At 71.3% G+C, this 114576-nt stretch carries 104 protein-coding genes, 1 tRNA gene and 2 pseudogenes (1 of these 107 only partly in view); 45 read left to right on the forward strand and 62 right to left on the reverse strand.

Features of this window, described 5'->3' with window-relative positions; translation table 11 throughout:
- Positions 1-134: 134 nt before the first annotated feature.
- The 4 genes from icmA to IE185_RS25100 all read right to left on the reverse strand — a co-directional run bounded on the left by icmA (position 135) and on the right by IE185_RS25100 (position 4357).
- Entirely contained in the window at positions 135-1835 is a 1701-nt protein-coding gene (gene icmA / locus IE185_RS25085; RefSeq protein ID WP_138899283.1) for a coenzyme B12-dependent isobutyryl-CoA mutase large subunit, read from the reverse strand.
- 109 nt (positions 1836-1944) lie between these two features.
- On the reverse strand, positions 1945-2271 hold the full coding sequence (locus tag IE185_RS25090; RefSeq protein WP_138899282.1) for a DUF3817 domain-containing protein: 327 nt from the start codon (positions 2269-2271) through the stop codon (positions 1945-1947).
- 177 nt (positions 2272-2448) lie between these two features.
- The gene (locus tag IE185_RS25095; RefSeq protein ID WP_138899386.1) at positions 2449-2958 is read right to left on the reverse strand and encodes a MarR family winged helix-turn-helix transcriptional regulator; all 510 of its coding nucleotides are present in this window, start codon (positions 2956-2958) and stop codon (positions 2449-2451) included.
- 10 nt (positions 2959-2968) lie between these two features.
- On the reverse strand, positions 2969-4357 hold the full coding sequence (locus IE185_RS25100) for an MFS transporter (RefSeq protein ID WP_189716064.1): 1389 nt from the start codon (positions 4355-4357) through the stop codon (positions 2969-2971).
- A gap of 94 nt (positions 4358-4451) precedes the next feature.
- Here IE185_RS25100 and IE185_RS25105 point away from each other — a divergent pair, with 94 nt between their 5' ends.
- On the forward strand, positions 4452-5441 hold the full coding sequence (locus IE185_RS25105) for an ArsR/SmtB family transcription factor (protein WP_138907414.1): 990 nt from the start codon (positions 4452-4454) through the stop codon (positions 5439-5441).
- A 124-nt stretch (positions 5442-5565) separates the two neighbouring features.
- The gene (locus IE185_RS25110) at positions 5566-6606 is read left to right on the forward strand and encodes a glycoside hydrolase family 6 protein (RefSeq protein ID WP_138896592.1); all 1041 of its coding nucleotides are present in this window, start codon (positions 5566-5568) and stop codon (positions 6604-6606) included.
- A gap of 87 nt (positions 6607-6693) precedes the next feature.
- On the opposite strand, the gene glxA is transcribed toward IE185_RS25110, so the two are convergent.
- The 4 genes from glxA to IE185_RS25130 all read right to left on the reverse strand — a co-directional run bounded on the left by glxA (position 6694) and on the right by IE185_RS25130 (position 11262).
- A complete protein-coding gene (gene glxA, locus IE185_RS25115) occupies positions 6694-8649 on the reverse strand; it encodes a radical copper oxidase GlxA (RefSeq protein ID WP_138896593.1) in 1956 nt (651 codons plus the stop codon).
- 3 nt (positions 8650-8652) lie between these two features.
- Positions 8653-10464 carry a glycosyltransferase family 2 protein gene (locus IE185_RS25120; RefSeq protein ID WP_138896594.1) on the reverse strand — a complete coding sequence of 604 codons (1812 nt, stop codon included), beginning with the start codon at positions 10462-10464 and terminating at the stop codon, positions 8653-8655.
- Between the two features lie 163 nt (positions 10465-10627).
- Positions 10628-10921 carry an MTH1187 family thiamine-binding protein gene (locus IE185_RS25125; RefSeq protein ID WP_138896595.1) on the reverse strand — a complete coding sequence of 98 codons (294 nt, stop codon included), beginning with the start codon at positions 10919-10921 and terminating at the stop codon, positions 10628-10630.
- The gene (locus IE185_RS25130; protein WP_138896596.1) at positions 10918-11262 is read right to left on the reverse strand and encodes a DUF3817 domain-containing protein; all 345 of its coding nucleotides are present in this window, start codon (positions 11260-11262) and stop codon (positions 10918-10920) included. Before IE185_RS25130 ends, IE185_RS25125 begins: the two co-directional genes overlap by 4 nt.
- A 130-nt stretch (positions 11263-11392) precedes the next feature.
- On the opposite strand from IE185_RS25130, the gene IE185_RS25135 reads away from it, so the two are divergent.
- From IE185_RS25135 to IE185_RS25150, 4 genes are all read left to right on the forward strand, one after another.
- Positions 11393-12031 carry an AIM24 family protein gene (locus tag IE185_RS25135; protein WP_138896597.1) on the forward strand — a complete coding sequence of 213 codons (639 nt, stop codon included), beginning with the start codon at positions 11393-11395 and terminating at the stop codon, positions 12029-12031.
- Complete coding sequence (locus IE185_RS25140; RefSeq protein WP_138896598.1) at positions 12031-12681, forward strand: AIM24 family protein; 651 nt, start codon at positions 12031-12033, stop codon at positions 12679-12681. The genes IE185_RS25135 and IE185_RS25140 overlap by 1 nt, the downstream gene beginning before the upstream one ends.
- A complete protein-coding gene (locus IE185_RS25145) occupies positions 12678-13454 on the forward strand; it encodes an AIM24 family protein (RefSeq protein WP_138896599.1) in 777 nt (258 codons plus the stop codon). Before IE185_RS25140 ends, IE185_RS25145 begins: the two co-directional genes overlap by 4 nt.
- A 106-nt stretch (positions 13455-13560) precedes the next feature.
- Positions 13561-14037: a MarR family winged helix-turn-helix transcriptional regulator gene (locus tag IE185_RS25150; RefSeq protein ID WP_138896600.1), complete on the forward strand. Its 477-nt coding sequence runs from the start codon at positions 13561-13563 to the stop codon at positions 14035-14037.
- A 64-nt stretch (positions 14038-14101) separates the two neighbouring features.
- On the opposite strand, the gene IE185_RS25155 is transcribed toward IE185_RS25150, so the two are convergent.
- Together IE185_RS25155 and IE185_RS25160 are read right to left on the reverse strand one after the other, a co-directional pair.
- On the reverse strand, positions 14102-15511 hold the full coding sequence (locus IE185_RS25155) for a sensor histidine kinase (RefSeq protein ID WP_189716066.1): 1410 nt from the start codon (positions 15509-15511) through the stop codon (positions 14102-14104).
- Entirely contained in the window at positions 15508-16170 is a 663-nt protein-coding gene (locus tag IE185_RS25160; protein WP_138899407.1) for a response regulator transcription factor, read from the reverse strand. Before IE185_RS25160 ends, IE185_RS25155 begins: the two co-directional genes overlap by 4 nt.
- A 114-nt stretch (positions 16171-16284) precedes the next feature.
- Between IE185_RS25160 and IE185_RS25165 the strand changes: the two genes are divergently transcribed.
- Positions 16285-16833 (forward strand): PepSY domain-containing protein, encoded by a 549-nt coding sequence (locus IE185_RS25165; RefSeq protein ID WP_138899406.1) that lies wholly within the window; start codon positions 16285-16287, stop codon positions 16831-16833.
- Positions 16834-16929: 96 nt separating this feature from the next.
- Here IE185_RS25165 and meaB read toward each other — a convergent pair whose 3' ends face one another.
- Together meaB and IE185_RS25175 are read right to left on the reverse strand one after the other, a co-directional pair.
- Positions 16930-17889, reverse strand: coding sequence for a methylmalonyl Co-A mutase-associated GTPase MeaB (gene meaB, locus IE185_RS25170; protein WP_138907421.1), 960 nt, complete (start codon positions 17887-17889; stop codon positions 16930-16932).
- Positions 17890-17951: 62 nt separating this feature from the next.
- Positions 17952-19154 (reverse strand): acetyl-CoA C-acetyltransferase, encoded by a 1203-nt coding sequence (locus IE185_RS25175; RefSeq protein ID WP_138896368.1) that lies wholly within the window; start codon positions 19152-19154, stop codon positions 17952-17954.
- Between the two features lie 136 nt (positions 19155-19290).
- On the opposite strand from IE185_RS25175, the gene mce reads away from it, so the two are divergent.
- The 7 genes from mce (at position 19291) to IE185_RS25210 (ending at position 29296) form a co-directional block, all read left to right on the forward strand.
- Positions 19291-19731, forward strand: coding sequence for a methylmalonyl-CoA epimerase (gene mce / locus IE185_RS25180; RefSeq protein ID WP_138896369.1), 441 nt, complete (start codon positions 19291-19293; stop codon positions 19729-19731).
- Between the two features lie 190 nt (positions 19732-19921).
- Positions 19922-24043, forward strand: a complete 4122-nt coding sequence (gene scy / locus IE185_RS25185) for a polarized growth protein Scy (RefSeq protein ID WP_138896370.1) — start codon at positions 19922-19924, stop codon at positions 24041-24043.
- A gap of 122 nt (positions 24044-24165) precedes the next feature.
- Positions 24166-25104, forward strand: a complete 939-nt coding sequence (locus IE185_RS25190) for a coiled-coil domain-containing protein (RefSeq protein ID WP_138896371.1) — start codon at positions 24166-24168, stop codon at positions 25102-25104.
- 191 nt (positions 25105-25295) lie between these two features.
- Positions 25296-26279, forward strand: a complete 984-nt coding sequence (locus tag IE185_RS25195; RefSeq protein ID WP_138896372.1) for an ABC transporter ATP-binding protein — start codon at positions 25296-25298, stop codon at positions 26277-26279.
- Positions 26280-26282: 3 nt separating this feature from the next.
- Positions 26283-27053: an ABC transporter permease gene (locus IE185_RS25200; protein ID WP_138896373.1), complete on the forward strand. Its 771-nt coding sequence runs from the start codon at positions 26283-26285 to the stop codon at positions 27051-27053.
- Positions 27054-27185: 132 nt separating this feature from the next.
- A complete protein-coding gene (locus IE185_RS25205) occupies positions 27186-28442 on the forward strand; it encodes an ABC transporter ATP-binding protein (protein ID WP_189716068.1) in 1257 nt (418 codons plus the stop codon).
- Complete coding sequence (locus IE185_RS25210) at positions 28439-29296, forward strand: DUF2705 family protein (RefSeq protein ID WP_138897600.1); 858 nt, start codon at positions 28439-28441, stop codon at positions 29294-29296. The genes IE185_RS25205 and IE185_RS25210 overlap by 4 nt, the downstream gene beginning before the upstream one ends.
- 34 nt (positions 29297-29330) lie before the next feature.
- On the opposite strand, the gene IE185_RS25215 is transcribed toward IE185_RS25210, so the two are convergent.
- Entirely contained in the window at positions 29331-29660 is a 330-nt protein-coding gene (locus tag IE185_RS25215) for an Rv1322 family protein (RefSeq protein WP_138897601.1), read from the reverse strand.
- A gap of 213 nt (positions 29661-29873) precedes the next feature.
- Between IE185_RS25215 and IE185_RS25220 the strand changes: the two genes are divergently transcribed.
- On the forward strand, positions 29874-30920 hold the full coding sequence (locus tag IE185_RS25220; RefSeq protein WP_138897599.1) for an LLM class flavin-dependent oxidoreductase: 1047 nt from the start codon (positions 29874-29876) through the stop codon (positions 30918-30920).
- Positions 30921-30989: 69 nt separating this feature from the next.
- On the opposite strand, the gene IE185_RS25225 is transcribed toward IE185_RS25220, so the two are convergent.
- Positions 30990-31382, reverse strand: coding sequence for an SCO5389 family protein (locus IE185_RS25225; protein ID WP_138897598.1), 393 nt, complete (start codon positions 31380-31382; stop codon positions 30990-30992).
- Positions 31383-31592: 210 nt separating this feature from the next.
- On the opposite strand from IE185_RS25225, the gene nucS reads away from it, so the two are divergent.
- A complete protein-coding gene (gene nucS, locus IE185_RS25230; RefSeq protein WP_138897597.1) occupies positions 31593-32264 on the forward strand; it encodes an endonuclease NucS in 672 nt (223 codons plus the stop codon).
- Between the two features lie 131 nt (positions 32265-32395).
- On the opposite strand, the gene IE185_RS25235 is transcribed toward nucS, so the two are convergent.
- The 4 genes from IE185_RS25235 to IE185_RS25250 all read right to left on the reverse strand — a co-directional run bounded on the left by IE185_RS25235 (position 32396) and on the right by IE185_RS25250 (position 37425).
- On the reverse strand, positions 32396-35089 hold the full coding sequence (locus IE185_RS25235; RefSeq protein ID WP_138897596.1) for an ATP-binding protein: 2694 nt from the start codon (positions 35087-35089) through the stop codon (positions 32396-32398).
- 237 nt (positions 35090-35326) lie between these two features.
- On the reverse strand, positions 35327-35650 hold the full coding sequence (locus IE185_RS25240) for an STAS domain-containing protein (protein WP_069926899.1): 324 nt from the start codon (positions 35648-35650) through the stop codon (positions 35327-35329).
- 146 nt (positions 35651-35796) lie between these two features.
- Positions 35797-36645 (reverse strand): 3-hydroxyacyl-CoA dehydrogenase family protein, encoded by an 849-nt coding sequence (locus IE185_RS25245; RefSeq protein WP_138898633.1) that lies wholly within the window; start codon positions 36643-36645, stop codon positions 35797-35799.
- Between the two features lie 138 nt (positions 36646-36783).
- Complete coding sequence (locus IE185_RS25250; protein WP_138898632.1) at positions 36784-37425, reverse strand: TetR/AcrR family transcriptional regulator; 642 nt, start codon at positions 37423-37425, stop codon at positions 36784-36786.
- 79 nt (positions 37426-37504) lie between these two features.
- Here IE185_RS25250 and IE185_RS25255 point away from each other — a divergent pair, with 79 nt between their 5' ends.
- The 3 genes from IE185_RS25255 to IE185_RS25265 are packed head-to-tail and all read left to right on the forward strand — an operon-like array spanning position 37505 to position 39642.
- Entirely contained in the window at positions 37505-38287 is a 783-nt protein-coding gene (locus IE185_RS25255) for an ABC transporter ATP-binding protein (protein ID WP_138898631.1), read from the forward strand.
- Positions 38288-38300: 13 nt separating this feature from the next.
- A complete protein-coding gene (locus IE185_RS25260) occupies positions 38301-39056 on the forward strand; it encodes an ABC transporter permease (protein ID WP_138898630.1) in 756 nt (251 codons plus the stop codon).
- Positions 39057-39069: 13 nt separating this feature from the next.
- Positions 39070-39642: a cob(I)yrinic acid a,c-diamide adenosyltransferase gene (locus tag IE185_RS25265; protein ID WP_138909656.1), complete on the forward strand. Its 573-nt coding sequence runs from the start codon at positions 39070-39072 to the stop codon at positions 39640-39642.
- Positions 39643-39690: 48 nt separating this feature from the next.
- On the opposite strand, the gene IE185_RS25270 is transcribed toward IE185_RS25265, so the two are convergent.
- On the reverse strand, positions 39691-40248 hold the full coding sequence (locus IE185_RS25270) for a hypothetical protein (RefSeq protein WP_138899284.1): 558 nt from the start codon (positions 40246-40248) through the stop codon (positions 39691-39693).
- Between the two features lie 156 nt (positions 40249-40404).
- Here IE185_RS25270 and IE185_RS25275 point away from each other — a divergent pair, with 156 nt between their 5' ends.
- From IE185_RS25275 to IE185_RS25285, 3 genes are all read left to right on the forward strand, one after another.
- A complete protein-coding gene (locus IE185_RS25275; RefSeq protein WP_138899285.1) occupies positions 40405-41604 on the forward strand; it encodes a sensor histidine kinase in 1200 nt (399 codons plus the stop codon).
- Positions 41601-42251, forward strand: a complete 651-nt coding sequence (locus tag IE185_RS25280) for a response regulator (protein WP_138906497.1) — start codon at positions 41601-41603, stop codon at positions 42249-42251. The genes IE185_RS25275 and IE185_RS25280 overlap by 4 nt, the downstream gene beginning before the upstream one ends.
- 193 nt (positions 42252-42444) lie before the next feature.
- The gene (locus IE185_RS25285; protein WP_138894094.1) at positions 42445-44295 is read left to right on the forward strand and encodes a glycoside hydrolase family 18 chitinase; all 1851 of its coding nucleotides are present in this window, start codon (positions 42445-42447) and stop codon (positions 44293-44295) included.
- Positions 44296-44372: 77 nt separating this feature from the next.
- On the opposite strand, the gene IE185_RS25290 is transcribed toward IE185_RS25285, so the two are convergent.
- The 26 genes from IE185_RS25290 to IE185_RS25415 all read right to left on the reverse strand — a co-directional run bounded on the left by IE185_RS25290 (position 44373) and on the right by IE185_RS25415 (position 72281).
- Entirely contained in the window at positions 44373-44819 is a 447-nt protein-coding gene (locus tag IE185_RS25290) for a DUF2550 domain-containing protein (RefSeq protein WP_138894095.1), read from the reverse strand.
- A gap of 136 nt (positions 44820-44955) precedes the next feature.
- A complete protein-coding gene (locus IE185_RS25295; protein ID WP_138894096.1) occupies positions 44956-45330 on the reverse strand; it encodes a F0F1 ATP synthase subunit epsilon in 375 nt (124 codons plus the stop codon).
- Positions 45331-45468: 138 nt separating this feature from the next.
- Positions 45469-46911, reverse strand: coding sequence for a F0F1 ATP synthase subunit beta (gene atpD / locus IE185_RS25300; protein WP_138894097.1), 1443 nt, complete (start codon positions 46909-46911; stop codon positions 45469-45471).
- The gene (locus IE185_RS25305; RefSeq protein ID WP_138894098.1) at positions 46911-47828 is read right to left on the reverse strand and encodes a F0F1 ATP synthase subunit gamma; all 918 of its coding nucleotides are present in this window, start codon (positions 47826-47828) and stop codon (positions 46911-46913) included. Before IE185_RS25305 ends, atpD begins: the two co-directional genes overlap by 1 nt.
- A 20-nt stretch (positions 47829-47848) precedes the next feature.
- Positions 47849-49444: a F0F1 ATP synthase subunit alpha gene (gene atpA, locus IE185_RS25310; RefSeq protein WP_028813208.1), complete on the reverse strand. Its 1596-nt coding sequence runs from the start codon at positions 49442-49444 to the stop codon at positions 47849-47851.
- A 128-nt stretch (positions 49445-49572) separates the two neighbouring features.
- Complete coding sequence (locus IE185_RS25315; RefSeq protein ID WP_138894099.1) at positions 49573-50388, reverse strand: F0F1 ATP synthase subunit delta; 816 nt, start codon at positions 50386-50388, stop codon at positions 49573-49575.
- Positions 50385-50930, reverse strand: a complete 546-nt coding sequence (locus IE185_RS25320) for a F0F1 ATP synthase subunit B (RefSeq protein ID WP_373303757.1) — start codon at positions 50928-50930, stop codon at positions 50385-50387. The genes IE185_RS25315 and IE185_RS25320 overlap by 4 nt, the downstream gene beginning before the upstream one ends.
- Positions 50931-50974: 44 nt before the next feature.
- The gene (locus IE185_RS25325; protein ID WP_138894101.1) at positions 50975-51220 is read right to left on the reverse strand and encodes an ATP synthase subunit C-like protein; all 246 of its coding nucleotides are present in this window, start codon (positions 51218-51220) and stop codon (positions 50975-50977) included.
- A 73-nt stretch (positions 51221-51293) separates the two neighbouring features.
- Positions 51294-52109 carry a F0F1 ATP synthase subunit A gene (atpB, locus tag IE185_RS25330; RefSeq protein WP_138894102.1) on the reverse strand — a complete coding sequence of 272 codons (816 nt, stop codon included), beginning with the start codon at positions 52107-52109 and terminating at the stop codon, positions 51294-51296.
- Between the two features lie 223 nt (positions 52110-52332).
- A complete protein-coding gene (locus tag IE185_RS25335) occupies positions 52333-52767 on the reverse strand; it encodes a Cg1360 family ATP-synthase-associated protein (RefSeq protein WP_138894103.1) in 435 nt (144 codons plus the stop codon).
- Between the two features lie 265 nt (positions 52768-53032).
- Positions 53033-54382, reverse strand: coding sequence for an MraY family glycosyltransferase (locus IE185_RS25340; RefSeq protein ID WP_138894104.1), 1350 nt, complete (start codon positions 54380-54382; stop codon positions 53033-53035).
- Positions 54383-54487: 105 nt separating this feature from the next.
- Complete coding sequence (gene glyA / locus IE185_RS25345) at positions 54488-55750, reverse strand: serine hydroxymethyltransferase (RefSeq protein ID WP_138894105.1); 1263 nt, start codon at positions 55748-55750, stop codon at positions 54488-54490.
- A 191-nt stretch (positions 55751-55941) separates the two neighbouring features.
- Positions 55942-56589 (reverse strand): arsenate reductase/protein-tyrosine-phosphatase family protein, encoded by a 648-nt coding sequence (locus IE185_RS25350; protein ID WP_138894106.1) that lies wholly within the window; start codon positions 56587-56589, stop codon positions 55942-55944.
- Complete coding sequence (locus IE185_RS25355) at positions 56586-57233, reverse strand: L-threonylcarbamoyladenylate synthase (RefSeq protein ID WP_138894107.1); 648 nt, start codon at positions 57231-57233, stop codon at positions 56586-56588. Before IE185_RS25355 ends, IE185_RS25350 begins: the two co-directional genes overlap by 4 nt.
- Positions 57234-57277: 44 nt before the next feature.
- Positions 57278-58123, reverse strand: coding sequence for a peptide chain release factor N(5)-glutamine methyltransferase (prmC, locus tag IE185_RS25360; RefSeq protein ID WP_138894108.1), 846 nt, complete (start codon positions 58121-58123; stop codon positions 57278-57280).
- A gap of 42 nt (positions 58124-58165) precedes the next feature.
- Complete coding sequence (gene prfA, locus IE185_RS25365) at positions 58166-59254, reverse strand: peptide chain release factor 1 (protein ID WP_138894109.1); 1089 nt, start codon at positions 59252-59254, stop codon at positions 58166-58168.
- 116 nt (positions 59255-59370) lie between these two features.
- Entirely contained in the window at positions 59371-59589 is a 219-nt protein-coding gene (rpmE, locus tag IE185_RS25370) for a 50S ribosomal protein L31 (protein WP_028813220.1), read from the reverse strand.
- A gap of 137 nt (positions 59590-59726) precedes the next feature.
- Positions 59727-60842: an LCP family protein gene (locus IE185_RS25375; protein ID WP_138894110.1), complete on the reverse strand. Its 1116-nt coding sequence runs from the start codon at positions 60840-60842 to the stop codon at positions 59727-59729.
- 200 nt (positions 60843-61042) lie between these two features.
- A complete protein-coding gene (locus tag IE185_RS25380; protein ID WP_138894116.1) occupies positions 61043-62713 on the reverse strand; it encodes a trypsin-like serine protease in 1671 nt (556 codons plus the stop codon).
- Positions 62714-63003: 290 nt separating this feature from the next.
- Positions 63004-65088, reverse strand: a complete 2085-nt coding sequence (gene rho, locus IE185_RS25385) for a transcription termination factor Rho (protein WP_138894111.1) — start codon at positions 65086-65088, stop codon at positions 63004-63006.
- Between the two features lie 337 nt (positions 65089-65425).
- Positions 65426-66346: a homoserine kinase gene (gene thrB, locus IE185_RS25390; protein WP_138894112.1), complete on the reverse strand. Its 921-nt coding sequence runs from the start codon at positions 66344-66346 to the stop codon at positions 65426-65428.
- A 268-nt stretch (positions 66347-66614) separates the two neighbouring features.
- Complete coding sequence (gene thrC, locus IE185_RS25395) at positions 66615-67685, reverse strand: threonine synthase (protein ID WP_138894113.1); 1071 nt, start codon at positions 67683-67685, stop codon at positions 66615-66617.
- Between the two features lie 6 nt (positions 67686-67691).
- On the reverse strand, positions 67692-68993 hold the full coding sequence (locus tag IE185_RS25400; RefSeq protein WP_138894114.1) for a homoserine dehydrogenase: 1302 nt from the start codon (positions 68991-68993) through the stop codon (positions 67692-67694).
- Positions 68994-69103: 110 nt separating this feature from the next.
- Positions 69104-70495, reverse strand: a complete 1392-nt coding sequence (gene lysA / locus IE185_RS25405; protein ID WP_138894115.1) for a diaminopimelate decarboxylase — start codon at positions 70493-70495, stop codon at positions 69104-69106.
- 16 nt (positions 70496-70511) lie between these two features.
- Positions 70512-71540, reverse strand: a complete 1029-nt coding sequence (nrtL, locus tag IE185_RS25410; RefSeq protein ID WP_189716070.1) for an ArgS-related anticodon-binding protein NrtL — start codon at positions 71538-71540, stop codon at positions 70512-70514.
- 234 nt (positions 71541-71774) lie between these two features.
- Positions 71775-72281, reverse strand: a complete 507-nt coding sequence (locus IE185_RS25415) for a response regulator (RefSeq protein WP_229843688.1) — start codon at positions 72279-72281, stop codon at positions 71775-71777.
- A 185-nt stretch (positions 72282-72466) separates the two neighbouring features.
- On the opposite strand from IE185_RS25415, the gene IE185_RS25420 reads away from it, so the two are divergent.
- Positions 72467-72538: transfer RNA gene (locus IE185_RS25420), tRNA-Arg, on the forward strand.
- A 493-nt stretch (positions 72539-73031) separates the two neighbouring features.
- On the opposite strand, the pseudogene IE185_RS25425 reads toward IE185_RS25420, so the two are convergent.
- The 3 genes and pseudogenes from IE185_RS25425 to IE185_RS25435 form a co-directional block, all read right to left on the reverse strand.
- A pseudogene (locus IE185_RS25425) lies at positions 73032-73450 on the reverse strand (integrase core domain-containing protein); the annotation flags it as partial.
- Between the two features lie 337 nt (positions 73451-73787).
- The gene (locus tag IE185_RS25430) at positions 73788-75200 is read right to left on the reverse strand and encodes an FG-GAP and VCBS repeat-containing protein (RefSeq protein ID WP_138897820.1); all 1413 of its coding nucleotides are present in this window, start codon (positions 75198-75200) and stop codon (positions 73788-73790) included.
- A gap of 48 nt (positions 75201-75248) precedes the next feature.
- A complete protein-coding gene (locus IE185_RS25435; RefSeq protein ID WP_308432815.1) occupies positions 75249-76679 on the reverse strand; it encodes an FG-GAP-like repeat-containing protein in 1431 nt (476 codons plus the stop codon).
- Positions 76680-76881: 202 nt separating this feature from the next.
- Between IE185_RS25435 and IE185_RS25440 the strand changes: the two genes are divergently transcribed.
- Complete coding sequence (locus IE185_RS25440; RefSeq protein WP_138897822.1) at positions 76882-77127, forward strand: hypothetical protein; 246 nt, start codon at positions 76882-76884, stop codon at positions 77125-77127.
- Positions 77128-77342: 215 nt separating this feature from the next.
- Here IE185_RS25440 and IE185_RS33280 read toward each other — a convergent pair whose 3' ends face one another.
- From IE185_RS33280 to IE185_RS25455, 4 genes are all read right to left on the reverse strand, one after another.
- Positions 77343-77729, reverse strand: coding sequence for a DUF6083 domain-containing protein (locus IE185_RS33280; protein WP_138897823.1), 387 nt, complete (start codon positions 77727-77729; stop codon positions 77343-77345).
- Between the two features lie 570 nt (positions 77730-78299).
- A complete protein-coding gene (locus tag IE185_RS25445) occupies positions 78300-78449 on the reverse strand; it encodes a hypothetical protein (protein WP_167519140.1) in 150 nt (49 codons plus the stop codon).
- A gap of 25 nt (positions 78450-78474) precedes the next feature.
- Positions 78475-79248, reverse strand: coding sequence for a hypothetical protein (locus tag IE185_RS25450; RefSeq protein WP_138899012.1), 774 nt, complete (start codon positions 79246-79248; stop codon positions 78475-78477).
- 46 nt (positions 79249-79294) lie between these two features.
- Complete coding sequence (locus IE185_RS25455) at positions 79295-80578, reverse strand: MFS transporter (RefSeq protein ID WP_211362628.1); 1284 nt, start codon at positions 80576-80578, stop codon at positions 79295-79297.
- 71 nt (positions 80579-80649) lie between these two features.
- Here IE185_RS25455 and IE185_RS25460 point away from each other — a divergent pair, with 71 nt between their 5' ends.
- The 5 genes from IE185_RS25460 to IE185_RS25480 all read left to right on the forward strand — a co-directional run bounded on the left by IE185_RS25460 (position 80650) and on the right by IE185_RS25480 (position 85151).
- Complete coding sequence (locus IE185_RS25460) at positions 80650-81246, forward strand: TetR/AcrR family transcriptional regulator (protein WP_138899013.1); 597 nt, start codon at positions 80650-80652, stop codon at positions 81244-81246.
- A gap of 579 nt (positions 81247-81825) precedes the next feature.
- Entirely contained in the window at positions 81826-82608 is a 783-nt protein-coding gene (locus tag IE185_RS25465; RefSeq protein ID WP_138898573.1) for an AfsA-related hotdog domain-containing protein, read from the forward strand.
- Between the two features lie 80 nt (positions 82609-82688).
- Positions 82689-83267 carry a DUF2165 family protein gene (locus IE185_RS25470; protein WP_138898572.1) on the forward strand — a complete coding sequence of 193 codons (579 nt, stop codon included), beginning with the start codon at positions 82689-82691 and terminating at the stop codon, positions 83265-83267.
- Positions 83264-84205: a 3-oxoacyl-ACP synthase III family protein gene (locus IE185_RS25475; protein WP_138898571.1), complete on the forward strand. Its 942-nt coding sequence runs from the start codon at positions 83264-83266 to the stop codon at positions 84203-84205. Before IE185_RS25470 ends, IE185_RS25475 begins: the two co-directional genes overlap by 4 nt.
- 274 nt (positions 84206-84479) lie before the next feature.
- Positions 84480-85151, forward strand: coding sequence for an HAD family hydrolase (locus IE185_RS25480; RefSeq protein ID WP_138898570.1), 672 nt, complete (start codon positions 84480-84482; stop codon positions 85149-85151).
- Between the two features lie 167 nt (positions 85152-85318).
- On the opposite strand, the gene IE185_RS25485 is transcribed toward IE185_RS25480, so the two are convergent.
- Both IE185_RS25485 and ku read right to left on the reverse strand, forming a co-directional pair.
- Complete coding sequence (locus tag IE185_RS25485; RefSeq protein WP_138908876.1) at positions 85319-87379, reverse strand: phosphocholine-specific phospholipase C; 2061 nt, start codon at positions 87377-87379, stop codon at positions 85319-85321.
- A 202-nt stretch (positions 87380-87581) separates the two neighbouring features.
- Complete coding sequence (ku, locus tag IE185_RS25490; RefSeq protein WP_138898730.1) at positions 87582-88631, reverse strand: non-homologous end joining protein Ku; 1050 nt, start codon at positions 88629-88631, stop codon at positions 87582-87584.
- A 52-nt stretch (positions 88632-88683) separates the two neighbouring features.
- On the opposite strand from ku, the gene ligD reads away from it, so the two are divergent.
- The 8 genes from ligD (at position 88684) to IE185_RS25530 (ending at position 96492) form a co-directional block, all read left to right on the forward strand.
- On the forward strand, positions 88684-89577 hold the full coding sequence (gene ligD / locus IE185_RS25495) for a non-homologous end-joining DNA ligase (RefSeq protein WP_138898731.1): 894 nt from the start codon (positions 88684-88686) through the stop codon (positions 89575-89577).
- Positions 89574-90482 (forward strand): ATP-dependent DNA ligase, encoded by a 909-nt coding sequence (locus tag IE185_RS25500; protein WP_229843689.1) that lies wholly within the window; start codon positions 89574-89576, stop codon positions 90480-90482. Before ligD ends, IE185_RS25500 begins: the two co-directional genes overlap by 4 nt.
- A gap of 85 nt (positions 90483-90567) precedes the next feature.
- Complete coding sequence (locus IE185_RS25505; RefSeq protein ID WP_138899472.1) at positions 90568-90867, forward strand: zinc ribbon domain-containing protein; 300 nt, start codon at positions 90568-90570, stop codon at positions 90865-90867.
- A 46-nt stretch (positions 90868-90913) separates the two neighbouring features.
- The gene (locus tag IE185_RS25510; protein ID WP_189716072.1) at positions 90914-91705 is read left to right on the forward strand and encodes a hypothetical protein; all 792 of its coding nucleotides are present in this window, start codon (positions 90914-90916) and stop codon (positions 91703-91705) included.
- Positions 91702-93021 (forward strand): ATP-binding protein, encoded by a 1320-nt coding sequence (locus IE185_RS25515; protein ID WP_138898118.1) that lies wholly within the window; start codon positions 91702-91704, stop codon positions 93019-93021. Before IE185_RS25510 ends, IE185_RS25515 begins: the two co-directional genes overlap by 4 nt.
- 126 nt (positions 93022-93147) lie before the next feature.
- A complete protein-coding gene (locus tag IE185_RS25520) occupies positions 93148-93516 on the forward strand; it encodes an SH3 domain-containing protein (RefSeq protein ID WP_138898114.1) in 369 nt (122 codons plus the stop codon).
- 142 nt (positions 93517-93658) lie between these two features.
- Positions 93659-95038, forward strand: a complete 1380-nt coding sequence (locus IE185_RS25525; protein WP_138898115.1) for an FtsW/RodA/SpoVE family cell cycle protein — start codon at positions 93659-93661, stop codon at positions 95036-95038.
- A complete protein-coding gene (locus IE185_RS25530) occupies positions 95035-96492 on the forward strand; it encodes a penicillin-binding transpeptidase domain-containing protein (protein WP_138898116.1) in 1458 nt (485 codons plus the stop codon). The genes IE185_RS25525 and IE185_RS25530 overlap by 4 nt, the downstream gene beginning before the upstream one ends.
- A gap of 89 nt (positions 96493-96581) precedes the next feature.
- On the opposite strand, the gene IE185_RS25535 is transcribed toward IE185_RS25530, so the two are convergent.
- Together IE185_RS25535 and IE185_RS25540 are read right to left on the reverse strand one after the other, a co-directional pair.
- Positions 96582-97436: a hypothetical protein gene (locus tag IE185_RS25535; RefSeq protein WP_189716074.1), complete on the reverse strand. Its 855-nt coding sequence runs from the start codon at positions 97434-97436 to the stop codon at positions 96582-96584.
- A 52-nt stretch (positions 97437-97488) separates the two neighbouring features.
- Entirely contained in the window at positions 97489-98592 is a 1104-nt protein-coding gene (locus IE185_RS25540) for a ferritin-like domain-containing protein (RefSeq protein ID WP_138899142.1), read from the reverse strand.
- A gap of 199 nt (positions 98593-98791) precedes the next feature.
- Between IE185_RS25540 and IE185_RS25545 the strand changes: the two genes are divergently transcribed.
- The 6 genes from IE185_RS25545 (at position 98792) to IE185_RS25570 (ending at position 106052) form a co-directional block, all read left to right on the forward strand.
- Complete coding sequence (locus tag IE185_RS25545) at positions 98792-99721, forward strand: AurF N-oxygenase family protein (protein WP_138899141.1); 930 nt, start codon at positions 98792-98794, stop codon at positions 99719-99721.
- A gap of 37 nt (positions 99722-99758) precedes the next feature.
- Positions 99759-100487 carry a TetR/AcrR family transcriptional regulator gene (locus IE185_RS25550; protein WP_138908845.1) on the forward strand — a complete coding sequence of 243 codons (729 nt, stop codon included), beginning with the start codon at positions 99759-99761 and terminating at the stop codon, positions 100485-100487.
- 25 nt (positions 100488-100512) lie between these two features.
- A complete protein-coding gene (locus IE185_RS25555; RefSeq protein WP_138899378.1) occupies positions 100513-100788 on the forward strand; it encodes a DUF8847 domain-containing protein in 276 nt (91 codons plus the stop codon).
- 84 nt (positions 100789-100872) lie between these two features.
- On the forward strand, positions 100873-103629 hold the full coding sequence (locus IE185_RS25560) for an outer membrane protein assembly factor BamB family protein (RefSeq protein ID WP_189716076.1): 2757 nt from the start codon (positions 100873-100875) through the stop codon (positions 103627-103629).
- 213 nt (positions 103630-103842) lie between these two features.
- Entirely contained in the window at positions 103843-104604 is a 762-nt protein-coding gene (locus tag IE185_RS25565; RefSeq protein WP_138899162.1) for a hypothetical protein, read from the forward strand.
- A gap of 239 nt (positions 104605-104843) precedes the next feature.
- A complete protein-coding gene (locus IE185_RS25570; protein WP_189716078.1) occupies positions 104844-106052 on the forward strand; it encodes a C40 family peptidase in 1209 nt (402 codons plus the stop codon).
- A gap of 7 nt (positions 106053-106059) precedes the next feature.
- Here the strand turns inward: IE185_RS25570 and IE185_RS25575 are convergent, their stop codons facing one another.
- The 5 genes from IE185_RS25575 to IE185_RS25595 are packed head-to-tail and all read right to left on the reverse strand — an operon-like array spanning position 106060 to position 111921.
- Positions 106060-107304 carry a styrene monooxygenase/indole monooxygenase family protein gene (locus tag IE185_RS25575; RefSeq protein WP_138896101.1) on the reverse strand — a complete coding sequence of 415 codons (1245 nt, stop codon included), beginning with the start codon at positions 107302-107304 and terminating at the stop codon, positions 106060-106062.
- 49 nt (positions 107305-107353) lie between these two features.
- Positions 107354-108052, reverse strand: coding sequence for a GTP-binding protein (locus IE185_RS25580; protein ID WP_373303756.1), 699 nt, complete (start codon positions 108050-108052; stop codon positions 107354-107356).
- Complete coding sequence (locus IE185_RS25585) at positions 108033-108440, reverse strand: DUF742 domain-containing protein (protein ID WP_138896102.1); 408 nt, start codon at positions 108438-108440, stop codon at positions 108033-108035. The genes IE185_RS25580 and IE185_RS25585 overlap by 20 nt, the downstream gene beginning before the upstream one ends.
- Positions 108437-108922, reverse strand: a complete 486-nt coding sequence (locus IE185_RS25590; protein ID WP_138896103.1) for a roadblock/LC7 domain-containing protein — start codon at positions 108920-108922, stop codon at positions 108437-108439. The genes IE185_RS25585 and IE185_RS25590 overlap by 4 nt, the downstream gene beginning before the upstream one ends.
- Entirely contained in the window at positions 108919-111921 is a 3003-nt protein-coding gene (locus IE185_RS25595) for a sensor histidine kinase (protein WP_138896104.1), read from the reverse strand. The genes IE185_RS25590 and IE185_RS25595 overlap by 4 nt, the downstream gene beginning before the upstream one ends.
- Before the next feature lie 389 nt (positions 111922-112310).
- On the opposite strand from IE185_RS25595, the gene IE185_RS25600 reads away from it, so the two are divergent.
- Entirely contained in the window at positions 112311-113093 is a 783-nt protein-coding gene (locus tag IE185_RS25600; RefSeq protein WP_138896105.1) for a protein phosphatase 2C domain-containing protein, read from the forward strand.
- A 65-nt stretch (positions 113094-113158) separates the two neighbouring features.
- Here IE185_RS25600 and IE185_RS25605 read toward each other — a convergent pair whose 3' ends face one another.
- Positions 113159-113653: a MarR family winged helix-turn-helix transcriptional regulator gene (locus IE185_RS25605; RefSeq protein ID WP_138896106.1), complete on the reverse strand. Its 495-nt coding sequence runs from the start codon at positions 113651-113653 to the stop codon at positions 113159-113161.
- Positions 113654-113874: 221 nt separating this feature from the next.
- On the opposite strand from IE185_RS25605, the pseudogene IE185_RS25610 reads away from it, so the two are divergent.
- Positions 113875-114576: pseudogene (locus IE185_RS25610) on the forward strand (GH25 family lysozyme) (it continues 77 nt past the right edge of the window).

Genomic DNA, 114576 nt, shown 5'->3' on the forward strand with positions numbered 1-114576 from the left:
CTCCGACGCCACACTCCGCAAAAGGCGGCCCCCACACCAGAAACAACCACCGCCCCCGACCCACCAACGCCCCCGCAACCACCCCCCCACCCCCGACCACCACACCGACCCCAGCCCCCCACCCGCAGCCCCCCTCAGAACCCCGGCGGCTCCGTGTAGATGCCCCACTCGTCCCGCAGTACGCCGCAGATCTCGCCCAGCGTCGCCTCCGCGCGTACGGCCGTGAGCATCGGCTCGATCATGTTCGAGCCGTCGCGCGCCGCCGTCAGCAGCGCGTCCAGCGCGGCCCGCACCTTCGCGTCGTCGCGCGCCGCCTTGCGCTCCGCCAGCGTCCGTACCTGTACGCGCTCCACCTCGTGGCTCACCCGCAGGATCTCCAGGTCACCGGTCACCGAGCCGTGGTGGCAGTTCACGCCCACCACCCGCTTGTCGCCCTTCTCCACCGACCGCTGGTACTGGAAGGCCGACTCCGCGATCTCGCCGGTGAACCAGCCGTCCTCGATGCCGCGCAGGATGCCGGAAGTCATCGGACCGATCGGGTGGCGGCCGTCCGGATGCGCCCGCAGGCCGCGCTCCTTGATCTGGTCGAAGATCTTCTCCGCGTCCGCCTCGATACGGTCCGTCAGCTGCTCGATGTACCACGAGCCGCCCAGCGGGTCCGCCACGTTCGCGACGCCCGTCTCCTCCATCAACACCTGCTGCGTCCGCAGCGCGATCTCCGCCGCCTGCTCGCTCGGCAGCGCCAGCGTCTCGTCCAGCGCGTTCGTGTGCAGGGAGTTCGTGCCGCCCAGCACCGCCGCCAGCGCCTCGACCGCCGTACGCACCACGTTGTTGTACGGCTGCTGCGCGGTCAGCGAGACTCCTGCCGTCTGCGTGTGGAACCGCAGCCACTGCGCCTTGTCCGTCTGTGCGCCGTACACCTCCTTCATCCAGCGAGCCCAGATGCGCCGCGCCGCGCGGAACTTCGCGATCTCCTCGAAGAAGTCGACGTGCGCGTCGAAGAAGAACGACAGGCCCGGCGCGAAGTGGTCCACGTCCATGCCCCGGCTGAGCCCCAGCTCGACGTAGCCGAAGCCGTCCGCCAGCGTGTACGCCAGTTCCTGCGCGGCCGTCGCCCCGGCCTCCCGGATGTGGTAGCCGGAGACGGAGAGCGGCTTGTACGCCGGGATGGTCCGCGCGCAGTGCTCCATCAGGTCGCCGATCAGGCGCAGGTGCGGCTCGGGCTGGAAGAGCCATTCCTTCTGCGCGATGTACTCCTTGAAGATGTCCGTCTGCAGCGTGCCGTTGAGGACCGCCGGGTCGATGCCCTGCCGCTCCGCCGCGACCAGGTACATGCAGAACACCGGGACGGCCGGGCCGCTGATCGTCATGGAGGTGGTGACATCGCCCAGGGGGATGTCCTTGAACAGGACCTCCATGTCGGCGGCGGAGTCGATCGCCACACCGCAGTGGCCGACCTCGCCCAGCGCCTTCGGCTCGTCCGAGTCCCGCCCCATCAGCGTCGGCATGTCGAAGGCCACGGACAGGCCGCCGCCGCCGTTCGCCAGGATCATCTTGTAGCGCTCGTTCGTCTGCTCGGCGTTGCCGAAGCCGGCGAACTGGCGGATGGTCCACGTCCGGCCCCGGTAGCCGGTCGGGTGCAGGCCGCGGGTGAAGGGGTACTCCCCCGGCCACCCGATCCGCTCGAAGCCCTCGTACGTGTCGCCGGGGCGCGGCCCGTACGCCGGGTCGACCGGGTCTCCGGAGAGCGTGGTGAAGTCCGCGTCGCGCTTGCGGGCCTTGTCGTAACGGGCCTGCCAGCGGCGGCGGCCTTCCTCGATCGCTTCAGCGTCCATACCTTCGAATTTACTAGGACGTCCTAGTAAATGTCGATGGCAAACCGCCACGAGCCTCGCTCGTGGCGGTCGGGTGTCCCACTGCCGGGCGGCCGTGGCCGCGCCGGGGCTACGCCTTCGCCGTGGCCGGGGTCGCGCCCGCCACCAGCGGACGGGCCTCGCGCGTGATCTTCGGCTCGACGAAGAAGGAGGCGAACGGGATGCAGCCGGCGGCCAGCACCCACAGGAGCTTGCCGAACGGCCACTTCGCCTTGGTGCCGAGATCGAAGGCGAAGACCACGTAGACGATGAACAGCACACCGTGGATCTGCGAGATCAGCATGGTGTCGCCGGTCTGGAACCCGTACTTCGCGATGATCGCCGCGGTGAACACCAGCAGCCAGACGGCGGTGATGTACGCCATCACCCGGTATCGGGACAGCACATTCGACTTCATGCCATTGAGCGTAACGGGGCGCAATGGACGATCTTCGGGTGGGGCGGGCGGGCGTCACCCGCGTCGGCGCGAGGGCGGGCGTCACCGCGTCGGCGTGAGTGGGCGGGCGTCCTCCGTCCCGGCGGAGGCGGCCCTCGGCCGCTTCGGCGCGGGTGGCACCTCCACGCCCGGTGCGGCCTACTTCTCCTCGAAGTCGTGCGCCGCCACCCGCAGCGGCCTCAACATCGCGAAGATCTCCGCGCACTCCTCCGCGTCGTACGCCCCCAGCCCGAAGTCCATGGCCATCAGGTCGCGGGTCGCCGCCTCGACCACGTCGCGGCCCTTCTCGGTGATCGAGGCCAGCGTGCCCCGTCCGTCGTTGGGGTTCGGGCGCTTGTCGACGAGGCCGGACCGCACCAGCCGGTCGACGGTGTTCGTGACCGACGTCGGGTGGACCATCAGCCGCTCGCCGATCTTGGACATCGGCAGCTCGCCCTGCTTGGAGAAGGTGAGGAGCACCAGCGCCTCGTACCGCGCGAACGTCAGTCCGTACGGCTTGACGACGGCGTCGACCTCCGCGAGCAGGATCTGGTGCGCGCGCATGATGGACGTGATCGCGCCCATCGAGGGGACGGGTCCCCAGCGCTGCTGCCAGAGTTCGTCGGCTCTGGCGATGGGGTCGAACGGGAGGCTGAGCGGCTTCGGCACGGCGTCGACCTTACCGGCCGGTCATATCGTGAACATCCCCGTCTCGCGCTTCGGTCGAATTCGGTCCCGGTCCGCCTTTCCCGGCCCCGTCGAGCACGTTCGTACGCCGCACCTCGGTACGGCGGACTTCGGTACGCCGGTCGTCGGTACGCCGCACTTCCCTCAGCAGCGCGAGCACGCACCCCGTGCCCACGATCCCGAAGCCGGCCACGACGTGGTGCACGGGCAGAAACTCGGCGGCCAGGCCCGCGGCCGCCATCCCGACGCCCTGGACCGTCATCATCCCCGCCGTCATCACGGTCATGGCCCGCCCGCGCAGTTCCTCCGGCACGGCCTCCACGAACCACTGGTCGAGGCCGAGGGTGTACGCCGACGCCAGCCCCGTCAGGAGCAGCGCCGGCACGGCGAGGGGCAGGCCGGGCCGTACGGCGTACACAGCCAGCGGCAGCAGGCACACCGCCGCCACGGGTACGACGATCCGCTCGCGCCCCCGGGGACCCAGCGCGGAGCCGGCCCACAGCTCGCCCGCGATGTGCCCCACCGGCATCGCGCACATCAGCAGGCCGACGGCGGCGGTGCCCGCGCCGATCCGGTCGGCGTACGGCGCGGCGAGCGCTTCCGGCGCCACCACGAACGCCGGCGGCACCCAGAACATGAGCATCAGCGCCCGGGCCCGGCGGTGGGCGAAGACCGCGCGGGCGCCGAGGAGCGAGTCGCGCAGCAGGGTGCCTCCCGCGCCGCCGCCGCGCGCGGGGCGGCGGCGGGTGCCCAGGCGCAGCACCACGGCCGAGCCGAGGAAGGTCACGACGGTGATCCCGATGGCCGCCCGCGCCGGCATCAGCGCGAGCAGCACCCCGCCCGCACCGAAACCGACGAGCAACGCGCTCTGCGACACGATGCGCAGGAGCGAACGCCCGAGGACGAAGAGGTCACCGTCGCCGAGGATGTCGGCGAGGGTGGCGATCCGGGTCCCGCTGAAGACGGGCGAGACGGCGGCGACCGCGCAGCGCAGCGCGAGGAGGCCGGCGACGGGGGTTGCGGGCAGCACCATCAGGGCCGCGCAGGCGGCGCAGACCAGGTCGCAGACGACGAGGACGCGCCGGGCGGGGTAGCGGTCGGCCGCTCCGGCGAGGAGTGTGCCGCCGAGGAGGTAGGGAAGGAAACCGGCCGCGAAGGCGAGTGCGCTCATGAGCGGGGACCCGGTGAGGTCGTACACGAGAACGGTGAGTGAGATCTCGCAGACGACGACGCCGAGCAGCGACATCAGGTGCGCGGCGAAGACCGCCCGGAACTCCCGCACCTGGAAGACCGCGCGGTAGCCGGCGGGCGGCGCGCCCTCCCGGCGCAGACGGGGGCCGGGGCAGGGGCGGAAGCGGGAACGGCGGCGGGGTGGCGGCATGGGGAGCAGCCTGACCGGGGGCCGGTGGCGTGCGTAGACTTTCGGCTGGGGCCGAATCTTCGCCCCTGGGCCGTACGGGAGGCGAGCGGGCGCGGTGGCGTACCGGCTGTATCTCGGCGAGGCCGACCTGCTGCGCTGCCGGTTCGCGATCTCGCCGCTGTGGGAGACGCAGGAGGCGGTACGGACCCTCACGCGCCCGGAGCGGCACGGTTACCAACTGCCGTGGCTGCGCCGCATCCGCCAGGCCACGGCCGGCCTCGACCTCGCCCCGCTCTGGTTGCTGATGCCGCAGCGGGGGCATACGCCGGACTGCCTCGGGCCGCCGCCGATCGGGCCCGCGGCCACCTTCGAGGAGGAGATCGCGGCCGTACGGGCGGCCGATCCGGCAGCCGCGCGGGACGACATCGCGCAGTCGCTGGCGTGCACGCCGGGAGCCTCGGACAGCGCGACGGGGCGGGCGATGCTCGACGATCCGGGGCGCACGGTGCGGGACATGGCCGCGCTTCTGGAACGCGCCTGGCGCGCCCTGGTCGAGCCCGACTGGCCTCGGCTGCGGGCGCTGCTGGAGGCGGATGTGGTGTTCCATTCGCGGCGGCTGGCGGAGGTGGGCCTGGGCGGGCTGCTCGGCGAGCTGAACCCGAGGCTCGCGTGGTCGGGCGACGGCCGTACGCTCACGATCGACCGGCCCGGCACGTACGAGCGCACCCTGGGCGGCCAGGGTCTGGTGCTGATGCCGAGCGTGTTCTGCTGGCCGGACGTGGTGAGCGGTTTCGAGCCGCCGTGGCAGCCGACCGTCGTGTATCCGGTGCGCGGGATCGGCGGGCTGTGGACGGGGGCGGCCGAGCGTACGCCTCAGTCGTTGGCGCGGTTGCTGGGGCGGGGCCGGGCGGATGTCCTGTGCGCGCTGGAGGAGCCGGCGTCCACGTCGGCGCTGGCGCACGCGCTCGGGATGGCCCCCTCGTCGGTGTCGGCGCACCTGTCGGTTCTGCGGGACGCGGGCCTGCTGGTCTCGCGCCGCTACGGCCATCAGGTCCTGTACGAGCGCACTCCTCTGGGCATCGCCCTCGCCTCGACGGCGCCGTAGCCCCGGCCCCGGACTCCCACCGCGCGCCCGGTCGCGGTGGTGTCGCAGCCGGGGGCGATATGGGTGTTATGCAACGATTACCCGGTCCCTATCGTCGCCCAGTCGAACCGTTCAAGGGGGCTGGATGTCCGGCCGCAGTCCGACCCGCTCGCTCATCGCCGCAACCGTCGCCTTCCTCGCGCTGGGCGTCGCCGCCTGCTCGGACTCCGGCGGCTCGGCGCCCGGCCCGGGGTCCGGCCGGGCGGGCGAGTCCACCGCCGCGCAGAGCCGGGGGGAAGGCCAGGACTCGTCCCCGTACTGGGTCGACCCGCAGAGCGACGCCGCCCGCCAGGTCGAGGCGTGGGACGCGCAGGGCCGCGACGCCGACGCCGACGTCCTGCGGCGGATCTCCGAGCGGCCGGTCGCCGGCTGGCCGTCCGGGGACGACCCCGCGCCCGACATCCGCGACGCCGTGCGCGGCGCCGCCAAGGCCGCGCGGACCGTCGTACTGGTCGCGTACAACATCCCGCACCGCGACTGCGGCCAGCACTCCGCCGGCGGCGCGCCCGACGCCGACGCCTACCGGCGCTGGATCGGCGCCTTCGCCGACAGCATCGGCTCCGCGCCGGCCATCGTGGTCCTGGAGCCGGACGCGGTGGCGCACATCGTGGACGGCTGCACCCCGCCCGAGGAGCACGACGAGCGCACCGCGCTGCTCTCCGAAGCCGTCGACCGGCTGAAGCGGCAGCCGAAGACCAAGGTGTATCTGGACGCCGGCAACCCGGCCTGGATCGACGACCCCGGCAAGCTCGTGGAGCCGCTGCGGCGCGCCGGCGTGGAGCGGGCCGACGGCATCTCGCTCAACGTCTCCAACTTCCAGACCGACGAGGCCGTCAAGTCCTTCGGCTCCCAGCTCTCCGCCCTGCTCGGCGGCGCCCACTTCGTCATCGACAGCAGCCGCAACGGCAACGGCCCCCTGTCCGGCGGCCGCACCGACGCCTGGTGCAACCCCACCGGACGCGCCCTCGGTACGCCGCCCAGTGACCGCACCGGGGACCCGCTGCTCGACGCGTACCTGTGGATCAAACGGCCCGGGGACTCGGACGGCGAGTGCCGCGGCGGCCCGGCGGCGGGCACCTGGTGGCCGGACTACGCCCTGGGGCTCGCCCGCCGGGCGAAGGTGTAGGCACGGGCGCCGCGCCGAGGCCCGGCCGCCCGCGCCGCACGGACGTGCGGGCACCGGCGCGCCGACGGGCCGGCGTACGCGCCGCCCTTACCGCACGTGGATCCACTTCGCCTCCGACGGCGTCCCTTCGGCGTCCGTGACGAAGAGCATGTACCAGCCGGGCGGCACCAGCGACTTGTCGCCCGGCACCTCCACCGTCACCGCGCTCCGGCCCTTCCTCAGCTTCAGTTCGATCGAGCGCTGCTCGACGTCCGTCGTGTGCGTCACGGCGCTCGGCCGCATCAGCCGGGCCCGCGCGATCCGCTCCGGGTGCGCGGACTTGAACGTCGCCACGCCCGACGCGGGCAGTTCGCGCGGTCCGGCGCCCAGCACCGGTCGCAGCGCCTTGTCCCGGAAGAGGTAGGGCGGGGTGTAGATCTCCATCCGCTGCTCGAACTTGCCCAGCTTCGTGTTGTCCTTGTCGCCGAAGAGGGAGTCCGAGCCGAAGGTCACCACCCGGCCGTCGGGCAGCAGCAGGGCCTCGGAGTGGTAGTTGCGGCCCACCGTCGGCTCGGCCGCCGCCTTGAAGGCGTTCGCCTTCGGGTCGTAGAACTGCGCCTTGAGGATGTTGCTGGCGCCGCGCCCCCGGTAGTCCTTCGAGCCCCCGCTGGTGAAGACGGTGTCGTCCGGCATGATCACGCTGTTCAGGTACCGCGTGCCCTGCGGGAGTTGGGGGCCGGTCTTGAAGACCGGGCTGTCCTCGTCCAGGTCGATGATCGCCGTGCGGCCGGTCGCCTTCCCGGACTCGCCGACCCCGCCGCCGCCGAGGATCATCACCCGCTGGTCCTGGGCGGGCGGCAGGACCAGCGAGGCCGCGGTCTCGGTCTGGTCGAGGTCGGTCAGCCCGCCGACCTTCTTGAAGGTGTTCTTCTCCAGGTCCCAGATGCCCGGCTCGCGCCCCTTGTCGGCCGGACCGTAACCGGCGTTCGCCCCGGAGTAGAAGACCTTGCCGCCCTTGGTGAGGAAGAGGGCCGGGTACGTCGGGAAGTACCGGAAGGGCGCCTTCGACCACTTCTTCGTCTTCGGGTCGTAGTACTCGTTGTCGCCGGAGAGGATCGCGCCGACGTCGTCGAGCCCGGAGACGGCGAGCACCTTGCCGTCCTGGAGGGTGACCAGCGTCGGGTACCAGCGGGCCTCCTTCATGGGGTCGACGGGTATGTACCGCTCCGCCTTCGGGTCGAACTCGTACGCCGCCCTGATCCCCTGGAAGTCCTGCTTGTCCATGGTGATCGCCTCGGCGAGGCCGTAGGCGTTGTCGGCGTCCTCGCCCTTGAGCCCGACGATCTCGTACTGCGCCGCCTCCTTCGTGACGGCCCGCGGTCCTTCCTCGGCGGCCTCGACGAAGACGCGGGCCTCGGCCGCCTTGACCGAGGTCTTCCAGGGCAGCATGCGCCCGCTCTTGGCGTACGAGATCTTGAACTGGCGCTTCGCCTTCGGCACCGTCACGTCGAACTTCGACACGTACGTGACACCGGACGGCGAGCGGAAACGGGTGCCCTTCTTGAAGGTGATGGCCTTGTCCGGGTTCTCGTTCTTCACGCGCATGCCGCCGCCGGCCCGCATGACCTGGTCGCCCAGCACCTCGTAGCGCGCGGTGCCGCCGGCCACCAGCAGCCGGCCGTCGGGCAGTTGGGCGTGTCCGGCGCAGAAGAAGTCCTCGGGCGTCGGGACCAGCTCGAAGGAGTTGTCCTTCGGGTCCCACAGCACGGTTTCGAAGGTGCCCTCGTCGAACTTCTTCTGTTCGTTGCCCGAGCCCGCGATGATCAGCACCTTCCCCGTGTTGAGCAGGGCCGCGTGGATCGCGTTGGTGCGGTACTTCTCCGGTATGTCGACGGTCGACCAGGAGCCGTACTGCGCCTTGTAGCCGGGCTGGGCGATCTTGTACGCGTGGTACTTCTCCTCCGCGAAGGTCAGCGCCGCAGGGGCGTTGAGTCCCGCGAGCACCACGACGGCTCCGCCGCCCAGCAGGGTCTTCTTGAACTTCTTCGTCGGCCGGTAGGCCATGGTTCAGTTCCCTCCGGTCGTCGTGGCGAGCGCGGGCTCCGGCTCCTCGCCCGGTACCGCGCCACTCGCGTGGCCCTTGGCGGGCCTGAGTACCTTGGCCGCGGCGCGCTCGCGTGCGGAGGTCCAGCACCACACCGCGACCGGCGAGAGCGAAATGACGAGCGCCAGCACGGCCCAGGTCCGCATGGCCGCGTGGGTGTGACCGAGGTGGAAGGAGGCGACGAGCGAGCAGACCAGTACAGCCGCCCAGAACAGGTGGATACGGAAGGTCATCAGCCGGTCGGGGCTGGCCTCGCCGCCCTTGGGCGTGACCACGAACCTGCCCCGGGTGCGCAGCACCGCCGAGCCGAGGGACTTGGCGTAGATCGGCGCGCAGAGCGCGGACATCGCCATGCCGGCCAGTCCGCCGGAGCCCTCGGGCTCGTGCGGCGAGACGTTGTGCCGCCTGTTCCACAGGTAGAGCCCGATCTGGAGCGCGGCCGCGTCGCTGTAGAGCATCAGCCAGACCGAGGACGAGACCTGGGTGCCGGACGCCCCGAACCACAGGAACAGGACGCAGCTGAGGATGCCGAGCAGCCAGTTGACGGCGGTCATCGGGTAGTAGACGAGCATCAGCGTGTACGTGAGCAGCCGGCCCGGCGGCACCCGGAAGGGCGCCTTCCAGAACTGCTTGAACAGCGTCTCGTAGGTGCCGCGCGACCAGCGCAGCTGCTGGGTGAAGAAGTCGGTCCAGGAGGCGGGCCCCTCGCCGACGGCCAGCACGTCCGGGGTGTAGACGGAACGCCAGAAGCGCCCGGTCTCCCGGTTCCTCCTGCGGTGCAGTTCGAAGCCGGTGGCCATGTCCTCGGTGATCGAGTCGTACAGGCCGCCGACCTGCATGAGGGCCCGCACGCGTACGACGTTGTTGGTGCCGACGAACATGGGGGCGCCGTAGCGGTTGCCCGCGCGCTGGATCAGCGCGTGGAAGAGGAACTGCTGCGACTCGGCGGCCTTGGTGACGCACGCGTCGTAGTTGCCGTACACCTGCGGTCCGACGACGAAGGCGATGTCGGGGTCCCGGAAGTAACCGAGCATGCGTTCCAGGAAGTTGGGGAGCGGCACGTGGTCGGTGTCGACGGAGGCGAAGAAGTCGTAGGCGCCGCCGTGCATGGCGAGCCAGGCGTTGTAGTTGCCGTGCTTCGTCTTCGCCCGGTGCGGGCCCCTTCGGGTGTTCCACTCGGGTACGCCGTTGCGGGTGAAGTGCCGTACGCCCAGCGCCGCGCAGAGCGCGCGGGCCTGCTCGTCGTCGCCCTCGTCCAGGAGCCAGATGTCGAGCGGCCCGTCGTGCCGCAGCGCGACCGCGCCTTCGAGGGTGGCGCGCACCATGGACAGGGCCTCCTTGCCCGGTACGTACGTCGTGAGGAACGCGACCCGGGTGCCGGGCTCGGGGGTCACGGGTACCGGGTCCCTGGCGACCATCGTGGCGTGGGCGATCGACACGACGTTGACCAGCATGAAGAGCATGATCAGGCCGATCGAGGCCAGCATCACCATGTCGAGGTGGACCAGCCACCGTTCGCCGCCTTCGCGTTCGGTCCAGTGCGTGGGCCAGACGAGGTAGACGAGCAGGAGCGCCGAGAGCAGCGGAGCCAGCGTCATCAGCAGCACGGCGCGTATTCGGTGCGGTTCCTGCGCCATCAGACTCCGGTACTGCACCCGGTACCCGGTGGCGACGGGCTCGGTCAGCGGCCCGGCGAGCCGGCTGTGGGTGTCGTAGTCGTAGCCGTTCGGCCGCACTGTGCCTCCCGCAGTCGAGGGCGTTCGATACCCCCACATAAAGGGACATTGGGCGGCGTGTCGAACCGGGTCGTCCGAGCGGGCGCATTTCGGCGTCGAGTTGTTTGAACGACGAAGCGACGGCGACGCGACGGCGGAGCCGCGACGGGGCGTGACGAAGCCCCCGGCCGCCAGGGCGGCCGGGGGCTGTCGGACGGTCGGATCAGGCGCTCAGGTGGCGCTCCACCGTCTCGACCTTGGAGGTCAGGCCGTCGGTGACGCCGGGCCGGATGTCGGCCTTCAGTACGAGCGAGACGCGCGGGGCGCGGGCCTCGACGGCGGCGACGGCTCGCTTCACGACGTCCATCACCTCGTCCCACTCGCCCTCGACGGAGGTGAACATCGCGTCGGTGCGGTGGGGCAGCCCGGACTCGCGGACCACGCGCACCGCGTCGGCGACGTACTCCCCGACGTCCTCACCGACACCCAGCGGGGTGACGGAGAAGGCGACGATCATGCGCCGACCACGCCTTCCTTGCGGGCGCGGCCCGCGATGACCGCGTCCTCGGCCTCGCGCTTGAGGCGCTTGTCGGCGAAGAAGCCGCCGGTCGGCAGGACCGACATGGCGAAGTAGAAGGCCGCCGTCCCCAGCGACCACTTGGTGCGGTTCCAGGCGTCGGCCCAGAAGAGCACGTACAGGACGAAGAGCAGACCGTGGATCGCGCCCATGACGGGGACGGCGTTGAAGTCCGTGGTGCGCTTGAGCACCGAGCACACGAGCAGCAGCAGGAAGGAGACCGCCTCGGGTACGGACACCAGGCGGAGGCGGCGGAGTGCGGAAGCGGTCTTGATGTCCACGGAGGGGCAACCTTCGTCGTCGCAGGAAACGGTCGATCTTGTGAACGGACGCACAAGCTCGCACCCCATTGTGGCAGCCCGCTCCCGCCGCCCTTTATCAGGGTCGGGGTCACGGGATACCGTCACCCACGTGGCTCAGTTCCGACTCCAAGGCAGCAAGGTGCTCGCCGTCGACATGACCGGCGACGCCGTCAAAGCGAAGAACGGCTCGATGGTCGCGTACGACGGCCAGATGGCCTTCAAGAAGATGTCCGGCGGCGGTGAGGGAGTGCGCGGCATGGTGACCCGCCGCCTGACCGGCGAGCAGATGACCATGATGGAGGTGAAGGGCCACGGCACGTGCTGGTTCGCCGACCGCGCGAGCGAGATCAACCTCGTCCAGTTGCACGGCGACAAGCTGTACGTCGAGTCCAGCAACCTCCTGTGCACGGACGCGGGCCTGCGCACCGGCACCTCCTTCACCGGACTGCGCGGCGGCGCGACCGGCAACGGGCTGTTCACCACGACCGTGGAGGGCACCGGGCAGGCGGCGATCATGTCGGACGGCCCGGCGGTGGTGCTGCGCGTGTCCGCCCAGTACCCCCTCCAGGTCGACCCCGGCGCGTACATCGCCCATCAGGGCGACCTCCAGCAGCACTTCCAGTCGGGTGTGACCTTCCGCACGCTCATCGGTGAGGGCTCGGGCGAGGCGTTCCAGATCCGCTTCGAGGGCGAGGGGCTGGTCTACGTGCAGCCGAGCGAGCGCAACACCGTCGGGGGCGACGTCTGATGCCGTTCCGCGAGATCAACGCGAAGATGGTCGAGGCGCGGGTGGCGCCCGGCCAGAAGATGTTCAGCCAGCGCGGCGCGATGCTCGCGTACCAGGGCGACGTGTCGTTCACGCCGAACATCCAGGGCGGTCAGGGCGGCGTGATGTCCATGATCGGCCGGCGGGTCGCCAACGAGGCCACCCCGCTGATGACGGTCGAGGGCTCGGGCACCGTGCTGTTCGGCCACGGAGGCCACCACATCCAGGTGATCAACCTGACCGGCGAGACCCTCTGCGTCGAGGCGGACCGCCTCCTGGCCTTCGACGGCACACTCGCCCAGGGCACGATGTTCATGGGCTCGCAGGGCGGCGTCATGGGCATGGTGCGCGGCCAGGTGACCGGCCAGGGCCTGTTCACCACCACGCTGGGGGGCCACGGCGCGGTCGCCGTGATGGCGCACGGCGGCGTGATCGAGGTCCCCATCACCCCGCAGCGCCCGGTGCACGTGGACCCGCAGGCGTACGTGGCGCACCACGGCGACGTACGCAACAAGCTCTCCACCGCACTCGGCTGGCGCGACATGGTGGGTCGCGGCTCGGGCGAGGCGTTCCAGCTGGAGCTGTCCGGCAACGGCGCGGTGTACGTACAGGCCTCGGAGGAGAAGCTGTGACCGGCCCCGTGATCTTCGACCCGCACACGCTCCCCTCCGACGACAACGTCACTCCGTACACCTTCTGCGTGGAGCTCAAGGGGAGCCAGTGGTTCCTGCAGAAGGGGAAGATGATCGCCTACTACGGGCGCATCGACTTCAACGGCATCGGCCACGGCCGTTTCGAGCGCCTGCTGCGCACCAGCTTCCACTCGCCGCTGCACGCGAGCGACTGGGTGGTGGCGGAGGGCCAGGGCAAGATGCTGCTCGCGGACCGCGCGTTCGACGTCAACTCCTACGACCTCGACAACGGCAACCTCACCATCCGCTCCGGCAACCTCCTCGCGTACGAGCCGAGCCTCGCGCTCAAGCAGTCGATCGTGCCGGGCTTCCTCACCCTCATCGGCACGGGCAAGTTCGTGGCGGCCTCCAACGGCCCCGTGGTCTTCATGGAGCCCCCGATCCGCGTGGACCCGCAGGCGCTGGTCGGCTGGGCGGACTGCCCGTCCCCGTGCCACCACTACGACCACCAGTACATGACAGGCGTCATGGGCGGGATCAGGTCACTCACCGGCATCGGCGGCACGTCGGGCGAGGAGCACCAGTTCGAGTTCGTCGGGGCCGGCACGGTGCTGCTGCAGTCCACCGAACTCCTCATGGCGGAGCAGGCCACGGGCGCGGTCCCGTCGCAGGCGGGAGTGCCCGGCGGGCACGGCGGCGGGGCGGGGCAGCACGGCGCCGCACCGCGCCTTCCCGGTCAGCTGGGGGACCTCCAGCGTCGCTTCGGGCTGTGAGCGGTAGTCTGCGGAGTGTGACGTCGAACGTCTGCGCCCTTGTCGCGTGCCGGGCGTCACACTCCGCAATTCGTCCAGCTTTCAACTTCTTAGGTAGAATCCATACATGGAGACCGAGACGGCCACCCACTGGCTGACCGATGCCGAACAGTGCGCCTGGCGGACCTACCTGGACGCCAACAGGCTGCTGACCTATCAGCTCGAAAAGGATCTTCAGCCGTACGGGCTGACCATCAACGACTACGAGATCCTGGTCAACCTCTCCGAATCGGAGGAGCGCCGGCTGCGGATGAGCGACCTCGCCGCGGCGACCCTCCAGTCCAAGAGCCGCCTCTCCCACCAGATCACCCGCATGGAGAACGCGGGACTGGTCCGCAGGGAGAACTGCGAGTCCGACCGCCGCGGTCTGTACGCCGTACTGACCGACCAGGGCAGCGAGACCATGCAGCAGGTCGCCCCCCACCACGTGGAGTCCGTACGCCGGCACTTCATCGGCATGCTCTCCCCCGAGGCGCTCGCCGACATGGAGGCCGCCCTGGCTCCCGTCGTCGAGCAACTGCGCGGCCGACGGGGCAGGATCTAGCGGGCCGGCCGGGCTGGGAGAGCACCGCCGCGCTCTCCTTCCCCAGGGTCCGCCCCCTCAGCTGTCAGGAACCCGCTTCGCCGGCCGCCACCGGCAGGCGAAGTTCGAACAGCGCGCCCCCCAGCGGCCCCCGCGCCACCGACAGCGTGCCCCCGTGCCGGCGCGCCACGTCGCGGGCGATGGCCAGGCCGAGGCCCGCGCCGCCGTCGTCACGGCTGCGGGCGTCGTCGAGCCGTACGAACCGCTCGAAGATCCGCTCGTGCTCCCCGGCGGGGACCCCCGCACCGTCGTCGGACACCCCGACCACCACCGCGCCGCGCTCGCGCCGCACGGACACCTCGACGCGGCCGCGCGCGTGCCGCTGCGCGTTGTCGAGCAGGTTGCCGAGCACCCGCGCCAGCTGACCGCGCGAACCGGCCACCTCGTACGGTCCGGAGCCCTCCGCCACCGTCACCGGCAGCCGGTCGGTCCGCTGCGAGACCTCCTCCCGCACCAGGGCGCCCAGATCGACGCGGCCCTGCCCGGGCCGCTCCCCGGCGTCCAGCCGGGCGAGCAGCAGCAGGTCGGCGGCGAGTGCCTGCAGCCGTACGGTGTCCCGCACGGCGCCCTCCACGTCCAGCAGTTCCGGATGCGCGGCGCCCACCTCCAGCTGCGTCCGCAGCGAGGCGATGGGACTGCGCAGCTCGTGCGAGGCGTCGGCGACGAACCGCCGCTGGCGTTCCACCGATGTCTCCAGGGCCGCGAGCGTCTCGTTGGTGGTGACGGCCAGCCGCGCCACCTCGTCGTGCGCGTCCGGCTCCGGGACCCGCCGGGACAGGTCCTCCGACGCGGTGATCGCGGCCATCTCGCGCCGGATCCCCTCCACCGGCCGCAGCGCCCGCCGCGTCACGAGCCAGGTCACCCCGCCCACCACGGCGAGCAGCGCCGGCAGGCCGATGAGCATGGCCTCGCGCACCGTGCCGACGGCGTCCTGCTCGGCGGCCAGCGGCGCACCGGCGTAGACCGTGACGTCCTGGCCGCGAGCCGTCCGTACCTCGACGGCGGCGAACCGGTAGTCGGCCCGCTCACCGTCCACCGTGGCGCTCCCCGACGACATCCGGGGATCGTCGTCGGACACCTCTCCGGGCCCGGGGTCGCCGTCCCCGCCCTCACGGGCGCCCCGCACCCGCACCTCGGAGCTCCCCGCCCCCTCGATCGCCTCCAGGTCGTCGCTGACGGCGACCACCCGCCGGTCCTCGTCCACCACCTGCGCGGGACGGTCGTCGGGCCACTCCACGTCCGCGTACGGCCGCCCCAGGGCCACCTGCGAGGCGACGTTCTGGGCGCCGACCTCGGCCTGGAGGTCCGCCTGGTCGATCAGATTGGCCCGCAGCACCAGCAGCACGGCCAGCCCGGCGGCCACCAGCGCCACCGCGACGACCGCGGTGGCCCCGAGCGCCGCCCTCGCCCGTACGGACCCGAACAGCCGCCTCATGCCGCCACCAGCCGGTATCCGGCGCCGCGCACCGTCTGGATCCTCGGCGCGCCGAGCTTGCGCCGCAGGGCGCTCACGTACACCTCGACGATGTTGGGATCGCCGTCGTACGCGAAGTCCCACACGTGCTCCAGGATCTGCGCCTTGCTGACCACCTCGCCGGCCCGCACCGCGAACTGTTCCAGTACGGCGAACTCCTTCGCCGTGAGCACGACTTCGTCCTCACCCGCGTACACCCGCCGGCTGGCGGTGTCCACCCGCAGGTCCCCCACGACGACGACCGGGGAGGCCCCCGCGCCGGCCCGCCGCCGCAGCAGGGCCTTGACCCGGGCGACCAGCACGACGTACGAGAACGGCTTGGTCAGGTAGTCGTCGGCGCCCGTGTCGAGCCCCTCGGCCTCGTCGTACTCCCCGTCCTTGGCGGTCAGCATCAGGATCGGCACGTCGTTGCCGGCGGCCCGCAGCGCCGCGCACACCCGGTAGCCGTTCATGCCGGGCAGCATGATGTCGAGCAGGACGAGGTCGTACGCGCCCTCACCGGCCCGGTGCAGCCCTTCCAGCCCGTCGTGCACCACGTCCACGGCGAAGCCCTCGGCGGTGAGCCCCTTGGCCAGGGCCACCGCGAGCCGCCTCTCGTCCTCCACGATCAACAAGCGCATGCGCCCAGGTTCGCAAACCGAACCTGAAGACGGCTTCAGCAGGCTTCAGGCCACGTTCAGCATCGCTGGGCCAGATTGATTCCCGTAGCAGCCAACCGCTCGGGAGGAAACCTCATGAAGCGCAAGATCGTCATCGCCACCGCCGTCACGGCCCTGCTCATCGGCGGCGGCACCGCGACCGCGTTCGCCACGTCGGACGACGACGCGAAGCCGGCCACGAGCGCGATCACCCTCGACGAGGCGACCGCGGCGGCCGTCACGTCCGCACCGGGCACCGTCACCGGGGCCGAACTCGACGACGAGGAGCCCACCTGGGAGGTCGACGTCTACGGCAAGGACGCCAAGTGGCACGACGTCGACGTGGACGCCACGACGGCGAAGGTCAAGGGCGCCCACGCGCAGGACGACGAGGACGACCGCGCCCCCAAGAGCACGAAGGTCTCCATGGGCGAGGCCGCGAAGGCGGCCCTCAAGGCGCGGCCCGGCACGCTGACGTCCATCGACCTGGACGACGACGGCGTCTGGGAGGCGGAGGTCCGGTCCAAGGACGGCAAGGAGCACGAGCTGACCGTCGACGCCACCACGGCGAAGGTCACAGCCGATCAGGCCGACGACGACACCGATGACACCGACCAGGCCGACGACGACAACGACTCCGACTGACGGGGCGGGCCCCGCACCGCACCCACCGGCGTGCGGGTGCGGACGCGCGGGGGTGGTGTCCGGGACGGTCCCGGACGTCGCCCCCGAAGCGGGCCGCTATCCCGCCTCCGTGACCCCCGCCACCAGCTCGTCGGCCGCCGCGTAGGGGTCGAGCTCGCCCGCGACGATCCGCTCGGCCAGCGCCCCGAGCCGCCGGTCGCCGCGCAGGTCCCCGATGCGCTCGCGCAACGCGGTGACCGCGATCGTCTCGACCTCGTGCGCCGCGCGCTTCGCCCGCCGCTCCCCCAGCACCCCGCGCTCCTCCATCCACGCCCGGTGCTTCTCCAGCGCCTCGACGACCTCGTCGACGCCCTCGCCCCGCGCGGCCACCGTCTTCACGATCGGCGGCCGCCAGTCCCCGGGCCCCCGGGACTCCCCGAGGCCCAGCATGTGGTTGAGCTCCCGCGCGGTGGCGTCGGCCCCGTCCCGGTCGGCCTTGTTGACGACGTACACGTCACCGATCTCCAGGATGCCCGCCTTCGCCGCCTGGATCCCGTCCCCCATGCCCGGTGCCAGCAGCACCACCGACGTATCGGCCTGCGAGGCGATCTCGACCTCGGACTGCCCTACGCCGACCGTCTCGACCAGCACCACGTCGCACCCGGCGGCGTCGAGCACTCGGATGGCCTGCGGCGCCGCCCAGGCCAGACCGCCCAGGTGTCCGCGCGTGGCCATGGACCGGATGTAGACGCCCGGGTCCGAGGCGTGCTCGGACATCCGCACCCGGTCGCCGAGCAGCGCGCCGCCGCTGAACGGCGACGAGGGGTCCACCGCCAGGACGCCGACCCGCTTCCCGGCCCGCCGGTACGCCGACACCAGGGCCGAGGTGGAGGTCGACTTGCCCACGCCGGGCGAGCCCGTGAGCCCCACGACGTACGCGTTCCCGGCCAGCGGAGCCAGCGCCGCCATCACCTCGCGCAGTTGCGGGGACGCCCCCTCGACCAGCGAGATCAGCCGGGCGACGGCACGCGGCCGGCCTTCTCGCGCCTGAGCCACCAGCCCGGGGACGTCCTGCATCACAACTCCGCTCCTCGATCAAGCACTACGGAAGGGTTACGCGCCCGCGATCGCTCGCCGCGCTACTTGCCCGCGACCTTGATGATCAGCGCATCGCCCTGACCACCGCCACCACACAGCGCGGCAGCCCCGACGCCGCCGCCCCGCCGCTTCAGCTCCAGGGCCAGGTGCAGCACGACGCGCGCGCCGGACATCCCGATGGGGTGCCCCAGGGCGATCGCGCCACCGTTGACGTTCACCTTTTCCGGGGACACTCCGAGGTCCTTCATTGACTGGACGGCGACGGCCGCGAAGGCCTCGTTGATCTCGATGAGGTCCAGGTCCTCGACGCCGATCCCTTCCTTGCCGAGCGCGTGCGCGATGGCGTTGGAGGGCTGCGACTGGAGCGAATTGTCCGGGCCGGCCACGTTGCCGTGGGCCCCGATCTCGGCGATCCACTCGAGACCGAGCTCCTCTGCCTTGGCCCGGCTCATCACGACGACGGCGGCCGCGCCGTCGGAGATCTGCGAGGCGGTGCCGGCCGTGATCGTGCCGTCCTTGGCGAACGCGGGGCGCAGCTTGCCCAGCGACTCGGCCGTCGTCTCGGCCCGGATGCCCTCGTCCTTGGAGAACAGCACCGGGTCGCCCTTGCGCTGCGGGATCTCGACGGGCGTGATCTCCGCCTCGAAGAGCCCGTTCTTCTGCGCGGCGGCGGCCCGCTGGTGCGACTGGGCGGCGAACTCGTCCTGCGGTCCGCGGGCGATCCCGAGCCGGGTGTTGTGCTTCTCGGTCGACTCGCCCATCGCGATGCCCTCGAAGGAGTCGGTCAGACCGTCGTGGGCCATCGAGTCGAGCATCTCGATGGCGCCGTACTTGAAGCCCTCACGGGACTTCGGCAGCACGTGCGGCGCGTTGGTCATGGACTCCTGGCCGCCGGCCACCACGATGTCGAACTCGCCGGCGCGGATCAGCTGGTCGGCCAGCGCGATGGCGTCGAGCCCGGAGAGGCAGACCTTGTTGATGGTCAGGGCGGGGACGTTCATGGGGATGCCGGCCTTCACGGCCGCCTGGCGGGCGGGAATCTGGCCTGCACCGGCCTGGAGGACCTGGCCCATGATCACGTACTGGACCTGGTCACCGCCGATGCCGGCCCGCTCCAGGGCGGCCTTGATGGCGAATCCGCCGAGGTCCGCGCCGGAGAAGGACTTGAGCGAGCCGAGGAGCCGGCCCATGGGGGTGCGGGCGCCAGCGACGATGACGGACGTGGTGCTGTTCGTTCCAGACATGAGGCACGGCCCCTAGGGATGAGGAGTGAACGAGGGTTTACCTCAATGTACTGAGCGGTACCTGTGCGGTCACCGGGCAGCAAGTGTGATCGCGCGCACGTTGCGTAACCACCCCCAACCGCGCTGCACTGTCCCCATGCTGACGCGAATCGACCACATCGGAATCGCCTGTTTCGACCTCGACAAGACCATCGAGTTCTACCGCTCGACCTATGGCTTCCAGGTGTACCACTCGGAGGTCAACGAGGAGCAGGGCGTCCGTGAAGCCATGCTCAAGATCAACGAGACGTCCGACGGCGGCGCCTCCTACCTCCAGCTCCTGGAGCCCACCCGCGAGGACTCCGCGGTGGGAAAGTGGCTGGCCAAGAACGGTGAGGGGGTCCACCACATCGCGTTCGGCACCGCCGACGTGGACGGCGACGCATCGGACATCCGCGACAAGGGCGTACGGGTCCTGTACGACGAGCCGCGCATCGGTTCCATGGGCTCCCGCATCACCTTCCTGCACCCCAAGGACTGCCACGGAGTACTGACGGAACTGGTCACTTCGGCCCCCTCCTCCGCCACGGAGCACTGACCGGAGCACTGTCCCGCTGATCCCACGCCGGTAGAGTGGGCGGTTCCGGTCCGGGGCCGGACCGGGGCCTGTGACTCATGCCTCACTGTTGATCTGAGACCATTCCCCCCGGGGGCCGCCCGAAGTCGGGGCGGTGCTTGTTTCGGAGAGTTCGGAAGAGTTGCGACCAGGGGACGGATGGGACCGCGCAGTGCGGGGCTACGAACGGCACGAGCCTGACGACCATCTCTCGCGGTTCGAAGCCGAGATGGACCGGCTGAAGACCGAGCGGGAGAAGGCGGTTCAGCACGCCGAGGACCTCGGCTACCAGGTCGAGGTGTTGCGCGCCAAACTCCATGAGGCGCGCCGCAACCTGGCGTCCCGTCCCGCCTACGACGCGGCGGACATCGGTTACCAGGCCGAGCAGTTGCTCCGTAACGCCCAGATCCAGGCGGACCAGCTGCGTACCGACGCCGAGCGCGAACTGCGCGACGCCCGGGCGCAGACGCAGCGGATCCTCCAGGAGCACGCCGAGCACCAGGCTAGGCTCCAGGCCGAGTTGCACACGGAGGCGGTGACCCGCCGCCAGCGGCTCGACCAGGAGCTCGCCGAGCGCCGGCAGACCGTCGAGGCCCACGTCAACGAGAACGTGGCCTGGGCCGAGCAGCTGCGCGCCCGCACCGAGGCGCAGGCCCGCCGGCTCCTGGAGGAGTCGCGCGCCGAGGCGGAGCAGTCCCTGGCCGCCGCCCGCGCGGAGGCCGAGCGCGTCGCCCGGGAGGCCCGCCAGCGCCTCGGCTCCGAGGCCGAGAACGCCCGCGCCGAGGCCGAGGCGATCCTGTTGCGCGCCCGCAAGGACGCCGAGCGCCTGCTGAACGCCGCCTCCAACCAGGCGCAGGAGGCCACCACCCACGCCGAGCAGCTGCGTACGTCGACGACCGCCGAGTCCGACCAGGCGCGCCGGCAGGCCGCCGAGCTCAGCCGCACCGCCGAGCAGCGGATGCAGGAGGCCGAGGCGGCGCTGCGCGAGGCACGCGCCGAGGCCGAGAAGGTCCTCACCGAGGCCAAGGACGCGGCGACCAAGCAGCTGACCGCGGCCGAGTCCGTCAACGAGCAGCGCACCCGTACGGCCAAGTCCGAGATCGCCCGGCTGGTCGGCGAGGCCACGAAGGACGCCGAGGCGCTGAAGGCGGAGGCCGAGCAGGCCCGCGCCGACGCCGTCGCCGAGGCCGAGCGGCTGGTGGCCGAGGCCGCCGAGAAGGCCCGTACGGTCGCCGCCGAGGATTCGGCGGCCGCGCTGGCCAAGGCCGCCCGTACCGCCGAAGAGGTCCTCACGAAGGCGTCCGACGACGCCAAGGAGACCACCCGCAAGGCGTCCGAGGAGGCCGAGCGGATCCGCCGCGAGGCCGAGGCGGAGATCGAGCGGCTGCGCAGCGAGGCGGCGGCCCAGGCCGACCAGCTCAAGGGCGCGGCGAAGGACGACACCAAGGAGTACCGGGCCAAGACGGTCGAGCTGCAGGAGGAGGCGCGCAGGCTGCGCGGCGAGGCCGAGCAGCTGCGGGCCGAGGCGGTCGCCGAGGGCGAGCGGATCCGCGGCGAGGCACGCCGCGAGGCCGTCCAGCAGATCGAGGAGGCGGCGAGGACCGCCGAGGAGCTGCTGACCAAGGCGCGGGGCGACGCCGACGAGCTGCGCACGTCCGCCTCCGCCGAGAGCGAGCGGGTGCGCGGCGAGGCCATCGAGCGCGCCACGACGCTGCGCAAGCAGGCCGAGGAGACCCTGGAGCGCACCCGCGCCGAGGCCGACCAGCTGCGCGCCGAGGCCGAGGAGCAGGCGCAGCGGACCACCTCCGACGCCGAGGACGCCGCCCGCGCGCTGCGCGAGGAGGCAGAGCGCGGCATCGCCGCCCGCCAGGCCGAGGCCACCGAGGAACTGACCCGGCTGCACACCGAGGCCGAGCAGCGCGTCACCGCCGCCGAGCAGGCACTGGGCGAGGCGAGGACCGAGGCCGAGCGGCTGCGCCGGGAGGCCGGCGAGGAGATCGAGCGGCTGCGCACCGAGGCGGCCGAGCGGGTACGGACGCTCCAGGCGCAGGCCGAGACCGAGGCAGAGCGGCTGCGCACGGAGGCGGCCGCCGATGCCGCGCAGTCGCGCGCCGAGGGCGAGGCCGTCGCCGTACGGCTGCGCAGTGAGGCGTCGAACGAGGCCGAGCGGCTCAAGACGGAGGCGCAGGAGAGCGCGGACCGGATCCGGTCCGAGGCCGCCGCCGCGGCCGAGCGCGTCGGGGCCGAGGCCGCCGAGGCGCTGGCCGCCGCCCAGGAGGAGGCCGCGCGCCGCCGCCGGGAGGCCGAGGAGACGCTGGCCGCGGCCCGCGAGGAGGCCGAGCGGGAGCGTACGCAGGCCCGCGAGCAGAGCGAGGAGCTCCTCGCGTCCGCCCGCAAGCGGGTCGAGGACGCGCAGGCCGAGGCCCAGCGCCTGGTCCAGGAGGCGGACTACCGGGCCACCGAGCTGGTCGCGGCCGCCGAGCAGACCGCGCAGCAGGTACGGGACGCGGTAGCCGGGCTGCAGGAGCAGGCCGAGGAGGAGATCGCCGGGCTGCGCTCGGCCGCCGAGCACGTGGCGGAGCGGACGAGGACCGAGGCCCAGGAGGAGGCGGACCGGCTCCGCGCCGACGCGTACGAGGAGCGGGAGCGGGCCACCGAGGACGCGAACCGGCTGCGCCAGCAGGCGCGGGAGGAGACCGACGCGGCCAAGTCGCTCGCGGAGCGCACGGTCGGCGACGCGATCGCGGAGGCGGAGCGGCTGCGCACCGACTCCTCGGAGTACGCCCAGCGCATTCGTACGGAGGCGTCCGACGCGCTGGCTTCGGCCGAGCAGGACGCGTCGCGTTCGCGCGCCGAGGCCCGTGAGGACGCCAACCGCATCCGCAACGAGGCGGCGGCGCAGGCGGACAGGCTGATCGGCGAGGCGACGGGCGAGGCCGAGCGCATGGCGGCCGAGGCCGTGCAGTCGCTGACGGCCGCCGGGCAGGACGCGGCCCGGATGCGGGCCGAGGCCGAGCAGATCAAGGCGGACGGCGAGACCGGGGCCGAGCGGCTGCGGGCCGAGGCGCGCGAGGAGGGCGAGCGGGTTCTCGACGAGGCGCGCAAGGCGGCGGACAAGCGCCGCGCCGACGCGGCGGCCCAGGCCGACAAGCTCGTCTCCGAGGCGAGCGGCGAGGCGGACAAGCTCGTCGCCGACGCGAACAGCGAGGCCGAGCGGCTGCGCGCGGAGGGCGAGCGGGTCCTGGACGAGGCGCGCGAGACGGCCGACAAGCGCCGCGCCGACGCGGCGGCCCAGGCCGACAAGCTCGTCTCCGAGGCGAGCGGCGAGGCGGAGCGGCTGCGCGCGGAGGCCGCCGAGATGGTCACCTCCGCCCAGCAGGCGGCGGAGCGCGTCAGGTCCGAGGCGCGGAAGGTCAAGGCGGACGCCGAGGAGGCGGCCGAGCGGATGCGCGGCGACGCCCGTGCCGAGGCGGACCGGCTGCTCGACGAGGCGCGTCAGGCGGCGTCCAGGCGCCGGTCGGACGCGGCCGAGCAGGCCGATCAGCTGATGGCGAAGGCCCAGGAGGAGGCGCTGCTCGCCGCGACCAAGGCGGAGGAGCAGGCCGACACGATGGTCGGCGCGGCCCGCAAGGAGGCCGAGCGGCTGGTCGCGGAGTCGACGGTCGAGGGCAACTCGCTGGTGGAGAAGGCCCGTGCGGACGCCGACGAGCTGCTGGTCGGGGCCCGCCGGGACGCGACCGCCATAAGGGAGCGGGCGGAGGAGCTGCGCGCCCGTACCGAGGCCGAGATCGAGGAGCTGCACGAGCGGGCCCGCCGGGAGACGTCCGAGCAGATGCGGACGGCCGGCGAGCGGGTCGACAAGCTGGTGAAGGCCGCGACGGAGCAGCAGGCGGAGGCCGAGGCGAAGGCCAAGGAGATGATCTCCGAGGCGAGTTCGGAGGCGGGCAAGGTCCGCATCGCCGCGGTGAAGAAGGCCGAGGCACTGCTCAAGGAGGCCGAGCAGAAGAAGGCCGAGCTGGTGCGCGAGGCGGAGAAGCTGCTTACGGAGGCCCGGGCGGAGGCCGAGCGCATGGTCGACGAGGGCCGGCGCGAGCTCGATGTGCTGGTCCGCCGCAGGGAGGACATCCAGGCCGAGATCTCCCGTGTCCAGGACGTACTTGAGGCGTTGGAGTCCTTTGAGGCGCCTTCCGGGGGCGGCAAGGCGCCGTCGAACAGCGGCTCCGGCGCGGGTGGCGTGAAAGCCGGCGCGGCGGCGGGCTCCACTCGTTCGGGTGGCAAGTCATCCGACGGTTAGCCACTCAAAAGGGGTGTCATTCTCCAGAGCAAACGGGCATTGACTCGATGACACGCCGCTTCGGCCCCTAGGATTCCCCCTAACACCTCACCGGTCACATTCGACAGGAACCCAGGAACCCCATGAGCGACACTTCCTCCCCCTTCGGCTTCGAGCTCGTGCGGCGTGGTTACGACCGCGGTCAGGTGGACGACCGCATTACCAAACTCGTCGCCGACCGTGACAGTGCTCTGGCCCGAATCACTGCTCTGGAAAAGCGCATCGAGGAACTCCACCTCGAGACGCAGAACGCCCAGGCCCAGGTGAGCGACGCGGAGCCGTCGTATGCCGGGCTCGGTGCGCGCGTCGAGAAGATTCTCCGCCTCGCCGAGGAGGAGGCGAAGGACCTGCGTGAGGAGGCCCGTCGCGCCGCCGAGCAGCACCGCGAGCTCGCCGAGTCGGCGGCGCAGCAGGTGCGCAACGACGCCGAGTCGTTCGCGGCCGAGCGCAAGGCGAAGGCCGAGGACGAGGGCGTCCGTATCGTCGAGAAGGCCAAGGGTGACGCCTCCACGCTGCGCAGCGAGGCGCAGAAGGACGCGCAGCAGAAGCGCGAGGAGGCGGACGCCCTCTTCGAGGAGACCCGCGCCAAGGCCGCCCAGGCCGCCGCGGACTTCGAGACGAACCTGGCCAAGCGCCGCGAGCAGTCGGAGCGCGACCTGGCTTCGCGTCAGGCCAAGGCCGAGAAGCGCCTCGCCGAGATCGAGCACCGCGCCGAGCAGCTTCGCCTGGAGGCCGAGAAGCTGCGTACGGACGCGGAGCGCCGTGCCCGTCAGACGGTGGAGACCGCGCAGCGCCAGGCCGAGGACATCGTGGCCGACGCGAACGCCAAGGCCGACCGGATCCGCAGCGAATCGGAGCGCGAGCTCGCGGCGCTCACCAACCGCCGCGACTCGATCAACGCGCAGCTGACCAACGTCCGCGAGATGCTGGCCACGCTGACCGGTGCGGCTGTCGCCGCCGCCGGCGCCCCGGCCGACGACGAGCCGATCACCCGCGGCGTCCCGGCGCAGCAGACCCGCTAGTCCCCGGGCCTGCCCCGGCGAGAAGCGGAAGCAATCAGACCGCGAAGCCCCCCGTCATTCCGGTGGCGGGGGGCTTCGCGCGCCCTTAGCGTGGCCCGACATGCTGTGCTTTCCCGGGGGGCGCCCCCGGGCTCCCAGCCGGACGGACAGGCCAGTCGCCTGCCCGAGGTGCCTTGGCGAGGTGGGTCTGAGTGATCGAACTGACGGGGCTGACGAAGCGTTACGGTGAGAAGCTGGCCGTCGACCAGCTGACCTTCACCGTACGGCCGGGCATCGTGACCGGCTTCCTCGGCCCGAACGGGGCGGGCAAGTCGACGACCATGCGGATGATGCTGGGGCTGGACAACCCGACGGCCGGTGACGTCCGCATCGACGGCAAGCACTACGCCGACCTCAAGGATCCGCTGAAGTACATCGGCGCGCTCCTCGACGCCAAGGCGATGCACGGCGGCCGCAGCGCGTTCAACCACCTGCTGTGCCTGGCCCAGAGCAACGGCATCCCTCGCACCCGGGTCTCGGAGGTCCTGGAGACGGTGGGCCTGACCTCGGTCGCCAAGAAGCGCGCGAAGGGCTTCTCGCTCGGCATGGGGCAGCGCCTGGGCATCGCGGGGGCGCTCCTCGGCGACCCCGAGATCCTCATGTTCGACGAGCCGGTGAACGGCCTCGACCCCGAGGGCATCCACTGGATCCGCAACCTGATGAAGACGCTGGCCTCCCAGGGCCGTACGGTCTTCGTCTCCTCCCACCTGATGAGCGAAATGGCGCTCACGGCGGACCACTTGGTCGTCATCGGCCAGGGCCGGCTGCTCACCGACACGTCGATGGCCGGCTTCATCAAGGAGAACTCGCGCAGTTACGTGCGCCTGCGCTCCCCGCAGCAGGAACGGCTGCGCGACGTGATGCACGAGGCCGGGATCACGGCGGCCGGCGCGGCCAACGGGTCGCTGGAGGTGGACGGGGTGAGCGCGGAGCAGCTCGGCGAGCTCGCCGCCCGGCACCAGCTCGTTCTCCACGAGCTGAGCCCCCAGCAGGCGTCGCTGGAGGAGGCGTTCATGCAACTGACCGCGGAGTCCGTCGAGTACCACGCGCATTCCGACGGTGAACGGCCCGCGCCGCCCGGGGCCGGCTGGGGTGCGGGGGTCCAGCAGCGGAAGACGACCGGGAAGGGGGCCTGAATCGTGGCTGCCACACAGGTGCTCAAGTCGGAATGGACCAAGATCAAATCCGTGCAGTCCACGTTGTGGACACTCGGCCTTGCCGCAATCGTCACCATCGGCCTCGGCGTACTCATCAGTATTCTTTCGAAGAACGAATTCGAGAAGATGGACGCCGAGGACAAGCTCGCCTTCGATCCTACGTTCGTGAGTTTCGCGGGCACGAGTCTTGGGCAGCTAGCAATGATCGTTTTCGGTGTGCTCGTCGTGTCGAACGAATACAGCACCGGAATGATCCGCATGTCGCTCGCGGCGGTCCCGCAGCGCGGCACCTTCCTGTTCAGCAAGATCACCGTCGCGGCGGGCCTCGCCCTGGCCGTCGGCATGATCACGAGTTTCGCCGCCTTCTTCCTCGGCCAGGCGATGCTCGGCGACCTCAGGGCGGACATCGGCGACCCGGGCGTCCTGCGCGCGGTGATCGGCGGTGGGCTCTACATGACCCTGATCGCGCTCTTCTCGATGGGCGTGGCCTCGATGCTGCGCAGTCAGGTGCTCGCCCTCGGCGTCCTGATGCCGTTCTTCTTCCTGCTCGCGCCGATCCTGGGCAACGTCTCCGCCACGAAGAAGGTCGGCCAGTACCTCCCCGACCAGGCCGGCAGCAAGATCATGCAGGTGGTGCCGCCGGTTGACGACAGTGCGCCGTACGGCCCGTGGGGCGGGCTGCTGATCATGGCCGCGTGGGTCCTCGCGGCTCTGGTGGGCGGATTCGTCCTGCTGAAGAAGCGGGACGCGTAGCGGAGGCGCCATACGCCCCGTCCCGGCTTGGCGGGAACCGTCAGCCCACGGTTATCCTCCTAACCCTTACGGGGGCGTTCGGCCAAGAGGTCACAGCCCCGACGACCCGACCTGGCGATGGGGCTGCACACCATGATCGAGGCAGTCGGCCTGACGAAGCGCTACGGCGCCAAGACAGCCGTGTACAACCTTTCCTTCCAGGTGCGCCCGGGCACGGTGACGGGCTTCCTCGGCCCCAACGGCTCCGGCAAGTCCACGACGATGCGGATGATCCTCGGGCTCGACGAGCCCACCTCGGGCCATGTCACCATCGGCGGTCACCCCTTCCGCAAGCTCACCAACGCCCCCCGCCAGGTCGGCGCCCTGCTCGACGCCAAGGCCGTGCACGGCGGCCGCAGCGCGCGCAGCCACCTCATGTCGCTGGCGCAGCTCTCCGGCATCCCCGCCCAGCGGGTCGACGAGGTACTCGGTGTCGTCGGCCTCCAGGACGTCGCCAAGCGGCGCTCCAAGGGCTTCTCGCTCGGCATGGGGCAGCGCCTGGGCATCGCCGCCGCGCTCCTCGGCGACCCGCAGGTGCTGCTCTTCGACGAGCCGATCAACGGCCTCGACCCCGAGGGCATCCACTGGGTCCGCAATCTCATGAAGACACTGGCCGCCGAGGGCCGTACGGTCTTCGTCTCCTCGCACCTCATGAGTGAGATGGCGGTCACCGCCGACCACTTGATCGTGATCGGCCGGGGACAGCTGCTCGCCGACATGAGCGTCAAGGACTTCATCTCCGCGAACTCCGCGGACTTCGCCCGGGTGCGTACGCCGCAGACCGAGCCGCAGCAGCGCGAGAAGCTGTCGTCCGTGCTGACGGAGGCCGGTGGGCACGTCATGACCGAGCAGGACGGGGCGATGCGCGTCACGGGTCTGGCGCTGCCGCGCATCAGCGACCTCGCGCACGAGGCCGACGTACGGCTGTGGGAGCTCTCGCCGCACCAGGCCTCGCTGGAGGAGGCGTACATGCGGATGACGCAGGGCGCTGTGGACTACCGCTCGACCGCCGACCAGCTGGCCGGCTTCCAGCAGCCGATGCAGCAGCCCGGCGGTTACGCCGAGCCCGCCGCGCCGCAGCAGGGCTGGTACGCCCCGCCGCCGCCCCAGCCGGGCGGGCAGCCGCCCTTCGCGGGCGCCCCGCTGCCGGGCGGCCCCGCGCCCGCCCCCGGCTACGCCGCCCCCGCGCAGGCCCCCGCGCCGGGCCACAACCCCTACGCGGCGCCGGCCGCGCCGCCCGCGGCTCCTCCCGCGCCCGCCGCACCGCCCGCCGCCGCCCAGCCGCCCGCCGCGGCGCCGGCACCCGACCTGACCAAGAGCGACAGTGACAGCCCCGAGGACGCCCGATGACGACCCCGTACCAGCAGCAGGCCCCTCAGCAGGCCCCCCAGCCGTACGCACCGCAGGGTGTCGCGTCGTACGTCTCCCCCATCCCGGTGCGCAGGGCGACGCTCGGCGACGCGCTCGCCTCCGAGTGGACGAAGATCCGGTCGGTGCGCTCCACGATGTGGACCCTCGGCGTCATGATCGTCCTCGTGCTCGGCATCGGGCTGCTCTCGTCGGTGGCCGTCAGCTCGTCCGGCGCCGACCTCGGCGAGACCCCGGTCCTGAGCCTCGGCTTCTTCGGCGTGCTCCTCGGCGCGATCCCGGTGATCACGCTCGGCGTCATGACCGTCGCGTCGGAGTACGGCACGGGAATGATCCGTACGACCCTCACGGCCTGCCCCAGCCGCTCGCGCGTGCTGACCGCCAAGGCGATCGTCTTCTTCGTCGTGGCCTTCGTCATCACGCTGGTGACCACCGCCCTCGTCGGACTGCTCCAGACGGCGATGCTCGACGGCGTCACGCCCACGGGTGAGGACTGGCTGCGCGCGACGCTCGGCGTCAGCCTCTACATCGCGACGCTCGGCCTGCTCTCGCTCGCCGTCGGCTCGCTCATCCGCCACTCGGCGGGCGCCATCACCATCATGATCGGTGTGGTGCTGCTGCCGCTGGTGCTGGCGATGTTCATGTTCTCCGAGACGCTGGCCGACCTCCAGCAGGCGCTCTTCGAGTACTCGATCCCCAACCAGCTCGGCGTCTTCTACGACGCCTCCGTCACCAGCTCCGGACCGTCCGGCTGGGACCCGCTGTGGATCCTGGCGGGCGTCACGGCCGCCGCCCTGGGCGGCGCCTTCCTCGCCCTGGAGAAGCGCGACGTGTGACCGCGCGGACCGGCCCGTCCCCGGGCGGCGCCGGTCAGTGGCGCGGAGCGTTGCGGGACCGCTGCACCTTCGTGGTGCGGCGGTCTCTCGCGTTCCAGCACGCCTTGTGCCAGTGCCTGCGGTCGTCGACACCGCCGTACTCCGGCCAGGCCACCAGGTGCGCGACCCCGGACGGGATCTCCTGGTCGCAGCCCGGGCAGCGGTACCGCTTGCCCGCCGCGCTCGCACCGGCGACGTGGCGCACCGACCACTCCTCGCCCTGCCACGACTCGGTGCTCTGGAGCCCGAACCTGTCTCCGACCGCGCCGGTCGGTCGCTCGGCGGGACTCTCGCCGCCCTTGGGGCGGTTGCGACGCGGTGACACCTGAAACCTCACGGGTCGGACGGCACTGGTTTCCCCCAGCCTAGGGCCATCCGGCAGGGGTACACGTATCGCAGCGCGCGCGGGAACGCCGCCCGCCCGGCGCGGCTTACCGGAAAATCGCAACAACTTCGCGCGTGGCCGTGCCTTTGGCACGTGTCAGACGTTGTTGCCAGTAAGGGGGATGCCGCGTCGGCCGCAAGGAGGCAATAGGCGATGCGTGTCGGAACGTTTGTACTGGCGGCCCAATTCCCGGGTCAGGGCCAGGGGGAGGCGCTGCACCGGGCGGTGCGGTCGGCCGAGGTCGCCGAGGAAGCCGGGCTCGATTCCGTGTGGCTCGCGGAACACCACTTCGTACCGTACGGCGTGTGTCCCTCGGCGGTGACGCTCGCCGCGCTGCTGCTCGGGCGCACCCGTCGCATCCGCGTGGGCACGGCGGTCAGCGTCCTGCCGACCGCGCACCCGGTCGCCCTGGGCGAGCAGGCCGCGCTGCTGCACCTCACCTCCGGCGGGCGGTTCACGCTCGGCGTGGGGCGGGGAGGCCCGTGGGTCGACCTGGAGGTGTTCGGACAGGGTCTTTCGGCGTACGAGCACGGCTTCCCCGAGTCGCTGGATCTGCTGCTGCGCTGGCTGCGCGAACCGCGCGTCGAAGCGCGGGGCGAGCGGTTCGACTTCCGTGAGGTCGCCGTCGTACCGAGGCCGGACGAGCTGCTGCGCGCGGCGCCGGACGCGGGGGGACCGGGCGGCCCCGAGGTCGTGGTCGCCTGCACCTCTCCCAAGAGCGTGCGGCTGGCCGCCGAGCGCGGGCTGCCGATGCTGCTCGGCATGCACTGCGGCGACGAGGACAAGGCGGAGATGGTCGCGCTGTGGCGCAGGCTCGCGCTCGCCGCGGGACATGAGCCGGAAACGGTCGCCGCGGCGGGCCATGTGTCGGCCGGCGTGGCGCAGATCGCGGACAGCGCGGCCGACGCCACGGAGACGCTGACCAAGGCGATGCCGGGCTGGCTCAAGCAGGGTCTGGACGCCCATGTGACGGTCGACGGGCGTCACCGCGCGATGCGGGACCCCTTCGCCTACACGGAGATGCTGTGCTCGCTCCATCCCGTCGGCCCGCCGCGGCTGGCCGCCGACCGGCTGGCGGCCACCGCGGAACGGACCGGGATCACGCGCTTCGCGCTGCTCGTCGAGGGGTCGGGCGACCTTGTGGCCACCGAGGAGAACGTACGGCTGCTGGGGTCCGACGTACTGCCCCTGCTGTCCTGACACGGCGGTCCGGCACCGTCGCTCCGCATCAGTGTTGCAGGCACGATGCGGAGCGACGACAGCACTGCCTCAGCAGTCCCGCAGCGTAGGCGACTGGTTGAGCAGCTGGCCCCGGATCGACGTGAAGCGACTGAGCCGCTCGTCCGACGAGGAGTCCACCGGGAACACCGCTACGCGGTGGCAGTTCTGGAATGCGAGACGTACGCCGAAGTGCCGCTGGAGCGCACCGCGAATCGCGTCACTCGCGAGTGCGCGCAGCAGCTGACCACGTGCCTGCTCGTCCGGCGGAGGCGTCTGGTTGTCGGCGAACTCGCCACCGTCGACCTTCAGCTGAGCCACCAGAGAGCTGATCATCTCCCATGCGTAAGGCAGGGAGGTCCGGACGCAGTCGACGAAGGCGGCTTCGTCGACATCGCCTCGCTCGGCCTGTTCCAACAGTGCCGGTGAGACGTCGAGCGACATGGGTTCTCCTCTCGCGACCCCGGGACCGGGGTCTTACGGGCAGGGAAGACGGACGACGACGCAGAGTGCACGTACGACGACCTCCTGCATCCAAGTTAAGCGTGCGGTCCGGGCCGCACCAGGAGATTGGGAACACAACCAGCCATCAACGAAGGGGGGCTTACTGGGCGAATCGCGTAGACCGATCGTCGTCGAGTAGCGTTGCGCCTCATGCGTCTCGTCATTGCCCGCTGCTCCGTGGACTACGCGGGCCGGCTCACTGCCCACTTGCCCTCCGCTCCCCGTCTGATCCTGGTGAAGGCGGACGGCAGCGTCTCGATCCACGCCGACGACCGGGCGTACAAACCGCTCAACTGGATGTCTCCGCCATGCACCCTCAAGGAGGGCGCGGGTGACGACGCCGGGACCTGGACGGTGATCAACAAGGCGGGCGAGAAACTGATCATCACCATGGAGGAAGTCCTCCACGACTCGTCCCACGAGCTGGGCGTCGACCCGGGGCTCATCAAGGACGGCGTGGAAGCGCACCTCCAGGAACTGCTCGCCGACCGCATCGACACCCTCGGCGAGGGCTATTCGCTGATCCGCCGCGAATACCCCACGGCCATCGGGCCGGTGGACATCCTGTGCCGGGACGCGGACGGGGCGACGGTCGCGGTGGAGCTGAAGCGGCGCGGCGACATCGACGGCGTCGAGCAGCTCACCCGCTACCTGGAGCTGCTCAACCGCGACCCGCACCTCGCGCCGGTGAAGGGCATCTTCGCGGCGCAGGAGATCAAGCCGCAGGCGCGCGTCCTGGCGACGGACCGCGGGATCGGGTGCGTGGTCCTGGACTACAACGCGATGCGCGGCATCGAGGACGACAAGCTCCGCCTGTTCTGAGGGCCCGTCCGGCCGCTTGTACGGGCGAGGGGCGGCGCCCCCTGCCCGACGACGTCACCACGCGTGGGGCGGGCGGGGGAAGTGCCCCTCCCGCCCCCACGCGTCTCTCCGTGGCCCGGGTGCCGGGCGCGCTAGGACGCGGCCGGGGCGCTGTTGCTCGGGCTGCCGGTGGTCGTGCCGTCCGTCGTGCCGCCGTCGGTGGTGCCGCCCTCCGCGCCGCCAGTGGTCTCACCAGTGGCGCCGCCGTCCGTGGAACCGCCGTCCGCCGTGCCGCCGTCCGCGGCGCCGCCGTCGGTCGTACCGCCGTCGGACGTCCCGCCGCCCGTGGTGGGAGCGCCGGTCGTCGGACCGCCCGTCGTGGGGCCGCCGGTCGTCGGACCGCCGGTGGTGGGGCCGCCCGTGGTCGGGCCACCGGTCGTCGGACCGCCCGTGGTCGGGCCACCGGTGGTGGGGCCGCCCGTGGTCGGACCGCCGGTCGTGGGACCGCCCGTGGTCGGGTCGTCGGAGTTCGGCGGCCTGCTGCCCGGCGACGAGTCGTCCTCGCTCGGCTTGCCGCTCTTCGACGGTTCGCCGGACGCCTTGCCGTCGCCGCTCTCGCCCGGCCGGGGCTGACCCGACGTACCGGGGCCGGTCGGCCGGCCCGGATCGCCCGGCCGCCGGGTCGAGCCGTCGGCCGGCTCGTCCGCGGTGAGCCCGTCGTCGATGTCGTCCTCGTTGGCCGACTGCTCGGACGTGACCCTGTTCCGCGGCTCGTCGCTGTCCGAGGCCGCCCCGAGCGTCACCACGGTGCCCAGGACGGCGACGAGCAGCGCGCCCGCGCCCGCCGCGACCATGTTGCGCCGGGCGCCGCTCAGCAGCGCGGGGCGGCCCCCGCCGCCACCGGCCTCCGGCGAGCGGTGGGTGACCAACGTGCCGTCGTCCCCGGGCCGTTCGGACCGGCCGGGCAGTGACAGGGGTACGACCGCCGCCGGGACGCCGCCGGGCGGCGACGCCGACTCCTCGTACCGCGCCGCCGGCACTTCCTCCCCGGCCGGCGTACGACCGCCGGGCACGAGCCCCGCCGCCGCCGGGAGGGAGCGGTCGGAGACCAGGGCCAGTGCTCGGCGTCCGGCGACCGTGCCGCTCTTGTCGGCCACGGCGCCGCGCATCGCGACGGACGCCTCCAGCTCGGCCCGGGCCCGGTCCAGATGGCCCGTGCAGAGCGCCAGGACGCCCAACTCGTGGTGGAAGTACGCCTCTTCGGCGACCTCGCCCGCGATGCGCGCGGCTTCGAGTCCGGCCCGCAGCGCCCGCTCCCACGCGCCCCAGCTCAGCCCGGCCGCGAACGCGGGAGCCGCCGTACGGGCCAGCAGGACGGCCGCACTCGGGTGCCCCGCCTCGGAGCCGGGTACCAGCGGCGCCGACGCCGCGAGGATCGCGTCGGCCTCCGCGGCCGCCCGCTCCGGCGTGACCGAGGGGTGCCCGGCCCACCAGGCGTAGTGCTGGGCGGCGGTGTGCGCCCGCTCCGGCACGTCGTCCGCGAACCCGGCCGCCTCCAGCTGTACGGCCACGCCCGCGGCCAGCCGGAACCGCGCCCCGACCGGCGAGAGCAGGCCGCACCTCATCAGCTCGCCGAGCGCGGCGTCCGCGTGGGTGTCCCCCACGAGGGCCGGCAGGTGCGCCTGGTGGGGCACCTCACCGCCGAGCGCGATGGCGAAGCGCAGGGTGGCCCGGGCGGAGTCGCTCAGCCGTGACGCGAGCAGCGCGGCGGGCATCGCTCCCTCGGCGAGGGACGGCAGGGGTACGTCGTGGCCGTCCTCCGCGTCGAAGGGCGCGTCGACCGGCTGCTCGTTGAAGTACCCGTACGCCTCGAAGGCGGTGGGGTCGGCGCGCAGCTGGTCGCGCTGCCTCAGCAGCGCACCCGCCTGGGTGAAGCGCAGCGGCAGCCCCTCGGACTCGAACCAGAGGTCGCCGGCCCAGTTGGCCTCGTCGTCGGTGAGGGGGCGCTCGACGGCCCGCTCCAGGAGCTCCAGGCTGGCGCTGCGGCCGAGACCGCCGAGGGACACCTCCTCGACGTGGGACTCGGGCGAGGGGGTGGCGACGTCCGGTGTGGTGGCGAGCAGGAAGGCGCACTCGGGCGTGGCCTCCAGCAGCTCGCCCAGCGCCGCTCCGCCGAACTCCAGGTCGTCGAGGACGACGACGGCGCCGATCTCGTGGACCAGGCCGAGCAGGTCGGCCCGGTCCGGGCGGTGCAGCGGTGCGCTGTAGACGGCGGCGAACAGGTCGTGGAGCAGCTCGTCGGCCGTGCGGTGGGCGCCGCATAGCCGTACGACTCCGTCGGGCGCGAGGTCCGCGCATTCGGCGGCGACGGCGTCGAGGAGCGCCGTACGGCCCGATCCGGAGGGGCCCGTCAATCGCACCGAGCGGCCGCGCGCGAGCAGCCGTACGAGCCTCTCGCGCTCCTCCTGACGCTCCAGGAGCGGCAGCTCGGGCGCGACGGGCCCGGGCGGGACGGGCGGCTTGGCCGCGCGCAGCAGCTCGGCGCGGTCGTCGGCGCTGTGCCTGACCGGCCGCGCGGGCCGCTCGCCGGGCGGGCAGACCTCGATCTCGCTGCCGTCGACGGGGTTGACGGTGAGCAGGAAGTCGCCCGCGACGACCTGCACGGTGCGGGCGGGCGCCGACGAGCCGGGCCCGCCCGTCTTCCCGGCGGCGCTCGTTCCGCTCGGCGCGGAGGACGGTGTCAGCGCGTCCCGTGGTGGCCGGCGCGGGCCGTCACCGGTGTCGCTCTCGCCGAACGGGCCGTTGTCGTGGCCGTACTCTTCCGGTCCCCGGTTCATCGGGTCCATGGTCCCCCCAGATGCGTCGCGTGCGGATGCCCCTCCCGGCCTTTCACACGCCCGCTGTCGCTTCTGGTCCGGTGCCCGCCGTACTCGGGTTCGTCAATCGGCAGGCGAGCCGAACCCTAGACCTTCGCACAGTATCGGGGAACACGAGGGGTGCCGCCCCGCCCGGGACGTCACAGTCTCGTGAGGATTGTGCGTCCACCGTACGGATCGCGCCGCTTCGCGCCGGCGCCGTGCCGCTCAGACCCGCGGCAGCGACTCGGCGGCGAGGCCGCCCTCGATGGCGAGGATGCGGTGCAGCCTGGTCGCGACCAGCAGGCGCTGCATCTGGGCCGGCACGCCGCGCAGCACAAGCCGACGGCCCGCCCGCCCGGCCCGCCGATGGGCGCCCATGATGACGCCGAGACCGGTGGCGTCCCAGGAATCCAGCTCGGTCAGGTCGAGCACGAGATCGCCGACACCGTCGTCGACGGCCGAGTGCAGGACCGTACGGGCGTCCGCCGCGCTGCGGACGTCGAGGCGGCCCCCGACGACCAGCTCGACGTGGTCGCCCCTGATGTGCATATGCGCTCCCCGAGAGTGCGTCGGTCTGCGTGTCGTGTTTCTTTCCTTGCACCCAACTGACTGCCGTACGGGCAAGGAAGTTGCCGTCCGTAAGCGAACCGATACCGAATTCACCCCTGGGAGTGACCCCAGGGGCTGACAGGGCATCAGTGCTTGTAGAAGCCCTGCCCGCTCTTGCGCCCGATGTCACCGGCGTCAACCATCCGGCGCATCAGCTCCGGCGGCGCGAACTTCTCGTCCTGCGACTCCGTGTAGATGTTGCCGGTGGCGTGCAGCAGGATGTCGACGCCGGTGAGGTCGGCGGTCGCGAGGGGGCCCATGGCGTGTCCGAAGCCCAGCTTGCAGGCGATGTCGATGTCCTCGGCCGAGGCGACGCCCGACTCGTACAGCTTGGCGGCCTCGACCACGAGGGCCGAGATGAGGCGGGTGGTGACGAAGCCGGCCACGTCGCGGTTGACGACGATGCAGGTCTTGCCGACGGACTCGGCGAACTCTCGCGTGGTGGCGAGCGTTTCGTCGCTGGTCTTGTAGCCGCGTACGAGCTCGCAGAGCTGCATCATCGGCACCGGCGAGAAGAAGTGGGCGCCGACGACCCGCTCCGGACGCTCCGTCACCGCCGCGATCTTGGTGATCGGGATGGCGGAGGTGTTCGACGCGAGGACGGCGTCCTCCCGCACGATCTTGTCGAGCGCGCGGAAGATCTCGTGCTTGACCTCGAGCCTCTCGAAGACGGCCTCGACGACGATGTCGGCGTCGGCGACCGCGTCGAGGTCGGTGGTCGTGGTGATGCGGCCGAGCGCGGCCTCCGCGTCCGCGGCGTCCAGCTTGCCCTTGGACACGAACTTGTCGTACGAGGCCTTGATGCCGTCACGGCCGCGGGTCAGCGCCGCGTCGGTGACATCGCGCAGCACGACGTCCCAGCCCGCCTGCGCCGAGACCTGCGCGATTCCGGACCCCATGAGTCCGGCTCCGATGACGGCGAGCTTCCTGGCCACGACACACCCCTTGATTTCTTTGGCCTCAACGCCTGTTTGCTTCAGGCTCTCCGGCGGAGATTAGCGTCCGTGAGGGGCGGAGTGGCGGCGAAGAGATGCGCGTCACGTCTCAGATGACGGACATCACACCGGGACGCCTCATTCGGCGGACCGCACCGCGTAGTTGAGCGCCTTGTCGCTCAGCAGCTCCTCCATCCCGTCGAGCAGGACCAGAGCCTCCCGGGACACCTCCACCGCTTTGCGGCCCTTGACCATCTCGCCGCCGATCCAGCCCATCAGGGTGGACTGGAGCCAGGCGAGCTGCCCGGCCATGAGGGCCGGCAGCGGATCGCCGGCCGTCGCGCCCGTCTCCTCGCGCAGGGTCCGCTCCAGGCTTTCCACGACTTCCTGCTGGATGGCCCACAGCCGGGAGCGCAGGGCCTGCGCCTCCAGCACGACGCGCATGAAACGCGCGTAACCGTCGATCAGGCCGATGGAGGGGGCGACCTCCTCGACCTCGCGGTGCAGTTCGCGCAGGACGGCCGCGGCGGCCGACTCGCCCTCGTCCCGGCCCCGGACGTAGCGCGGCAGCCGGTCGACGATGCCCCTGCTGCGGTCGAAGAACAGGTCCTCCTTGGCGGGGAAGTAGTTGTAGACGGTGTTGACGGAGACGTCCGCCGCCTCGGCGATCTCGGCGATCGTCACGGCGTCGAAGCCCCGTTCCAGGAAGAGGCCCGTGGCCACATCGGAGATGTGCTGCCGGGTCTGCCGCTTCTTGCGCTCTCTGAGTCCCTCGGCCATGGGCCCATCGTAGCTTCACTGGGCCCCCCACAAACTTAGAGTCATTGCAAACTTTCAGTGACTCTGCTTTTCTTTGGGCATGGCAATCATCAGTACGGCCGGACTCACCCGGACCTTCTCGACCAAGGCGGGCCCCGTCGAAGCCGTCCGCGGCATCGACCTCACCGTCGAGCGCGGCGAGATCCTCGGCTTCCTGGGCCCGAACGGCGCCGGCAAGACGACCACCCTGCGGATGCTCACCACGCTCCTCGCCCCGACCGGCGGAGCCGCCACCGTCGCGGGACACGACCTGCTCCGCGACCCGGCGGGTGTCCGGCGCAGGATCGGTTACGTCGCCCAGTCCGGCGGCGTGGACCCGCAGGTGTCCGTACGGGAGGAACTCGTCACCCAGGGCCGCCTCTACCGGCTGCCGAGGGCCGAAGCAGCGGCCCGCGCCGAAGAGCTGGCCCGCGACCTGTCGCTCACCGACCTGATGGACCGCACGTGCGCGGCGCTGTCCGGCGGTCAACGGCGGCGGCTCGACATCGCGATGGGCCTCACCCACCGGCCCGAGGTGCTCTTCCTCGACGAGCCGACCACCGGCCTCGACCCGGGCAGCCGCGCCGACCTGTGGGACCTGGTGCGCCGGCTGCGCGACGAGTACGGCACCACGGTGTTCCTCACCACCCACTACCTCGACGAGGCCGACGCGCTCTCCGACCGGCTCGTCGTCGTCGACAAGGGGCGGGTCGCCGCCGAGGGAACGCCGAGCGCCCTCAAGCTCCGGTACGGCGGCTCCATCGACGCCACCCTCCAGGACACCTTCCTCGCCATCACCGGGCGCACCCCCGCGCCCGTCGACACCACGCCCGTCGCCGTCTAGGAGGCCGACCGTCATGAGCGCATTCCTCTCCGACACCGCGCTGCTCTTCGGGCGGTACGCCCGCCAGACCCTGCGTTCCAAGTTCCAGATGCTCTTCGGCGCCCTGATGCCCCTGCTCTACCTGGTCTTCTTCGGTCCGCTGCTGACCGGTCTGCCCCTTGGTACGCAGGGCGACTCCTGGCAGGTGCTGGTCCCCGGACTGCTCCTGCAACTCGGTCTCTTCGGCGCCCTGTTCGCCGGTTTCTCGGTCATCATCGAGCAGCAGTCCGGCGTGCTGGAGCGGATGCGGGCCGCGCCGGTCAGCCGGCTCGCGCTGCTCCTCGGGCGGGTACTGCGGGACGCGGCGCTGTTCGTGTTCCAGGCGGTGCTGGTGGTACTGGCCGCGACGGCGCTCGGGCTGCGGGCCCCGCTCGCCGGCGTCCTGATCGGCTTCGCGTTCGTCGGCGTACTGACGACCGCGCTCGCCTCGCTGTCGTACGCGCTCGCGCTGAAGGTCTCCCGGCCGCACGACTTCGGTCCCCTGATCAACGGCCTGAGCATGCCGTCGATGCTGCTGTCCGGTCTGATGCTGCCGATGGCGCTGGCGCCGGGGTGGCTGGACGCGCTGTCGCACCTCATGCCGTTCCGCTACGTCGTGGACGCGATGCGCGCCGGTTACGTGGGGGACTACACCGGTACGGCGATGCTGTACGGGGTCCTGATGTCCGCCGCGCTGGTGGCCGCCGCCGTGACGGTGGGCACACGCGTCTTCCGCAGGGCGGGCGCGTAACTAGGCTGGCCGCATGGTCAACCTGACGCGCATCTATACCCGTACCGGCGACAAGGGCACCACCGCCCTGGGCGACATGAGCCGCACCGCCAAGACCGATCTGCGGATCTCGGCGTACGCCGACGCCAACGAGGCCAACGCGGTCATCGGGACGGCGGTCGCTCTGGGGCAGCTCGACGAGGCCGTGGTGAAGGTCCTCGTCCGGGTCCAGAACGACCTCTTCGACGTGGGCGCGGATCTGTCCACTCCGGTGGCCGAGGACCCGAAGTACCCGCCGCTTCGTGTCGAGCAGTCGTACATCGACAAGCTGGAGGCGGACTGCGACCGCTTCCTGGAGGAGCTGGAGAAGCTGCGCAGCTTCATCCTTCCGGGGGGTACGCCGGGGGCCGCGCTGCTGCACCAGGCGTGCACGGTGGTGCGGCGGGCGGAGCGGTCCACCTGGGCGGCGTTCGAGGTCCACGGCGAGGTGATGAACCCGCTGACGGCGACGTACCTGAACCGGCTGTCCGACCTCCTGTTCATCCTCGCAAGGGTGGCCAACAAGGAGGTCGGGGACGTGCTGTGGGTGCCGGGGGGCGAGCGCTAGGGGCGGGGCCCGCGCGGCGGGCCTGCGGGGCTCCGGCCCCGGGCCCGCCTACCCCAGCGGCTGCCGATCCCCGGCCGGTTCCTGCTTAGGGAAGAGCGTGTACGACGCGGCGATGACCGCGTTGATGCCGATCACGAAGAGCATCTTCTGCTGCCACGCCCGCAGCGATCCGATCTCCCCGTCCCCGCCGACGTACCAGATCGCGGCCTGGAGCAGCCCGGTGGCGATGGCCGCCGCCAGCATCCAGCGCCCGGCGATCCTCCACTCGTGCACCGCCCGGGCCGTCCCGTACTTCGGCGGCCGCACCGGAGGCGGTCCGCCGGCGAAGCGGTGGGCGAACCTGGCGTCGACCCACTTGATGGTGCGGTGGCCGAGCGCGACCGTGAAGCCGATGTAGACGGCGGCGAGCCCGTGCTTCCAGTCCGGCTCCGCGCCGTTCTTCAGATCGACCGCCGTGACGACCAGCAGCAGGACCTCCAGCAGCGGCTCCATGAGCAGCACGGCCGCCCCGGCGCGCGGCATCCTCGCCAGGTAGCGCAGGGCCAGTCCCCCGGCCAGCAGTACCCAGAAGCCGACTTCGCACATGATGATCAGCGTGACGATCACGGTGTTCACTCTCCTCCCGTTGTGCTTCCCACCCTCCCGTCCGCGGGCCCCCGAAGCGTCATCGCCAGTGACGAACCGGCACTGCATCCTTCGATGTAGCCCCGGCTCACCCCGCACGGGGACGACGAGCCGGTGCGCGCCGTGTTGGATGGTGACGTGACCCGCTTCCCCCGCCCGCATCGCGACGGCGTCCTGCTCGCGGTGATCGGCCTGCTCGGCGGAGTCCTGCTGTGGGGCCTCGGGCTGCACACCTCCGCCGTCCGCGACCTCCTGCCGTCGTGGGCGACCCTCGTACCGCTCGCGGTGATGTCCTTCCTGGAGCTGCTGCGCAGGTCGTGCCCCCGCACGGCCCTGCTCGCCGGCACGGTCGCCCTGATCGCGAACGAGTTCACCGACGGCAACCTGGCGACCATCCTCATGTACACGGACCTGATGTACGCCGCCGTGGTGTACGGCACGCCCGGAGCGGCCCGCCGGATCCCCGTCGCCACGGGTCTGATCTCGGTGGCCGTGACGATCGCCGCCCTGGCCTGGCTGCGCACCCCGGAGGCGCTCCTCATCGGTGTCGTCACCGGCCTGGTGTCCTTCGCGCCCGCGCTCACCGGCGCCAGCCTGCGCAACCACCGCGAGGCGGCCGAGGCGGCCCGGCTGCGCGCCGAGCAGACCGCGCTGCTGGCGGAGATCGACCGCGGCCAGGCCATCGCCGCCGAACGGTCCCGGATGGCGCGCGAGCTGCACGACATGGTGGCCAACAACCTGTCCGCCATCGCCATCCACTCCACCGCCGCGCTGTCCATCGGGGAGCCGAAGGCGTCCACGGACGCGCTCACCGTCATCCGGGAGAACAGCGTCCAGGGCCTGGCCGAGATGCGCCGCCTCATCGGCCTGCTCCGCGACACCGGCGGCGGTCAGGAACCGGCCGTCGCCCCCGCCCTGGACGGGCTCGACGCGCTGGTCGCCCAGGTCCGCACGGTGGGCGCCGACAGCGGGCTCGTGTTCGCTCTCGACGACCGCCGCGAGCCGGGCACGCGGCTGCCGGCGCCGGTCGAGATGGCCGCGTACCGCATCGTCCAGGAGTCCCTCACCAACGCCCTCAAGCACGCCTCCCCCGGCCCGGTCACCGTGACGCTCGCGCACACCGACCACACGCTGACGGTGGGGGTGACCAGCCCGTACGGCGAGGGGCCCGGCCCCCGCGCGCCCGGCTCCGGCGCCGGCCTGGTGGGGATGCGGGAGCGGGTGACGCTGCTCGACGGGGCGCTGGAGGCCGGCCCCGTCACGGCGGCGGACGGCACGAAGATCTGGCAGGTACGGGCGCAGTTGCCCGCAGAGGACGATACGGAGCCGCACTCATGACGATTCGCGTGCTGGTCGCGGAGGACCAGTCGGCCGTACGGGCGGGCCTGGTGCTCATCCTGAACAGCGCCGGGGACATCGAGGTCGTCGGGGAGGCGGCGGACGGCGAGGCGGCGGTCGCCATGGCCCGCGAGCTGCGCCCGGACCTCGTCCTGATGGACGTGCAGATGCCGCGCGTCGACGGGGTGACGGCGACCCGGCAGGTGGTGGCGGAGCGGCTCGCCGACGTGCTGATGCTGACGACCTTCGACCTCGACGAGTACGTGTTCGGGGCGCTGCGGGCGGGGGCGGCGGGCTTCCTGCTGAAGAACACCGACGCGAAGGACCTGATCGAGGCGGTACGCACGGTGGCACGCGGCGAGGGCCTGATCGCGCCCGCCGTGACCCGGCGGCTGATCGCGGAGTTCGCCTCGCCCGCTCCCGTACGGGCGGCCGGCGCGCCGGGGCCCGAGGCGCTGGAGTCCCTGACCCGGCGGGAGCGCGAGGTGCTGTCGTGTCTCGGTGAGGGGATGTCGAACGCCGAGATCGCCCGGCGCCTGACCATGGCCGAGGCCACGGTGAAGACCCATGTGAGCCGCCTGCTGGGGAAGCTGGAGCTGCGCAGCCGGGTGCAAGCGGCCGTGCTCGCTCAGGAGTTGGGGATCTGACCGGCGGGTGTCCCGGGGGTGACGTACGCCGGACCGTCCGCCCTCCATCTCTGGTCCAGACCTCTTGACGATTGGTCCAGACCTTCCTACGCTCACCGCACCGCAGTGGTGAGCGTGTCATGTCAAAAAGTGCTCGCCAGGCGGCGCAGGTCCCATCCCCGTTCACCGCCGGACCTCTCTCTTGGGAGCACCCTTGAGTACACTCACCCCCCTACGCACCCGCTTCAGAATTAGAGCGGCAGCCGGTCTCACCGCGCTGGTCGTCCCCCTGGCCGCCATGGTCGCACTGGCCTCCCCCGCGCAGGCCGCCGCGTCGGCGACCGCCTCGTACACCAAGGTCTCCGACTGGGGCACCGGCTTCGAGGGCAAGTGGACGGTGAAGAACACCGGCACCACCACCCTCAGCACCTGGACCGTGGAGTGGGACTTCCCCGCCGGTACGGCCGTCACTTCCGCCTGGGACACCGACGTCACCAACTCCGGCAACCACTGGACCGCCAAGAACAAGTCCTGGGGCGGCAACCTGGCCCCCGGCGCCACCGTCTCCTTCGGCTTCAACGGGACGGGCACCGGCTCCCCCAGCGGCTGCAAGCTCAACGGCGGCTCCTGCGACGGCGGTTCCGTGCCCGGCGACACCCCGCCGACCGCACCCGGCACCCCCTCCGCGAGCACCATCACCGACACGTCGGTGAAGCTCTCGTGGACCGCGTCCACCGACGACAAGGGCGTCAAGAACTACGACGTGCTGCGCGACGGCGCCAAGGTCGCGACGGTCACCACCCCGTCGTACACGGACACCGGTCTGAGCGCGGGCACCGACTACTCCTACTCGGTGCAGGCCCGTGACACCGCCGACCAGACGGGCCCGGTCAGCGGCGCCCGCGCGGTCAGGACCACCGGCGGCGGCACCGACCCGGGTCCCGGCCCCGGCGACCAGGTCAAGCTCGGCTACTTCACCGAGTGGGGCATCTACGGACGCAACTACCACGTGAAGAACCTGGACACCTCGGGCTCCGCCGCGAAGATCACGCACATCAACTACTCGTTCGGCAACGTCCAGGGTGGCAAGTGCACCATGGGCGACAGCTTCGCGGCGATCGACAAGGCGTACACCGCCGACCAGAGCGTCGACGGCAAGGCCGACACCTGGGACCAGCCGCTGCGCGGCAACTTCAACCAGCTGCGCAAGCTCAAGGCGAAGTACCCGCACATCAAGGTGCTGTGGTCGTTCGGCGGCTGGACCTGGTCCGGCGGCTTCACCGAGGCGGTCAAGAACCCGGCCGCGTTCGCCGACTCCTGTTACAAGCTGGTGGAGGACCCGCGCTGGGCCGACGTCTTCGACGGCATCGACCTCGACTGGGAGTACCCGAACGCCTGCGGTCTGTCCTGCGACACGAGCGGCCCGGCCGCGTTCAAGAACATGATGCAGGCCATGCGCGGCAAGTTCGGTACGAACAACCTGGTCACCGCCGCGATCACGGCCGACGCCTCGGCCGGCGGCAAGATCGACGCCACCGACTACGCCGGAGCGGCCGCGTACTCCGACTGGTACAACGTGATGACGTACGACTTCTTCGGCGCCTGGGCGGCCAAGGGCCCGACGGCCCCGCACTCCCCGCTGACCTCGTACGCCGGCATCCCGCAGGCCGGCTTCAACTCGGCGGAGGCCATCGCCAAGCTCAAGGCCCAGGGCGTCCCCGCGAAGAAGCTGCTGCTCGGCATCGGCTTCTACGGGCGCGGCTGGACCGGCGTCACGCAGAAGGAGCCGGGCGGCACCGCGACCGGCGCGGCCGCCGGTACGTACGAGTCGGGCATCGAGGACTACAAGGTCCTCAAGACCAAGTGCCCGGCGAACGGCACCGTCGCCGGCACGGCCTACGCCCACTGCGGCACCGACTGGTGGAGCTACGACACCCCCGCCACCATCGGCACCAAGATGACCTGGGCGAAGGGCCAGGGCCTGGGAGGCGCCTTCTTCTGGGAGTTCAGCGGCGATACCGCCAACGGCGAACTGGTGACCGCGATCAACAACGGTCTGAAGTAGTAGAGATCTGCAGCACAAAGGCTTGAAATAGTCGGGGGGACGGGCTGCGGCCCGTCCCCCCGATTGCGTTGCGTCGGCTACGCCACGTTGACGCGCTGGCCCGGAGGCGCGGCCTCCAGCCAGGCGAGGAACCCGGTGAGGGCGTCCTCGCTCATCGCCAGCTCCAGCCGCGTGCCGCGGTGCGCGCACACGAGGATGCAGGCGTCGGACAGCAGCGCCAGCTCCTCCTCGCCCTCCGGGACGCGGCGCGAGAGCACCTCGATCGCGGAGCGTTCCAGGACGCGGCGGGGGCGGGGGGCGTACGAGAAGACGCGGAACCAGTCGACGCGGTCGCCGCTGTAGCGGGCCACGCCGTACACCCAGCCCTTGCCGGAGCGGTCCGGCTCCTCGGGAACGTTCCAGCGCAGACTGCAGTCGAAAGTGCCGCCGGAACGCTGGATCAGCCGGCGGCGCAGTCCGAAGACGAACAGTCCCACCAGTACCAGCGCGACTACCGAGCCGCTCACGAGCAGAGCGAGGAACATCTCCACCGACCTCCTCGCATCATCCAGTGCCAGTACCAGTACAGAACAGAACTACCCGATGTATCGCTTCAGCCGCGACCCGCTCTGGAGAGTCCAGTACGGGCCGCGGCTGAGGTCACACTCGTTGTCGCGGGACTCAGTGTCCCGCAACCGCGCGCAGTCGGACGTCGGCGCGGCGCTCGGCGGCGGCATCCGCGTCCGCCTTCGCCCGCTCCAGCGCCCGCTCGGCACGCGCGGCGTCGATCTCGTCGGCCAGCTCGGCGATCTCCGCGAGCAGAGACAGCTTGTTGTCGGCGAACGAGATGAACCCGCCGTGCACCGCGGCGACGACGGTGCCGCCGTCGCTCGTACGGATGGTCACCGGGCCCGACTCCAGCACACCAAGCAGCGGCTGGTGACCGGGCATGACGCCGATGTCGCCGGACGTGGTGCGCGCGACGACCAGGGTGGCCTCGCCGGACCAGACGTTACGGTCCGCCGCGACCAGCTCGACGTGCAGCTCAGCAGCCAAGGTGGCTCCTCGGGTCACCACCCGGCGGTTGTGCCGGGTGTTGGGTCAATTCTAGGGGGCGTACGGAGAGGGGCGGGACGTACCCACCCCTCTCCCACGAGTCACGTGGGTCACTTCGACCCGCGCGGCTCACTGCGTTCAGGAGACGCCGAGCTCCTTGGCCTTGGCCTTGAGGTCGTCAATGCCACCGCACATGAAGAACGCCTGCTCGGGGAAGTGGTCGTAGTCACCGTCGCAGATCGCGTTGAACGCGGCGATCGACTCGTCGAGCGGAACGTCCGAACCGTCCAGGCCGGTGAACTGCTTGGCGGCGTGGGTGTTCTGCGACAGGAAGCGCTCGACGCGACGGGCGCGGTGGACAACGAGCTTGTCCTCCTCGCCCAGCTCGTCGATACCGAGGATCGCGATGATGTCCTGGAGGTCCTTGTACTTCTGCAGGATTCCCTTGACGCGGCTGGCCGCGTCGTAGTGGTCCTGCGTGATGTAGCGCGGGTCCAGGATGCGGGACGTCGAGTCCAGCGGGTCGACCGCCGGGTAGATGCCCTTCTCCGAGATCGGACGCGACAGAACGGTCGTCGCGTCCAGGTGGGCGAAGGTGGTCGCCGGCGCCGGGTCGGTCAGGTCGTCCGCGGGGACGTAGATCGCCTGCATCGAGGTGATCGAGTGACCACGCGTCGAGGTGATGCGCTCCTGGAGCACACCCATCTCGTCAGCCAGGGTCGGCTGGTAACCCACCGCGGACGGCATGCGGCCGAGCAGGGTGGAGACCTCGGAACCGGCCTGGGTGAAGCGGAAGATGTTGTCGATGAAGAGCAGCACGTCCTGCTTCTGCACATCGCGGAAGTACTCCGCCATGGTCAGGGCGGACAGGGCGACGCGCAGACGCGTGCCCGGCGGCTCGTCCATCTGGCCGAAGACCAGCGCGGTCTTGTCCAGAACACCCGAGTCGGTCATCTCGTCGATGAGGTCGTTGCCCTCACGGGTGCGCTCACCGACACCGGCGAACACCGAGACACCCTCGTGCAGCTTCGCCACACGCATGATCATTTCCTGGATGAGGACCGTCTTGCCGACGCCCGCACCACCGAACAGACCGATCTTTCCACCCTTGACGTACGGGGTGAGAAGGTCGACGACCTTCAGGCCGGTCTCGAACATCTCGGTCTTGGACTCGAGCTGGTCGAAGGCCGGGGCCTTGCGGTGGATCGGCCAGCGCTCGGTGATCTGAGCCTCGGCCTCCGGGTCGTTCAGGATCTGACCCAGGGTGTTGAACACCTTGCCCTTGGTGATGTCACCGACCGGCACCATGATGCCCGCGCCCGTGTCGGTCACCGGGGCCTGGCGGACCAGACCGTCGGTGGGCTGCATCGAGATCGCGCGGACGACGCCCTCACCGAGGTGCTGGGCGACCTCGAGGGTGAGCAACTTGCGCGCACCCTCCTCGGCCGGGTCGTCGACCGAGACGTGCAGTGCGTTGTAGATCTCCGGCATCGCGTCGACGGGGAACTCCACGTCGACGACCGGGCCGATGACCCGGGCGACGCGGCCCGTGGCGGCGGCCGTCTCAACAGTGGTCGTCATTACTTGTCACTCCCCGCGGTCGCGTCGGCCAGAGCGCTGGCGCCACCGACGATCTCGCTGATTTCCTGGGTGATTTCGGCCTGGCGGGCCGCGTTGGCAAGCCGGGAGAGGCTCTTGATGAGATCCCCGGCGTTGTCGGTCGCCGACTTCATCGCACGGCGGCGGGCGGCGTGCTCGGAAGCGGCGGCCTGCAGCAGTGCGTTGTAGATACGGCTCTCGACGTAGCGCGGCAGGAGGGCGTCGAGGACGTCCTCCGCCGACGGCTCGAAGTCGAACAGCGGAAGGATCTCGCCCTTCTTGCTGTTCTCGTCCGCTACCTCGTCGAGCGAGAGCGGCAGCATCCGGTTCTCCACCGGGTTCTGCGTCATCATCGACACGAATTCCGTGAAGACGATGTGCAGCTCGTCGACACCGCCCTCGGCCGTCTCCGTCTGGATGGCCTCGATCAGCGGTGCGGCGATGTTCTTGGCATCCCCGTACGACGGGCTGTCGGTGAAGCCGGTCCACGACTCCGCGACCTTGCGCTCGCGGAAGTTGTAGTAGGCGACACCCTTGCGGCCGACGATGTACGTGTCGACCTCCTTGCCCTCGCCGGCGAGGCGCTCACGGAGCCGCTCCGCCGCCTTGATGGCGTTGGAGGAGTAGCCGCCGGCCAGACCGCGGTCGCTCGTGACGAGCAGAACCGCGGCGCGGGTCGGCGCCTCGATCTCGGTGGTCAGGGGGTGCTTGGTGGTGGAGCCGGTCGCCACCGCGGTCACCGCACGGGTGAGCTCGGTCGCGTACGGCATCGATGCCGCCACCCTGCGCTGCGCCTTGACGATGCGCGAGGCGGCGATCATCTCCATCGCCTTGGTGATCTTCTTGGTCGCGGTGACGGCTTGGATGCGACGCTTGTAGACCCGGAGCTGCGCTCCCATGAGTCAGGTCCCTTCCGTCGTCACTTGGAGACGTTGACGGCCGGCGCGTCCTCGCCCAGGAGCTGTCCGTCCGAGGTCTCGAACTGACGCTTGAAGGCCGCGATGGCATCGGCGACGGACTGCAGCGTGTCGTCCGACATCTTGCCGCCCTCGCGGATCGAGGTGAGGAGCTCCTTGCGCTCGCGGCGCAGGTACTCCAGCAGCTCGCCCTCGAAGCGGCGGATGTCCTCGACCGGTACGTCGTCCATCTTGCCGGTGGTGCCGGCCCAGACGGAGACGACCTGCTCCTCGACCGGGAACGGCGCGTACTGCGGCTGCTTCAGCAGCTCGACCATGCGCTTACCGCGCTCCAGCGACGCCTTGGAGGCCGCGTCCAGGTCGGAACCGAAGGCGGCGAACGCCTCCAGCTCGCGGTACTGGGCGAGGTCCACGCGCAGTCGGCCGGAAACCTGCTTCATGGCCTTGTGCTGGGCGGAGCCACCGACACGCGAGACCGAGATACCGACGTTCAGCGCCGGGCGCTGGCCCGCGTTGAACAGGTCGGACTCCAGGAAGCACTGGCCGTCGGTGATGGAGATGACGTTGGTCGGGATGAACGCCGACACGTCGTTCGCCCGGGTCTCGACGATCGGAAGACCGGTCATCGAACCGGCGCCCATGTCGTCCGAGAGCTTCGCGCAGCGCTCGAGCAGACGCGAGTGCAGGTAGAAGACGTCGCCCGGGTAGGCCTCGCGGCCCGGCGGACGGCGCAGCAGCAGCGAAACGGAGCGGTAGGCGTCGGCCTGCTTCGACAGGTCGTCGAAGATGATCAGGACGTGCTTGCCGGCGTACATCCAGTGCTGGCCGATGGCCGAACCGGTGTACGGGGCGAGGTACTTGAAGCCGGCCGGGTCGGAAGCCGGGGCGGCGACGATCGTCGTGTACTCGAGGGCGCCCGCCTCCTCCAGCGCACCGCGCACGGACGCGATGGTGGAGCCCTTCTGGCCGATGGCGACGTAGATGCAGCGCACCTGCTTGTTCACGTCGCCCGAGCGCCAGTTGTCGCGCTGGTTGATGATCGTGTCGACGGCCAGAGCGGTCTTGCCGGTCTGACGGTCACCAATGATCAGCTGACGCTGGCCACGGCCGATCGGCACCATCGCGTCGACGGCCTTGTAGCCGGTCTGCATCGGCTCGTGGACCGACTTGCGGACCATGACGCCGGGGGCCTGCAGCTCGAGGGCGCGACGGCTTTCGGTCGCGATCTCGCCGAGACCGTCGATCGGGTTGCCGAGCGGGTCGACGACGCGGCCGAGGTAGCCCTCGCCGACGCCGACGGAGAGCACCTCACCGGTGCGCTGCACCGGCTGGCCCTCCTCGATACCGCTGAACTCGCCGAGGACGATCGCACCGATCTCCCGCTCCTCAAGGTTGAGGGCGAGACCGAGGGTGCCGTCCTCGAACTTCAGCAGCTCGTTCGCCATGGCCGAGGGAAGTCCCTCGACCTTCGCGATGCCGTCGCCGGCAACGCTTACCGTTCCGACCTCCTCGCGCGAGGCCGCGTCCGGCTGGTACGACTGGACAAAGTTCTCCAGCGCGTCCCGGATCTCCTCCGGCCGGATCGTGAGCTCCGCCATCTGGGTTCCCTGCTCTCCTTGTTGGGCCCGAAGTTCTTGGGGGTCTGGGGGCCGTCCCCCAGGAATCTTCTGCAATCTCTGCACGGCCCAACCGGGCCGCTAGTGATACGTGTTCAGTTGGTGGCTGGTCAGCCGGCCATACGACGGGACGCCTCTTCGAGACGGTCCGCGATGGTGCCGTTGATGACCTCGTCGCCGATCTGTACCTGGATCCCGCCGAGGACCTCGGGGTCCACTTCGAGGTTCAGGTGCATCTGGCGTCCGTACAGCTTCGCCAGTGCGGCGCCGAGGCGCTGCTTCTGCTGATCGGTGAGCGGCACCGCCGTGGTGACGACGGCGACCATGCGGTCGCGGCGCGCCGCGGCGAGCTTGGACAGGGACTCGAGTCCCGCCTCCAGGCTACGTCCACGCGGCTGTGCCACGAGACGCACCACAAGACGCTCGGTGACCGGCTGTGCCTTGCCGCCGAGCAGGCTGCGCAGCAGCTCGCTCTTGGCGGACACCGACGCGGACCTGTCGGTCAGCGCGGAGCGCAGCCCCGTGTCGGACGCGACGATCCGGCCGAACCGGAACACCTCGTCCTCCACGTCGTCCAGGACGCCGGCCTGCTGCGCCGCGGTGAGGTCGGCGGTGTCCGCCAGCTCCTCGATCGAGTCGACCAGGTCACGCGACCGCGACCAGCGGTTGCGGACCATGCCGGAGACCAGGTCGGCGGCTTCGCCACCCACCTGACCGCTCAGCAGTCGCGCGGCCAGGTCGGCCTTGGCCGAACCGGCCTGCGCCGGGTCGGTCAGGACCCGACGCAGCGACACCTCGCGGTCGAGCAGCGCGGTGACGGCGGCCAGGTCGCCGGCGAGCTTCGCCGCGTCGACCGACGTGTTGTCGGTCAGCGCGTCGAGACGCTCACGTGCGGCGGCCAGTGCCTCGCGGCTCGCTCCGTTCATCGGGCAGCCTCGGCCTTCTCCTCGAGCTCGCTGAGGAAACGGTCGATCGTGCGGCTCTGCCGGGCGTGGTCCGCGAGGGACTCGCCGACGAGCTTGCCGGCCAGGTCGGTGGCGAGCTTGCCCACGTCCTGACGCAGCGACTGCGCGGCCTGCTTGCGGTCCGCCTCGATCTGGGCGTGGCCGGCGGCGATGATCTCGTCGCGCTGGCGCTGACCCTCTGCGCGAAGTTCTTCCTTCAGCACAGTGCCCTGTTCCAGCGCCTCCTGGCGCAGGCGGGCGGCCTCGTGGCGGGCCTCGGCGAGCTGAGCCTTGTACTGCTCGAGGACGCTCTGGGCCTCGGACTGGGCCGCATCGGCCTTCTCGATACCGCCCTCGATCGCCTCACGGCGCTCTTCCAGAACCTTGTTGATGTTCGGGAGAAGCTTCTTGGCGAGGAAACCGAAGACGATGAAGAAAGCGATCAGGCCAATGACGATCTCGGGGACCGCCGGGAGGAGAGGGTTCTGCGTCTCCCCCTCTTGCGCCAGCTCTAGGAGAGCGATCACTTCATTGCCTTTCGTCGAATCGGGCAGTCGGAATGCCGCGATTAGTCGACCGGGTAGACGAACGGCATGACGAGACCGATGAGGGCAAGGGCCTCACAGAGAACGAAGCCGAGGATCTGGTTCGCACGGATCAGACCGGCAGCCTCGGGCTGGCGGGCCAGCGCCTGGGTGCCGTTTCCGAAGATGATGCCGACGCCGACGCCGGGGCCGATGGCGGCGAGGCCGTAGCCGATCGCACCGAGGTTGCCCGTGATGTTGACGGCGGCGAGGGTCTGGAGAGCGGACATGCCGTTTCTTCCTTCTCTTTCAGAACCGGTGGGGGTTGGCCACCGGACGACTATCGGGGGTGGGGCCGGCTGGTCAGTGGTGCTCGGCGAGAGCGCCCTGGATGTAGTTGCAGGCCAGGAGGATGAAGACGTAGGCCTGCAGCGCCTGGATGAACAGCTCGAAGGCGGTCAGCAGGATGACCATCACGAAGGAGATGCCGGCGTAGGCGATACCGATGCCGTTGAGCAGGTACCAGCTCGCGATGGTGAAGATCAGCAGCAGCACGTGACCGGCGAACATGTTCGCGAACAGTCGCACCGCGTGCGTGAACGGCCGGATCAGCAGGTTCGAGAAGAGCTCGATCAGCATGACGACCGGCAGGACCGGGCCGAGCGACTTGTCGTAACCGGCGATGTTCTTCCAGCCGCCGACGAATCCGTGACGCTTGAAGGTCACACTGACCCAGATGACGTACACGATCAGAGCCAGCGCCACCGGGAACCCGATGATCGACGGCACCGGGAACTGGGCTACCGGAACGATGGCCCAGATATTCATGATCCAGATGAAGAAGAACAGCGAGACCATGATCGGGACGTACTTTTCGCCCTCGCGCTTGCCTAGCGTCTCGTAGACGACGCCGCGGCGGACGAAGTCGTACCCCGCCTCGGCCACCATCTGGAGCTTTCCGGGAACCAGCTTCGGCTTGTTGAAGGCCGCCCAGAAGAAGCCGACGACGAGGACTGTGCTCAGCAGGGCCAGCAGCATCGGCTTGTTGAAGTCGACGCCGCCGGCGGTGAACATCGGCTCGAACAGAAAGGAGTGCAGGCCAGGAGCCGGGAAGCCGCACCCGTCGAAGATGTGGCAATCGGTCTCGAAGGCGAGCACCGTCGTCGGGTCAGCACTCACCGCGGGCTCCTTCAGCGTGGCGCATAGGTACGGCAACCTCGTTGTGTCGGCGCGGCAAGCAGCCGCTGGTCGGCACTGGACTGGTGTTACGGATGTGGGGGCGGCTCAGGCACAGAGCCTCGCGATTGAGCAGGCGTCAGCTCGGATGCCCGCGCCCGCAGTGCCGCAGTTGGCACCGGACGATAGCAGGATCTCGAACGCGGACTTATCCCGGCCCTACCCCTCACGTCGACGGCCCCGTGTTCTCGGGCTTCTTGCCCTTGGACGCGTCCGGGTCGACGTAAAGGATCTTGGCCTTCATGTGTGCACGGATCTGGGCCGCGACCCAAACAACGGTCGCGGCGATCAGCGTGATGGCGAAGGCCCTCGGATTGAACAACGTCGTGTTCTTGAACACGGCGACAAAGATGAAGAGCAGCAGCAACTGTGCCGTATAAAGCATCAGACCCATGGCCTGGAACAGGTGCGGCAAAGATTTGGCAGTGCGTTCCAGGACGAACAGTCCGATGCCCATGAAGAGAATGACCACCAGCGTTCCGACGACCGCCCCGATCGCTCCCTTGCCGCCCGCGACCACAGCGCTGACCGCGACGGCGACGGCGCCGGCGGCAGCGGTGGGCAGGGCTACAGGGAGGAGATTCCGGACAGTGGACGGCATGGCGGTGACTCCGCTTGCTGGTGGGGGCAGTCTTGATCGTCAGGGACGAGCGTAAGCCGGGACCGAGGTACCACCTCACGCCGGGAGAGCCGTCGCACTACGGCCCTCCGGCTCTGTCGCCGGGTCTCGTGAACGGTATCACAAACTATTTGATGAGGTCTTTACCAAGTAGGTGTGCCTACTGTCACACATGAGAGTGACCCTGCGCGTCTGCGCGCGACAGGCTGGCACTTTGTCTGGTATTGGGATCTCGCACGGCAAATCGTCAGCGCGGCGTTCCGGCCTTACGCCGCTCGGGGATCCGCGATCGGGGCCCGATGGCGGTCGCTCCGTTGACGCCCGCCGGCAGCGGGGCGCGCTCCTGCGGCCCCTCTTCCGTCCCGTCGGCCTCGGCCGTCCCAGCGGCCTCCTCCGTCTCGTGCTCCAGAGCGGAGTACGCCCGGCCGCTCCTGCGGTAGCGCGGTGGAATGAAGGACTCCGCCCAGCGCGGGGCGCGGGGCGTGAAGCGCGGCAGCAGCAGGAGCACCAGGCCGACCGCGCTCAGCGCGACGATGCCGAGCACGATCCACATGCTGGCCGAGTGCACCGAGTACGCGACGGCCCCGAAGGCGATCAGCGCCGACCAGAAGTACATGATCAGGACGGCCCGGCTGTGCGAGTGGCCGATCTCCAGGAGCCGGTGGTGCAGGTGCCCGCGGTCCGCCGCGAACGGCGACTTGCCCTGCCAGGTGCGCCGCACGATCGCCAGCAGCAGGTCCGCGACCGGGATCGCGATGATCGTCAGCGGCAGCAGCAGCGGGATGAAGACCGGCAGCATCGCGTGGGTGACCTCGCGGGTGCTGGTGCCCGGGAAGAGCTTCATCGCGTCCGGGTCCACCTGCCCGGTGACGGAGATCGCGCCGGCCGCCAGGACCAGGCCGATCAGCATCGAACCGGAGTCGCCCATGAAGATCCTGGCCGGATGCATGTTGTGCGGGAGGAACCCCATGCACATGCCCATCAGGATCGCGGCGAAGAGGGTGGCGGGCGCGGCTTCCTCGATGCCGTACCCGTACCAGATCCGGTACGCGTACATGAAGAACGCCGCGGAGGCGATGCAGACCATGCCGGCGGCCAGACCGTCGAGACCGTCGACGAAGTTCACCGCGTTGATGGTGATCACCACGAGCGCGACGGTGAGGAGATTGCCCTGCCAGGCGGTCACCGAGACCTGTCCGACGCCGGGCACCGGGAGCCACAGGATCGTCAGACCCTGCGCGACCATCACGCCGGCGGCGATGAACTGGCCGCCCAGCTTGATCAGCGCGTCGATCTCGAACTTGTCGTCCAGTACGCCGATGAGCCAGATCACCGCAGCGCCCGACAGCAGCGCGCGCGGCTCGTTCGACAGCTCGAAGACGCTGCTGAGGTTCTGCAGGTGGTCGGCGACCAGCAGACCGGCGCACAGACCGCCGAACATCGCGATGCCACCGAGCCGCGGAGTCGGCTCCCGGTGCACGTCACGTGCTCGGATCTCGGGCATCGCGCCGGTGGCGATGGCGAACTTCCGCACCGGTCCGGTCAGGAGGTAAGTCACCGCCGCCGTAACGCAGAGCGTCAGCAGGTATTCACGCACGGGCAGCCCCACAGGTATCGCCGGCCATCTCAGCCCCACACCCTAGCTTCGCGGCCACATGCTCCAGGACATTCGGGTACCGGTTGATGGTTGCACGACGGGTTCTCAGCCGGGGTACGGGGGGAAATTACCGGCCAGATCGCGTACTTCCGCCGCCGTCCTCACGCCGTCCTCCCGCAGCGCCGAGGCGAAGAACCCCGCGATCCGCGCCATCTCCGGTTCGCGCATCCCCTGGGTGGTGACGGCGGCGGTGCCGAGGCGGATGCCGCGCTCGTCGCCGTACGGGAGGGCGCAGCAGTCCACGACCAGGCCGGCCGCCGCCAGCAGCCCGCGTGCCGAGCGGCCCTCGACGCCCAGCGGGGACGGGTCGGCGGTGATCAGGTGGGTGTCCGTGCCGCCGGTGGTGACGGCGAAGCCCCGCGCGGTGAGGGCGTCGGCCAGGGCGCGGGCGTTGGCGACGACCTGATGGGTGTACGCCGAGAAGGCGGGCGCCGCCGCCTCCCGGAACGCGACCGCCTTGGCGGCCACCGAGTGCATCTGGGCGCCGCCCTGGGTGAAGGGGAAGACGGCGCGGTCGATGCGCTCCGCGAGCTCCGCGCCGCACAGCAGCATGCCGCCGCGCGGGCCGCGCAGCACCTTGTGCGTGGTGGCGCAGACGACGTCGGCGTACGGGACGGGGCTGGGCGCCGCTCCCCCGGCGACCAGGCCGATGGGGTGGGCGGCGTCCGCGACGAGGTACGCGCCGGCCTCGTCGGCGATCTCGCGGAAGGCCGCGTAGTCCGGGTGCCTCGGGTAGGCGATCGAGCCGACGACGATGGCTCTGGGGCGGTGCGTGCGGGCCAGGAGGCGCACCTGGTCGTAGTCGATGAGGCCGGACTCGTGGTCGACGCCGTAGCCGATGAAGTCGAACCAGCGGCCGGAGAAGTTGGCCGGGGAGCCGTGGGTGAGGTGTCCCCCGTACGGGAGACCCATGGCCAGGACGGTGTCACCCGGCCGCAGGAGCGCGGCGTACGCGGCGAGGACGGCGGCGGAGCCGGAGTGCGGCTGGACGTTGGCGTGCTCGGCCCCGAAGAGGCGCGTGGCGCGGTCGATCGCGATGCGTTCGGCGACGTCGACGAGCTCGCAGCCGCCGTGGTGACGGGCGCCGGGGTAGCCCTCGGCGTACTTGTTGGCGAGCGGGGAGCCGAGGGCCGCGAGCACGGCGGGCGAGCAGAAGTTCTCGGCGGCGATCAGCTGGAGGCCGGTGGCCTCGCGGCCCATCTCGCCGAGGACGACGTCGGCGATCTCGGGATCCTGGCGGCTCAGCGCTTCGAAGCCCGCCCCGAGGACGGCGTGCTCCTGCTGAACGGGTGAGGCGGTGACCGGCATGGCTGACTCCGGGCCTGGCGAAGGGGTGCGGCCCCTCCAATGTAGGACGCATGGGGGCACACTGCCCGGCGGCGCGTTCTTCTCCTGCCCGGCTCTTCCGGCCCCCTGGGGCGCCCCGTGCTCGTACGCCCCGCGGGCGGGTCCTCGGACGCCGCGGGCGCGGGAAGGTCCCCGGCCCGGCGTCCGGCCGCTCAGGTGCCGGCGGGCGTGCCCGTGAGCGCGGTGACGACCGGGTCGAGCGCCGTGTTGATCTCGTCGCCGATCGAGCGGAAGAAGGTGATGGGGGCGCCGTACGGGTCGTACACCTCGTCGGCCTCCACGCTGGGGGCCAGCAGCCAGCCCCGGAGCGCGGCCGCGGCCCGTACGAGCGCCCTCGCGCGCTCCACCACGCCGTCCTGGAGGGGATCGGGCAGCGTCGCCGGGTCGATGGCCCGTACGAGCCGGGTGAACTCCTTGAGCGTGAAGGTGCGCAGGCCGGCCGAGTGACCCATCGAGATCACCTGGGCGCGGTGGTCGCGCGTCGCCGTCAGGACGAGGTCCGCACGGATGACGTGCTCGTCGAGCAGTTCGCGCCCGGTGAAGCCCGCCGCGTCCGCGCCGAAGTCGGCCAGGACGGCGGCGGCGTTGGCCTCCATGGGCGCGCCCTCGTGCCCCCACGTGCCCGCGCTCTCGACGACGAGGCCGCGGGTGAGCGGGTCGCCCAGCCGGTCGCTGAGGGCATGGCGGGTCAGCCGCTCGGTGATCGGCGAGCGGCAGACGTTGCCGGTGCTGACGTGGAGGATACGGAAGGTGTTCCCGGATATACCTTCGGCTGTGCCACGCCCGTCAAGGGCGGTCAACTGGCCACCTCGAGGTCGGGTACGACCTTGCGCAGCTCCTCGGCGTCGAGTGCGCCGGCCCGCAGCAGGACGGGGACCTTCCCGGTGACGTCGACGATCGACGACGGGACGATGCCGGGCGTCGGGCCGCCGTCGAGGTACACGGAGACGGAGTCGCCGAGCATCTCCTGGGCCGCGTCGCAGTCCTCGGGAGCGGGGTGTCCCGTGAGGTTGGCGCTGGAGACGGCCATCGGGCCGAACTCGGTGAGCAGCTCGATGGCGACGGGGTGCAGCGGCATGCGGACGGCGACGGTGCCGCGCGTCTCGCCGAGGTCCCACTGCAGGGACGGCTGGTGGCGCGCGACGAGGGTGAGGGCGCCCGGCCAGAACGCGTCGACGAGCTCCCACGCCTGCTCGGAGAAGTCCGTGACCAGGCCGTGCAGCGTGTTCGGGGAGCCGATGAGGACGGGTGTGGGCATGTTGCGCCCGCGTCCCTTGGCCTCCAGGAGGTCGCCGACGGCCTCGGCGCTGAAGGCGTCGGCCCCGATGCCGTAGACGGTGTCGGTCGGGAGGACGACCAGCTCGCCACGGCGGACGGCGGCCGCGGCTTCGCGAAGACCGGTCTTGCGGTCGGTCGCGTCGTTGCAGTCGTATCGCCGTGCCATTTAACGGGCCTCCTCGTGCGGGAACTGGATTCTGCGGCCGGCGGTCACGGCATGGCCTTGCGGGCGGTCGCGAAGCGGGGCCGGTTGTTGAGGTCGGGGTGGTCGGCCGCGTCGGCCCAGCCACGCTCCTCGGTGAAGATCCACGGCACCTGGCCGCCCTGGGTGTCGGCGTGCTCGATGACGACGACGCCGCCGGGGCGCAGCAGGCGGTGGGCGGTGCGCTCGATGTGGCGGATCAGGTCGAGGCCGTCCTCGCCGGAGAAGAGGGCCATCTCCGGGTCGTGGTCGCGGGCCTCGGGGGCGACGTACTCCCACTCGGTGAGCGGGATGTACGGCGGGTTGGATACGACGAGGTCCACCTGGCCGTCGAGCTCGGGGAGCGCGTCCCTGGCGTCGCCCTGGTGGATGGTGACGCGCGAGCCCTCGGCGTTCTTGCGGGTCCACTTGATCGCGTCGTCGGACAGCTCCACGCCGTGCACGCGCGAGCGCGGGACCTCCTGCGCCATGGCGAGCGCGATGGCGCCGGAGCCGGTGCACAGGTCGACGATGAGCGGCTCGACGACGTCCATGGCCCGTACGGCGTCTATGGCCCAGCCGACGACCGACTCGGTCTCGGGGCGGGGGACGAAGACGCCGGGGCCCACCTGGAGCTCCAGGAAGCGGAAGAAGGCGCGCCCGGTGATGTGCTGCAGCGGTTCGCGGGCCTCGCGGCGCGCGATCGTCTCCCAGTAGCGCGCGTCGAAGTCGGCGTCCTTGACTTTGTGCAGCTCTCCCCGCTTGACGCCGTGCACGAACGCGGCGAGCTCCTCCGCGTCGAACCGCGGTGAGGGCACGCCGGCGTCGGCCAGCCGCTGGGTGGCCTGAGCCACCTCGGCGAGCAGCAGATTCATCCCGGTCCTCCGACTTGCAGGGGGCTTACTGGCTTTGCTGGCTTACTGGCTTTCCTGGGCCGCCGCGAGCTTCGCGGCGGAGTCGGCGTCGACGCAGGCCTGGATCACGGCGTCCAGTTCGCCGTCGAGCACCTGGTCCAAGTTGTACGCCTTGAAGCCCACGCGGTGGTCCGAGATCCGGTTTTCCGGGAAGTTGTACGTACGGATCTTCTCCGAGCGGTCAACCGTGCGGACCTGGCTGCGGCGTACGTCGGAGGCTTCCTGCTCGGCGGCCTCCTGGGCGGCGGCGAGCAGCCGCGAGCGCAGGATGCGCATGGCCTGCTCCTTGTTCTGGAGCTGGCTCTTCTCGTTCTGGCAGGAGGCGACGACGCCGGTCGGCAGGTGGGTGATGCGGACCGCGGAGTCGGTGGTGTTGACGGACTGGCCGCCGGGGCCGGACGAGCGGTAGACGTCGATGCGCAGATCGTTGGCGTGGATCTCGACGTCGACCTCTTCGGCCTCGGGGGTGACGAGCACGCCGGCCGCCGAGGTGTGGATGCGGCCCTGCGACTCGGTGGAGGGCACGCGCTGCACGCGGTGCACGCCGCCCTCGTACTTCAGCCGCGCCCAGACGCCCTGGCCGGGCTCGGTGGCGCCGTTGCCGCCCTTGGTCTTCACCGCGACCTGGACGTCCTTGTAGCCGCCCAGCTCGGACTCGGTGGCGTCGATGATCTCGGTCTTCCAGCCCACGCGCTCGGCGTACCGCAGGTACATGCGCAGCAGGTCGCCGGCGAAGAGGGCGGACTCGTCGCCGCCCGCGCCCGCCTTGACCTCGAGGATGACGTCCTTGTCGTCGCTGGGGTCGCGCGGGACGAGGAGCAGGCGGAGCTTCTCGGTGAGCTCGGCCTGCTGCTTCTCCAGCAGCTTCAGCTCGGCGGCGAAGTCCGGGTCGTCGTGGGCGAATTCGCGCGCGGTGACGATGTCCTCGCCGGTCAGCTTCCAGGCCCGGTACGTCCCGATGATCGGGGTCAGCTCGGCGTAGCGCTTGTTCAGCTTGCGCGCGTTCGCCTGGTCGGCGTGGACCGAGGGATCGGCCAGCTTCTTCTCGAGATCGGCGTGCTCACCGATCAGATCCTCGACCGCCTCGAACATCTTCGGGCTCCTGGGTAGCAAAAAACGAAAGGGAAGTGCGGACTGCGTGCGTCACGACAAAGCGCCGGTCCTCCCCGCCCCTGTACGGAGCGGCCGAGGACCGGCGCGATGGCTCGCTACTTCGCGGCGGCAGCCTTGCCGAAGCGGGCCTCGAAGCGGGCCACGCGGCCACCGGTGTCGAGGATCTTCTGCTTGCCCGTGTAGAACGGGTGGCACTCGGAGCAGACCTCGGCACGGACGGTGCCGCTGGAGATCGTGCTGCGGGTGGTGAACGACGCGCCACAGGTACAGCTGACCTGGGTCTCGACGTACTCGGGGTGGATTTCGCGCTTCAAGGTGTCTCCTAGTTTCGGGAGGGCGCCGGGTCGCACGCGCGGATTGCGCATACGTGAACCGGGGCCGACGTACCAGTCTGCCAGCACTGGCCGCATCTCCCAAAACCGGGGACGGCCCGGAACTATTCCCCCGCCCGCTACCGGCTCCGTACGACCTGGCCCGCGTCGCCCTGGTCGCCCGCCGAGCCCTTGGTGGCGGAGGCCGGTACGGGCTTGTCCTGCCGCAGCGCGTCCCACACCCGCTTCGACTGGCGCTGGAGCGGCAGGACGCGGTTGGGGTCGGCCGGGTCGTACCGCACGGGCAGCGTCACCATCTTCATGTCGCCCGGACCGATGCCCTTCAGGCCGTTCGCGAAGCCCATGAGCTCCTTGACCGAGGCGAGGTCGGAGTCGGTGGTGACGGCCTTGGTGGCACTGTCGGCCAGGCCGAGCAGCTTCTTCGGGCTGGTGAAGACACCGACGTCCTTGACCTGGTTGATCAGCGCCTTGATGAAGGCCTGCTGGAGCTGGATGCGGCCGAGGTCGCTGCCGTCGCCGACGCTCTTGCGGGTCCGTACGAGACCGAGTGACTGCTCGCCGCCGAGGGTGTGCGTGCCGGGCTTGAGGTGCAGATGGCTCTTGTCGTCGTCGATGGCCTGCCGGGTGGTGATCTCCACCCCGCCCAGCTCGTCGATGAGCTTCTTGAAGCCGGTGAAGTCGACCTCGACGTAGTGGTCCATGCGGATGCCGGACATCTTCTCGACGGCCTTGACCGCGCAGGCCGGGCCGCCGACCTCGTACGCCGTGTTGAACATCTGGTGCCCGGCGCCCGGGACGGCGGCGCCGCCGCTGTCCGAGGCGCAGGCGGGACGGTCGATCAGGGTGTCGCGCGGTATGGAGACGACGCCGGCCTTCTCGCGGCCCTCGTACACGTGCAGGACCATCGCGGTGTCGGAGCGGGCGCCGCCCTCGTCCTCGCCGTACTTCGCGTTGTCGCCCGAGCGGGAGTCGGAGCCGAGGACGAGGACGTCCAGGGAGCCGTTGTCGACGTCGTCGGGGCGGTCGCCGCCGAGCTGGGTGTTGATGTCAACACCCTTCAGATTGCCGTCGAGTTGGACGTACACGAAACCGAGTCCCGTGCCCCCGAGCAGCACCACCGCGGCGGCGGTCCACGCGGCGGCGGTCAGCGCCTTCGGGCGGGCGCCGGGCTCCGGGGACTTCCGGCGCTTGCCGGTGCCCCGTATTCGGCCGCTCCTGCTCTGCTGCTCACCCATGTTCTCCCCAGCGCTCGTTGGTTCCGGTACCTCCTGCCGTGGCGATCGGGCACGGTATGTCGGCACTTACGACACTTGTCAGACGGCGGATCACCGTGAAGGGTTGCACAACGCCCTGTGGCCCCTGCTGGCGCAGGGGCCACAGGGCGCGGATGAGCGGTCCGGGCGAGAGGGACCAACGTCCTTTCCCACCAGGCCTTTCAGCCGAAGATGTCGTACTGCTGCCAGCCGGTGCCGATCTTAACGCGTGTGGCGAAGATCTCCGAGGAGCCCTTGCCGGTGCCCGGGTAGAGATACATCGTGCCGCCGGGCGTACGGGCCAGGAAGTCGGCCCTGCCGTCGCCGGTGACGTCACCGGCCGCGTCGAAGGCGTTGTAGTCGGGCCACGTACGGACCTCGACCTTGGCGGCGAAGGCGCCGCTGCCCGCCTTGCCCGTCCCCTTGTGAAGGAACATCTCGGACGTACTGGCCTTGCGGGCGATCAGGTCGGCCTTGCCGTCGCCGTTGAAGTCACCGTTGCCGCGCACGGAGTTGTACTGGCTCCAGCCGGTGCCGGCCTTGACGCGGGGCGAGAAGGTGCCGTTCCCCTTGCCCGGATGGATCCACAGGACGCCCGCGGAGTCGACGGACAGCAGGTCGGGCAGGGCGTCGCCGGTGACATCGCCGGGGACGACGACGTGCTTCCTGGAGCCCCAGCCGGACGCGATCTTCGTGTTGGCCCACTTGCGGGTGGACGGCACGTAGTGCGACCACCAGAGCTCCCCGGAGGTCGTACGGACGACCAGGTCCTCCAGGCCGTCGCGGTTCAGGTCGCTCTGGAGGATCACGTTGGTGCCGCTGTAGTCGCCCTGGCTGACGCGTGCGGCCAGCGAGGTGCCCTTGGAGGCGTACGAGTAGAGGGTGCCGCCGGAGCTGCGCCGGGCGAGGACGTCGGAGCGGTGGTCGCCGCTCAGGTTGGCGTCGTCCACGCGCGGGACGACGGATCCGGCGTACGAGCTGACCTTGGCGTAGACGCTGTACGCGCCCTTCTCGACGCAGTCCTTGATGCCCCACGAGACCACGCCGACGATCCTGCCGCCGACGACCAGCGGGCCGCCCGAGTCACCGTTGCAGGCGGTCTTCGTGCCGCTGTCCCGGCCGCTGGCGGGCTTGCCCGCGCAGACCATGTGGCCCTTGACGAACTGGTGGCCGAGCTGCCAGTTCGCGCACGTGGCATCGGAGTTGAGGGGCAGCTGGGCCTTGCGGAGCGTCTGCGAGACGGCGTTGCTGGTGGACGTGGTGCGGCCCCAGCCGTAGACCGTGGCGAGGGTCCCGGGCCGGTACGACGTGGTGTCGTTCGACTTCGTGATGTTGATCGGCTCGGCCTTGACCGGGGCGGCCAGGGTCAGGACGGCGATGTCGTTGTCGAGCGTGTAGTCGCTGTACTTCGGGTGGTTCCACTGCCGCCACACGGCCGACTTCGTGCCGCCGGTGCCCAGCTTCTCGCTTCCGGTGACGACGACGCCCTTGGCCTTCCAGTTGACGCCCTTGACGCAGTGCGCCGCGGTCAGGATCTTCGTCGGCGCGACGACGGCGCCGCCGCAGAAGAAGGAGTCGGGGCCGTCGTTGTAGAAGAGCTGGGCCATCCACGGAGCCGAGGCGATGCTCGTGCTCGTACCGCCGATGACCATCGGCTCGATCGTCCCGCCGGACGAGAACCGGTCCGCCGTGGGCGGCTGCTGGGCCTTCCTGGCCGCCGACGCGAGCCGCGCGGCCAGTTCCGCCTGGGAGGGCGCGGTGACGGCCGGCTCGCTCACGGGCGGCGCGGGCGGCGGCGGTGCCGCGTTGGCCGGGGCCATCAGCATCGCACCGGCGACGGCGGCCGCGATCATCGCGCCCGCCACCGGCACGGCTGCGCGTATCCGGCGACGGTGTCGGCCGCCCTGCTTGCCAGAGATCACTCGGGACTCCTGATTCAGATGTACGGGAAGGCGCCCCACATGGATCCCCCACCTGCGGCCGATCGATCGTAGGACCGACTCCCTTACACCTGGAGCCACTTGTGACCAACCAGTGAACACAACTTGGCAACACCTTTACGGTTGCCGGGGTTTGCATCGCCGGGAACGACAAAGCCGCCCCGCCACTTTCGTGACGGGGCGGCTCGGCGGTACTGCGGCGGTCAGTCGCTGCCGTTGCCCGACGGAGTCGTCTTGGCGATCTGCATCAGGAACTCGGCGTTCGACTTCGTCTGCTTCATCTTGTCCAGCAGCAGCTCGATCGCCTGCTGCGAGTCGAGGGCGTGCAGCACCCGGCGCAGCTTCCAGACGATGGCGAGCTCTTCCGCGTTGAGGAGGATCTCCTCCTTGCGGGTGCCGGACGGGTCGACGTCGACAGCCGGGAAGATGCGCTTGTCGGCGAGCTTCCGGTCGAGCTTGAGCTCCATGTTGCCGGTGCCCTTGAACTCCTCGAAGATCACCTCGTCCATGCGCGAGCCGGTCTCGACGAGCGCGGTGGCCAGGATGGTCAGCGAGCCGCCGTCCTCGATGTTGCGCGCCGCACCGAAGAAGCGCTTCGGCGGGTAGAGCGCGGTCGAGTCGACACCACCGGACAGGATGCGTCCGGAGGCGGGAGCCGCGAGGTTGTACGCGCGGCCCAGACGGGTGATCGAGTCCAGCAGGACGACCACGTCGTGACCCAGCTCGACGAGGCGCTTCGCGCGCTCGATGGCCAGCTCGGCGACGGTGGTGTGGTCCTCGGCCGGCCGGTCGAAGGTCGAGGAGATGACCTCGCCCTTCACCGACCGCTGCATGTCGGTGACCTCTTCCGGACGCTCGTCGACCAGGACGACCATCAGGTGGCACTCGGGGTTGTTGACGGTGATCGCGTTGGCGATCGCCTGCATGATCATGGTCTTGCCGGTCTTCGGCGGGGCCACGATCAGGCCGCGCTGGCCCTTGCCGATCGGCGCGACGAGGTCGATGATCCGGGTCGTCAGGACGCCCGGGTCGGTCTCGAGGCGCAGTCTGTCCTGCGGGTACAGCGGCGTCAGCTTGTTGAACTCCGGTCGCCCGCGGCCGGATTCGGCCGCCATGCCGTTCGCGGAGTCGAGGCGTACGAGCGCGTTGAACTTCTCGCGGCGCTCGCCGTCCTTGGGCTGGCGGACGGCGCCGGTGACGTGGTCACCCTTGCGCAGGCCGTTCTTGCGCACCTGGGCCAGCGACACGTACACGTCGTTCGGGCCCGGCAGGTAGCCGGAGGTCCGGATGAACGCGTAGTTGTCGAGGATGTCGAGGATGCCCGCGACAGGGATCAGTACGTCGTCGTCCGAGACCGGCGGCGCGTCGCTGCCGAACTCCTCGCGGCCACGACGGCCACGACGGTCGCGGTAGCGGCCGCGGCGGCCACGGCGGCCACCCTCGAAATCGTCGTCGTCCTGCGGTCCGGCGCCCTGCGGGCCGCCCTGGCCGCCCTGGCGCTGCTGGCGCTGGCCGCCCTGGTCGTCGCCCTTGCCGCGGTCACGGCGCTCGCCGCGGTCCCCGCGGTCCTGGCGCTCGCCGCGCTGGCCGTCGCCGCGCTCACCACGGTCGCCGCGCTCGCCGCGCTCGCCGCGGTCACGCTGACCGCGCTCACGGCGGTCGCCGCGCTGGCCGCGCTCCTGGCGGTCGCCCCTGCGGCCCTCGGCCGTGTCGACGGCGGCTTCGGCCTTGGCCTCGGGCTGCGCGTCGGTCCGTACCTCGGTCTTGAGGTCGGCCTTGGGCTCGGCCTTCACCTCGGTGGCGACAGCCGACTCGGGGCTGCCCGCCTGTGCGGTGGCACGACGTCGGCGGCGCTCGCCGGCCGGCTGGTCGTCGCTGGCCGGCTGACCGGGGATGTCGATCTGCTGCTGGGCCACGGCCTTCTCGGCGGCGGGCGCGGCGGCCGGGGCCTTGGCGCTCTCGTCGCCCGTACGGGCCTTGGAGGTGGCGCGGCGCTTCGGCTTGGTCTCTGCGGCGGAGCCGGCCGTCTCGGCGCTCTTGGCCGGGGCGGAGCCTCCGGCCTGCGCCTCCTTGATGACCTCGATCAGCTGGCTCTTGCGCATGCGCGCGGTGCCCCTGATACCGAGGCCGGACGCGACCTGCTGCAGCTCGGCCAGGACCATGCCGTCGAGGCCGGTGCCGGAGCGGCGGCGCCGTGCGGCACTACCAGTGGCAGCACCTGCGGCGGACGCGGTGTTGTCGACATTCTTGTCGGCAGTCACGCCCATCAGATCGGTGGTGTCGCTCACGAAGGGTCCTTCCCTGGAGCGGACGTCGGCCTGTCTGGCTCGGCGACCGGTTGTGCTGTCCGACTGCGGTCTTGTTGAACCGTGCCGGGGCGGTGGTCCGCCGGATACGGCGGAAGAGATAAACGTGCTGGGGGTCCGGCTCGTGCAAATGCCGGTTCCGGAGCGTGCTCGAAACTGCTCAGGCAGGCTGCTCAGGCAGTTGGGGAGGCTCCCGGAAGAAGTGTGGTCCCGAACGGGGACACGATGCACCGCGCCACAAGGACGCCGGGTGCAGACTTGAGATTAACACTACCGGATCCAACAAATATTCCCCCTCTCGTTCACCGGCAATCGCGTGTCACTGCGCCCCGAGCGGCAGGACACTCGCTCCCGCGGCGTCGAGAGCCAGCCGGTTGGCGGCCCACCCCTCGCCCGCGAGCCGTGCGACCTTGTCGGCCGCACTGTCCTCGACCAGCGCGAGGACCGTGGGGCCCGCGCCGGAGATGACCGCGGGGACGCCGTCCGCGCGCAGTCGGTTGACCAGGGCCAGGCTCTCCGGCATCGCCGGGGCGCGGTAGTCCTGGTGGAGTCGGTCCTCGGTCGCCGCGAGCAGCAGCTCGGGGCGCCTGGTCAGGGCCTCGACGAGCAGCGCGGCGCGCCCCGCGTTGGTGGCGGCGTCCACATGGGGGACGGTACGGGGCAGCAGACCGCGGGCGGTCTCGGTGAGCACCGGCTTCCCGGGCACGAAGACCACCGGAACGACGGAATCCGCAGGATCCATCCTGATCGCCCTGGCCGCTCCCCCGTCGGTCCAGGCGAGCGTGAAGCCGCCGAGCAGGCAAGCGGCGACGTTGTCGGGGTGGCCCTCGATCTCGGTCGCCAGCTCCAGCAGCGCCGCCTCGTCGAGCCGTGCGTCGCCGCCTATGGTCACGGCGCGCGCGGCGACGATGCCGGCGCAGATGGCGGCGGAGGAGGAACCGAGGCCGCGGCCGTGCGGGATGCGGTTGGCGCAGACGACCTCCAGGCCGCGCGGCTGTCCGCCGAGCAGGTCGAAGGCGGTACGGAGCGACCGTACGAGCAGGTGGCTCTCGTCACGGGGCAGCGTCTCGGCGCCCTCACCTGCGATGTCGACATGCAGCCCGGAGTCGGCGACCCGGACGACGACATCGTCGTACAGCCCCAGCGACAGGCCCAGGGCATCGAAGCCGGGACCAAGATTTGCGCTGGTGGCGGGGACGCGCACCCTTACGGCGGCGGCGCGGAACGCGGGACCGGCCATCGCTCGACGACTCTCCTTGTGGGACTGCGAGATTGTGCGGACTGCAACATTCTGAAGGACGTACGAACACCCGGAGGCCATGACGGCAGCAGCACCGCGGCATATGCGGCGGGGCGGGTTGAGTACAGCCTATCGAAGGAAGGTTCTGTGACGACATAGGGCGCACAGGAGGCGCACGATGCGTGTCGCGAGCCATCCTGTGCGCCTATGTCTGGTCTTACGGGGCCTTACGGGGCTTTACGCCACCTGCCGGCCCCCACCGGGCGCGCTACGCGAGGCCGAGGCGCTCGGCGGCCGTGGCGGCGTCCACCGGCACCGTGACCGGCTGCGGCGCTCCGGCCACCGCCCAGTCCGGGTCCTTGAGGCCGTTCCCGGTCACCGTGCAGACGATCTTCTGGCCGGGGTCGACCTTGCCCTCGTCGGCGGCCTTGAGCAGGCCGGCGACGCTGGCGGCCGAGGCGGGCTCGACGAAGACGCCCTCCTGGGAGGCCAACAGACGGTAGGCACGCAGGATCTCACGGTCCGTCACCTCGTCGATGAAGCCACCCGACTCGTCCCGCGCCTCCAGGGCGTACTGCCACGACGCGGGGTTGCCGATGCGAATCGCGGTGGCGACGGTGTGCGGGTCCTTGACGACCTCGCCGCGCACGATCGGGGCCGAGCCGGAGGCCTGGAAGCCCCACATGCGGGGGGTGCGGGTGGAGATCTTGTCGGCCGCGTACTCGCGGTACCCGCGCCAGTACGCCGTGATGTTTCCGGCGTTGCCGACGGGAAGAACGTGAACGTCCGGGGCGTCGCCGAGCCGGTCGACGATCTCGAAGGCGGCGGTCTTCTGCCCCTCGATGCGCACCGGGTTGACCGAATTGACCAGCGCCACCGGGTAGTTGTCGGAGAGGCTGCGGGCGAGCGTCAGGCAGTCGTCGAAGTTGCCGTCGACCTGAAGGATCTTGGCGCCGTGCACGAGCGCCTGGCCCATCTTGCCGAGCGCGATCTTGCCCTGCGGCACGAGGACGGCGCACACCATGCCGGCGCGCACCGCGTAGGCGGCGGCCGAGGCCGACGTGTTGCCGGTGGAGGCGCAGATGACCGCCTTCGCGCCCTCCTCCTTGGCGCGGGTGATCGCCATGGTCATGCCGCGGTCCTTGAAGGAACCGGTCGGGTTGGCGCCCTCGACCTTGAGGTACACCTCACAGCCGGTGCGCTCGGAGAGGACCTGCGCCAGTACGAGCGGCGTGCCACCCTCGCCGAGCGTGACGACGGGCGTCGTCTGCGTCACCGGAAGACGGTCCCGGTACTCCTCGATGATGCCGCGCCACTGGTGGGTGCCGATGCTGGTCATGGGTCCTTACTCCCCTTCAACACGCATGATGCTGGCGACACCGCGCACGGTGTCGAGCTTGCGCAGCGCCTCGACGGTCCCCGAAAGGGCGGCGTCGGGCGCGCGGTGGGTGACGACGACGAGGGATGCCTCGCCGACTCCGTCCTGTCGGCTCTGCTGGCGCACGGTGTCGATGGAGACGCCGTGCTCGGCGAAGACCGTCGCGACCTGGGCGAGAACACCCGGTTTGTCGGCCACATCGAGGCTGATGTGGTACCGCGTGACGACCTCCCCCATGGAGCTGACAGGAAGCTGGGTGTACGCGGACTCGCCGGGCCCGGTGGTCTCCGCGACCAGGTTCCGGCAGACCGCCACGAGGTCGCCGAGCACGGCGGACGCGGTCGGCGCGCCGCCGGCGCCCGGACCGTAGAACATCAGCTGCCCGGCCGCCTCGGCCTCGATGAAGACCGCGTTGTACGCCTCGCGGACCGAGGCCAGCGGGTGGGTCAGCGGGATCATCGCGGGGTGGACACGAGCGGTGACGGACCTGCCGTCGGCCGCGCGCTCGCAGATGGCGAGGAGCTTGACGGTGCAGCCCATGCGCTTGGCGGAGGCGATGTCGGCGGCCGTGACCTCGGTCAGGCCCTCACGGTGCACGTCGCCGATGCGTACCCGGGTGTGGAAGGCGATCCCGGCCAGGATGGCGGCCTTGGCGGCGGCGTCGAAGCCCTCGACGTCGGCGGTGGGGTCGGCCTCGGCGTACCCGAGGGCGGTGGCCTCGTCGAGCGCCTCGGAGTAACCGGCTCCGCTCGTGTCCATCTTGTCGAGGATGAAGTTCGTCGTGCCGTTGACGATGCCGAGCACGCGGTTGACCTTGTCGCCGGCGAGGGACTCGCGCAGCGGCCGTACCAGCGGGATGGCGCCCGCGACGGCGGCCTCGTAGTACAGGTCCCGTCCGTGCGCCTCCGCGGCGGCGTGCAGGGCCGCGCCGTCCTCCGCGAGCAGTGCCTTGTTCGCGGAGACGACGGAGGCACCGTGCTCGAACGCGGTGGTGATCAGGGCCCGGGCGGGCTCGATGCCGCCGATGACCTCGATGACGACGTCGATGTCACCCCGTTTGACCAGCGCGGTCGCGTCGGTGGTGATCAGGGAGGGGTCGATGCCCTCGCGCACCTTGGAGGGGCGGCGCACGGCGACCCCGGCCAGCTCGACCGGGGCGCCGATGCGGGCGGCGAGGTCTTCGGCGTGCGTCGTCATGATGCGCGCCACCTCTGAGCCGACCACACCACAGCCCAGGAGCGCCACCTTCAGCGGACGCGTACGCATCATTCGACCTACGCCTTTCATTCGGCACAGCGTTTCTTGCATGAATGTGAACCAGTCTCACTCACCGGACGGGAGTTTCTGTCCAGGGTCCAGATTGCGAGACGTCTATTTCATCAGCCGACATCGAGACGCAGGAGATCCTCCTCCGTCTCGCGTCGGACGATGACCAGGGCCTCACCATCATTCACCGCCACGACGGGCGGGCGCAGCGAGTGGTTGTAGTTGCTCGCCATGGAGCGGCAGTAGGCGCCGGTGGCCGGCACGGCGATGAGGTCGCCGGGCGCGAGGTCGGCGGGCAGGAACGCGTCCCGCACCACGATGTCGCCGCTCTCGCAGTGCTTGCCGACGACACGGACGAGCATCGGCTCGGCGTCCGAGGCGCGCGACACGAGCGCCACGCTGTACTCGGCGTCGTACAGGGCCGTGCGGATGTTGTCCGACATGCCGCCGTCGACACTCACGTACGTGCGCAGCCCCTCCAGCGGCTTGATCGTGCCGACCTCGTAGAGGGTGAAGGCGGTGGGCCCGACGATCGCGCGGCCGGGCTCGACGGAGATGCGGGGCGTGCGGAGCCCGGCGGCCTCGCACTCCCGGCCGACGATCTCGGTGAGCGCCTTGGCGATCTCGTGCGGCTCGCGGGGGTCGTCCTCAGAGGTGTACGCGATGCCGAGGCCGCCGCCGAGGTCGATCTCGGGCAGCTCGACGCCGTGCTCGTCGCGCACCTCGGTCAGCAGCTGCACCACGCGGCGGGCGGACACCTCGAAGCCGGCCATGTCGAAGATCTGCGAGCCGATGTGCGAGTGGATGCCGATGAGCTCCAGACCGTCGAGCCGCAGGGCGCGCCGTACCGCTTCCGCGGCCTGGCCGTCCGCGAGCGCGATGCCGAACTTCTGGTCCTCGTGGGCGGTGGCGATGAACTCGTGCGTGTGGGCTTCGACGCCGACGGTCACCCGGATCTGCACGCGCTGGCGCTTGCCCTGGCTCTGCGCGATGTGCGCGACGCGGACGATCTCCTGGAAGGAGTCGAGGACGATCCGCCCCACCCCGAGGCGTACGGCCCGCTCGATCTCCTCGACGGACTTGTTGTTGCCGTGGAAGGCGATGCGCTCGGCGGGCATGCCGGCGTCGAGGGCGGTCGTCAGCTCCCCACCGGAACACACGTCGAGGTTGAGCCCCTCTTCCTTGAGCCAGCGGACGACGGCCCGGGAGAGGAATGCCTTGCCCGCGTAGAAGACGTCGGCGTCCGGCCCGAAGGCGTCGGCCCAGGCGCGGCAGCGGGCGCGGAAGTCGCTCTCGTCGAGGAAGTAGGCGGGGGTGCCGAACTCCTCGGCGAGGCGGCTGACTTCGATGCCGCCGACGGTGACGACGCCGTCCTCGTCACGTCGTACGGTCCGCGCCCAGACCTTCTCGTCGAGCACGTTGAGGTCGGCGGCCGGGGCGGTGTAGTGGCCCTCGGGGTAGACATCGGCGTGACGGGGCCCGGCGGGGTGTGCGGAACGGCTCATGGTCCTTCTGTCTCTCTCACAGATGTTCGGGTGCGCTGATGCCGAGCAAGGACAGGCCGCCGGCGAGCACCGTCCCGGTGGCCTCGGCGAGGGCCAGCCGGGAGCGGTGGGCGACCGAGGGTTTCTCGTCGCCGAGGGGCAGGACGGGATGGGCGTCGTGGAAGCGGAAGAAGGCCTCCGCTGTCATGTCCAGGTGCCGCGCGAGCCGGTCGGGCGCGCGGTGGCGGGCGGCGGCTTCGAGGACGGCGGGGTGGTCCGCGAGAGCACGTACCAGCGCCCGAGCCTCGGGGGCGTCCCCGCTCCCCGTGCCCTCCGCTTCCTCGCCCCGGAACCCGAGGGCGGCGGCGTTTCGGACGAGGGCGCGGGTGCGGGCGTGGGCGTACCGGACGCGGAAGAGGGGGTTGGTCTCACGCTGCACGAGGAGGTCGTCGGGCGAGGCGGTCGCGGTGGGCCAGACGAGGTGCCAGACGGCGGCGTCGGGACCCAGGCGGGCTACGAGGGCTCGTTCGGCGGGGTTCTCGCCGCTTTGCGTGGCTCGGTCGGTGCTTTCCGTACTGTCGCAGCCTTCGGCGCCTGCCGTGCTGCTCGCGGCGCCGCTCGTGTGGACGACGCTCGCACCCAGCGCGTGGGCGATCCGGGCAAGGGCGCAGGCGAGCGTCCCGGTGCCGACACGGACGACGTCGCCGGCGAGGGCGGCCCCGTGGCCGTAGGCGCGGCCCTGGGCGAGGACGGTTCGTACGACGGAGGAGTGGGCGTCGGAGGCGAGGGTGAAGTTCAGGAATCCAGGGCCGGTGACCTCTACGTCGACGATCGCGTCGTACCCGATCAGCATCAGCTGGGCCCGCAGGATCTCGGCGACCTCGCGGGCGGGGCGGCCGGCGGGGCCGGCGAGCTTGAGGGCGACGTTGGTGGAGTAGTCGCCGCGGCCGCCGGGCCTCGGCCGCTCGACGACGGCGCGCTCCGGCACCGGCGCCCGCAGCACGTCCGCGTCCACGGCGCGACGCACGGCGCGCAGCACGGTACGGGAGAGCTCTGCGGGGGTCACGGCACAAGCGTATGGGAGGAGGGGGGCCTGAACGCGAACCGGTTTCGCCATGCGGGCACCGGGGGCGGCCACTGGGGCGCCGCCCGACCTGGTGACGGGGCCCGTGCCGGGAGGCGCCGCCCGGCCCTGTGACGGGGCCCGACCGGGAGGCTCACCGGCGAACCCGGTGGGCGAGCCCTCGACGGTACGCCGGTGGCGAGCCACTCAACCGTGGAGGCTCAGCCCGCTCGCCACTCAGCCGACCGTACGGCCTACCTGCCCGGCTTCGTGCATACCGTCGGTACCGCCGTCGGTCGGGCCGTCGGGCCGCCCGTCGGCACTGTCGTCACTACTCGCCTCGACGCCGTCGTCAACGGCCGATGTGCGCTCCCGGCGCACCAACTGCCGTACGAGCCGGACCAGCTCGGCGGGCTCGAAGGGCTTGGAGAGGAAGGCGTCCACACCCACCGCGAGGCCGCTCTCGACCTCGTACTGCGTACAGGCGCTGATGATCGCGAGGGGCAGATGGCGGGTCCCGGGGTCGTCCCGGAGCCGCGCGGCCGTACGCAGCCCGTCGAGGCGCGGCATCACGACGTCCAGCGTCACGACATCGGGGCAGACCCGGTGCACCATGTCCAGAGCCTCGGCACCGTCGGCCGCGGTCACTACCTCGAAGCCCTCCAGCTCGAGATTGACCCTGATCAACTGCCGGATGACCTTGTTGTCGTCCACAACAAGCACGCGGCCGGACACGCCTGGCACAACTCGAGAGTAGGTCGCCCCCGACCACCGCGTCCGGCTTTTGCCGACTTCCACCTGCACGGGGAGCAGCCGGGGGACGACGACGCCCCGCACGGCCCGAGCCGTGCGACCTCCCGAAACCTGTTCATGAACACCCGACCGGAGCTGGTAGTGTTCAACCCGTCGCCGCTTCACCACGGCGGTACGCCCCCGTAGCTCAGGGGATAGAGCAACGGCCTCCGGAGCCGTGTGCGCAGGTTCGAATCCTGCCGGGGGCACAGAAGCCGGACCAGCGTGATCAAGCCGCTGACCAGCAGAAGTGCCAGACATTGAGAGCCGGACCCAGTCCCACTGGGTCCGGCTCTTTGTCGTTGTCCGTCACTGGTCGCGTGTGAGTGACGTGTGGGTACCCCCGCCGCGGGAATCGCGCGAGACACTCTTATCGCTGCCGGGAGGCCATGGGTGCAACAGAACGGGAAGAATCCAAGCCGGGCTCTGCAGATCCTTGGGGTGGTCACGGCGCTCGCAGCCGTCACCGGCCTGGCCTGGATGCTGGTCCAAGGCCCGTGGTGATTTGACGGTCGGCGCCTGGATCGGTTGACAAAGGACGACGCTCCAAAAGCGGTACCAGTCACGGGCTTCCGCACCGCAATAGTGACCTTCGGGCTCGCGACCGTGGCAGTCCTCGGGGCGTTTCTGACGTCGAAGAACCTGCAGGTGACCCGTGAAGCCCTGCAACAGACCCAAGACAGGGATTACCGGCAGCACGCCCTAGCTGTATTGCCCTGTGAGGTTGGGGACGCGGCTGGGGGGTGGTTGGCCCTTGAGCGCGGTGTGGCCGCGGTGGTGATTGTAGGTGTGCAGCCAGGCGGGGAAGGCGTCGCGCCGTTCCTGCTCTGAGCGGTAGGGCTTTGCGTAGGCCCACTCGTCGAGCAGGGTGCGGTTGAAGCGCTCGGCCTTGCCGTTGGTCTGCGGCCGGTAGGGCCGGGTTCGCTTGTGGGCGATCCCGGCTGCCGCGAGAGCATCGCACCAGTCGCGCGTGAGCGGTAGCAGGAGCCGTTGTCGGTCAGCACCCGCTCGACGGTGATCCCGGCCTGGGTGAAGAACGCCTGAGCGCGGGTCCAGAAGCCGGTGGCGGTCTCTTTCTTCTCGTCGGTGAGGATCTCGCTGTAGGCGAGGCGGGAGTGGTCGCGCAACAAGTCGCCCTCGAGCTCGTCCACTCGACGACGTCTGAGCGCTCCGCTGCCGCCAAAGCCAGCTGTACCGACATCCCCCGTTTGCGCAGAACCACAGCGGAAGCGAACACTACCCATTTGACCTGCGAATCTACGGCGAGGTGCCCGAGGAGCGGGCGCGCGGCGCGCGGGCCTCGGACGGGCAGCTTCCCGAGCTGCTGCCGCTGGTGGACTGAGCGCGGGCCGGGCGGCCGACGGGCCGGGCGGGGCCCCTTCCGGAGGGCGGTGGCGCGTGGGGGCCTCGTGCCCTACGACTCGCCACCGCCGCCCGGGGCTGTCCCGAAGGGACGGGTCAGCGCGCCAGCCACGAGCCGAACATGACGCCCTTCTCCAGCGCGCCGAGCGCCTTGGGGCCGAACGACGTGATGCCGGTGACCGTCAGGCCGCCGGCCGCGCCCCGCAGGTGCCAGGCGGCGCCGGAGTCGGCGTAGGTGCCGTCCTCCAGGGGCGCGGTCGCCGTCAGGTCGGCCTTGCCGTCCTTGTTGGTGTCCGACAGCAGGACCTGGCTGCCGAACTTGTCCTCCTTCTCGGAGGCGCCGGGCACGCCGGTCGTGGACTGCTGGAAGGCCTGCGCGCCCGTGCCGGTCAGACCGGTGCGGGAGCCCTTGAGCAGCACCGTGCTCCCCGCGTCCGCGACCGACTCGATGTCCTCGCCAAGGATGCCGACCGCGACGTCCGCGTAGCCGTCGCCGTTCACGTCGCCCGCGCTGATCGAGGAGCCGAACTCGTCGCCCTCCTCGCCGACGCCGGGCACGCCCGCCGTGTCCTGCGTGATCTTCGCGGTGCGGGTCGTCGAAGGTCCGTCCGCAGTGCCGTACTTGATGAGGATCGTGCCCTTCTGGTACGGCATGCCCTCGAAGTTGTTGCCGATGTCGCGGACGATCAGGTCGCCGTAGCCGTCCTTGTCGACGTCCGCGATCGCCCCGCCGACGGAGGCCGCGAGCGGCTTGGGGGTGGTGTTCACGCCGTCCTTGCCGCCGGCCCAGAACCTGCTGGCGTACGCCATCTCCTCGAAGCCGTGGTTGGAGACGATGTCGTCGGCGCCGTCGCCCGTGATGTCGCCCGTGACGAAGCCGCCGGGGCCGAAGGCCCGGCTGGTGGCGACCGCCTGGGTGCTCGCGGCCTTGCCCTCGCGCGTGAAGGGGCCGTAGGAGATGAGCATGCCCTGGTCGTCGTTGTTGGGGTCGCCGCTGCGCGGGAAGTCCACCGTGACCAGGTCGCGCTTGCCGTCGCCGTTGAAGTCGCCGGCGGTGACGTGCCCGCCGTTCCAGGGCAGCTCGGCGCTGCCCTGGCCGGACAGGCCGGCGGCGGAGCCCCACAGGACCACGGCCTTGCCGTCGTAGCCGCTGACGACGAGGTCGGTGTACCGGTCGCCGTCGAGGTCGGCGGCGGCCGTCTCCTGGCCGAAGCGTCCGCCGCTCTCCGGGTCGCCGGGCACGCCCGGGGTGGCGCGGCCGAAGGTCTTGGCGTGCGCGGTGACGGGGCCCGACGCGGAGCCGTAGACGACCGTCACCTGGCCGGGCGTCGTGCCCTCGTAGCCGCCGACCGCGGAGAACACGAGGTCGGCGTACCCGTCGTGGTTGAAGTCGACGAGCGGCGTGCGCGGCGGCACCGGCGCGGCCGAGGCCGAGCCGGCGGCGGCGACGAGCACGAGGGGAGTGACGAGCGTGGTGACCGCGAGGGCGGCCGTGAGGGAGCGTCGCACTGATCCTCCGGAAGAGAGAAAGACAGAAGGCGAGAGAGGGGGAGGGGGTCAGCCGCCGAGCGTGTGGCCGAACTTCGCGTCCTTCTCGGGGGCGCCGAGCTTCACGGGGCTGAGCGTGCCGGCGCCCGTCGTGGTCAGGCCGCTCGCGGAGCCGTAGAGGTTCCACAGGGCGCCCGAGTCGGCGAAGGCACCGTCCTCGCCGGGGGCCGTCGCGGTAAGGTCCGCCTTGCCGTCCTTGTTCAGGTCGGAGAGGCTCACCTGGCGGCCGAAGTCGTCGCCCGACTCGGAGACGCCGGGCACGCCCGCAGTGGACTGGTTGTAGGCGATCGCGCCCTTGCCAGTCATGCCGCCGGCGGCCTTGGACGCGCCCTTGAGCAGGATCACCGCGCCGGTACCGGTGGCGGCGTCGAGGCTCTCGCCGGGAACGCCGACCGCGACCTCCGCCTTGCCGTCGCCGTTCACGTCACCGGCGCTGAGGGACGCGCCGAAGGCGTCGTTCGCCTCGCTCGCCCCGGGAACCCCCGCGGTGGCCTGGGTGATGACCTTCTTGCCCGTGTTGCTCGGCCCGGTGGAGCCGCCGTACTGGATGGTGATGCTGCCCGGGGCGGAGTCGATGACCTCGGTGACGGAGCCGATGTCGCGGGTGATCAGGTCGCCGTAGCCGTCGCCGTCGACATCGCCGACGGTGCCGCTGTACGCCGTGCCGAGGGCCTTGGAGGTGTGGCCGACGCCGGTCCTCGACCCCTTCCAGAAGCGGGCCTCGTGCTGCATCTCCTCGAAGCCGTGCGTGGTGACGATGTCGTCGACACCGTCGCCCGTGAGGTCACCGGTGATGAAGGAGCGCAGACCCGAGGGGCCGTCGTCCGTGGTGATGCTGTCCTGGGTGCGCGTCTTGCCGTCCCGGGTGAACGGGCCGTACTGGATCGTCATCCCGGAGACGTCCGGGTCGTCGCTCGGCTCGGAGTTCACGACGAGGTCGCGCTTGCCGTCGCCGTTGAAGTCACCGAGGGCGAACTCGGAGGGCCAGTACGGCAGAACGGTGTTCTGGCCGGTCAGGCCGTCCTTGGAGCCCCAGAGCACCGTCGGCTCGCGGTCGTCGCCGCCGCCGCCAACCACGAGCAGGTCGGTGTAGGAGTCGCCGTCGAGGTCACCGGGGAGCGTCTGGGCACCGAAGGCGAAGCTGCTCTGGAGGTCGCCGGGGACGCCGGGCGTGGCCCGGCTGATCATCTGGTGGCGCGCCGTCGCGGGCCCGGAGGCGGTGCCGTACACGACCGAGATGTAACCGGCCTTCTCCACACCGCCGACGGTGCCGAAGGGCGCCGCGACCGCGAGGTCGGCGTGTCCGTCGTGGTTGAAGTCGGTCATCGGCGTGCGGGGCGGCACGGGCGCGGCCGACGCCGTGCCGGAGGTGGCGAAGAGCGCGAGGGGGGTCGCGAGCGCGGTGACGGCGATCGCGGCGGTGAGAGTGCGGCGGGGCACTGTGCCTCCTGTACGGAACGTGTGTGACGCAACAGGAGACAGACCACCTCGAGTGAAAGTTGTACACCCCAGGAACCCTGTTACGAGACGCGGACACTCCATCGAGTACGGCGGCCGTTCACCTCACGACCGCCCAGCCGCACGACACTGGCCCGCGGAGCGGGGCCAGTGGAGGGGCGGGATGGCGCGGGCGAGGATGTCGATGCAGGAGCTGATCCGGCGCAGGCGGCGGGCGGGCTTCGTGGGCAGACGCGAGGAACTGCGGGCGTTCCGGAAGAACTTCGACCTGCCGGTGGACGACGACCGCCACCGGTTCCTGTTCCACGTGCACGGCCCGGCGGGCGTCGGCAAGGCCCAGGTCGTGGAAGATCGTCCAGCCCTCGCCGATCAAGACCTCGACCAGCTCCTGATTGCAGCGCTGTTGGCACTTCGTGTGAGTGGCGTGTGAGATTCACCCACACACGATCAGGCGAAGCCGTTTCCACAGGTCAGGTGGGCAATGATCGTACGGGGGGCAGTGCCCTCCGGAGCCGTGTGCGCAGGTTCGAATCCTGCCGGGGGCACTTCGCAGGAAGCGCCCAAAGACCCCGCCATCAGCGAGAACGCTGAGAACGGGGTCTTCGCGTATGCGCAGTCGGTGCTGTGCGCCCTCCACGGAGACCATCATCCGGCTCTCGGCCATTCCAGCGGGGGCTCTGGTGGTTGCCGGGGCGGTTGTCGTTCTGTTCTTCTTGCGTTCTCGGCTCGGAGGGTTGTCAGCCACGGCCACAGGTCCGGCAAGGGCCGTGCGGAGCACGCCAAGTGGTGGGGGATGCGGCACCGCTGGGACGGGTCCGGTGGGCATACGCCGTAGACGGTTGCGCGGCCGTCGGAGAGTTCGATCCACCGGTGGTCAGCGGGGACCACATGGGCCGGAGGGGTCATGTTCGGCTCCAGGAGAACCCAGCCCTGGTCGAGCGTCAGGACCCTGTCCTGCGGCAACCCGCAGTCTGGGCAGGGGGTTTGCGCGCTGTTCAGCCGACGTCGCGGTTGATCCTCTGTGTGGGCCATACTGCGAGGTTCAGCAGCTTGGTCCCGGAAGCCTAGAGCGCGAACCGGGCGGGGTTCTTGGGGCTGTCGTTCACTGGCGATGCGCGAAGCGACGCGGCAGGTGCGGTCGGCGACTTGCGGCTGTCGGCTCTTGGCCGGAATACGACGACGCCCCCGGCTTGTGGGCCGAGGGTGCCGTCCGTGCAGTTCTGAGGGGCTGGCGCTCAGCGGCCTCGGGCGTCGGCGTGGGCGGGCCGCATCACCCGGCAGCGGTGCGGGTACGAGCCGGCCCCGGCTCAGCCTTGCGGGGGGATTGAAGGCTGGCCGGGGCCGGGGTCCGGGCGCCGGCCGGGGAGGGGCGGCGCCCAGCTGTGGTGGGTGGTCCGGCGCGGGTGTGGGCACCGGGGCCACCCAAGTGTGGGGGGACGTGGGGTGGTCCGTCGCGGGCGGCTGTGGCGCCGGGGGGGCCACCCAAGTGGGGGGAAGTGGGGGGCCGTCGCGGGTAGGGACCCGGGGCCACCCAGGTGGGGGGCCGGCGCGGTGCGGCACCGGTGGGACACCCAGGGGGGGACGCCGGAGAAGTACGTCGTACTACCGGTCGGTTGTGCACTCCCAGTGGTCCGCCGTGCCCTCCGGCATCGACCAGAGCGCTATCTCGCAGCCGCAGTTGCAGGCCGTCTGTCTTCTGGTCGTGGCGTCCTTCTGCGGGGCGGTCGTCGTCGTCATGGTGGCGGTCGTCATGCTGTGCTGCCTTTCGGGAGGAGGGTCAGGACTGTGCGTACGGGGAAGGGGGCTGCGGGCCGCTGCCCTCGCGGGCCGCGATCCACTTGTCGTGCAGCCACATCTGGGTCGCGCGGCGGTTCGCCGCGCCGTCCCAGCGGACGTCCCGTTCGTACGTGACGATGTCGCCGTCGCCGTCGACGATCATCCAGGTGTAGAGGCCGTTCTCGTGGTGCGTCTTCACCTTCGCGCCGGAGACCGTGTGGGCGGCTCCCGCCTTGTCGCGCACCTCTTCGTCGTGCTGGTCCACCCACTGCACCGACAGGCCGTCCGCGTGCTCGGGCGCGAAGCCGCGCAGCCAGTCGAAGGCCGTCTCCCGCGCCTTGTCGTCGGCCGGTACGGGCTTCTCGGCTCCGGCCACCGTCATCCGCGTGTAGCCGTACAGGGTGCCCTCGTCGTCGACGACGGTCGTGATGTGCTCGCCGCCGAGGTCCCGGGTGGTGTCCTGCTCGTAGCGGACCACGGTCACGGGGCGGTCCTCGTGGCGTTCGGACCGGATCTGGGCCGGGTGCCAGCCCTCGGGGATCGTCAGACCCGCCTCGGCCAGGGCGTCCTTGGACTGCTTCGTGGCGGCCTTGGCCCTGTCGCTGCCCTTGGCTACCGGTTTCACGTTCTTCTCCTTCGGACCTGTCGAGTAGGTGGCGGCGGGCGCGGCGGGCGCCTTGCCCGGGTCGCCGGCGTCGGCGGTGACCAGTACCGCCGCGCCGAGGGCGCAGGCTCCGCCGAGGGCCAGAGCCGCGGTGAGGATGCCGTATCGCATGGCTGATCGTTCCCTTCCTTGTGGTGGGGGTACGGGGCCGGGCCGGTCAGCGGCGCACGCGGTGGCCCAGCGCGGCCAGTACCGCACCGGTGCCGAGCACGCCGGCGATCACCGCGAAGACGGTGGAGCTGTTCCCCGCCGCCGTCGCCAGTTGCGGGCCGACGCTGGCGCCGATGAACAGGGCGAAGGTGTAGAGGGCCACCGCCGCGCCGCGCGCCGGGCCCGCCTGCGAGCCGATGGCCTCCACCAGCGCCGGCGCCGTGACCGCGATGCCGAACACGAAGACGAACAGCAGCGCGGCCAGCAGGACGACGTCGATGTCGCCCCCGCGTGAGAGCAGCGCCGATCCGGCGCTCACCGTCGCGGCCAGCAGCAGCGCGCCGACGACCCGGCCGACGGCCGGCAGCCGTACGAGGAACGGCGTGACCAGCGGTACGAGCACCATGGCCGGGAGCGAACTGGCGCGCAGCAGGAGCATCGTGTCGGGGTCGCCCGCGAGGCCGGCGGGGCCGGCCACCTGGAGGCCGGTGTAGACGGCGACGAAACCGCACAGCAGCGTGACCGTCGCCAGCAGGAGCAGGACCAGGGACGGCTTGGTCAGGAGCCTGCCCATCGCGCGGTAGGCGTCGAGGGACGAGGTGGTGGCGGCGGTTCGGTCCGCGTCCAGCACCGTACGCAGCAGCAGCGCGCCGCCGATCATGCCGGCCGCGCACATCAGGAAGACCGCGCGCCAGCCGAGGGCGTCGGCCACGGTCTGCGAGAACACCTGGCCCAGTACGCCCGCGGAGAGGAACGAGCTGGTCAGCCATGTCATGGCGGCCACGCGCCGGTGGGGCTCGATGCGCTCGGCGATGTACGCGAAGGCCGGTGGCGCGAAGGTCGCCGCGCTCAGGCCCTGTACGACGCGGATGGTGCAGCCCACCGCCAGGTTGGGGGCGGCGGCTACGGCGGCCGTGGTGAGCGCCGTGAGGAGCAGGCCGAGGACGATCAGGTTGCGGCGTCCGAAGCGGTCGGACAGCGGGCCCCAGAAGAGGAATCCGGCGGCGTACCCGAAGCCGAAGGCGGTCGTGGTCCAGCCCGCGGCGGACGCGGTCGTGGACCACGAGTCGGCGAGCAGGCCGAGTACGGGGAGCACGGTGTAGAGCTGGCCGACGATCAGGACGCCCACCGCGCACAGGGCCGGCACGGTCCGGAGGAAGGAGGCGGCCTCGGGCGCGGCCCCGGCGACGGCGCCGGGCGCGGCCTCGGATCGGGGCGAGGGCGTTGCCCTGGCCGGCTTGGTCTCACGCAGCGGCGCCGCCGCGGGCGTGACGGTCGAGTCGGTGGTCATGGCGAACATAGAACCAACCAACCAGTTGGATGTCAACGAGTCCCAACCATTCGGTTGGGTAATCTGGCTCCATGGCTAGAGACACAGCAGTGACGAAGCAGAAGCTCCTGGGGGCTGCCCGCCAGGAGTTCGCCGCCCTGGGGGTGGCGGGCGCCCGGGTCGACCGCATCGCGGAGCTGGCCGGGGTCAACAAGGAGCGGGTCTACGGCCACTTCGGCAGCAAGGAAGGTCTGTTCGCGGCCACGGTCGGCGCAGCCATGGACGAGCTCACCGAATCGGTCGGCAAGCCGGGCGACGACGTGGCCCAGTGGGTGGGCTCGGTGTACGACTTCCACCGCGAGCGGCCTGAGCTCCTGCGGCTGCTCCTGTGGGAGGCCCTGCACCAGCGGGAGCCGTCGGTCGCCGGCGAGCAGGACCGGGCCGAGGGGTACTCCCTGAAGGTGGACGCGCTGGCCGAGCGCCTGGGCATCGCCTCGGGGCCGGAGGCGGCCGTGATGCTGCTGTCGCTCATCGGGCTGGCCGCCTGGCCGAGCGCCGTACCGCAGCTGTCCCGGCTCATCGTCGGATCGCGGGTGGACGCCGAGGACTTGGGGCCGGTCGTCCGCGAATGCGTGGTGGAGCTGGCCGGGCGGGTCGCGGCCACGCAGGTGCGGCACGCCGGCAGCTGACGGACGGGGAACGAAGGAGGCGGCCGCCCCGGCCCCGCACCGCCCCGGCCCACCCCCACGAGACGGTGAACCTCCGGCAAACTTCCTAGCATTCGCAAAGGCTGTGGCGTGGGTCACTCCGACGGAGGTTGTCAACCAACTAGATGTTTGGCAGTGTTCAACCTGTCGCGGGGCTGAAGGAATGGCCTCGCGGCGGGGGAACGCGTAAACATATCGCCGGGGGGAAATATGTATTTCATGTGTACCGAGTGTTGCCGACACCGACGTAATGGCGCGTTGATTCACCGCCCGCCACGGTCGTAGACCGTTCTGGTCGCAGACCACCGGTGTCCCCTGAAATCGTACACATCATCTCTCTCCGGCACGAACTCGCCCTCCAGTAATCGGAATTGACCCCTCCGATTCGACCGCGGGTCCGGGGGGATTCCCAAGCCGACGCACAGCCGGGCCCGTTGACGCGCCCGGCTTTCGCGCGGCCTCTCACCACCGTTCCCCGCCTTCTCACATCCTCATGCGCCGGCCGTGCCGTGCCGCACCGCATCCGCACGGCCTGAATCACCCGAATCCTTCGGAGGACCCATGTCCGAGCACCTTCTGAAGAGCGTCTGCCTCGTCGGGGACCGCTTCAGCTCCTTCGCCAAGCACGAGGCCGTCCGCACCGTCAGCGGCTTCGTCTCCGCCGTGACCTCCGGCGCGTACGACGACCTCGCGACCCCGCTCCTTCTCTGGGAGGGGCAGGGCGTCAACGACTTCGACCGCGAGTACGTCCGGGCCGCGCTGGAGAGAGCCGGCCTCTCCCGCAAGATCCTCACGCAGCCCAACAACCCGGTCGTCGTCCCGCGCGCCGAGGCACACAAGAACCGTGAGGCGAACGTCCTGCTCGCCGGCCTCCAGCAGCAGGGCGAGGACACGTACCGCGCCACGCTCCGGCTGCACTCCGACAACGAGCTGCTGCTCGACCACCAGACCGGTGAGCACGTCCAGGGCATGGTCGCCATCGAGGCGTTCCGCCAGATGTTCATCGCCTTCTGCGAGAAGTTCGTCGCCACCCAGTGGCCGGAGCTGCGCCACTACTACATCTGGCACGGCATGGACATCAGCTTCGACAACTTCCTCTTCCCGCTGGACGCGGACATCACCTGCACGGTCGTCGAGTCCGACACGAGCGACCCGGCGCGCCTGAAGTTCACCGTGGACCTGGAGCTGCACCAGGCGGGCAACCGGGCGGCGCACGCCCGCATCCGGTTCACCGCGTACGACGCCGACCGCCTCGGGCCCAAGGAGCACCGCCTGGCGGGGGACGCGGTGGCGAACGTACTCAACGGCGCGGCGCCCGAGCCGGCCTCGGCCCGCACGGCCTGACCGCACGGCACCGACGCACCCGGTCCCGGCGCGCACGGCCCGACCGCACGGCACGACCCGCCAACCAACGGAGAATCACCATGAGTTCGACCACCCTCAGACGGAACGAAGAGCAGCACGCCGCCCCGGCCCACAGCCGCAGCGGCCTGCTCCTGCTCACCGTGGTGCTGCTGGCCGGCGTCACCGCCTGGCTGACCCTCATCGCGATCAACAACATCACCGACTTCGGTACGAACAAGGCGCTGCTCCAGGCCACCATGAACATGAAGGCGCTGATCGACGACCCGGTCCGCGGCAACGGCCTGGAGGCGCGCGCCCTGCCCAACGGCCTGGCCGCCCCGGCGCTCATAGCCGTGATCGTCTACCAGCTCGGCACGGTCGCCCTGATGTGGCGGGCCGTCGCCACCGGCGTACGCCTGCTGCGCGCCCCCTCGCCGGGCCTCTTCACGTACGTACGCCAGGTCAACCACTCCCTGGTGCCGTTCCTGCTGCTCTTCGCCGGTTTCCTCATCAGCGGCCTGTACTTCGGCTACTGGCTGCACCTCGGCCCCGTGCAGATGGTGCACTTCACCCTCCTCATCATCGGGACCCTGGTGGCACTGCTCACCAACCTGATGCCCGTCGCCTCGCGCGCCCTGGAGCAGGAGGCGTCGCGATGACCGCCCTGATCAGCACGGGCGCCTGGGTGCCCGAGCGGGTGGTGAGCAACGCGGAGGCGGTCGCGGAGACCGGCGGCCCGAGCGAGTGGATCACCCGTAAGACCGGGGTCGTCGAACGGCGTTGGGCCGACGCGGGAACGACCACCGCGGACGCGGCCGTCGCCGCCGGGCGGCAGGCGATCGAGCGGGCCGGCATCCAGCCCGAGCAGCTCGGTCTCGTCGTGCTGGCGACCTCGACGCCCGACCGGTCCCAGCCGCCCACCGCGACCGCGGTGCAGGCGGCGCTCGGCGCCACCGGAGCCGCGGCGCTGGACGTCAACGGCGTGTGCACGGGGTTCCTCTTCGCCCTGGCCACCGCGCGCGGCATGCTGGCGACCGGTGACGCGGGCAGGTACGCGCTGGTCATCGGGGCCGACATCTACTCACGCATCCTGGACCGCACCGACCACCGCACCGTGGTCCTGTTCGGCGACGGGGCCGGCGCGGCGGTCATCGGCCCGGCGCGGGACTCCGGTCGCGGCTCGATCCTGGCCACCCAGCTGCGCAGTCACGGACACCTGGGGCATCTGATCCACCGGGAGCACGGCGACGCGTTCCGCATGGACGGCGGCGGCGTACGCGACTTCGTGGTCTCCGAAGTGCCCCTCGCGGTGAAGGGCTTCCTCGCCGACCAGGGCGTCGACGGACGGCAGGTGCGGCACCTGGTCGCGCACCAGGCCAACGGTGTGATGCTCGACGCGCTCGTGCCGTCGCTGGAGCTGGCCGAGGACGTCACGGTGCACCGCACCATCGACCGCTACGGGAACACGGCGTCGGCCTCCGTACCGATCACGCTGGACCACGCGCTGCGCCAGGACGCCATCACTGACGGGGAGTTGGTGCTGCTGCTCGCCTTCGGCGGGGGCATGGCCACCGGCGCGGCGCTGATGCGGCGCTGAGCACGACCACCACCGGACCGCTTCGAGTGAGAGCAGCGAGAAAATGAATGCTTACCGCCTTTTCGAAGAGAGGCTTGCGGCCCTTTCCTTCGCGCCGCATTCCACTGCGCAGGCAAGCATGGAACGCTTTCTCGACATACGCGGTGACGCCGGTTTATCCCGGGGTTTCGGATCACGGCCCCGGCGCTGCTCCGCGCCATGGTCCGGGCCCCGGGCAGCGCTATAGCAATCATTGCACCAGCAAATCTTTCCATGCGAAAGGAGAGTGCGGCAGATGCCCACTCCCCCGTACCTGGTCTTCGCCGACGTGGACGAGACCCTCATCAACTGCAAGAGCATGTTCGAGTTCATGCGGTTCCAGTTGGTGGCCGAGCACGGCCCGTACGGCGCCACCGAGTACGCCCGGATCCGTGCCGAGCTCCAGCAGAAGGCGGACGAGGGCGTGCCGCGCGAGGAGATCAACCGCGCGTACTACTCCCACTTCGCGGGCGACCCGGTCGCCGGCGTCCACGACCTGGGCGCCCGCTGGTACGCCGAGCGGAACGCGGCGGGGCTCTACATCGAGAGCACCCGTGACGCCCTGCGCGCGCACCGGGCGGAGGGGGCGGAGATCGTCCTGGTCTCCGGGTCGTTCGACGCCGTGCTCCATCCCGTGGTGGCGGAGGTCGGGGCCGACCACCTGCTGTGCACCCGGCCCGTCGTGCGCGACGGCCGGTACACCGGCGAGGTCGAGAAGCCCATGATCGGCGAGGCCAAGGCGGCCGCGGTGCGCGAGCTGCTGGAGGCCCGCCCGTGGATCGACCCGGCGGACTGCTACGGGTACGGCGACCACACGTCCGACCTGCCGATGCTCGACTGCGTGGGGCACCCGGTGGCCGTCGGCGCCGATCCCGCGATGCTCGCGTACGTCAACAGGCGGCGCGCGGCCGAGCTCGGCCGGGTGTGATCGCGGCAACCGGCCGATCGCCAGTGGCCAGGACGTGAGGCCCTGGCCGGACCGGCTCAGGGCCTGCCAGGCGTTGACCGGTCGCACGGCCTCACCGTGGAAGCCCGGGGCGGGCCGCACCCCCGGGCGGAAGGCCGGGGGCGGGTGCGGCCCCACCCCCGGGTCCGTCAGGCGGTGAGCGTGGCCGGGTCGCTCACGCCGGGCGCGCCGGTCTCCACGTGTCCGGCGAAGCGGCGCAGGAAGGTGGTGTTCGTGTCGGAGACCACCGACACGTCGTACCAGCGCTTGGTGGCGCGCAGGTCCACCGTGTGCGTGACCGTGGCGCCCGCTCGGACGGTGAAGGTCTGCGGCGCGCCGCCGTAGGCGTTGGTGACCGTGAGGCGGGCGGTGGTGGTGCCCGGGTTGGTCAGGGTGAGGTCGAGGTTGCCGGTGGTCGCGTTGTGGCGGGCGGTGGCCTCGGGGCAGGCGGTCTTGGCGGGGCAGCGGAAGGTGCGCAGGAAGCCGTTGGGGCCGTGGACCGTGAGGTGGTGCGTGCCCTTGGAGTACGCCGAGTTCCAGGTGTCGGAGATCTTCTTGCCGGCCTCGGCGGTGTACGTCCACGGCGCGTCGGTGCGGTTCGCCGACGTGACGTAGAACTGCGCGCCGGCCTTCGCGCCCGGGCTGAAGGTGAGGGCGATCCGGCCGTCGGCGGTGTTGACCGCGCCGTCCACGTACGGCGCGTAGGGCAGCGCGCGGGCCGGGCGCGCGCCGGGCTCCTGCCGGGGCAGGCTGCCGACGGCGGGCGGGGTGGGCCGGTAGTCGGGGTGGCGCTCGCGGTCCGGCGGCTCGTACGCGGCGGTGTCGGGCAGCTCGGCGGGCCGGGGGTCGGTTACGGCGAAGTCGAAGGCGGAGGTGAGGTCGCCGCAGATCGCGCGCCGCCACGGCGAGATGTTGGGCTCGTTCACGCCGAAGCGGCGTTCCATGAAGCGGATGATCGAGGTGTGGTCGAAGACCTCGGAGCAGACGTAACCGCCGGTGCTCCAGGGGGAGACGACGAGCATCGGGACGCGCGGGCCGAGGCCGTAGTTGCCCGCCGTGTACGAGGCGCCGCCCGCGTACTGCTCGGTGGTGGTGTCGACGGTGGACCTGCCCTGCGCGGCGGAGGCGGGCGGGTACGGCGGCACGATGTGGTCGAAGAAGCCGTCGTTCTCGTCGTACGTGATGAACAGGGCCGTGCGGCTCCACACCTCGGGGTTGGAGGTCAGCGCGTCGAGCACCTGCGCGATGTACCAGGCGCCGTAGTTGGACGGGAAGTTGGAGTGCTCGGTGAAGGCCTCGGGAGCGGCGATCCAGGAGATCTGCGGCAGCTTGTCCGCCCGGACGTCGGCCTTGAGGTCGTCGAGGTAGCCGTCGCCGTTCTTGACGCTGGTGCCGGTACGCGCCTTGTCGTACAGCGGGTCGCCGGGCTTGGCGTTGCGGTACTGGTTAAAGTAGAGCAGCGAGTTGTCGCCGTAGTTGCCCCGGTAGGCGTCGTTGATCCAGCCCCAGTGACCGGCGGCGTCCAGGCCGTCGCCGGTGTCCTGGTAGATCTTCCAGGAGACGCCGGCCTTCTCCAGCCGCTCGGGGTACGTCGTCCAGCCGTACCCCGACTCCTCGTTGCCGAGCACCGGGCCGCCGCCGGCGCCGTCGTTCCCGGTGTGCCCCGTCCACATGTAGTAGCGATTCGGGTCGGTGGCTCCGATGAACGAGCAGTGGTAGGCGTCGCACACGGTGAACTTGTCGGCCAGCGCGTAGTGGAAGGGGATGTCCTCCCGCGTCAGGTACGCCATCGTCGTCGGCGTCTTGGCGGGCACCCACTGGTCGTACTTGCCCTTGTTGAGCGCCTTGTGTCCGCCGGCCCAGTCGTGGTTGAGGCCCTGGAGGAACTGCATGCCCAGGTCGTCGGCGGTGGGGTGGAACGGCAGGGTCACCTTGTTGCCGGTGTCCGCCTGGTGCCAGACCGGCTTGCCGCTCGGCAGCGTCACCGGGCGCGGGTCCCCGAAGCCCCGTACACCCTTCATCGCACCGAAGTAGTGGTCGAAGGAACGGTTCTCCTGCATCAGCACGACGATGTGGTCGACGTCCTGGATCGTGCCGGAGACGCGGTTGGCCGCGATGGCGGCGGCGCGGTCGATGCTGCTCGACAGGGCGGCGAAGCCCGCGGTCGTGCCGGCTATCTGGAGGAAGCGGCGCCTATTGAGTTCTGGCATGAGTGCGGGGCCTCTTGGGGTGTGAGGAGACAGAAGCGAACAGAATGTTCCAAGAGGACACAGCGGAAGGGAAGAGGCAGGGAAGGGGCGATGACGCCGCCGTGAAAAGTCGCGGTATACGTCGCCAACGCGGCTGCCGGGGCGGCCGCGCGGCGCATCCGGGCCGTGGACCCGATGTGTGCGGGCCGGGGCGGGCCGGCCGTCAGGCCGACGCGCGCTTCCTCGGGGCCGCCTTCTTCGCGGTGGTCTTCTTCGTCGCCTGCGCCTGCTTCTGCCCCGCGGCCTGCTTCCCGGACGCCGCAGCCGCCTTCTTCGCGCCGGCCGTCGCCCCGGCCGCGGGCGTCGTCTTCTTCGCCGTAGCCGTCTTCTTCGCCGCCGGCTTCTTCTTGCCCCCCGCGGGAGAAGCCGCCGCCTTGCCCTTCTTGCCCGGCGCCATCCGCGTGACCTCGGCGACCTCTTCGCCCTCGTCCTCGCCGCGCGACTCCTTCGCCGCCCGCACGCTCTTCTCCAGCGCCGCCATCAGGTCGATCACCTGGCCGCCGCCGGCCGCCGGCGCCGCCTCGACGGGAAGCTCGCCACCGGACGCCTTGGCGGCGATCATCTCCTCGACCGCCTCGCGGTAGTCGTCGTGGAGCGTGTCGAGGTCGACCTCGCCGAGCGTGTTCATCAGCGCGTCCGCCAGGTCCAGTTCGGCGTCGCGCACCGTCACGTTCGTCTCCGGCGCGACCCCCTCGGGCGCCCGTACCTCGTCGGGCCAGAGCAGCCCGTGCATCACGATGGCGTCGTCCACCACCCGCAGCATGCCGAGCCGCTCACGGCCGCGCAGCGCGAACTTGGCGACGGCCACCTTGTCGCTGCGCTTGAGCGCCTCGCGCAGCAGGACGTACGGCTTGGCGGCCGGGGCGCCGCTCGCCGACAGGTAGTACGCCGAGTCCATCTGGAGGGGGTCGATCCTGGCCGCCGGCACGAAGGCGACGATCTCGATCGTCTTGGCGGTGGGCAGCGGCAGCGCGGCCAGGTCGTCGTCCGTGATCGGCATGATCCCGCCGCCCGGCTCCTCGTACCCCTTGCCGATCTCCGACGCCGGGATCTCCTCGCCGTCGAGTTCGCAGACCTTCCGGTAGCGGATGCGGCCGCCGTCGGCCGTGTGGATCTGGCGGAACGAGATCGAGTGGTGCTCGGTGGCGTTGACCAGCTTGATCGGGATGCTGACCAGCCCGAAGGAGATGGCACCGTTCCAGATGGATCGCACGTTTCGCCCCCTTGAGACGCGTTTACCAGTCATCGCATGAGAATGTCATCGTATGTCGCCTATCACAGAGGTGGAGGGGCGGCGCCTGGCGCTCAGCAATCTGGACAAGGTCCTCTATCCCGCCACCGGGACCACCAAGGGCGAGGTGCTGCACTACTACGCCACGACCGCGGACGCGTTCCTCCCGCATCTGCGCGACCGGCCCATCTCGTTCCTGCGCTATCCGGACGGCCCCGACGGACAGCTGTTCTTCACCAAGAATCCGCCGCAGGGTACGCCCGACTGGGTGCGGACGGTGGAGGTGTCCCGCACCGAGGGCCAGCGGGCGCGCCAGGTGGTCGTCCAGGACCTGCCGACGCTGATCTGGGCGGCGAACCTGGTGGTGGAGTTCCATACGCCGCAGTGGCTCGACCCGGAGCCCGGCATCGCCGACCGCCTGGTCCTCGACCTCGATCCCGGCGCGCCGGCGGGCGTCGCGGAGTGCTGCGCGGTCGCGCTGTGGCTGCGTGAGCGGCTCGCGGCGGACGGCATCGAGTCGTACGCGAAGACCTCGGGCTCCAAGGGGCTGCATCTGCTGGCCGCGCTGGAGCCGACGCCGTCCGAGGAGGTCTCGGCGTACGCGAAACGGCTCGCGCTGGAGGCGCAGGAGGCGCTCGGGGAGCTGGTCGTGCACCGGATGACGCGGGCGCTGCGGCCGGGGAAGGTCTTCGTCGACTTCAGCCAGAACGCCGCCGCGAAGACGACGGCGGCGCCGTACACCCTCCGCGCGAAGACCGAGCCGACCGTGTCCGCGCCGGTGACCTGGGACGAGGTGGAGGCCGGGCGCGAGGCCCCGGCGCGGCTCGTCTTCCGGGCGGCGGACATCGGCGTACGGCTGGAGCGGTACGGCGATCTGCTGGCCCCGCTGGTCGATCCGGACCACGCCCATCCGCTGCCGGGGGCGTGAGAGTCGTGGCCGCGGTCGTGCCGCCGGTCCAGGTGATGCGGCCCCGGACGGCGGCGGAGATCCCGGCGGCGGACGGGCTGCCGGGCGGGGTGCAGTACAGCGTCAAGCTGGACGGGTTCCGGTGCGTGGCGTTCGCGCGGGGCGCGGCCCCGCCCGTTCTCCAGTCCCGCTCGGGGCGCGACATGAGGCCCGACTTCCCGGACGTCGCCGCCGCGATCGGCGCGCTGCCGGACGGTCTGGTGCTCGACGGGGAGGTGTGCGCGTGGGCTGACGGGGCCTTCGCCTTCCACCAGCTGATGCGACCGCACGCGGCGCGGGTGGCGGACGGGGTGGTGGTGGCGTACGTCGCCTTCGACGTCCTGGCCGTGCCGGGGCGCGATGTGCGGGAGCTGCCGCTGGAGCAGCGGTGGGAGCTGCTGGGCGGCGCGCTCAAGGAGGCGGGTCCGCAGGTGCAGCGGGTGCTGGCGACGACCGACCGCGAGCAGGCACTGGTCTGGTACGAGGCGCTGGTGGGCCAGGGCGTGGAGGGCCTGGTGTGCAAGGGCCTGGCGTCGCGCTACCGGCTCCGGGAGGCCAAGTCCTGGGTGAAGGTGCGGCACGCGGACACGCGGGACGCGGCCGTCGTCGGCTACACGGGCACCGCGCGGGCCCCCCGGGCGCTGGTGCTGGTGCTTCCGGGTGACGCGGATCCGCTGCTGTCGAGCCCGCTGACGCCGACGGTGCGGGCTCAGGCGCGGGAGGCGCTGGCGGGGCTGGCGGACGAGGGCGAGGAACGGATCGTGGCGATCGGGCTGGGCGACGTACCGTACCGGCGGGTGGGCACGGGGCTGCTGGCCGAGGTCCGCCAGAACATCGGCCGGCACGCGACTTCCACGGTCCTGCGGCTGCGCCCCGGCGACCGCTGAGCGGGGCCCGGCGTCGCGAGCGGCGGGGTTGGTGCAGACTCGACAGCAGGGCAGACAAGGATCACGGCACGGAGGGGACCACCGAATGATCATCTTTGGCAGCAAGAGCTACCTCTACCAACTGGCCATACTCACCCTGGTCTGCGGGCGCTGCGGCAACCCGGCCGCGCACACGCTGAAGAAGCGCGTCAGCAAGTTCACGCTGTTCTTCGTGCCGCTGTTCGCGTTCTCCACGAAGTTCACGACCCAGTGCACCTTCTGCGGCGCCGAGCAGCAGATCGGCAAGGAGCAGGCGCAGCAGCTCGAAGCCACGCAGGCACAGGGCGGCGGTGGCCAGGAGCACCTGGGAGCGCCCGAGCCCGGCCGCAACCCGTACCAGCGCTGAGCCGAGCGCACCGCACCCGCACCCGAGGCACAGAAGCGAGGGGAGCTTGAGCGCGCACCGTCCCGCCCGCGCGGCACTGCTGCTCCTGACCGCCACGGCGGTCCTGTCGGCGCTGGCGGCGCTGTCCGGCTGCGCCGACGCCGGCGAGCTGGAGAGCGCCGGGCCGACGCCCACCGCCATCGGCCCCACCCGCCTGTGGCCCGAGCGGCCGGCCGCCACCGTCCCTCCGATGGACTACGGCGAGGGCGAGACGGAGACGGTACGCGGCATCGAGGTGCCCGGCGACGACGTGCGCGCGGTGCGGCCGGTGGCCGTCGCCCAGGCGGAGCAGGCCGCGGACCCGGACGCGCTCAGCGGGCCCGACGGGCGGTACGAGCAGACGGCCCGGCAGCTGCGGGAGTGCGACACGAAACCGAAGGCGTGCCCGGTGCTCAAGGCGTACTACCGGGATCTCACCGGCGACGGCAAGGACGAGATGATCATCGGCGTCTCGCTGCCGAAGGGGCAGCTCGCGGTGCGCTGCTACCTGGCCGAGAAGGGGCGGCTCATCCGCGTCATGGGCACCAGCGACGCGGTGATCGGGGTGTCGCTGGCGGGCCGTGACCTCATCATCCGGGCGCCGTCGAACCTGCCCGGGTACGAGTACCGGACGGCCTGGTCCTGGGACGACCACCAGCACGCCATGCTGCCGGCCCGCGACGAGATCCTGCGGGTGCACGAGGAGGGCGGCGAGCCTCTGCCCTCCCACTCGCACACGGTCCCCCCCGCCCCCAGCCCGTCCCCCGCGGCCACCGGCTCGGCCACCGCCTCCGCCACCGCCTCCGGTGGCGGCCGATGAGGCTCCGGCCGCCCGCCTGGACGGCGCGCCTCACCTGGAAGGCCGCGGCCTTCATCACCGTGATGTGCTGCGCGCTCGCGGCGCTGCTCGGCGCGCTCGTACACGTCTCCGTGACGCACCAGACGCTCCACCAGGCCCGCGAGAAGGCGCTCACCCGGCTGGCGGAGGCGACCCGGGCGTACGAGGCGGGCGATCCGCTGCCGCCGGACACCGGCATCGACCCGGACGGCCTGCCCGCCTCCCTGCGCGAGCTCGCACTGTCGGGCCGGCGCGGCACGCTCGTCAGCGAGCACGACGGCCGCCCCACCATGTGGGCGGCGGCCCCGGCCGACCGCCGGGCCATGGCCGCCGAGATCGACTACAGCCAGGGCGTCGGCACGATCATGGGACTGGACCGGGCCATCGTCGGCTCGTCGCTCCTGGCCATCTCCGCGACGCTGCTCGTCGGCGTCTTCGCCGTGACGCGCGTGACGCGCCGCCTGCACCAGACGGCCGGGGTGGCGCGCCGGATCAGCGCGGGCGACCTCGACGCGCGCGTCAACGACCCGCGGACGAAGACGCCTTCCCGGCCTCAGGACGAGGTGGCCACGGTCGCCGGCGCCCTGGACGCGATGGCCTCCACCCTCCAGCGCAAGCTCCAGAGCGAGCAGCGCTTCACCGCCGACGTCGCCCACGAGCTGCGCACCCCGCTGACCGGCCTGCACGCGGCGGCGGAGCTCCTGCCGCCCGGCCGGCCGACCCAGCTGGTCCAGGACCGGGTGCGGGCGATGCGGCTGCTGACCGAGGATCTGCTGGAGATCTCCCGGCTCGAAACGGGCAGCGAGCAGATCAGCCCGGACACGCACCGGATCGGCCCGCTCGCCGAGCGGGTGGCGCGCGGCCCGGCGCGCGGGTCCGGTGCCCCCGCGGAGGCGGCGACGGAGGTCCGGATCGTACGGGACGCCTACGTGGAGACCGACCGGCGGCGGCTGGAGCGGGTGCTGGGCAATCTCATCGGCAACGCGCACCAGCACGGGGCCGAGCCGGTCGTACTGACCGTGGACGGGCCGGTGGTGACGGTGCGCGATCACGGCGAGGGCTTCCCCGCCTACCTGGTGGAGCACGGCCCGCAGCGCTTCCGCACCGAGCCGCGCTCCGGGGGCAAGGGCCACGGCCTCGGCCTGACGATCGCCGTCGGACAGGCGGAGGCGATCGGCGCGGAACTCACCTTCGCGAACGCGCCGGACGGCGGGGCGGTCGCGACGCTCGAGCTGCCCGAGGTCCGTCCCGACGAGGCGACCGAGGGCGGCCCGGGCGACAGCACGCACACAGAGTGACGGATTGCGATCAGTCGGTGGCGAAATTAGTGTGAATCGGGCGAGTCGAGGACCGGTTCACTTACGGACCGGAACCCTCCACCGCCCTTCGCCTCGGCGAAGGCCCCTCACCTGTCAGGAGCCAACATGCCCCTGCTTCCCCGGTCTCCGCTCTCCAGGCTCGGCCTCTGCGCCGCCGCGGGCGCCCTGGCCGCCGTCACCGCCGCGAGCCCCGCGCTCGCCGCCGCCGACCCCGCGCAGCCCACGGCCGAGCGTTCCCACACGTACAAGGGGCGCGTCATAGCCAAGTCCGGGCTGCTGCTGCGCGACAAGCCGACCCGCAGCAGCCGGGTCATCGGCAGCAAGCCCTACGGCGCGATCGTCCACATCTTCTGCAAGACCCGCGGCGGCAACGTGCAGGGCAACGACCGCTGGTACCTGCTGACCAACGGCACCTGGGCCTGGGGCTCGGCGCACTACATCGCGAACATCGGCGCCGTCCCGCGCTGGTGCTGACGCGTCGGCACTGACGCGCGGTCAGCACGCCTCACCCCTGCACCCCTCACGCCCGAGGCGTGCGGCTCACGCCGTACGGACTCCTCGGGCGTGAGCCGACATATACGTACATACAGCCCGCTCGCTTGCTACGTTGCCTGACATGACCGCAACGACGGTGGACGCTCCCCCGCCCGACCTACGCCTCCCCAAACGGCGCGGCGTGGAACTCTCACTCCTCGTCTGCGCCGTCCTCATCGCCGTGTACGGCTACATCGACGTGGGCCTGACCAAGAACGGCGCGGTACCCCCCGACGCCGCCGGATACGGCGCGGGCCTCGGCGTCCTCGCGCTCCTCGCCCACCTGGCCGTCCGCTTCCGCGCCCCGTACGCCGACCCGCTGCTGCTGCCGATCGCGGTCCTGCTCAACGGCCTCGGCCTGGTGCTGATCTACCGCCTGGACCTGGAGACGCCGAAGGACCAGGCCGCGCCCACCCAGCTCGTCTGGTCCACCCTCGGTGTCGCGCTCTTCATCGGCGTCGTGATCCTCCTGCGCGACCACCGCGTCCTGCAGCGGTACGCCTACGTGTCGGTCGCCGCCGCCCTCGCCCTGATGATCGTGCCGATCTTCTTCCCCGCCGTGAACGGTGCGAAGATCTGGATCCGCGTCGGCGGCTTCTCCTTCCAGCCGGGCGAGTTCGCGAAGATCCTGCTCGCCGTGTTCTTCGCCGCCTACCTCGCGGCGAACCGCAACGCCCTCGCCTACACCGGCCGCAAGATCTGGAAGCTCCAGCTCCCCACCGGCCGCGTGCTCGGCCCGATCGTCGCGATCTGGCTGCTCAGCGTCGGCGTACTCGTCCTGGAGCGCGACCTCGGCACCTCGCTGCTCTTCTTCGGACTCTTCGTGATCCTGCTGTACGTCGCCACCGGCCGCACCGGCTGGATCGCCGTCGGCCTGCTCCTGGCGGCGGTCGGCGCCTTCGTCGTCGGCTCGCTCGAACCGCACGTCCACAGCCGCGTCCAGGACTGGCTGCACCCCTTCGCCTCCATCGACGCCGGCCGCGGCCCCGGCCAGCTCGCCCAGTCGCTCTTCGCCTTCGCGGCCGGCGGGACACTGGGCGCGGGCCTCGGCGCGGGCGACTCCATCCTCATCGGCTTCGCCGCCAAGTCCGACTTCATCCTGGCGACGGCGGGCGAGGAGCTGGGTCTGTCCGGACTCACCGCGGTCTTCCTGCTGTACGCCCTGCTCGTCGCCCGGGGCTACCGGGCGGGCCTCGCCCTGCGCGACCCGTTCGGGCGGCTGCTCGCGATCGGCCTCGCTTCGATCCTCGCCCTCCAGGTCTTCGTCATCGCCGGCGGTGTGATGGGGCTGATCCCGCTGACCGGGATGGCGATGCCCTTCCTCGCGCAGGGCGGGTCGTCCGTCGTCACCAACTGGATCATCGTGGCGCTGCTGATCCGGGTCAGCGACTCGGCCCGCCGTCCGCAGCCCGAGCACGTCGAGACCGGCGTCATCGCGCCCGTCGTGGAGGCCGACCAGTGATCCGCTACATCCGCCGCGCGGCCGGGTTCTGTCTGCTGCTGCTCGTCGCGCTGCTGCTGAACGCCGCCCGTGTCCAGGTCTTCCAGGCCGAGGCGCTCGACGACAACCCGGCCAACCGCCGCACGACGATCAGCCGTTACGAGCAGAAGCGCGGCGACATCGTCGTCGACGGCAGGGCGGTCACCGGCTCCCGGGACAGCGGTGAGCAGCTGCGGTACGAAAGGACGTACAGGCAGGGGCCGTTGTACGCGCCCGTCACCGGCTACGCCTCCCAGACGTACGGCACGACCCTTCTCGAACACGCCGAGGACGACATCCTCTCCGGCACCGACTCGATGCTCGCCCCGCTCCCCCTGTGGAACGAGATCACCCGCTCGCGCCAGCCCGGCGGCGACGTCGTCACCACCATCGAGGGCGCGGTCCAGCGGGCGGCGTACAACGGGCTCGGCGGCCGCAAGGGCGCGGTGGCGGCGGTCGAGCCCTCGACGGGGAAGATCCTGGCGCTGGTCAGCAGCCCGTCGTACGACCCGCAGGAGCTGTCGGGCACCGGGAAGGCGGTCACGGGCGCGTGGGCGCGGCTGAACGGCTCGCCGCGTCAGCCGATGCTCAACCGGGCCATCCGGCAGACGTATCCGCCGGGGTCCGCGTTCAAGATCGTGACGGCGGCCGCGGCGCTCGACACCGAGGTGGTGACGGACATCGAGGCTCCGACGAGGACGCCCGAGCCGTACGTCCTGCCCGGGACCGGCACCACCCTGCCCAACGAGGCGCGCGGCTGCCGGAACGCGTCGCTGGAGTACGCGATCCGGGTCTCGTGCAACACGGTGATGGCGGAGCTGGGGGTGCGGGTGGGGATGGCCGGAATGCTCGACACCGTGCAGAAGTTCGGCTTCAACGACGACGGTCTGAAGATCCCGTCGGGGGTGTCCCGGAGCAACTTCGACACCAGCATGACCGCCGACCAGCTCGCGCTCTCCTCCATCGGCCAGTACGACACCAGGGCGACACCGCTCCAGATGGCGATGGTCGCGGCGGCGGTCGCCAACGGCGGTGAGCTGAAGTCGCCGTACCTGGTGGACCGGACGACGGACGCGGACGGCGACACCGTCACGCGCAACAGCCAGAAGTCCCTGCACCAGGCGATGAACCCGGCCACCGCCACGCAGCTCCAGCAGCTGATGGTCGATGCCGTGGAGAACGGGACCGGGACGAACGCCGCCATCCCCGGCGTCCGGGTCGGCGGCAAGACGGGCACGGCGCAGCACGGCATCGACAACACGGGTACGCCGTACGCCTGGTTCATCTCCTGGGCGCACGAGAACGGCGACGGCCAGCCGGCGGTCGCTGTGGCGGTCGTCGTGGAGGACGCGTCGGCGGACCGGGCCGACATCAGCGGCGGGGGCAGCGCGGCGCCGATCGCGCGGGCGGTGATGCGGGCGGCGCTGGCCGACTGAGCGGGCACCCGGCGACCGCGCGGCCGGGGCGCCCCGGTCACGAGGGGACCGGGCGCCAGACGCCTCCGTACGTCGTCACCGGCCCCTGATCAGCCGATCGGCTGCCGTGACTCCTCCCGCACCTCGAGGGTGGTCGCGGCGATCTTGTCGAGGTCGACGGACCCGGGGTCCTGCTTCGACGTCTCGGGGGTGACGACGGCGACCGTGGCGCCCGTGTTCCCGTCCGCCCAGGCGCACATGGGCATGGTGACCGTGGATCCGGCCTGGGTGGCGGTGAGCACCTGGCAGGTCAGCGTGATGCCGGAGCCGGCCGGGGTGATGTCCTTGGCGGGGACGGCGAGAGTGGCGCCCTGGCCGTCCTCGGCGCCGGCCATCATCTTCTCGCGGGTGCCCTCGGGATCCTTGAACTGGCCGTACATGCCCGAGATGACGAGCACGCTCGGGGCGGTCGGGGAGCCGGACGTGTACTGGCCGACGGCCGGCCGGGGGTTGCGGACCTTCGCGTCGTACGTCCCCTCCAGGGCCTCCTTGCCCTGGGTCTGCGACAGGTCCTGGGCCAGCTCGAACTCGCCGTCCAGCATCGTCTTCGGCACGGTGAGCCGGTACTCCGCCTTGGGGAACCCGGCACCGGTGGCCACGGACCCGGCCTCGGTGACCGCGTTCACCGCCCACCCGACGGCGCCGAGGCCCACCAGCGCGACCACGCCGATCGCGATGAACGCACCGGTCCGGTTCTTGCGCGGCGGCGGCCCCGCCGGCGGCTGCCCCCACGCCCCCGGCTGCCCGGGGTGCTGCGGCGGGAAGGGCCCGCCCGGGTAGGACTGCTGCTGCGGGAACTGCGGCTGCTGCGGGGGCTGCTGCGGATACGGCTGCGCGCCGTAGGGATGCGGCGGCTGCGGGGGTCCGTACGGGCCGGGGGGCTGCTGGGGCGGCGGCATGGTCATGCCGCAGACGCTACTTCACGCCGGCACGCGCCCGAGCCGCCCGCTCGCCGTTTCAGGCCGCGCCGTCCGCGATCGCCTTCTCGACCTCCGCCACCCGCGCCGCGTCCTCCGCCTCGAAGCGCTGCTTGTCGAGTGCTTCGGCGAGTTCCTCGTCCTGGGTCATGAGGAGGTCCAGGTTGGAGTCGCCCATCTCGAAGACGCCCATGTCGAGGTACGCCTGCTGCAGGCGCGGCCCCCACAGGCCGATGTCCTTGACGCACGGCACGATGCGGCTGAAGAGGAGCTTGCGGAAGAGGTGCAGGAACTCGGACTGCTCCGAGAAGTCCTGCGCCTCCTGGTGCGGGATGCCGAAGTTCTCCAGTACTTCGACCCCGCGCAGCCGGTCGCGCATCAGGTAGCAGCCCTCGATGACGAACTCCTCGCGCTCGCGCAGTTCCGCGTCGGACAGCTGCTTGTAGTAGTCGCGCAGCGCCATCCGCCCGAAGGCCACATGCCGGGCCTCGTCCTGCATGACGTACGCGAGGATCTGCTGGGGCAGCGGCTTGTCGGTGGTGTCGCGGATCATGCCGAACGCGGCGAGCGCGAGCCCCTCGATGAGGACCTGCATGCCGAGGTACGGCATGTCCCAGCGGGAGTCGCGCAGGGTGTCGCCCAGCAGACTCTGGAGGCTGTCGTTGACCGGGTAGAGCATCCCGATCTTCTCGTGCAGGAAGCGGCTGTAGATCTCCGCGTGCCGGGCCTCGTCCATGGTCTGGGTGGCGGAGTACAGCTTGGCGTCCAGGTCCGGAACGGACTCCACGATGCGCGCCGCGCACACCATGGCGCCCTGCTCGCCGTGCAGGAACTGGCTGAACTGCCAGGAGGAGTAGTGCCGGCGCAGGTCGCCCTTGTCCTTCTCGGTCATCTTCGCCCAGTGGCGGGTGCCGTAGAGGCTGAGCGCCTCGTCCGGGGTGCCGAGCGGGTCGTACGGGTCGACCTCCAGGTCCCAGTCGATGCGGGTCGCGCCGTCCCACTGCTTGTCCTTGCCCTTCTGGTACAGCGCGAGGAGGCGGGCACGCCCCTCGTCGTACTCCCAGCTGAAGCGGGCCGCGCCGGAGGCGGGCACCTGCCACAGCGGGTCCGACGGGGCCTTGGTGTAGAGCTCCTGCGTCGACACTGACGCCTCCTGGTCGCATATCCCTTGAGACTGTGGACAGTTGGCAGCGTCACACGTTGGTAGACGACGGGTCAACAAGTCGTGCGCAAGGGATTGACTGCCTTGCTGACACGCAGTCTCATAAGAGGCAGCCGCCGGGCCCAGCCATCCGGGGACGACTCCCGTGCCCCCCGAACACCACCCGTGAGGTGCCCCCGCCATGACGACAGTGACCGAACGCGACGCACTCAGGGACGCACTCGGACTCCTCAAGGACCGTGAGCAGGTGGCCGAGCGCCTGCTGGAGTCGTCCGCCAAGCACTCCTTCGACCCTGAGACGGAACTCGACTGGGCCGCGCCGGTCGAGGAGGGCAAGTGGTTCTGGCCGCCCGAGCTCGTATCGCTCTACGACACGCCTCTGTGGCGGAAGATGTCCGAGGAGCAGCGCATGGACCTCGCCCGGCACGAGGCCGCCTCGCTCGCGTCCCTCGGCATCTGGTTCGAGATCATCCTGATGCAGCTGCTGGTCAGGCACATCTACGACAAGTCCGTGACCAGCAACCACGTGCGGTACGCGCTCACCGAGATCGCCGACGAGTGCCGGCACTCGATGATGTTCGCCAAGATGATCCAGAAGGGCGGCGCCCCCGCGTACCCGGTGCCCCGGCTCTACCACAACCTCGCGCGCGTCCTGAAGACCGTCTCGACGACGCCCGGTTCGTTCGCGGCGACGCTGCTCGGCGAGGAGATCCTCGACTGGATGCAGCGGCTGACGTTCCCCGACGAGCGCGTCCAGACCCTGGTGCGCGGCGTGACCCGCATCCACGTGGTCGAGGAGGCCCGCCATGTCCGGTACGCCCGCGAGGAACTGCGCCGCCAGATGGTCACCGCGCCCGCCTGGGAGCGCGAGCTGACCCGGGTCAGCTGCGGCGAGGCGGCCCGCGTCTTCTCGACGTGCTTCGTCAACCCGCAGGTGTACGAGAACGTCGGCCTCGACCGCCGGGAGGCCGTCGCCCAGGTCAAGGCGAGCGGCCACCGCACGGAGGTCATGCAGAACGGCGCCAAGCGGCTCACCGACTTCTTCGACGACATCGGTGTGCTCCAGGGCGTCGGCCGCAGGCTCTGGAAGAGCTCGGGACTCCTCGCGTAAACGGTCGAACGGTCGAACGCGGGGTTACGCTGCCGACATGACCCCGGCAGCGGCCACCCCCGCGTACCGCAGGCTCAGCGTCGAGGAGCGTCGTACCCAACTCCTCGGCGCCGCCCTGTCCCTCTTCGCGCACCGGGCCCCCGAGGAGGTCTCGCTCGACGACGTGGCGGAGGCGGCCGGGGTGTCGCGGCCTCTCGTGTACCGCTACTTCCCCGGCGGCAAGCAGCAGTTGTACGAGGCGGCGCTCGGCTCCGCCGCCGACGAGCTGAAGCTGTGCTTCGCCGAACCGCAGACCGGGCCGCTCACCCGGCGGCTCAGCCGCGCCCTCGACCGCTATCTCGCGTTCGTCGACGAGCACGACGCCGGGTTCAGCGCGCTGCTCCAGGGCGGCAGCGTCGCCGAGACCTCCCGTACGACCGCGACCGTGGACGGGGTGCGGCGGGCCGCTGCCGAGCAGGTCCTCACCCACCTCGGGGTCGCGGGCACGGCCGGGCCCCGGCTGCGGATGATGGTCCGCACCTGGATCACGGCCGTCGAGGCGGCCTCCCTCATCTGGCTGGACGAGGACAAGCAGCCGCCGGCCGGCGAGCTGCGGGACTGGCTGGTCGACCACTTCGTCGCGCTGCTGACCGCCACCGCGGCGACGGACCCGCAGACGGCGGCCCTGACCCGGGCGGCGCTGGCGACGGAGACGGCGGACGGCCCCGCGGGGGTGCTGGCCCGGCGGGTGATCCCGGTGATCGCGGAGGCGGCGCACCTCCTGTGAGCGCTCCCCCTGCGAGACTGGCCGGGTGAGAAGCGAGAACACGCCCTTCGTGGGCGGCCCCCTGGACGGGCGGGTGCTGCCGGTCCTCGTCGGGCCGACCGGACACCCGCCGAAGTGGTACGAGGTGCCCGTGCCGGACGACGACGGCGGCCCGCCCACCGTCCACGCGTACCTGCGCGTCCCCGCCGGGTACAGCAAGCGGCTCGGGCTCCAGCGCGGCTGGAAGTACGCGTACGCGCCGGGCGGGCGCGAGCGTCAACGGCCCAGGTGGCCCTGGTCGAAACCGGACAGCACCCCATAAGATCGGCGGTTGTGCCGGACGTGGCCGCTGTGACCGAAGAAGCGGCCACGGCACGGCGACCACGGTGACCACAGGGGGTGCGCCTTGGAGGCGCTGCGTCAGGACGATCCACGCCGCATCGGGCCGTACGTCCCGCTGTCGCGCCTGCGCGAGACGGCGAGCGCCGTGCAGTACCTGGCGCACGGCTCGGACGGTGCGACGGCCGTGGTCGCGGTGGCCCGTCCGGAGCTGGCCGGCCTGCCCGCGTTCCGCCGCCGCTTCCAGGCCGAGGCGCAGACGGCCGAACGCCTGGCCGGCGGCTGGGTGCAGGCCCCGCTCGCGTCGCGCGTCGACGCCCCGGGGAGCTCCGAGGGCGCCGACCGACCCGGCCTGTGGACGGCGACCGCGTACGTACCGGCGCTGACCCTCGCCGAAGCGGTCGCGCTGGCCGGGCCGCTGCCGGAACGCACCGTGCGCATCCTGGGCGCCGCGCTCGCCGAGACCCTGTCCCGGGTGCACGCCACCGGCGCCGTACTGCACGGCCTCGCCGCCGACACCGTGCTGCTGGCCGCCGACGGGCCGCGCCTGACGGCGTTCGGCGCGCTGGGCGCGGCGGCGGCCGCCGAGGCGGGACCCGGCGGGCAGTTGTCCGTACGCCTCGGCTACCTCACCCCGGAGCAACTGGCGGGCAAGGAGCCCGGCCCGGCGTCGGACCTGTTCGTCCTCGGCCTGCTCCTGGCGTACGCCGCGACCGGTGCGACCCCGTGGGCGGCGGGCCCGCAGGACGCGGCCGCCGACCGCATCGCGCACGCCGAGCCCGAACTCGCTGGCGTGCCGGACCAGTTGCGTGCCCTGATCGCCCGCTGTCTGGCCAAGTCGCCGGCGGACCGCCCGTCCCCCGGCGCGCTGGCGGCCGAACTGGCCCTGGAGGGCGCGGCGGCGCTGGCACGCCCCGGCTGGCTCCCGGACCCCCTGGTGTCGGCCCTGGCGGACCAGGCGGCGCGGGCGGCGGAGCCCGCGCGCGTCGCACCGACGGTGAACGGCGACCGCACGGCGACGGCGGGGCAGGCGCCCGCCCGGCCGGCCACCGAGGACCGGTCCGAAGGCAGCCCGGGGACTGCCGCACTCGTCCCCGGCCGGGCGCCGGGGCGCCCGGGAGAGATCCCGGCGGGCCCCACCGGCGCGGCGGACGTCGGCAGTGGGCTGACCCGGCGGCTCGTGACCCGGCGCGACGCCGGTGCGCCCACCGAAGACCTCAGCGGGGTGACCCGGCGTCTGGTGCCCAGGCGCGACGCGGGACTGCCGGCGGAAGGCCCGCCGCCCGCCGACCCGCAGCCCACCGGGGCGCTCGTCCCCGCACCGCCCCGGGCGCACCCCGCCGCCGCGCTCACCCTGCCCCCGGCCACCGTGGGCGCCCCCGCCACCGCCCCCGCTCCCGCTCCCGCGCGGCCCCCTCGGCCCGCGCCGCTGCCGCACACCGGCCCCGGACCCCACCACGCCGCCTCCCCCGCCCGCGCCGACGACCGGTTCGGGGGCCTCAGCAGGCGCGGGCTGCTCACCGGGCTCGCGGCGGGCGCGACGGGGCTGCTGGTCGGCGGTGGCGGCGTACTCGCCCTCTCCGGCGGCGAGGACGACGCGCCCCCGGTCCGCACGGACGACCCCAAGCCCGCCGCCCGCCGCAAGCCGCTGCCGGGCGTCGCTCCGGACCCGCTCTGGCACTACCGGCACCCCGTCGCGCTCGTGGCCGGCGGACCGGCCGCCCGCCTCTGGCGCGACCAGGTGCTGCTGATCCCGGGCGAGGACCTGACGACCGCGCTGGACCTCCGTACCGGCCGCCGGCTCTGGGAACAGAAGGCCGCCGGTACGAAGTACGGCCCCGAAGCCGCCGACGGCAGCCACTGCTTCGTCGTCACCGCCACCGACTTCCTGTGGCTGTCCGCCAAGGACGGCACGGTGAAGCACCGGGTGCCGTACGCGCCCCTCCTGACGAAGGGCCAGAAGGACACCCGGGCCACCCTGGGCGGGAGGGTGACCGCCGACGGCCCCGTCGTCTGGTTCTCCGCCCGGGTCGAGACCCTCGGCGGCAAGAAGAACAAGGTGACGCGCACCCGGACGTACCTCCTCGCCTACGACATGGCCGCGCGCAAGGAGCTGTGGCGCACCGAGATGCCGAACGGCCGCCCCGGCCCCGTCCCGCGCTACGAAGCGGTCGGACTGCGCCCCGGCGGCCTCCTGGTCCGCCAGGACAACGGCTCACTCACCGCGGACCAGCAGAAGAAGGCGAAGGGCAAGGCGGCCTTCGTCCTCGTCGACCGCAGGACCGGCAAGACGCTGTGGCGCAAGTCGTTCCCCGGCGTGCGCCCCGACGCGGGCGCCACCGACGACCCGTCCGGCCGGCTCTACGCGGCGGTCGACGGCGGCCTCCAGGCGTACGACACCCGAGGCGGCAAGAAGCTGTGGAAGGCCGAGAACGCCTCGGGCCCCGCCGGCCCGCCGCCGTACGGCTTCGGGCGCGGCGTCGTCGGCGGCACGACGCTGTACGTCCCCAGTGGGCGCAATGAGGTGTACGCCGTGGACACGGCGTCCGGCGCCCAGCGGTGGCAGCGGGCCACCGAGTACCCGGGCCGGGCCACCGCGCGCATCGCCCTCAGCGGCAGCGGCCGTACCGTCCTCGCGCTCAACGACACCCAGGTCACCGCGATCGGCGCGGACGACGGCCGCCGCCGGTGGAAGTTCCAGGACTCCGGCGACACGGCGGCGGGCGCCGAGGACGCCTGGGCGGCGTACCGGGCGCAGACGTTCGGCGACCGGGCCGCGGTGGTGTGGCGGGGCCGCAACTTCTACGCGCTCCCGCTCGACTGAGGCCCGCCGGGCGGGGGTTGTACCGGAACGCGTCTCGATTGCGCGGCTCTGCCGTTGCGCGGGCGTCACGATCGCTCGGGCGGGCGTAATTCATTGATCATCAGGGGCTCGCAGGTCGTAGATTTACTGGTCAGCAACACATTCCGCGTGTCACCGGACGGGTGAGCGTCACGCGGGGGGAAGCCGTTCACCGAACCAGAGGAATGCTGTTCCATGCGCCGCACCACTGTCCGCCGTACCGCCGTCGCCGCCTCCGCGCTCTCCCTGGCCCTGCTCGTCGGCGCCTGCGGAGCCGACAAGTCCGCCGATGACGCGCCCGAGAGCAAGGGCAAGAACGAGGGCGCGGCGGCCGCGAAGCCCCTGTCGCAGGCCGAGCTGGACAAGCTCGTCCTGGCCGAGGGCGACGTGAAGAACCACAAGGTCGTCAAGCCGCTGAAGGCGGACCTCGCCGCCGCGAAGATCGCCAAGGCCGACAAGGCCGAGTGCAAGCCGCTCGTCGACGCCACGGCGATGCGGACCCTGGGCTCGCCCGCCGCGAACTCGATGCGCAGGATCTCCGTCATGCCCGAGAAGCCGGCCGAGGACGCCTCGCCCGAGGAGAAGCTGAAGGCCGGTCTCGACGCCGTCGGCAAGGCCGTGATCATCACGGACACCCTCGGCTCCTACGAGGGCGAAGGCGCGCAGGAGGCACTCGCCGCACTGCGCGACGCCGGCAAGGCGTGCGCCGGCGGCTTCACCACCATCGCCGGCCCGGACAAGGTCACGTACTCGAAGGTCGCCCCGGCCTCCTACACCGCGGGCGACGAGGCGGTCGCCTTCACCCTGACGGCCGACCTGGACGGCGAGACCGGCACGGCCCAGTTGGTCACGGTGCGCACGGGCAACACGCTCGCCTCCTTCTTCGCGATGAGCCTGATGGGCAAGGCGGAGCAGCCGAAGGAAGCGATCGACGCGCAGCTGGCCAAGCTCGGCTGACCCTGCCGCCACGGCTGAACCCGAACGGCCCCGTCCCCGCCCTGTGCCGGGGGCGGGGCCGCGCCGTGTCCGCACGCCACCGGCCGGGGCGCGGGAGCCACGCCGGTCGCCCGCCGCATTGCCCCTCGACGGGTGACGGTGTTGGACCAACCCGACCAGTCGCCCGCCCGTGGCCGCGACAACGCCGCACATCATCACCTAGGGGCCGGACCGTCCGGCCGTGAACCGGAGGTGATGACGTGTCAGGCAGACTCTCCCAGTCGGTCTGTACGGTGGCGCTGGCCGCCGCCACAGTGCTCACGGCACTGCCGGCCCCGGCCGCCGGGGCGCCGCCTGGCGCTCCCGCTCCCCTGCCCCCCTCCCCGCCGCTTCCCGCGCCCGCGCCGGCCGTACGCGGGGAGGCGACCGTCGCGAAGCTGCTGACGGAGCTGCAGAAGCTGTACCAGCGGGCCGAGGAGGCCAGTGAGACGTACAAGGCGACGGAGGAGTCCGTCAAGGAGCAGCTGGGCGAGGTGAAGAAGGTGACGGCGGGCCTGTCCAGGGCCCGCGTCGCACTCGCCGAGAGCCGGGGCGCGGCGGGCCGGCTGGCGCGCGAGCAGTACCAGGGGCGCAGCGGCCTCTCCCCGTACCTGCGGCTGCTGCTCGCGAAGGACCCGCAGCACGCGCTGGCGCAGGGCCACGTACTGCAGCGGGCTGCGGACGACCGGGCGGCGACGATCGCGCGGCTGGAGCGCGGCGAGCGGCGGGCGGACGAGCTGGCGACCCGGGAGCGGTCGGCGCTCGACAAGCGGCAGACGCTGGCCAGGAAGCAGAAGAAGCAGCGGGACGTGGTCCGGGCGCGGCTGGCGGAGGTCCAGACGCTGCTGGCGTCGCTGACGGACGAACAGCTCGCCGACGTGGCACGGCTGGAGGAGCGGCGGACCGGCGCGGCGCAGCGCGGCCTGCTCGCCTCCGGCGCGCTCGGCAGCCCCGGCTCGGCCGCGACGCGGGCGCCCTCACGGCAGGGCGGGCGGGCGCTGGAGTACGCGGTACGGCAGATCGGCAAGCCGTACGTGTGGGGAGCGGAGGGGCCGGGGTCCTTCGACTGCTCGGGGCTCACGTCCCAGGCGTGGGCGCACGCGGGGAAGGAGATCCCGCGCACCAGCCAGGAGCAGTGGCGGCAGTTGCCGAAGGTGCCGCTGCGGGAGCTGCGCCCCGGCGACCTGGTGATCTACTTCCCCAAGGCGACCCACGTGGCGATCTACCTGGGCGACGGGATGGTGGTGCAGGCGCCGCGCCCCGGCGCCTGGGTGAAGGTCTCCCCGATCGCGGCGAACCCGCTCCTGGGCGCGGTCCGCCCGGACCCCCTGCTGAAGCCGATGGCCTCCTACACCCCGCCCAAGCTGCCGCGGGGCGCGGCGGCGGGCGAGGACAGGGGGTACGAGTCGCAGACCGCTCCGCAGGCGTAGCCGCCGGCTACGCCCCTGCCGCCGCCCCGGCCTGGGCCAGGTAGGCGTTGGTCTTCTCGGGGTCGTAGAAGAAGTTCTCGAAGTCGGCCGGGTCGTTGAAGCCGTTGGCGAAGCGGTCGGCGACCGGCTGGAGGGCGCCGGCCGCGCCGATCAGGTTCAGGACGTGCTCCGGCGGGACGCCGAGCATCGCGTTCGTCCACTTCGTGACGTGCTGCGCGGTGTCCCAGTACCGGTCGAACGTGGACTGCATCCACGCCTCGTCGAACGGCTGGTCACCGTGCGACGTGATCGACGAGAGGTACGACGCGGCGCACTTCGACGCGGAGTTGGAGCCCTGACCCGTGATGGGGTCGTTGGCGACGACCACGTCGGCGACGCCCAGCACGAGGCCGCCCGACGGCAGCCGGCCGATGGGGTTGCGCACGGTCGGGGCGTACCGGCCCGCCAGCGTCGCGTTCGCGTCGGTCAGCTCGACCTTCGTGGCGCGCGCGTACTCCCACGGCAGGAACTTCTCCATCAGCTCCAGCGTGAGCGACAGGTGCTCGGAGGGGTCCTTGACCCCCTTGAACACGTCCACCGGACCGCCCGGGACGCCCTCCCAGAAGAGGATGTCCGCACGCCCGGACGTGGTGAGGGTCGGCATGACGAACAGCTCGCCGACGCCCGGCACCAGGTTGCAGCGCACCGCGTCGAAGTCGGGGTGCTCGGGGCGCGGGCCGAGCCCGTGGACGTACGCCACCGCCAGGGCGCGCTGCGGCGCGTCGTACGGGGAGCGGGACGCGTCGCGGCCGAACATCGAGACCAGCTCGCCCTTGCCCGCCGACACCATGACCAGGTCGTACGTACGGGAGAAGTAGTCGAGGTCGGAGACGGCGGCGCCGTGGATGACGAGCTGCCCGCCGCGCTGCGCGAACGTCTCCATCCAGCCGGCCATCTTCACGCGCTGGTCGACGGACTGGGCGTAGCCGTCGAGCTTGCCGACCCAGTCGACGGCGCGGGAGGAGTCGGGCGCGGCGACGGAGACGCCCAGGCCCTCGATCTTCGGCGCCTGTGACTCCCAGAAGTTGATCTGGAGGTCGCGCTCGTGCTGGAGGGCGGTGTGGAACATGCACTGCGTCGACATGACCCGGCCCGACCGGATCTCGTCCGCCGTGCGGTTGGACATCAGGGTGACCTCGTACCCACGGGTCTGGAGTCCGAGGGCGAGCTGGAGACCGGACTGACCGGCCCCGACTATGAGTATCTTCCGCATGACGGGGTCTCTCCGTTGAGTGTCTTGAATGGCTGTTCGGGGGCGCGGGCTATTCGGGCGCGGTGGTGAGCGCGTGGCCGACGAGCGCGAGCAGCGACTCGACCACCGTGATCCGCCGGCGCGCGTCCATGATCACAACCGGTACGTGGGGCGGCACGGTCAGGGCTTCCCTGACGTCCTCGGCCTCGTACGCCGCCGTTCCCTCGAAGTGGTTCACGGCGACGATGTACGGCAGCCCGCAGCTCTCGAAGTAGTCGAGCGCGGGGAAGCAGTCGGACAGCCGGCGGGTGTCGGCCATGACGATCGCGCCGATCGCGCCGCGCACCAGGTCGTCCCACATGAACCAGAACCGCTGCTGGCCGGGCGTTCCGAAGACGTACAGCACGAGGTCGTCGTCGAGGGTGACCCGGCCGAAGTCCATCGCGACGGTCGTGGTCGTCTTGTCCGGAGTCGCGGAGAGGTCGTCGGTCTCCTCGCTCGCGGTGGTCATCACCGCCTCCGTCTGGAGCGGCGTGATCTCCGAGACGGAGCCGACGAACGTGGTCTTGCCGACGCCGAACCCGCCCGCGACCACGATCTTGGTGGCTATGGGAGCCCGGGTGCGGTCGGTCTGCCAGTCCCGGGCGCCCTCGTCGGCCTGCGGCGGGACGGCCGGCAGGGGCGACGCCTGGGGCTGGGCCGGGACCGACGCCGGGTGCGCGGCGGCGCGGGCATGCAAGGTCTCGGTCTCAGAGACGACGGAGTCCACTCAGCACCCTTTCGAGCAGTGCGCGGTTCGGCTGGCCGGGCGCGTGCCCGGTCCCGTACACACGGATCTTTCCCTGGTCGGCCAGGTCGCTGAGCAGCACGCGGACGACGCCCAGCGGCATCTTCAGCAGTGCGGAGATCTCCGCGACCGTACGCATGCGGCGGCACAGCTCGACGATCGCCCGGATCTCCGGCATGACGCGCGTCTGCAGGCCGCCGTTGGTCAGCTCGCGCCGCTCCTCGGGGGCCTCGATCGCCGCGACGAACGTCTCGACGAGCAGGACGTGCGTGAAGCGGGTGCGGCCACCGGTGAGCGAGTACGGGCGGACGCGGGCGGGCCTGCGGCCGTCGCCCCGTACGGGAAGTTTCGTGGGGGTGGGCGGCGTCACAGGGCGCTCTCCAACGATTTGCGCAGCTCGCTGCGGAGTTCGGGGGTGAGGACGTGGCCGGCGCGGCCGACGAAGAGCGCCATGTGGTACGCCACGACGCTCATGTCGCAGTCCGGCGAGCCGTGCACGCCGAGCAGCGAGCCGTCGCTGATCGCCATGACGAAGACGCTGCCCGACTCCATCGCGATCATCGTCTGCTTGACGCCGCCGCCGTCCATCAGCTTCGCCGCGCCCTGGGTGAGGCTGGCGAGTCCCGAGACGATGGTGGCCAGGTCGGCGCTGGAGCCCTTCGGGCCGTCCTGGCGGACGGCGGGGGCTGCCGGTCCCACGTTCCGCTCCGGGTCGGAGGACAGGAGGAGCAGCCCGTCGGACGAGACGACGGCGACCGAGAGGAGACCCGGTACCTCGTCGACGAGATTGCTCAACAGCCAATGGAGATTACGGGCTTCGCTACTCAGCCCGAACGTGCTGGACGCAGTCAACTGCGTGCCTCCTCAACTGTGTCCCCCTTGGTTTCTGTCTCTGTGTCGCTGTCTGAGTCCGTACGTTCCCCGTGTGCTGAAATCTCCGCCTCGACGTCGCGGCGGCCCTTGATCGACCCCTGGTGGAAGCCGCCGAGCCTGCGCCGCAGGGCTTCCGCGTCGACGCCGCCCGAGCGTTCCCTGGGCTCCGACGGGCCGGACTTGACGACCTTGGGGGTGCGCTTCGGCAGCCCCTTGTCGGTGACCGGCTCCACCTTCGTCGCGGCGGGGGCGGCCGACGCGGCGCCGGCGTGGGCGTCTTCGGTCTCCTCGGCGTCGTCGTCGGCGGCGTCGGCGTCGGCGTCGGCGTCGGCGTCGGCGTACTGGTGTGCGGTGGCGGCGTCCACCTCCGGGTCGGCGTCCATCTCGTCCTGGGGCGCGGCGGACTGCCGGGGCAGCCGCATGGTCCAGGTCGGCTCGTCGACCGGCGCCTCGGTGTCCACGTTCCCGTCGGCGGTGCGTTCATGTGCGTCGGGGCCGATGGCGTAGGCGCCGGCGTCGGCAGGCTTGGCGACGGCCTCGGTGACGGGTTCGGCGACGGACTCGGAGCCCTCGTCGGCCGGCTCGGTGTCCGTGCCGGCCGGCTCGGCGTCGGCCGACGGCTGCTCGGTGTCCGGCTGCCCGGTGTCCGGCGCGGGCTGCTCCTCGGCCGCCTCCGGCTGCTCCGCGTCCTCCAGGATCGTCCGCTCGGCCGCCTCCACCAGCGGGTCCTTCGCCCCCTGCCGCGGGTCCTCCAACACGGAACGCCCGGGCAGCGCGTTGGAGTTGGCCTCCGCGACCGACCCCGGCAGGTTCAGCGTGGGAGCGTCCCCCGCCACCGGAACGGCGGGCGGTACGGCCGTCGGCGGTGCGGGCGGCAGCAGCGCGTCGGGCAGGACGACGACCGCGGCGACGCCGCCCTGCTTCTGGTCGCGCAGGGTGACGCGGACGCCGTGCCGGGCCGCCAGCAGCGCGGCCACGTGCAGGCCGATGCCGCCGTCGCCCGGCTCGTACGAACCGGGGTCGGCCAGCCGCGCGTTCAGCTCCGTGAGCCGGTCCGACGGCACGCCGATGCCCTCGTCCTGGACGGAGAGCATGACCTCGCCGCTCTCCAGGAGCCACCCCGAGAGCTCGACCTTGGCGTCCGGCGGGGAGAACGACGTGGCGTTCTCCAGGAGTTCCGCGAGGAGGTGGCTGAGGTCGTTGGCGGCGAAGCCGGCGACCTGCGCATGCGGCGGGATCGACTGGATGGCCACCCGCTCGTACCGCTCGATCTCACTGACGGCCGCGCGCAGTACGTCGACGAGCGGCACCGGGTTCTGCTGTCCCTGTCCGTGCTCCGTACCGGCCAGGACCAGCAGGTTCTCGCCGTGGCGGCGCATGACGGTCGCCATGTGGTCGAGCTTGAAGAGGGTGGCGAGGCGCTCCGGGTCCTGCTCGCGCTCCTCCAGGCTCTCGATGACGCCGAGCTGGCGCTCGACGACGCCCAGCGTGCGCAGGGAGAGGTTGACGAAGGTGGAGTGGACGGTGTGGCGCATCCGCTCCAGCCGCGCGGCGGTGTCGGCGACCTGTTCCTGGAGTTCGGCGCGCTGGGTGGCGAGGGTCTCGCGCTGACCGATCAGGTGCGTACGGTCGCCTGCGAGCTTCTCCGCGCGGGCGCCGACCTCGGCCAGCCGGGAGTGCAGCGTGTTGAGGGAGCGTACGACCTGGGCGAACTCGTCGTTGCGTCCGTTGAAGCGCACCGGCTCGACCGGCTCGCCGTCCGGCTCCGGTTCGGCGGCCAGCCGTGCGGCGCCGAGGCGCAGTACGGCCAGGGGGCGGGTGAGCGTACGGGCGACGGCCGTGCTGACGCCGACGGCGACGAGCAGGCAGACACCGGCCACGGCGATCCGGATCTCCAGGGCCGTGACGTCGTCGTCCCGGAGCTGGGAGAGCCAGTTGACCTGCGCCGAGCCGAGGGAGGACTCGACACCGCGCATCAGGTCGATACGGGCCGACAGGGCGGCCTCGGCCTTCGCGCGGTCGGTGCGGAGCTCGTCGTCGGAGAGCTGGGGCTGGTCGGTGAGGCGCGCGAGGAACTGCTCGGCGGTCTTGACCTCGGGGCCCGTGACGGTGGTCTTGAGGGACTCACGGGCGGAGTGCCCGGCGGCCTGGTCGAAGTCGGCCAGCGCGGCGAGTTCGCGTACGCGCGACTGCTGGGCGGCGGCGCTCAGCGCGTGGCGGGTGCGGACGTTCTCGGAGTCCGGGTCCTCCGGAGCGGGGACCAGGAGCCCGGTGACGGGGTCGACGCGGTTGCCGGTGTTCTCGCGCGGCACGGAGAGCGCGGCGAGCAGCAGCCCCCGGGTGGCGGCGGCCTGCTCGACGGCGTGGCCGAGCGAGGCGGGGGCGCGGGTGGCCTCGGCGGCGCGCGGGGGCGTCTTGTCGGCGAGTTCCTCGGCGAGGTCCTGGAGCTTCTCGATCGCCTCGGTGTACGCCTTGTGGGCCTCCAGCGCGGTGCGCTCGCCCGACAGGGCCTCGCGGCGGATGCCGGGGATCCTGGCCAGGTCGCGGCGCAGGTCGGCGGGTGCCTCGATCTCGATCTCGTCCATCTGACGGTCGACCCGGGCCGTGCGGCTCGCGGAGAGCCCCTTGCTCTTGCCGCCGTCCGCCGTGCCGTCCGTGCCGTCCGTGCCGGTAACACCGTCCGTACCGTCCGTGCCTTCGCCGGCGCCGCGGCCGGCCGCGAGGTACGCGGTGACGTCGTCGCGTTCGTCGGCGAGGGAGTGGGCCAGGGTGACTGCCTGCCGGTTCAGTTCGGCGAGGGTGACCAGCCGCTGGGACTCGGTGAGTTCGGAGGAGGCGCTGAGGATGGCGGGGGTACCGGCGGCGAGGACCGTGACGCCGACCAGGGCCACGCCGGCGACCAGCCGGCTGCGCACCCGTACGGTGGGTTCGGTCCGCTCGCCGTTGCCGCTGTCGCCCCGAGTCCGCTTTTTCTGCACCGGTGCTCGCATTCTTGCTTGACTCGTCTGCTCACGTGGCCGAGGTGACGACTGGTCACACAGGATCGACGCCCCACCCCAGTTGAGACTCGAATGACTTCAGACCATTCCAGCGCTTTTGGGAAGAAGGCGCGCAGCACGCGCTCCGCCACCTGAACGAGTGAACATCAATCGGGAGTTGGCGAACAACTCCCGATGCCATTCGTCTCACGCGCGCGCGGAGTGCCGGTTGGAACTTCCGCCCGGGCTTTGGCAGGATGCGCCCCCGCAGGTTCGCGGAGTAACCCATTCCGCCCATAAACCGGCACCTCACCTGCTGGTACGTGCCAATTGACGCCCACGGCGCGGCCGTCGGACGGCGTCGCGGCACCTCATGCAGACTGGGCCGCATGCGATTCGAACTGGCCACGGCTCCCGGCGACCCCGAACGCCCCAATGAGGACTGGGCGTCTGTCGCCCTGCCCGCCGCCGGCCAGGGTGGGTCGCTCGTCCTGCTGGACGGCGTGACACCTCCGGCGAGCGACTACGGGTGCGTTCATCCGGTGCCCTGGTTCACCGCCGGACTCGGCGGCGCGCTGCTCGAATTGTCCGCTTCGCGACGGGATTTGACGCTGACGGAGGTCCTGGCGGAGGCCATTCGGCGCACCGCCGACGCCCACCGCGAGACCTGTGACCTTTCTCACGTTCGCACGCCCCAGGCAACGGTGGTGCTGGCGCGCTGGGGTGCGGAGGAGATCGAGCACCTGGTGCTGTCGGACTCGGCGCTGCTGCTGGAGGCCCACGACGGCACGGTGCGGGCGGTCCTCGACGACCGCCTCGACCGGGTCCCGCCGGAGATCCTCGCCTCCCTCGCGGCGACCGACGCGCTGCGCAACGCGCAGGGCGGCTTCTTCACGGCGGCCGCCGATCCGGCGGTGGCCGGCCTCGCGGTGGCCGGCGTGACCGCGCGGGCGGACGTACGGGCGCTGGCGGCGCTCAGCGACGGGGCGTCGCGGTGGGTGGACATGTTCGGCGAGGGCGACTGGGCGGAGTGCGTGGCCGTACTGCGCAAGGAGGGGGCGCAGGGCCTGATCGACCGCGTGCGGGCGCGCGAGCGGGCGGAGCCCACCACACCGCTGGTACGCCGGTGGAAGCGGCACGACGACGCGGCGGTGATCTACGCGGAGCTGTGAGCGGCGGGGCGCTCAGCACTCCTGGCTCACGCCGCGCTCCGCGGTCCGCGCTCCGCACCCCGGCCTCAGCCCTCCGCCCGCGCGTTCAGCTGGTGCAGCAGCCGCGCGAGTTCCGCCACCTCCGCCCGGTCCCAGCCCGCCAGCTTCCGTACGTACCGCGCGCGTCGCGCGTCGCGCACCCGCCGGAAGCGGGCCCGACCCTCCTCCGTGAGGGCGACCAGTGAGGCCCGCCCGTCCGCCGGGTCGGGCTCGCGTGTGACCAGACCGAGCTCCTCCAGGGCCCGCAGCTGCCGGCTCATCGTCGCCTTGCCGACACCGAACCACGCGGCCAGTTCCGTCGCCCGCTGCCGGTCCGCCTCGTCGAGCCGTACGAGCAGGCCGTACGCCGCCGGCTCCAGCTCCGGGTGGACCTCGCGGGCCATGTCACCGGAGGAAGCCCGGGCCCTGCGGAGAAAGACGGCCAATTCACGCTCCAGCGCGAGGAATTCGCGGTCCACGCCACTCCCCTCCGCCACGCGCCCGTCATCCGCTCTTCCGCTTCCGTGCACGTCAGAACTCATAGCGCGCTTTCCTCACCCCGAAGTTTTCTTTCACCCGCGTTCATTGCCGCAGCTCCGCCAGTATTTCGCAGGAGTAGACCAACGGCGGAACCCGGACACCCTTCCGCCCGCCCGGTCTACGTGCGTAGCGTCCTTCATGACATGTCCACACCAGTGGCTTTGTCGACAGGTCTCCCCACGCCTGTTCCCGCCACCCCCACCGAGCCTTTCGGAGGCACGCGATGCTCGTGCACAGATCCGGAACGGCCCGCCGCCCGCGCACCGCGGCGGCCGGGATTCTCCTCTCCTCACTCTCCGCTCTCGCCCTCCTCCTCACCCTCCCCGGCGCGGCAACCGCCACCGCCGCCGGGACCGCCGGAACTGCCGGGGCTGCCGGGACTGCCGGGACCGCCGACGGAAAGCCCGAACGCGGCTCCGCCCACATGGGCATGGGCGTCGTCGAGCACGACGGCCGGGGCGGCCTGCCGCGCGACACCCGCGTCACACAGACCGAGGGCGTGGACGTCAGCAGCCACCAGGGGAACGTCAACTGGTCGTCCCTCTGGACCAGCGGCGTCAAGTGGGCCTACGCGAAGGCCACCGAGGGGAACTACTACAAGAACCCGTACTTCGGGCAGCAGTACAACGGCTCGTACAACGTCGGCATGATCCGCGGCGCGTACCACTTCGCGACGCCCAACGACTCCAGCGGCGCCAACCAGGCCCACTACTTCGTCGACAACGGCGGCGGCTGGTCGCGCGACGGCAGGACGCTGCCCGGCGCGCTCGACATCGAATGGAACCCGTACGGTGCGCAGTGCTACGGCAAGACGCAGAGCGGGATGGTCGCCTGGATCCGCGACTTCCTCACCACCTACAAGGCCCGCACCGGCCGCGACGCCGTCATCTACACGGCGACCAGCTGACGATGTGGCAGTACACGT

The sequence above is a fragment of the Streptomyces chryseus genome (assembly GCF_014650755.1).
Classification (GTDB): domain Bacteria; phylum Actinomycetota; class Actinomycetes; order Streptomycetales; family Streptomycetaceae; genus Streptomyces; species Streptomyces chryseus.

Bases quoted from the DNA above. Each gene is read 5' to 3' on its own strand.
- IE185_RS25280 (WP_138906497.1), top strand. From the start codon at position 41,601: ATGACGATTCGCGTGCTGGTCGCGGAGGACCAGTCGGCCGTACGGGCG.
- IE185_RS25235 (WP_138897596.1), bottom strand. From the start codon at position 35,089: ATGGACCCGATGAACCGGGGACCGGAAGAGTACGGCCACGACAACGGC.
- IE185_RS25480 (WP_138898570.1), top strand. From the start codon at position 84,480: ATGCCCACTCCCCCGTACCTGGTCTTCGCCGACGTGGACGAGACCCTC.
- prfA (WP_138894109.1), bottom strand. From the start codon at position 59,254: ATGTTCGAGGCGGTCGAGGATCTGATCGGTGAGCACGCCGATCTCGAG.
- ligD (WP_138898731.1), top strand. From the start codon at position 88,684: ATGTCGCCTATCACAGAGGTGGAGGGGCGGCGCCTGGCGCTCAGCAAT.
- IE185_RS25290 (WP_138894095.1), bottom strand. From the start codon at position 44,819: ATGTTCCTCGCTCTGCTCGTGAGCGGCTCGGTAGTCGCGCTGGTACTG.
- atpA (WP_028813208.1), bottom strand. From the start codon at position 49,444: ATGGCGGAGCTCACGATCCGGCCGGAGGAGATCCGGGACGCGCTGGAG.
- mce (WP_138896369.1), top strand. From the start codon at position 19,291: ATGCTGACGCGAATCGACCACATCGGAATCGCCTGTTTCGACCTCGAC.
- IE185_RS25445 (WP_167519140.1), bottom strand. From the start codon at position 78,449: ATGACGACCGCCACCATGACGACGACGACCGCCCCGCAGAAGGACGCC.
- glxA (WP_138896593.1), bottom strand. From the start codon at position 8,649: ATGGCCTACCGGCCGACGAAGAAGTTCAAGAAGACCCTGCTGGGCGGC.
- IE185_RS25100 (WP_189716064.1), bottom strand. From the start codon at position 4,357: ATGCCGCCACCCCGCCGCCGTTCCCGCTTCCGCCCCTGCCCCGGCCCC.
- IE185_RS25225 (WP_138897598.1), bottom strand. From the start codon at position 31,382: ATGTCGCTCGACGTCTCACCGGCACTGTTGGAACAGGCCGAGCGAGGC.
- IE185_RS25260 (WP_138898630.1), top strand. From the start codon at position 38,301: ATGAGCGCATTCCTCTCCGACACCGCGCTGCTCTTCGGGCGGTACGCC.
- IE185_RS25250 (WP_138898632.1), bottom strand. From the start codon at position 37,425: ATGGCCGAGGGACTCAGAGAGCGCAAGAAGCGGCAGACCCGGCAGCAC.
- IE185_RS25565 (WP_138899162.1), top strand. From the start codon at position 103,843: ATGCGCCGCACCACTGTCCGCCGTACCGCCGTCGCCGCCTCCGCGCTC.
- IE185_RS25545 (WP_138899141.1), top strand. From the start codon at position 98,792: ATGACGACAGTGACCGAACGCGACGCACTCAGGGACGCACTCGGACTC.
- IE185_RS25160 (WP_138899407.1), bottom strand. From the start codon at position 16,170: ATGCGCTTGTTGATCGTGGAGGACGAGAGGCGGCTCGCGGTGGCCCTG.
- atpD (WP_138894097.1), bottom strand. From the start codon at position 46,911: ATGACGACCACTGTTGAGACGGCCGCCGCCACGGGCCGCGTCGCCCGG.
- IE185_RS25165 (WP_138899406.1), top strand. From the start codon at position 16,285: ATGAAGCGCAAGATCGTCATCGCCACCGCCGTCACGGCCCTGCTCATC.
- IE185_RS25460 (WP_138899013.1), top strand. From the start codon at position 80,650: ATGGCTAGAGACACAGCAGTGACGAAGCAGAAGCTCCTGGGGGCTGCC.
- IE185_RS25110 (WP_138896592.1), top strand. From the start codon at position 5,566: ATGTCCGGCCGCAGTCCGACCCGCTCGCTCATCGCCGCAACCGTCGCC.
- IE185_RS25600 (WP_138896105.1), top strand. From the start codon at position 112,311: ATGCGATTCGAACTGGCCACGGCTCCCGGCGACCCCGAACGCCCCAAT.
- IE185_RS25175 (WP_138896368.1), bottom strand. From the start codon at position 19,154: ATGTCTGGAACGAACAGCACCACGTCCGTCATCGTCGCTGGCGCCCGC.
- IE185_RS25450 (WP_138899012.1), bottom strand. From the start codon at position 79,248: ATGCGATACGGCATCCTCACCGCGGCTCTGGCCCTCGGCGGAGCCTGC.
- lysA (WP_138894115.1), bottom strand. From the start codon at position 70,495: ATGAGCCGTTCCGCACACCCCGCCGGGCCCCGTCACGCCGATGTCTAC.
- IE185_RS25470 (WP_138898572.1), top strand. From the start codon at position 82,689: ATGAGTTCGACCACCCTCAGACGGAACGAAGAGCAGCACGCCGCCCCG.
- IE185_RS33280 (WP_138897823.1), bottom strand. From the start codon at position 77,729: ATGGCCCACACAGAGGATCAACCGCGACGTCGGCTGAACAGCGCGCAA.
- IE185_RS25455 (WP_211362628.1), bottom strand. From the start codon at position 80,578: ATGACCACCGACTCGACCGTCACGCCCGCGGCGGCGCCGCTGCGTGAG.
- IE185_RS25400 (WP_138894114.1), bottom strand. From the start codon at position 68,993: ATGATGCGTACGCGTCCGCTGAAGGTGGCGCTCCTGGGCTGTGGTGTG.
- IE185_RS25125 (WP_138896595.1), bottom strand. From the start codon at position 10,921: ATGATCGTCGCCTTCTCCGTCACCCCGCTGGGTGTCGGTGAGGACGTC.
- IE185_RS25520 (WP_138898114.1), top strand. From the start codon at position 93,148: ATGCCCCTGCTTCCCCGGTCTCCGCTCTCCAGGCTCGGCCTCTGCGCC.
- IE185_RS25525 (WP_138898115.1), top strand. From the start codon at position 93,659: ATGACCGCAACGACGGTGGACGCTCCCCCGCCCGACCTACGCCTCCCC.
- IE185_RS25150 (WP_138896600.1), top strand. From the start codon at position 13,561: ATGGAGACCGAGACGGCCACCCACTGGCTGACCGATGCCGAACAGTGC.
- IE185_RS25325 (WP_138894101.1), bottom strand. From the start codon at position 51,220: ATGTCCGCTCTCCAGACCCTCGCCGCCGTCAACATCACGGGCAACCTC.
- glyA (WP_138894105.1), bottom strand. From the start codon at position 55,750: ATGCCGGTCACCGCCTCACCCGTTCAGCAGGAGCACGCCGTCCTCGGG.
- IE185_RS25465 (WP_138898573.1), top strand. From the start codon at position 81,826: ATGTCCGAGCACCTTCTGAAGAGCGTCTGCCTCGTCGGGGACCGCTTC.
- IE185_RS25575 (WP_138896101.1), bottom strand. From the start codon at position 107,304: ATGCGGAAGATACTCATAGTCGGGGCCGGTCAGTCCGGTCTCCAGCTC.
- IE185_RS25355 (WP_138894107.1), bottom strand. From the start codon at position 57,233: ATGGCACGGCGATACGACTGCAACGACGCGACCGACCGCAAGACCGGT.
- IE185_RS25240 (WP_069926899.1), bottom strand. From the start codon at position 35,650: ATGCACATCAGGGGCGACCACGTCGAGCTGGTCGTCGGGGGCCGCCTC.
- meaB (WP_138907421.1), bottom strand. From the start codon at position 17,889: ATGCAGGACGTCCCCGGGCTGGTGGCTCAGGCGCGAGAAGGCCGGCCG.
- IE185_RS25090 (WP_138899282.1), bottom strand. From the start codon at position 2,271: ATGAAGTCGAATGTGCTGTCCCGATACCGGGTGATGGCGTACATCACC.
- IE185_RS25515 (WP_138898118.1), top strand. From the start codon at position 91,702: ATGAGGCTCCGGCCGCCCGCCTGGACGGCGCGCCTCACCTGGAAGGCC.
- nucS (WP_138897597.1), top strand. From the start codon at position 31,593: ATGCGTCTCGTCATTGCCCGCTGCTCCGTGGACTACGCGGGCCGGCTC.
- IE185_RS25605 (WP_138896106.1), bottom strand. From the start codon at position 113,653: ATGAGTTCTGACGTGCACGGAAGCGGAAGAGCGGATGACGGGCGCGTG.
- IE185_RS25375 (WP_138894110.1), bottom strand. From the start codon at position 60,842: ATGGGTGAGCAGCAGAGCAGGAGCGGCCGAATACGGGGCACCGGCAAG.
- IE185_RS25265 (WP_138909656.1), top strand. From the start codon at position 39,070: ATGGTCAACCTGACGCGCATCTATACCCGTACCGGCGACAAGGGCACC.
- thrC (WP_138894113.1), bottom strand. From the start codon at position 67,685: ATGACCAGCATCGGCACCCACCAGTGGCGCGGCATCATCGAGGAGTAC.
- IE185_RS25140 (WP_138896598.1), top strand. From the start codon at position 12,031: ATGCCGTTCCGCGAGATCAACGCGAAGATGGTCGAGGCGCGGGTGGCG.
- IE185_RS25505 (WP_138899472.1), top strand. From the start codon at position 90,568: ATGATCATCTTTGGCAGCAAGAGCTACCTCTACCAACTGGCCATACTC.
- IE185_RS25335 (WP_138894103.1), bottom strand. From the start codon at position 52,767: ATGCCGTCCACTGTCCGGAATCTCCTCCCTGTAGCCCTGCCCACCGCT.
- IE185_RS25120 (WP_138896594.1), bottom strand. From the start codon at position 10,464: ATGTGGGGGTATCGAACGCCCTCGACTGCGGGAGGCACAGTGCGGCCG.
- prmC (WP_138894108.1), bottom strand. From the start codon at position 58,123: ATGAATCTGCTGCTCGCCGAGGTGGCTCAGGCCACCCAGCGGCTGGCC.
- IE185_RS25305 (WP_138894098.1), bottom strand. From the start codon at position 47,828: ATGGGAGCGCAGCTCCGGGTCTACAAGCGTCGCATCCAAGCCGTCACC.
- IE185_RS25485 (WP_138908876.1), bottom strand. From the start codon at position 87,379: ATGCCAGAACTCAATAGGCGCCGCTTCCTCCAGATAGCCGGCACGACC.
- IE185_RS25220 (WP_138897599.1), top strand. From the start codon at position 29,874: ATGCGTGTCGGAACGTTTGTACTGGCGGCCCAATTCCCGGGTCAGGGC.
- IE185_RS25535 (WP_189716074.1), bottom strand. From the start codon at position 97,436: ATGACCATGCCGCCGCCCCAGCAGCCCCCCGGCCCGTACGGACCCCCG.
- IE185_RS25190 (WP_138896371.1), top strand. From the start codon at position 24,166: ATGAGCGACACTTCCTCCCCCTTCGGCTTCGAGCTCGTGCGGCGTGGT.
- thrB (WP_138894112.1), bottom strand. From the start codon at position 66,346: ATGGCCGGTCCCGCGTTCCGCGCCGCCGCCGTAAGGGTGCGCGTCCCC.
- IE185_RS25255 (WP_138898631.1), top strand. From the start codon at position 37,505: ATGGCAATCATCAGTACGGCCGGACTCACCCGGACCTTCTCGACCAAG.
- IE185_RS25205 (WP_189716068.1), top strand. From the start codon at position 27,186: ATGATCGAGGCAGTCGGCCTGACGAAGCGCTACGGCGCCAAGACAGCC.
- IE185_RS25440 (WP_138897822.1), top strand. From the start codon at position 76,882: ATGCAGGAGCTGATCCGGCGCAGGCGGCGGGCGGGCTTCGTGGGCAGA.
- IE185_RS25550 (WP_138908845.1), top strand. From the start codon at position 99,759: ATGACCCCGGCAGCGGCCACCCCCGCGTACCGCAGGCTCAGCGTCGAG.
- IE185_RS25475 (WP_138898571.1), top strand. From the start codon at position 83,264: ATGACCGCCCTGATCAGCACGGGCGCCTGGGTGCCCGAGCGGGTGGTG.
- IE185_RS25380 (WP_138894116.1), bottom strand. From the start codon at position 62,713: ATGATCGCGGCCGCCGTCGCCGGTGCGATGCTGATGGCCCCGGCCAAC.
- IE185_RS25155 (WP_189716066.1), bottom strand. From the start codon at position 15,511: ATGAGGCGGCTGTTCGGGTCCGTACGGGCGAGGGCGGCGCTCGGGGCC.
- icmA (WP_138899283.1), bottom strand. From the start codon at position 1,835: ATGGACGCTGAAGCGATCGAGGAAGGCCGCCGCCGCTGGCAGGCCCGT.
- IE185_RS25315 (WP_138894099.1), bottom strand. From the start codon at position 50,388: ATGAACGGAGCGAGCCGCGAGGCACTGGCCGCCGCACGTGAGCGTCTC.
- IE185_RS25210 (WP_138897600.1), top strand. From the start codon at position 28,439: ATGACGACCCCGTACCAGCAGCAGGCCCCTCAGCAGGCCCCCCAGCCG.